We start from the raw sequence: 111,561 nt of genomic DNA on the forward strand, positions 1-111,561 counted from the left end.
CCATCGCGTGATGCAGCAGCGGCGCGCCCCCGATCTCGTGCAGGACCTTCGGCAGGTCCGAATTCATCCGCGTGCCCCGACCCGCGGCCAGAACGATCAGTGCCGTGCCCATTGCTGCCCCTCTTGTTGCTTGATCCGACTTCTACTAGCCGCATCTAGGGGCACAAGCCCGGCGGCCCACCGGCGGGATCAATTACCGCTACGCATCATTACAGGGGAGGTGCCCATGCGCGCCGTGATCTTCGACCTCGACGGCACGCTCGCCGAAACCAGCGGCGACCTGATCGCGGCCGCCAATCGCTGTTTCGAGGATCTCGGCCTCGGGCCGCTGCTCGACCCGCGCGAGGATGCCGCCACCGCCATGCATGGCGCGCGTGCCATGCTGCGGCTGGGACTGAGCCGGGTCGGCGAGGTCGAGGAGGCCGAGGTCGATCGGCAGTATCCCCGGCTGCTCGCCTATTACGAGGAGGAGATCGACCGGCATTCGACGCTGTTCCCCGGCGCGATCGAGGCGATCGCGGAGTTGAAGCGGCTTGGCCATCCGGTGGCGATCTGCACCAACAAGCCCGAGGCGCTGGCCGAGAAGCTGATGACCCGGCTCGGCGTGCGCGAACATTTCGTTTGTCTCGTCGGGGCAGACACGCTGACGATGCGCAAGCCCGATCCCGAATGCCTGCGCGAAACCGTGCGACGCGCGGGCGGCGATCCGGCGCATTGCGTGCTGGTGGGGGATACCGAGACCGACCGTATCACGGCCCGCGCCGCCGGCGTGCCCTCGATCCTCGTGAAGTTCGGGCCCAATGGCCATCGCACGGCGGATCTGCATCCCGAGGCGCTGATCGATCATTACGACGAGTTGGTGGCGGCGGTGCAGGCGCTGGGTTGACGCCACCTCACGGTAGGGGACGGCGTCTCCGTGGTCTCCGTGGTCTCCGTGGTCTCCGTGGTCTCCGTGGTCTCCGTGGTCCCCGTGGTCCCCGTGAAGGCGCCGCGATAGGGTTCAGTGTACGGGCGGCCATAGGTCATGAGCACCCTGTCCGCTGAGCGCAGCGCTTCTACTGCGCGGCTTCGGTGTCGTAGAGAGGGATCGTCGAAAGCGACATCTTGGCCGAGCCTTGGGTCAGTTCGCTGCCATGGGCGAGATAGATCAGCACCTGGTTCGTCTCGTCGTAGATGCGGGTGATCCTGAGCGATTTCAGGATGATCGAACGGCTTTCGCGAAACACCGCCTCGCCGCCGCGCGAACGGTCGATGTCGCCCAGCGTGATCGGCCCGGTCTGGCGGCAGTCGATCGAGGCGTTGGACGGGTCCTCGAACCAGTTGCCTTGGCTGAGACGGTCGATCACGGAGCGCTCGAAATAGGCGATGTGGCAGGTCACCCCCTCGACGTCCGGGTCGGGAATCGCTTCGACGATGACGTCGTTGCCGACCCAGTCGACGCCGACCTTGCCGACGATCTCGGCATGAGCGGTGGCAGGGATGAAGGCGAGGGCGAGCGCGGCAAGGCGGAACATGCGTGTCATGCGCGGCCAACGCGGTGCGGCGGGACGGGTTCCGCCGGCTTGACCGAAGCCGGGGCCGGGCCAGTTGCGGGGCAATGGGACAGGGAGGCCGGTCATGGGGTCGATCTGGGAATTCGGATCCGAAGGCGGCGTGCTGCACCACCATCTCGGCTGGCTGGTGAGCGCGCTCGAATGGGTCGCGGCCATCATCGATCTCTTTGCCATCGCGCTGCTGCTGGTGGGCGCGGTGCGCTTCATCATCGGCGTGAGCTGGGCCGAGATCCGGCGCGAGGACGCGGTACGGGTGCGCGGCGTCAACCGCGAGCGGATCGAACTGGGCCGCTACATCCTCGCAGGGCTGGAGCTGTTCATCGTCTCTGACATCATCCATACCGCGCTCAGCCTCGAACTCGCCGACCTGGTGTTCCTCGGGCTTCTGGTGATCATCCGGTCGCTGATCTCCTTCTTTCTCGATCGTGAGCTGGAGCAGGTGAAGCACGAGCTGAGCCGGAATCCCGAGGATGACTGACACTTGGCGACGCCGCCGCGCGCATCGGACGCATCTCCGGGGTGCCGGGCTCGGTTGACCCTTCCCGGACCGGGGTTTATGGATCGCCCAATCGATCGACAGCTCCCGCGCGAAAGGACCCGACGTGGAACTGCTTCTTGCGGAATACCTTCCCATCCTGATCTTCCTCGGCCTTGCCATCGGCTTGGGTGCGATCCTGATCCTCGCCGCCGTCGTGCTCGCCGTGCGCCGGCCCGACCCGGAGAAGGTCTCGGCCTACGAATGCGGCTTCAACGCCTTCGACGACGCGCGGATGAAGTTCGATGTGCGGTTCTATCTCGTCTCGATCCTGTTCATCATCTTCGACCTCGAAGTGGCCTTCCTGTTCCCGTGGGCGGTGGCCTTCGGCGAGGTGTCGATGCTGGCGTTCTGGTCGATGATGGTGTTCCTCGCCGTGCTGACCATCGGCTTCGCCTACGAATGGAAGAAGGGGGCTCTCGAATGGGAGTGATGACCGGCGCCAATACGGCGGGGGCCGACCGCGAGGTCGCCACGCAGAACCTCAACCGCGAGCTGACCGACAAGGGCTTCCTCGTCACCTCGACCGCGGACATGATCAACTGGGCGCGCACCGGCTCGCTGCACTGGATGACCTTCGGTCTGGCCTGCTGCGCCGTCGAGATGATGCACACCTCGATGCCGCGCTACGACCTCGAGCGCTTCGGTACCGCGCCGCGCGCCTCGCCGCGCCAGTCCGACCTGATGATCGTCGCCGGTACGCTGACCAACAAGATGGCCCCGGCGCTGCGCAAGGTCTACGACCAGATGCCCGAGCCGCGCTACGTGATCTCGATGGGCAGCTGCGCCAATGGCGGCGGCTACTACCATTACAGCTACTCGGTGGTGCGCGGCTGCGACCGGATCGTGCCCGTGGACGTCTACGTTCCCGGCTGCCCGCCGACCGCCGAGGCGCTGCTCTACGGAATCCTGCAGCTGCAGCGCAAGATCCGCCGCACCGGCACGATCGTCCGCTGAGGCCCCGCCGGCGCGACCACGCGCCGGCCAAGACCATTTTTTCGGGGGAATCGCCATGAGCGAGGCACTGAACGACCTGGGCGCGCATCTCGAAGCCAAGCGACCCGACTGCGTGACCGGTTGGGAGATCGCCTTCGGCGAGCTCAACGTCACCGTGACGCCAGAGGCGATCCCCGGTTTCGTCGAGCTGCTGAAGACCGACCCGACCTGCCGCTTCTCGACGCTCGTCGACATCACCGCCGTGGACTACCCCGGCCGCGAGAAGCGCTTCGACGTGGTCTACCACTTCCTGTCGATGTACCAGAACCAGCGCATCCGCGTGCGCACGCAGGTGCGCGAGGACGAGATGGTGCCCTCGATCATCGAGATCCATCCCTCGGCCAACTGGTTCGAGCGCGAGGTGTTCGACATGTTCGGCATCCTGTTCTCGGGCCATCCGGACCTGCGCCGGATCCTCACCGATTACGGCTTCCGCGGCTTCCCGCTGCGCAAGGACTTCCCGACCACGGGCTATACCGAGGTGCGCTTCGACGAGGTGCAGAAGCGGGTGGTCTACGAGCCGGTGAAGCTGGTGCAGGAATACCGCCAGTTCGATTTCATGAGCCCGTGGGAAGGCGCGCAATACGTGCTTCCGGGGGATGACAAGGCTGCCGAAACCGGCGCGAAGGGGTAAGTCATGGACGGCTCGACCATCAACGCCAAGGGCTTCGAAGACACGAAGACCGGCGAGCAGAAGATCCGCAACTTCAACATCAACTTCGGGCCCCAGCACCCGGCGGCGCACGGCGTGCTGCGCCTCGTACTCGAGCTCGACGGCGAGATCGTCGAGCGCTGCGATCCGCATATCGGCCTGCTGCATCGCGGCACCGAGAAGCTGATGGAAAGCCGCACCTACCTGCAGAACCTGCCCTATTTCGACCGGCTCGACTATGTGGCGCCGATGAACCAGGAGCATGCCTGGTGTCTGGCGATCGAGCGGCTGACCGGCACCGAGGTGCCGCGCCGCGCCTCGCTGATCCGCGTGCTCTATTCCGAGATCGGCCGGGTTCTCAACCACCTGCTCAACGTCACCACCCAGGCCATGGATGTCGGCGCGCTGACGCCGCCGCTGTGGGGCTTCGAAGAGCGCGAGAAGCTGATGGTGTTCTACGAGCGGGCCTCCGGCGCGCGCCTGCACGCGGCCTATTTCCGGCCCGGCGGCGTGCATCAGGACCTGCCGCCCGAGCTGATCGAGGACATCGATGCCTGGGCCGCGGGCTTCCCGGCCTTCCTCGACGACATCGACGGGCTGCTGACCGAGAACCGCATCTTCAAGCAGCGCAACGTCGACATCGCCGTGGTGACCGAGCAGGAAGCGACCGACTGGGGCTTTTCCGGCGTGATGGTACGCGGCTCCGGCCTCGCCTGGGATTTGCGTCGCGCGCAGCCCTACGAGTGCTACGACGAGTTCGACTTCCAGATCCCGGTCGGCAAGAACGGCGACTGCTACGACCGCTATCTCGTCCGGATGGCCGAGATGCGCGAGTCGACCAAGATCATCCGTCAGGCCTGCGAGAAGCTGCGCCACGAAAAGGGCGACGTGCTGGCGCGGGGCAAGGTCACGCCGCCGACCCGCACGGACATGAAGACCTCGATGGAAGCCTTGATCCATCACTTCAAGCTCTACACCGAGGGCTTCCACGTGCCCGCGGGCGAGGTCTATGCCGCGGTCGAAGCGCCCAAGGGCGAGTTCGGCGTCTATCTCGTGGCCGACGGCTCCAACAAGCCGTACCGGGCCAAGCTGCGCGGGCCGGGCTACCTGCACCTGCAGGCGATGGACCACGTGGCGTCCGGCCACCAGCTCGCCGACGTGGCGGCGATCATCGGCACAATGGACATCGTGTTCGGCGAGGTCGACCGCTGAGGCGGCGATCCGAGGCAACCGGCCGGCGGCTCTGCCATCGGCCCCAGACAGGACGGGGACGTTCGAAGATGACGGCGATGCGGATGATGATGGGTTTCGTGGCGCTCGGCGCGCTGGGGGCCTGCACGGCCGGGGCGCAGATCGGCGGCATTGGCGCGCAGGGGCGCGTCGGCAGCGTCGGCCCCGCCGCCGCCGCCGCCGCGCCGATGGCACCGGCCGACCGGCTCGTCGCCGCGATCGAGGCGCAGGGCTGCGTGATCACCTCCGACAACGTGGCGCAGGTGCTGCTCAAGGCGAACCTCACGCAGCAGCAACTGCTGGAGATCGCGCCGCAGCTCTCCGCCCAGGGCCGCGCCGAGGTCTCCGATGGCGGCACCATCCGGGTGTTGACCGAGAACTGCATCTGAGGGCGCGCGCCCTCCTGACATGATCCGCGCCGCCCGACGGGGGGCGCCCAGAACACCGGAACGAGCGAATGCTGCGCAGACTTCACCCCGAACAGCCCGAGAGCTTCGCCTTCACCCCGGCCAACCAGGCCTGGGCCGAGGCGCAGATCACGAAATATCCCGAGGGGCGTCAGGCCAGCGCGGTGATCCCGCTGCTGTGGCGTGCGCAGGAGCAGGAAGGCTGGCTGTCGCGCCCCGCGATCGAGGAAGTCGCGCGGATGCTCGACATGGCCTATATCCGGGTGCTCGAGGTCGCGACGTTCTACTTCATGTTCCAGCTGCAGCCGGTCGGCTCGGTCGCGCATATCCAGGTCTGCGGCACCTTGTCCTGCATGCTTTGCGGCTCCGAGGACCTGATGAAGGTCTGTCAGGACAAGATCGCGAAGAAGCCGCACGAGATTTCGGCCGACGGCAAGTTCTCGTGGGAGGAGGTCGAGTGCCTCGGCGCCTGCGCCAACGCGCCGATGGCGCAGATCGGCAAGGACTACTACGAGGATCTGACCACCGAGCGGCTGGCCCAGATCATCGACGAGATGGCCGCGGGCCGCGTGCCGACGCCCGGCCCGCAGAACGGCCGCTACGCCGCCGAGCCGATCGACAACCTGACCTCGCTGGCCGAGGGCGCCGAGAACCGGGACGAGCACAACGCCGCCGTCGCGCTCGCCGTGAAGCTGGGCGACACGATCAAGCGGATCGACGGCACCGAGGTGCCGCTGACCGCGCCGTGGCAGCGTCAGGACGATCACGAAGCCGAAGGCTACGAGGATCCGCAGGAGCCGATGCCGGCGCATGACCGGCCGGCGGATGCCTCCGGCGTCACCGAGCAGGAGGCCCCGGCCTCGAGCGCGGCCAAGCCGGTCTCCGCCGATTTCCCGGCCGAGGAGCCGCAGGACGCGACCGCCGGTAACGAGGCCCCCGAGGGCGGCAAGCCGATCGCGCCGTCGGGCGAGACCGCACCGGCGACCGATGCCGAAGACGCGACCGACGACAAGACCGGCTCCGCCGATCCGGCGGCACCGGGCGGCGTCTACAACGCGCCCCGGACGCAGAAGCCCGGCGATCCCGCCAAGGATGGCCAGCCCAAGAAGCCTTCGAAAGGCGAGTGATGCCAAAGCGCGCTGCCGGATCGGAGCGGAGGGCACGCGGGCCGGTTCGGCCCGCGCATCCGTTTGATTCGACGGCGTTGCGTCCTATGACGAATGACGGGGCGCTAGGCTCCGGCCATCTGGAGGACGCGGCATGAACAACATCGGAAACTGTCGGACCATCAGCATCGGCGGCGCGGCGATCGGCGGGCTGCTGCTGTGGATCCTGCTCGCTCTGGGCGAGCGCGGCTGGTTCTCGTCGCTCCTCATCGCGGCGCTGATCGCCGTCGCGGCGGCGCTGCTGCTTCTGGCGCTGGTCTGCCGCGACGAGGCCGAGGACATGACCGCCGCGAGCCCGGCACCGCTCGACCAGAAGACCGCGGCTCCCGCGACCGGGGCCGCTCCTGCGGCGACCGCCGCGCCGAAAGAGACGCCCGCGCCCGCGACATCGTCGGCCGAGGACACGGGCGGTCGCGCCGCCTCCAGCGCCGCGCCGGGGCAGGGCGGCAAGCCGGTCGTGAACGACACGGCGGTGCTCGACGATAGCGATGCGGATGCGGACAGCCGTGAGGGCGACCTCGGCGAGGAAGTCGCGCGCACCCAGTCTCTCGACCGAGAGGCCGAGGCTGCCGGGGAACCCGACATGCCCGACGGCGTCGCCGCCGGCCTGCGCGAGAAGCCCGAACTGCTGGATGCGCCGCAGGGCCAGCCCGACGATCTCAAGCAGCTGCGCGGCGTCGGCCCGCGGCTCGAGGAACAGCTGAACCGTCTCGGCGTCTGGCATCTGCGCCAGATCGCATCCTGGGGCGAGGGCGAGGCGGCCTGGATCGACGATCATCTCGAGGGGTTCAAGGGCCGGATCCAGCGCGACGACTGGATCGGCCAGGCCCGTGAATTGACGAAGGACGAGGCATGAGCGGCGCGGCAGGTCGACGCGCGGCGCTGGTGCTCGCCGGCACCGGCGTGTTCTGGGTGATCGCGATCTTCGCGGGCAACGCCCTCGACCTGCCGCATCGCTGGCGCGGATTGTTCGACCTGATGGCCCTCGCGGGGTTCGTCATGGGATTGTGGATGACATATCAAACCTGGCGCGCGCGCCGGGACGACGAAAGGTGAGCCGATGCTCAAGGATCAGGACCGCATTTTCACCAACATCTACGGGATGCACGACCGCACGCTGAAGGGTGCGCGGGCCCGTGGCCATTGGGACGGCACCGGCGACATCATCAAGAAGGGCCGCGACTGGATCGTCGAGCAGATGAAGGCGTCCGGCCTGCGCGGTCGTGGCGGCGCTGGCTTCCCGACCGGACTGAAGTGGTCTTTCATGCCCAAGGAAAGCGACGGGCGGCCCGCCTATCTCGTCGTCAACGCCGACGAATCCGAGCCCGGCACCTGCAAGGACCGGGAGATCATGCGCCACGATCCGCATACGCTGATCGAGGGCTGCCTGATCGCCTCCTTCGCGATGAACGCGCATGCGAGCTACATCTACCTGCGCGGCGAGTACATCCGCGAGCGCGAGGCGCTGCAGCAGGCGATCGACGAGTGCTACGATGCCGGGCTTTTGGGCCGCAACGCCGCCGGGTCGGGCTGGGATTTCGATCTCTACCTGCATCACGGCGCCGGCGCCTATATCTGCGGCGAGGAAACCGCGCTGCTGGAGTCGCTCGAAGGCAAGAAGGGCATGCCGCGCATGAAGCCGCCCTTCCCGGCGGGGGCGGGCCTCTATGGCTGCCCGACCACGGTGAACAACGTCGAATCCATCGCCGTCGCGCCGACGATCCTGCGCCGTGGGCCGGAATGGTTCGCGGGTTTCGGCCGTCCGAACAACACCGGCACCAAGCTCTTCGCGATCTCGGGCCACGTCAACAAGCCCTGTGTTGTCGAGGAGGAGATGTCGATCTCCTTCAAGGAGCTGATCGACAAGCATTGCGGCGGCATCCGCGGCGGCTGGAAGAACCTCAAGGGGGTGATTCCGGGCGGCTCCTCGGTGCCGGTGCTGCGCGCCGAGACCATGGAAGACGCGATCATGGATTTCGACTGGCTGCGCGAGCAGCGTTCCGGCCTCGGTACCGCCGCCGTCATCGTGATGGATCAGTCCACCGACATGGTGAAGGCGATCTGGCGGCTGTCGAAATTCTACAAGCACGAGAGCTGCGGCCAGTGCACGCCCTGCCGTGAAGGCACCGGCTGGATGATGAGGGTGCTCGAGCGGATGGTGCGCGGCGACGCGGCGATCGAGGAGATCGAGATGCTGCTCGACGTGACCAAGCAGGTCGAGGGTCACACCATCTGCGCGCTCGGCGACGCCGCCGCATGGCCGATCCAGGGCCTGATCCGCAACTTCCGCGACGAGATCGAGGACCGCATTCGCGGTCGCGGCGTCGCGGCGACCATCGCGGCCCAATGACCTGGCGCGACCAGGCGCTGAAGAATTTCGGCGTCTGGCTCGCGGTCTACCCGGCGGTCCTGATCTCCAGCTACCTGTTCTCGTGGCTGGCGCCGGGGGTGCCGCTCTGGCTGGAGATCCTGATCTCCACCGCCTTCACTGTGCCGCTCATCTCCTATGTGGCGGTGCCGTGGGTCGAAAAGCGCCTCGCCCATGCCAAGGGCGAAAGCGCGGCTGAGCTGAAGCGCGAGGAGGCCGAACAGGCCGAGGGCGGCCGCGACGCCTGAGGACCGGGCGGCGATCCGCCATCGCGAGGCCCCTCTCCACAGCGTGATATTGAATATCGGCCTTCCGGGGCCAAGCTCTCGGCCAGAAGCGCCGGACGGGGGCGAGCAGGCCCCGGAACCGGCCCGATAGGAGAGACCACGCATGACCATCCCGCATCTCGCGCGCACCGCCGCGCTGATCCTCGGCTTTACCATCGCGGCGGGCGCGACGGCGGCGCTGCCGGCGCTGCGCGAGAACGCCAAGATCCGCGACGGGCTGATTTCCACCGCCATCGCCTACGAGATCGGTCGCAAGTGCGACAGCCTCGACTCGCGCTGGCTGACCGGCATCGGCTTTCTCAACTCGCTCCGGAGCCACGCCCTGGATCTGGGCTATACCCGGGCCCAGATCAGCGCCTTCATCGACGACGAGGAGGAAAAGGACCGGCTCGAGGCCGAGGCCCGGGCCCTCCTGCGCGAAAAGGGCGGGGTCGAGGGCGATTGGGAGACCTATTGCGAGGTCGGCCGCCGTGAGATGGCGGCCGGCAGCCGGATCGGCACGCTGCTCCAGTAACCCGTCGCCGATCCGACCGATGATGGGCTGTGCGCGCGTGCCGCAGCCCATCCACGCGCCAGAGCGGCATTTTCCCCGTTCCGGCGCGTGGATGCGTCTGGCATCGCCGGGCGAGCCGCGTTAGAACCCCCCTCGATCGCAGCCCCCGACCCGGAGGCATGCGTCCGACGCGAGGAAAGGGGCGGCCTGCCATGTCCGATTTGCGCAAAGTCAGCATCGACGGAAAGGTCATCGAGGTGCCGGGGGCGATGACGCTCATCCAGGCCTGCGAGACCGCGGGGATCGAAATCCCCCGTTTCTGCTATCACGAGCGGCTGAGCATCGCCGGCAATTGCCGCATGTGTCTCGTCGAGGTCGTGGGCGGCCCGCCGAAGCCCGCCGCCTCCTGCGCCATGCAGGTCAAGGATCTGCGGCCCGGGCCCGAGGGCGCGCCGCCGCAGGTCAAGACCAACTCGCCGATGGTCAAGAAGGCCCGCGAGGGGGTGATGGAGTTCCTGCTCATCAACCACCCGCTCGATTGCCCGATCTGCGACCAGGGCGGCGAGTGCGACCTGCAGGATCAGGCGATGGCCTATGGCGTCGACTTCTCGCGCTATCGCGAGCCCAAGCGCGCGACCGAGGATCTCGATCTCGGCCCGCTGGTCGAGACGCACATGACGCGCTGCATCTCCTGCACCCGCTGCGTGCGCTTCACCACCGAGGTGGCCGGCATTTCCCAGATGGGCCAGACCGGGCGTGGCGAGGATGCGGAGATCACCTCCTATCTCGGCCAGACGCTCGATTCGAACCTGCAGGGCAACATCATCGACCTGTGCCCGGTGGGCGCGCTGGTCTCCAAGCCCTACGCCTTCAACGCCCGCCCCTGGGAGCTGACCAAGACCGAGACCATCGACGTGATGGACGCGCTCGGCTCGTCGATCCGCGTGGACACCAAGGGCCGCAAGGTGATGCGCATCCTGCCGCGCAACCACGACGGCGTGAACGAGGAATGGCTGTCGGACAAGGCACGCTTCGTCTGGGACGGCCTCGCGCGCCAGCGTCTCGACACGCCCTATATCCGCGAGAACGGCAAGCTGCGGAAGGCCGACTGGCCAGAGGCGCTCGCCGCCGCCGCCGCCGCCATGAAGGGCCGCAAGGTCGCGGGTCTCGTCGGCGATCTCGCCCCGACCGAGGCTGCCTTCGCGCTCAAGCAGCTGATCGAGGGGCAGGGCGGTGTCGTCGAATGTCGCACCGACGGTGCCAAATTGCCTGCTGGCAATCGCTCGGCCTATGTCGGCACGGCCCGGATCGAGGATCTCGACACCGCGCGCCACATCATGCTGGTCGGCACCAACCCCGCCATCGAGGCGCCGGTTCTCAACGCCCGCATCCGCAAGGCCTGGCTCGCCGGGGCCAATGTCGGCCATGTCGGCGTGCCGGCGGACCTGACCTATGACGCGCATCATGCGGGTACGGGCCGCAAGGTGCTGTCCGACCTGCTCGGCCACGAGTTCGGCGCGGTGCTGGACGAGGCTTCGGTCGTCGTGGTGGGGCAGGGTGCCCTGACCGGTGCCGATGGCGAGGCGGTTCTCGCTCATGCCATGGAACTGGCCGCCCGCAGCAAGAGCAAGCTCCTGGTGCTGCATTCGGCCGCGAGCCGCGTCGGCGCGATGGATGTCGGCGCCACCACCGAGGGCGGCGTCGAGACCGCGCTCGAAAGCGCCGAGGTGATCTACAACATGGGCGCCGACGAGATCGCGCTGCCCTCGGGCGCCTTCGTGATCTATCAGGGCAGCCATGGCGATCGCGGTGCGCATCGCGCCGACCTGATCCTGCCCGCGGCGGCCTGGGTCGAGGAGCAAGGGCTCTTCGTCAACACCGAAGGCCGCCCGCAACTCGCGCTGCGCGCCGGCTTCGCGCCGGGCCAGGCCAAGGAGAACTGGGCGATCCTGCGCGCGCTTTCGGCCGAGCTGGGCGCGACCCAGCCCTGGAACAGTCTGGCGCAGCTGCGGCAGGCGCTGGTGGCGGCGCATCCGCATCTGGCGCGGATCGACGAGGTGGCCGAGAACGAATGGCAGCCCCTGGAGCTCGGCTCGATGGACGAGGCGCTCGGGGATTTCGAGAGCATCGTCGCCGAGCACTACCTGACCAACCCCATCGCCCGTGCCAGCGAGCTGATGGGCGAGCTTGCGGGCAATGCCCGCACCCGCCGGCAGCAGAAGATCGCGGCCGAGTGAGGATGCGGGCCGCTCTCCTCCTGCCCTTGGCGGCCCTGGTGGCCGGCTGCGCCGAGGCGGATGCCGCGGCGGGGCGGGGGGAGCGCGGCGCGCCGCGGCATGACGGCGTCGAGACGCGGCTGCTCGACGGCGATCTCGTGAACTTCCACGTCGCGATGAGCGGCGGCGCCAAAGCCGAGGACGTGATCGCCTATGCGGAATGCGCGGCGGCGCAATATGCGCTGATCCGGGGCTATGGATTTGCCCGTCATGTCCGCACCCAACTCGATGAATCGGCTGGAAACTGGCGCGCCGATGCTGTTTACACCATCTCGCCGGCCCTGCCTGAGGGGCTGCGCACGATCGATGCCGAAGTCACCGTCCAGAACTGCGGACTGAACGGCATCCCGACGGTCTGAGGGAAGCACCATGGTCGAATTCTTCACCGAAACCAGCATCGGAGCCGTGCTGCTGATCCTCGGTCAGTCTCTGCTGCTGATCGTGCCGCTCCTTGTGGCGCTGGCGTTCCTGCTGCTGGTCGACCGCAAGGTCTGGGCCGCGGTGCAGATGCGCAAGGGGCCCAACGTTGTCGGCCCCTTCGGCTTGCTGCAAAGCTTCGCCGACTTCCTGAAATACATCGTCAAGGAGGTGGTCGTGCCCGCCGGCGCCGACCGCTCGGTGTTCTTCCTGGCGCCGATGATCTCCTTCGTGATGGCGGTGATCGCCTGGGCGGTGATCCCCTTCGCCGATGGTTGGGTGCTGGCCGATCTCAACGTGGCGCTGCTCTACGTCTTCGCCGTCTCCTCGCTCGAGGTCTACGGCGTGATCATGGGCGGCTGGGCCTCGAACTCGAAATACCCGTTCCTCGGCTCGCTGCGCTCGGCCGCGCAGATGATCTCCTACGAGGTCTCGATCGGTCTGATCATCGTCGGCATCATCATCTCGACGGGGAGCCTGAACTTCGGTGCCATCGTGGCGGCGCAGGACGGCGATTTCGGCCTGTTCAACTGGTACTGGCTGCCGCATTTCCCGATGCTGTTCCTGTTCCTGATCTCGGCCATGGCCGAGACCAACCGCCCGCCCTTCGACCTGCCCGAAGCCGAATCCGAGCTCGTCGCCGGCTACCAGGTCGAGTATTCCTCGACGCCGTTCCTGCTGTTCATGATCGGTGAATACGTCGCGATCGTGCTGATGTGCGCGCTGGTGTCGCTGATGTTCTTCGGCGGTTGGCTGTCGCCGATCCCCGGCCTGCCCGACGGCGTGCTGTGGATGGTCCTCAAGATGTTCTTCGTCTTCTTCATCTTCGCGATGGTGAAGGCGATCACCCCGCGCTACCGCTACGACCAGCTGATGCGTCTGGGCTGGAAGGTGTTCCTGCCGCTGTCGCTCGCCTGGGTCGTGATCGTGGCCTTCCTCGCGAAATTCGAGGTCCTTGGCGGGTTCTGGGCCCGCTGGACCCTGGGAGTCTGAGCATGACGCAGATCGACTACACCCGCACCGCCAAGTATTTCCTGCTCCAGGATTTCGCCAAGGGCATGAAGCTGGGGCTGAAGTACTTCTTCGGCTCCAAGGCGACCGTGAACTACCCGCACGAGAAGGGCCCGCTCTCGGCCCGCTTCCGGGGCGAACACGCGCTGCGCCGCTATCCCAGCGGGGAAGAGCGCTGCATCGCCTGCAAGCTGTGCGAGGCGGTCTGCCCGGCGCAGGCGATCACCATCGATGCCGAACCGCGCGAGGACGGCTCGCGCCGCACCACGCGCTACGACATCGACATGACCAAGTGCATCTATTGCGGCTTCTGCCAGGAGGCCTGCCCGGTCGACGCGATCGTCGAGGGGCCGAACTTCGAATACTCGACCGAGACCCGCGAGGAGCTCTACTACGACAAGGAGAAGCTGCTGGCGAATGGCGACCGTTGGGAAGCCGAGATCGCCCGCAACCTCGAGCTCGACGCGCCGTACCGCTGAGGACCACGCCGTGACCGATCAGAACCCCTTCGCGCAGATGATGAAGATGGGCCAGGACTGGGCCCGTCGGATGAATCCCGCGCTCGAGAGCTTCACGCCGAAGGGCTTCGAGCAGCTCTGGCCGACCATGCCCAAGGAGATGATGGAGGCGTTCATGGGGCGCACCCTCAACCCCGAAGGGCTCGACGCCAAGACCCGGCTGCTGCTGACGCTGACCGGTCTGACCATCCTCGGCGCCCAGGCCGAGGCCCAGATCCGTCTCACCGTGCGCCACGCGCGGGAGGCGGGCGCCACGAAACAGGAGATCGCCGAGACCATCGCCCAGGCGGGGATGTTCGGCGGCGTGCCCGCGATGACCAAGGCGATGGAGCTCGCCACCGAGGTCATGGACGAGGACACCGGAAAGGACACCGCACGATGACCGCCGCCGCCATCATCTTCTACCTCTTCGCGCTGTCGACCATCGTCGGCGGGCTGTTCACCGTGATCGCCCGCAACCCGGTGCATTCGGTGCTGTGGCTGATCCTCGCCTTCCTGAGCTCGGCCGGGCTGTTCATCCTGGTCGGCGCCGAGTTCGTGGCGCTGCTGCTGGTCATCGTCTATGTCGGCGCCGTCGCGGTGCTGTTCCTCTTCGTGGTGATGATGCTCGACGTCGATTTCGCCGAGCTGAAGGCGGAGATGGCGAAATACATGCCGCTGGCGCTGCTGATCGGCGTCATCCTCCTGATGCAGCTGGCCCTGGCCTTCGGCGTCTGGGACTACTCCGAGGGCTATGACGAGCGCCTCGCCGCGCCCTTCGTCTTCGACGTCGAGAACACGCAGCTTCTCGGCCTGCTGATCTACGATCGCTACATCCTGCTGTTCCAGCTCGCGGGTCTCGTGCTGCTGGTGGCGATGATCGGCGCGATCGTGCTGACGATGCGGCACCGCAAGGACGTGAAGCGGCAGGACATCCTGGCGCAGATGTATCGCGATCCGGCCAAGACGCTGGAACTCAAGGACGTGAAGCCCGGCCAGGGCCTCTGATAGACCGCGAACGGGCCAAAGCCCGGAGGGACACTGATGGACGCTTATCTCGCTGAAGCCCCGATAGGGCTCGAACATTATCTCACCGTCGCGGCGGCGCTGTTCGTCATCGGCATCTTCGGGCTGTTCCTGAACCGCAAGAACGTCATCATCATCCTGATGTCGATCGAGCTGATGCTGCTCGCGGTGAACATCAACTTCGTCGCCTTCTCGGCCTATCTGGGCGATCTGGTCGGTCAGGTCTTCACGCTCTTCGTGCTGACCGTCGCGGCCGCCGAGGCGGCGATCGGCCTCGCCATTCTGGTCTGCTTCTTCCGGATCCGCGGCACCATCGACGTCGAAGACGTCAACGTGATGAAAGGCTGAGGGGCGCATGGAAACGATCATCCTCTTCGCGCCCCTCGTCGGCGCACTGATCGCGGGCTTCGGCTGGCGGCTGATCTCCGAGGCGGGCGCGCAATGGGTCGCCACCTCGCTGGTCGGCCTGTCCTGCCTGCTGTCGTGGATCGTGTTCCTCGGCCATGACGGCCAGATGGAGCAGATCCAGATCCTGCGCTGGATCGAGAGCGGCTCGCTCTCGACCGACTGGGCGATCCGGCTCGACCGTCTGACCGCGATCATGCTGATCGTGATCAACACGGTCTCGTTCCTCGTGCACCTCTACAGCTTCGGCTACATGGCGCATGACGAGAACTTCCGCCCGGGCGAAAGCTACCGGCCGCGCTTCTTCGCCTATCTCTCCTTCTTCACCTTCGCGATGCTCGCGCTGGTAACCGCCGACAACCTCGTTCAGATGTTCTTCGGCTGGGAAGGCGTCGGCGTCGCCTCCTACCTGCTGATCGGCTTCTACTACCGCAAGCCTTCGGCCAACGCCGCCGCGATGAAGGCCTTCATCGTCAACCGCGTCGGCGATTTCGGCTTCGCGCTCGGCATCTTCGCGCTGTTCTTCCTCGCGGACTCGATCAACTTCTCCGACATCTTCGCCGCGGCGCCGGTGATGGCGCGGATGGAGCTCGAATTCCTCGGCCTCGAGTTCCGGGCACTCGAGATCGTCTCGCTGCTGCTGTTCATCGGCGCGATGGGCAAGTCGGCGCAGCTGCTGCTCCACACCTGGCTCCCCGACGCGATGGAAGGCCCGACCCCGGTCTCGGCGCTGATCCATGCCGCGACCATGGTGACGGCGGGCGTGTTCCTGGTCTGCCGGATGTCGCCGATCCTCGAATTCGCGCCCGACGCCAAGGCGATCATCGTCTTCATCGGCGCCACCACCGCCTTCTTCGCCGCGACCGTGGGTCTGGTGCAGAACGACATCAAGCGCGTGATCGCCTATTCGACCTGTTCGCAGCTGGGCTACATGTTCGTGGCGGCCGGTTCGGGCGTCTACTCGGTGGCGATGTTCCACCTCTTCACCCACGCCTTCTTCAAGGCGCTGCTGTTCCTCGGGGCCGGCTCGGTCATCCATGCGATGCATCACGAGCAGGACATGCGGAACTATGGAGGTCTGCGGAAGAAGATCCCCTATACCTTCTGGGCGATGATGATCGGCACGCTGGCGATCACCGGCGTCGGCATTCCGCTGACCCATATCGGCTTCGCGGGCTTCCTGTCGAAGGACGCGATCATCGAAAGCGCCTATGCCGGTGCCACGCCCTATGCCTTCTGGCTGCTGGTGGTCGCCGCCGCGATGACGAGCTTCTATTCCTGGCGGCTCATCTTCATGACCTTCTTCGGCAAGCCGCGCGGCGATCATCACACGCATGACCATGCGCATGAGAGCCCCGGCACGATGCTGGTGCCGCTGGGCGTGCTGTCGCTCGGGGCGGTCCTCGCCGGCATGCTGTGGTACGCGCCCTTCTTCGGCGATCACGCCCGGGTCTCGCAGTATTTCGGCATTCCGTCGGCCCATGCCGAGGCCGGTGACGGCCACGGCGAGGGCGTCGTCGCCGCGACCGACGAGCTGGCCGAGGGCGATCTCGAGCACGCTGTCGAGGCGGTGGCCGAGGACGATGCGGGCCACGCCGTCGAGGCCGATGGTCATGGCGCCGTCGCCACGATCGCGGCGCCGGGGCAGGGGGCGATCTACATGGCGCCCGACAACCATGTCCTCGACGACGCGCACCACGCGCCGGCCTGGGTCAAGGTCAGCCCCTTCGTCGCCATGCTGCTTGGCCTGAGCCTCGCCTGGCTGATGTATATCCGCCGTCCGGAGCTGCCCGCGCAGCTCGCGGCGAACCAGCGGCCGCTCTACAACTTCCTGCTCAACAAGTGGTACTTCGACGAGCTTTACGACTTCGTCTTCGTTCGGCCCGCGCAGGCCATCGGCCGGTTCTTCTGGACCAAGGGCGACGGCAGCGTCATCGACGGCGGCATCAACGGCGTGGCGATGGGCATCGTGCCCTTCTTCACCCGCCTCGCTGGCCGCGCGCAGAACGGATACGTCTTTACCTACGCCTTCGCGATGGTTCTGGGCCTGGCCCTGATCCTGACCTGGATGACCTTGGCCGGGGGGGCCGAATAACAGATGGGCAACCTTCTCTCTCTGACCACCTTCATCCCGCTTCTGGGCGCCGGCATCCTCGCGCTGTTCCTGCGCGGCGATGACCTGGCCGCGCAGCGCAACGCCAAGTGGGTGGCTCTGGCCACCACCGTCTTCACCTTCGTGGTGTCGCTGTTCATCCTCGCGGGGTTCGACGCCGAGGCGCCGGGCTTCCAGTTCGTCGAGGATCGCCAGTGGCTCCTGGGCATGCGCTACAAGCTCGGCGTCGACGGCATCTCGCTTCTGTTCGTGATGCTGACCACCTTCCTGATGCCGCTCGTCATCGCCGCCTGCTGGGACGTGACGCACCGGGTCAAGGAATACATGATCGCCTTCCTGGTGCTCGAGACGCTGATGATCGGCGTGTTCGTGGCGCTCGACCTCGTGCTGTTCTACCTGTTCTTCGAGGCGGGCCTGATCCCGATGTTCCTGATCATCGGCATCTGGGGCGGCAAGGACCGCATCTATGCGAGCTTCAAGTTCTTCCTCTACACCTTCCTCGGCTCGGTGCTGATGCTGGTGGCGATGGTGGTGATGTTCGCGCAGGCGGGCACCACCGACATCCCGACGCTGATGGGCTACAATTTCTCGTCCGAGAGCTTCCCGATCCTCGGGGTGCAGATCGTCGGCGGCGTGCAGACGCTTCTGTGGTTCGCCTTCTTCGCCAGCTTCGCGGTGAAGATGCCGATGTGGCCGGTGCACACCTGGCTGCCCGACGCCCACGTGCAGGCGCCGACCGCCGGATCGGTGGTTCTGGCCGCGATCCTGCTGAAGATGGGCGGCTACGGCTTCCTGCGCTTCTCGCTGCCGATGTTCCCGGTCGCCTCCGATATCTGGGCACCGCTGGTGCTGTGGCTCTCGGCGATCGCCATCGTCTACACCTCGCTGGTGGCGCTGGTGCAGAAGGACATCAAGAAGCTGATCGCCTATAGCTCGGTCGCCCATATGGGCTTCGTCACCGCCGGCATCTTCGCGCTGAACCAGCAGGGCCTCGACGGCGCGGTGTTCCAGATGATCAGCCACGGCTTCATCTCCGGCGCGCTCTTCCTCGGCGTCGGCGTGATCTACGACCGCATGCACACCCGCGACATCGACGCCTATGGCGGCCTCGTGAACCGGATGCCGGCCTATGCGGCGGTGTTCATGCTGTTTACCATGGCCAATGTCGGCCTGCCGGGCACCAGCGGATTCGTCGGCGAATTCCTGACGCTGATGGGCATGTTCCAGGCCAACACCTGGGTCGCGGCGGTGGCCACCACCGGCGTCATCTTCTCGGCGGCCTACGCGCTCTACCTCTACCGCCGGGTCGTCATGGGCGACCTGATCAAGGAAAGCCTGAAGTCGATCACCGACATGACCGCCCGCGAAAAGTGGATCTTCGCGCCGCTCGTCGCCATGACGATCCTGCTCGGCGTCTATCCGAGCCTCGTCACCGACATCACCGGACCGAGCGTCGCGGCGCTCGTGGACCAGGTCGAGGTCGCGGTCGCGGCGCATGGCTCCGAGAGCGCCATCGCCTCGGCCGAGGTCGCGGCCCCGGCACAGCACTAAGGACCAGGACACATGTTCTCACTCGATCTCCAGACCGTCCTGCCCGAGGTGATCCTCTCGGTCTATGCGATGGTCGCGCTCATGGCGGGCGTCTACACCACCAAGGACAAGTCCGCCGGTCTCCTGATCTGGGCGACCGCGGCGATGTTCGCGCTCGTCGCGTTCCTGATCGCCACCCGCGAGGGCACCGACCCGGCCTTCTTCGGCAGCTTCGTCGATGACGGCTTCGCCCGCTTCTCCAAGGTGACGATCCTGCTCTCGGCCGCCGTGGTGCTGGTGATGAGCCAGGAATACCTGGCGCGTCGCAACCTGCTGCGGTTCGAGTACCCGGTGCTCGTGGCCCTCGCCGTGGTCGGCATGATGGTGATGGTTTCTGCGGGCGACCTGATGGTGCTCTACATGGGCATCGAGCTGCAGTCGCTCGCCATGTATGTGGTGGCTTCGCTGCGCCGTGACAGCGAGAAATCGACCGAGGCCGGCCTCAAATACTTCGTGCTGGGCGCGCTCAGCTCGGGCCTGATGCTCTACGGCGCCTCGCTGGTCTACGGCTTCGCCGGCACCACCCAGTTCGAGGGCATCTTCCTGGCGACCGCCGTGGACGTGCCGCTCGGCCTGATCTTCGGCCTCGTCTTCCTGCTGGTGGGTTTCGCCTTCAAGGTCTCGGCCGCGCCGTTCCACATGTGGACCCCCGACGTCTACGAGGGCGCGCCGACCCCCGTGACCGCCTTCATGGCGACCGCGCCCAAGATGGCCGCCATCGCGCTCTTCGCCCGGGTCGTCTTCGACGGCTTCGGCGGCGTGGTCGGCGACTGGCAGCAGATCGTGGCCTTCCTGTCGGTGGTCTCGGTGTTCTGGGGCGGCGTCGCCGCGATCGGTCAGACCAACATCAAGCGCCTGATGGCCTATTCTTCGATTGCTCATATGGGCTTCGCGCTGATGGGTCTCGCCTCGGGCACCGCCTTCGGCGTGCAGGCGATGCTGATCTACATGGCGATCTACGTCACCATGAACATCGGCACCTTCGCCTTCATCCTGTCGATGGAGCGCGACGGCCGCCCGGTGACCGATATCGGCGCCCTGCACATGTATTCGCGCTACGCGCCGATGCGCGCGCTGGCGATGCTGGTGCTGCTGTTCAGCCTTGCCGGCGTGCCGCCGATGGTCGGCTTCTTCGGCAAGCTCTACGTGCTGCGCGCGGCCTATGAGGGCGGGCTGACCTGGCTCGCGGTGCTCGGCGTGATCGCCTCGGTGATCGGTGCCTTCTACTACCTGCGCATCGTCTACTACATGTATTTCGGCGAAGAGCGCGAAGCGCTCGACACCGGCACCTCGCCGCTGCTCTGGGGCGTTCTCATGGCCTCTGCCGCCGTGATGGTGTTCGGCGTCATCAACCTCTTCGGCATCGAGCCCCTGGCCGCTGCCGCGGCGGCGACCCTTGTCAACTGACGCCACATCCCGCGGGCTCTGGCCCGAGGGGTGGGAACGGGTCGTGCTCGACACCGTCGACAGCACCATGGCCGAGGCCGCGCGACGCGCGGCCTCTGGCCTTGCCGGACCCACCTGGATCATGGCGCATGAGCAGACCTCGGGCCGTGGCCGCCGTGGCCGCGACTGGTCGAGCCAGCCCGGCAACCTTGCCGCGACGCTGGTCTACAAGCCCGAGGCCACGCCCGCCGAGGCCGCGCGCCGCAGCTTCCTCGCCGCGGTGGCGCTGTTCGAGGCGCTGGCGATCCATGTCGACCGGACCCGTCTGTCGCTCAAATGGCCCAACGACGTGCTGCTCGACGGCGGCAAGGTGGCCGGCATCCTGCTGGAAAGCGCCGGACAGGGGCCCTATGTCGACTGGCTCGCCATCGGCGTCGGGGTGAATCTCGCCTCGCGCCCGGCGGGGCTGCGCGACGCGGCCTTTCCGCCCGTCGCGGTCGCCGATGACGGCGGGCCGCTGGTCGATCCGGAAGAGTTCCTGACCCACCTCGCCGATGCCTTCGCCACCGAGGAGGGCAAGCTCGACGCCTTCGGTTTCGGGCGGATCCGCGAGGACTGGCTGCGCCACGCGGCACGGCTGGGCGAGGTGATCACCGCGCGCACCGGGGCCGACGAGATCACCGGCGTGTTCGAGAATGTGGACGAAGCCGGCAACCTGATGCTCAGGACGCCCAAGGGCCTGCGCGCGATCAGCGCCGCCGACGTGTTTTTCTGAAGGTCCCGAGATGCTACTCGCCATCGATTGCGGCAACACCAACACCGTGTTCTCGATCTGGAACGGCACCGAGTTCCTCGCCACCTGGCGCACCTCGACCGAGTGGCAGCGCACGGCGGACCAGTATTTCGTCTGGCTCTCGACGCTGATGAAGATGCGCGGCATCGAGGCCGAGATCGACGAGATGATCATCTCGTCGACCGTCCCGCGCGTGGTGTTCAACCTGCGGGTCCTGGGCGACCGCTACTTCAACTGCCGCCCGCTCGTGGTCGGCAAGCCCGACTGCCGCCTGCCGGTGGCACCGCGCGTCGACGCGGGCACCCAGGTCGGCCCCGACCGGCTGGTGAACACGGTGGGCGCCTGGGACCGGCATGGCGGCGATATCGTCGTGGTGGATTTCGGCACGGCGACCACCTTCGACGTGGTGGACACCGACGGCGCCTATGTCGGGGGCGTCATCTCGCCCGGCGTGAACCTGAGCCTCGAGGCGCTGCACCAGGCGGCGGCGGCGCTGCCGCATGTCGATGTGAGCAAGCCCGAGAAGGTCATCGGCACCAACACGGTCGCCTGCATGCAGTCGGGCATCTTCTGGGGCTATGTCGGCCTCGTACGCGGCATATGCGACCGCATCCGGGCGGAGCGCGACCGTCCGATGCGGATCATCGGAACCGGGGGGCTTGCGCCTCTCTTCGCGCAGGGCGACATGCTCTTCGACGATATCGAAGACGATTTGACGATGCACGGGCTGACCGTCATCCACAGCTACAACAAGGAGACCGCATGAGCGGCGAAAGACTGATCTACCTTCCTCTCGGCGGCGCCGGCGAGATCGGCATGAACGCCTATGTCTACGGCTACGGCAAACCGGGGCAGGAACGGCTGATCGTCGTCGATCTCGGCGTGACCTTCCCCGACATGGACACGACGCCGGGCGTCGATCTCATCATGCCCGACATCTCGTGGCTCGAGGCGCGCAAGGATCGCATCGACGCGATCTTCATCACCCATGCGCATGAGGACCATGTCGGCGCGGTCGGCCATTTCTGGAAGCGCCTCGGCGCCACGATCCACGCGCGCAAGTTCACCGCCGCGATCGCGCGCCACAAGCTCGACGAGCACGGCGCCCCCGAAAGCATCCTGAACGTGGTCGAGCCGTGGCCGGCGACGGTCGATGCCGGGCCGTTCAAGGTGGGCTTCGTGCCGATCAGCCACTCGATCCCCGAAAGCTCGGGCCTCGTGATCGACAGCCCCGAGGGCCGGGTGCTGCATTCGGGTGATTTCAAGATCGACCACACCCCGGTCGTGGGCGAGCCCTTCAACCCCGACCTCTGGTCCGAGATCTCCAAGGGTGGCGTCAAGGCGCTGGTCTGCGATTCGACCAACGTGTTCTCGCCGCTGCCGGGCCGTTCCGAGGCGACGCTGGCGCCCGAGATCGAGAAGCTGATCGCGGCGCAGCCGGGCATGGTGGTGGCGACCACCTTCGCCTCGAACGTGGCGCGCCTCAAGACCATCGCGATCGCCGCCGACCGGGCCGGGCGCACCGTCTGCCTGCTGGGCCGCGCCATGCGCCGCATGGTCGAGACCGCGACCGAATGCGGGCTGCTGCACGGCTTTCCCAAGACCGTGGGCCCGGAAGAGGCCGCCTCGATCCCGCGCGAGAACCTGCTCCTGCTGGTCACCGGCAGCCAGGGCGAGCGCCGCGCCGCCAGCGCGCAGCTGGCGCAGGGCTCCTATCTCGGGCTGAAGCTGCAGGAGGGCGACAGCTTCCTGTTCTCCTCGCGCACCATCCCGGGCAACGAACGCGGCGTGATCAAGATCATGAACCAGCTCTCGGAAAAGGGCGTGGACGTGATCGAGGACACGCATGGGCTGTTCCACGTCTCGGGCCATGCCAACCGCCCCGACCTGCAATTGCTGCATGACATCGTGCGGCCGCAGTTCCTCGTGCCGATGCATGGCGAGCACCGCCATCTGCGCGAGCATGTGAAGCTCGGCCTCGAGCGCGGGTTGCCGGGGATCGTCGCGGTCAACGGCATGATGCTCGACCTGTCGGGCAACGCGCCGAAGGTGGCCGAATACATCGACACCGGCCGCAGCTATCTCGACGGTTCGGTGATGATCGGCGCGATGGACGGCATCGTGCGCGACCGGATCCGGATGGCGCTCAACGGCCATGTCACCGTGACCATGATCATCGACGAGAACGACGAGCCGCTCGGCGATCCGTGGTGCGAGATCATGGGCCTGCCCGAGAAGGGCCGCTCGAACGCGCCGTTGGTGGAAACGCTCGAGGGTGACCTGGCGCAGTTCGTCAACAAGGCGGGCCGCCGGATGCTGCGCGACGAGGACAAGCTCGACCGCGAACTCAAGCGCATCGCGCGCTCCACCACCCAAGCCGAGACCGGCAAGAAGCCCGAGGTCAACGTCGTGGTGAGCCGGCTGAGCTGATCCCAAGAGGGGGATGGGTGCATCGCGCGCTCGTCCCCCACCGATGGACCGCTCGCAAGGGCGAGCGGCGAGGCCGTCCGGAGCGCCGTGATGACGGGGCCACTCAAGGTCGAGACGATCCCCGGAGCGGCGATCATTCCGCTGGCGACGCTATGGCACGATGGCTGGCACGAGGCGCATGATCATCTCGTGCCGTCATACGACGCCGTCACCCGCTCCCGAGAGAGGTTTGCGGATCGACTTCGGCGGGAGCGTCCGTCCGCACGAATGGTCCGGTTGGAAGATCGACCCATCGGCCTTTGCCTGACCAGCGGGGCCGAAATCTCGCAGCTTTTCGTTTGTGCAACCGCGCGGCGCCTCGGCGTCGGCCGAGTGTTGCTTGCTGATGCGGAGCGGCGCATTGCGTCGTCCGGCCACGACGAATCCTGGCGCACGGTGGTGCGGGGCAACGACCGGGCGCGCAGCTTCTACGAACGACATGGCCGGCGGCGCGACGGGCTGACCATGATCGAGCACGGATCGCGGCCGGATGTCCTTTATCTCTGGCGATTTGCCAAGACGGTCACTTGCTGACGGACGCGCCGTGCCGTTGGTTCTGAGATCCGGTCACTAGCCGCTGCACACATAGACTGCGCCGCCGATCACCACGACCGAGGCGGCGGCGGCGCCGAGTGCGACGGGGCCGGTCAGGGCGGCGGTGACGCCGGGTGCGGCGGTGCCGATGCTGGTGGCAAGCCACTCCGCCGTTCCCTTCAGGACCAGCGCGCCCGAGCTGTGCAGCAGGCGCTCGGGCTCGGCCACGGCCTCGGCGGGTGTCGGCGGCGGTGCCAGCATCAGCCCGGCCAGGGTGGTGCCGGTATCGACTGCGGCGTTGACCCGGTCGCAGGTGGTGACGCTGCATTGCGCGGTGGTGCCGCGCGTGCCCGGCACCAGCAGCCAGCCATCATCGTCCGGATCGGGCTGCAGGCAGTAGCCGTCGGTCTCCTCGGGAGGCAGTTCCACCGCGAGATAGGTGAACAGCACCCGGCTGTCGCAGGCGGGCGGGCTGCCCCACGCCTTGTTCCAAACCTTGCCGGGCCAGCGTGACATCCGCTCGCGCGTGCCCAGCTCGGTCTCGAAATCGATGGAATCATCGTAGGTCACGACCGTCTCGCGGCCGTTGACCGAGGCGCGGCAATGCGTCTCCTCGGCCTGCGCGGGCAGGGCCGGGATCGCGGCGGCGACAGCGAGGGAAAGAAGGACCCGCATCGTGGTGGCGCGCCTCAACCGGCGCGCCGCTCCTCGAAGCTCTTGAGGATGAAGGCAGGCGTGTCTTCGCCCATGCCGACGACCTCTTCTTCGCGGCTCTCCTGGCGACGACGATCGCGGCCCTGATGGCTCCGCTGGCCACCGCGCTGCTCGTTGCGACGGGCCTCGACGGGGGCGGGCTCGGCGGCCTTCTCGGTCTTGGGCTCGGGCGTCTGCTCGGTCTTGGGCCCCGGCTTCGCCTCGGCTTCGGGCTTGGCCTCGACCGGCTTCGGAGCCGCGGTTTCGGGCTTGGCCTCGGGCTTCGCCTCGTCGCGGCTGCGCGACCGGCTGCGCGAGCGGGCGCGACGCGGGCGCTCCTCTTCGCCGGTGGTCTCGGTGGCGGGCGCTTCGGCCGCGGCGGGCTTCGCCGCACCGCGCGGATCGTCAAGACGCGGGATCGCGTTCTGCACGAGGCGCTCGACGTCGTCGAGGTTCTTCTCGTCGCGCGGGCTGCAGATCATGATCGCGGTGCCCTTGCGCCCGGCGCGGCCGGTGCGGCCGATCCGGTGCACGTAGTCCTCGGCGTGGCTCGGCACGTCGAAGTTGAAGACATGGCTGACCGAGGGCACGTCGAGGCCGCGCGCGGCAACGTCGGAGGCCACGAGGATCTTCACCTCGCCGGCACGGAAGCCCTCGAGCGTGCGGGTCCGCTGGCTCTGGTCGAGATCGCCATGGATCGGCTCGGCGTCGTAGCCGTGCTTCTTGAGGCTCTTGGCCACCACGTCGACATCCATCTTGCGATTGCAGAAGATGATCGCGTTGGTGCAGGCCTCGCCCTCGGCATCGATCAGGGCCCGCAGCAGGTCGCGCTTCTCGCCCGCCTCGCGGTCCTTGCGGCTGGCGCGGAACATGACCACGCCCTGCTTGATGTTTTCGCCCGTGGTGGCGGCGCGGGCCACCTCGATCTTCTCGGGGTTCGACAGGAAGGTGTTGGTGATCCGCTCGATCTCGGGCGCCATGGTGGCCGAGAAGAACAGCGTCTGGCGGGTGAAGGGCGTCAGGCCGAAGATCCGCTCGATGTCGGGGATGAAGCCCATGTCGAGCATCCGGTCGGCCTCGTCCACGACCATGATCTGCACGCCGGTCAGCAAGAGCTTGCCGCGCTCGAAATGGTCGAGCAGCCGGCCCGGGGTGGCGATCAGCACGTCGACGCCCTTGTCGATTAGCGCGTCCTGCTCCTTGAACGAAACGCCGCCGATCAGCAGCGCTTTCGTGAGCTTGGTGTGCTTGGCATAGGTGTCGAAGTTCTCGGCCACCTGCGCCGCGAGTTCGCGGGTCGGGCAGAGCACGAGGGAGCGCGGCATCCGGGCACGGGCGCGGCCACGACCCAGAAGCGTGATCATCGGCAGCGTGAAGCTCGCGGTCTTGCCGGTGCCGGTCTGGGCGATGCCCAGCACGTCGCGGCCCTCGAGCGCCGGCGGAATCGCGCCGGCCTGGATCGGGGTCGGGGTCTCGTAGCCCGCCTCGGAGACGGCCTTGAGCACCTTGGGGTCGAGATTGAGATCGTTGAACTGGGTCATGTGAGCCTTTCGAGACTGCGGCACCGATTGGCCGCAGGAGCAGGCGCGGCCCGCCCGGCCGGATTGCCGGGTCGTTCGACTTGGCCCGCCATATGCCGAAAGCCCGCACGGGTCAAGTTTGGCGGCGGAACGGCCCCGGAGCGCGGGCGTTGGGCCCGATAGCCCCGTGACCGGGGCGCCACGAGATGGAGGCGGCGATGATCAAGAAACACGGCAAGGCGCATTGGAGCGGCGGCATCAAGGAGGGCGGTGGCGAAATTTCGACCCAGACCGGCGTGTTGAAGGATCAGCCCTATGGCTTCAATGCCCGCTTCGAAGGCGGTCCCGGCACCAACCCCGAGGAGTTGATCGGCGCGGCCCATGCGGCCTGCTACGCGATGGCGCTGTCGCTCGAACTGGGCAAGGACGAGCTGACCGCCGATGACATCGACGTCCAGTCCACGGTGTCTTTGGAAAAGGTGGGCGAGGGGTTCGAGATCACCAGGATCCACCTCGACGTGACCGCGAAGGTCCCCGGCGCCTCGGACGAGCAGTTCCGCAAGGCGGCGGAGGCCACCAAGACCGGCTGCCCGGTCTCGAAACTGCTGAAGGCGGCCGAGATCACGATGGATGCGAAGCTGGCCTGATCGGCCCGATCCCGCCCGAGACAGGAGAGGCGGTCCCGAAGGGGGCCGCCTCTTCGAGGTTCTACACCATCATTTCCTTGGTCGCGGTGAGCCGGATTTCGGGGTGATCCCGCTCCACCCGGTCGATGTCCCACTGCATCCGCGTGAGATAGACGAGGTCGCCGTCATTGTCGGTGGCGAGATGCTGCTTGTTCTTGGCGGCAAAGGCCTCGACCGCCGCCTTGTCGCCCGCCATCCAGCGCGCCGAGGTGAACTGCGACGGCTCGAAGCGCACCGGAAGCCCGTATTCCATCTCGATCCGGCTGGCGAGCACCTCGAATTGCAGCGCACCGACGACGCCGACGATGAAGCCCGAGCCGAAGGTCGGCTTGAACACCTTGGCGGCTCCTTCCTCGGCGAACTGCGAGAGCGCCTTGTCGAGATGCTTGGCCTTCATCGGATCGCCGGCGCGGCAGGTCTGCAGCAGTTCCGGCGCGAAGGAGGGGATGCCCGCGACGCGCAGCATCTCGCCCTCGGTCAGCGTGTCGCCGATACGCAGCTGGCCGTGGTTGGGGATGCCGATGATGTCGCCGGCCCAGGCCTCCTCGGCCAGCTCGCGGTCGGAGGCGAGGAACAGCACCGGGTTGGTGATCGCCATGGTCTTCTTGGAGCGCACATGGGTGAGCTTCATGCCGCGCTCGAAATGCCCCGAGGCGAGACGGACGAAAGCCACGCGGTCGCGGTGCTTGGGGTCCATGTTGGCCTGCACCTTGAAGACGAAGCCCGTGACCTTGCCCTCTTCGGGTGCGATCTCGCGCGGCTGCGCCTTCTGGACCTGCGGCTCGGGGCCGTAGGTGCCGATGCCCTCCATCAGCTCGCGCACGCCGAAGCTGTTGATCGCCGAGCCGAACCAGATCGGCGTCATGTGCCCCTCGAGCACCGCCTGCGGGTCGAGCGCGGGCAGAAGCTCGCGCGCCATCTCGACCTCTTCGCGCAGCTTTTCCAGCAGATGCGCGGGCACATGATCGGCCATCTTCGGATCGTCGAGCCCGTCGATGGCGATGCTCTCGGCGACGCGATTGCGGTCGGCCCGGTCGATCAGCTCGAGCCGGTCGCGCAGCAGGTCGTAGCAGCCCAGGAAATCGCGCCCGACGCCGATCGGCCAGGAGGCCGGGGTCACGTCGATGGCGAGGTTCTCCTGGATCTCGTCGATGATCTCGAAGGTGTCGCGGCTCTCGCGGTCCATCTTGTTGCAGAAGGTCAGGATCGGCAGGTCACGCAGCCGGCAGACCTCGAACAGCTTGCGGGTCTGGCTCTCGACGCCCTTGGCGCCGTCGATCACCATCACGGCGGCGTCCACGGCCGTCAGCGTACGGTAGGTGTCCTCGGAGAAGTCCGAGTGGCCGGGCGTGTCGACGAGGTTGAACCGGAAGTTCTTGAAGTCGAAGGACATCGCCGAGGCCGAGACCGAGATGCCCCGGTCCTTTTCCATCTGCATGAAGTCCGAGCGGGTACGCCGCGCCTCGCCCTTGGCGCGGACCTGTCCGGCCATCTGGATCGCGCCGCCGAACAGCAGGAACTTTTCGGTCAGCGTCGTCTTGCCGGCGTCCGGATGCGAGATGATCGCGAAGGTCCGACGGCGGGCGATTTCGGGCGGGAGGGCGGGGCGGTTGTTCATGCGGGGGCTATAGACATTTCCGGACGGTAGAACAATTGCCCGGATCGAACCGATCGACGCAAACCACGCACCACGTTTCCTAACGCTTCAGTCCACGCTTCGTTCCGGATGGCGTTCCAATAAATCGTATACTTATCAATGGTTTGTTATTCTGGTTGCCATGGATTTGCCACGATCCGCTCTCAACCTCCGGGGTCATAAGATGAAGGCGGAGCGCGCCTTCTGCGTGAATACGAAAGGATCGAACCATGGTTTCGAAGACCATTCGCAATACCGTGACCCTCCTGTTGGCAGGGACCGCGTTGACGGCCTGCGGCGAACCGGAGGCGCTGGCCTTCCGGAGCGGAACGGGTGTCGGTGCCTCGCTCGCGCACGCGTCAAGCGACGGGGATGGCGGCATCCGTACTGTCGAGGGGCAGGGCGGCGGCGGGAACGGCGGTCAGACGGGGGGCGGCGCTGGTGGCGGTTCCGGGGCGAGGGGCGCCGATGGGGACGGCTCGACAGGCGGTCACGGGAGTTCCGGAGGTGGCGGCAGCATTTCCGGCAATGGCAGCGTCGGCGGTAGCGGTGAGGCGGGCACCGGCGGCGGTTCGGGCACCGGGTCCGGCAGTGGCGTTGCGGGCGGCAGCGGGGACGGTGCCGGTGGCGGCGAAGGCGGAAGCGATGGCGGTGGGTCGGGCGGCCGCGTCGATGTCGGGGCCTCGGTCGGTAGCGCGGGCTCGGGCGAAAATGGTGACTCCAGCGGTAGAAACGGAGGAACCGGGGGCGAGGGCACGAGTGGTTCTGGCGGTCTCGTCGATGCCGGGGCCGGCGTCTCGGTCGGCGGCTCGGGCGGAACCGGTGGCTCCGGTGGCCTCGTCGATGCGGAGGTGAATGCCTCCGTCGGCGGATCGGACACGGGCAGCGGTGGTGGTGGCGGCGCATCTGGCGGGCTGGTCGATGCGGGTACCGATGTTTCCGTTGGCGGAACGCGATCCAGCGGCGGCTCCGGCGGGCTGGTCGATGTCGAGGCCGATCTGTCCGCCGGCGGATCGAAGCGGGATTCGGGGCGGTTGCTCGACGCCGATGTAAAGGTCGGCCTGGGCGGCTAGCCTCCGGCGGACCCCGACTTGTCCAGCGCCGGGCCGTCCCTGTGGCCCGGCTCAGAGCCCGGAAGCCCGGCGCAGCAGCGCTACTGCGTCGGCGCCGGGCAGCAGGCTTTCGGAGACCTCGTAGGACAGCCCGCGCGCATGGCCATGGCGTGCGATGCCCTCGGGCAGAACCGCGGCGTTGCGCCGGTCCACCAACAGGGATTCGGCGGCGATACCCTCGGCATAGACGATCTGGTGATCGTCGAAGACCAGTTGGAAATAGTCGACGAAGCCGCCCTCGACCTGGACCACGCTGTCGCCATCGATCAGGTGGCGGACCTTGATCATCAGTTCGGACCGGCCGGTGCCGAGATGGTCCTCGCGCTGCCAGACGAAGACCCGGTGCTCGGGGCTGAGCAACAGGTCGCGCGCATTGTTCAGCGCGCCCGCCCGGATCAGGACAGGCGCGAAGCGGCCGGTGGCGCGCAAGGTGGTCCGACCGATCCAGCGCAGCGCCTGCGGTCCGTCATCGCGGGTCAGGATACGGTCGCCGGGCGCCAGCTCCTCGACCGGCACCTGCGCGCCGCTGCTCAGGGCGATCCGCGTGCCGCGGGTGAACGAGGCGCAGGCCACCTGCGCCAGCCGGGCGGTGCCCGCATGGCGGTCGATACCGACGAGGCGGTAATCCTCGCCCTCGCTCAGCCGGCCCAGCGGCAACAGGTAGATCGCGACGGCGGCCCCCGCCTCGACCTCGACCAGCACCACCGCCTCGCCGATGCTGCCGTCCCGCGCCGACAGCGACAGGCAGCTGTCGATATGCACCGGGCGGCCTGCATGCCCGTCCACGCCGCCCGCCTCGATCCGAAAGCCGCCTTCGGCGTCCGGGCGCAGGGCCAGTTCGCGGCGTCGTGCGCCAAGGGCGAGGCGATAGATATCGTGGGGGACCAATTCGTCGGCGAAGCTCAGTGCCTCGCCACGGGCCACGCCCTGAGACACGGTGAAATCGGCGGCGTCGATGACGGCGAGGTGTTGAAGCTGGCCGGTTTCCATGCACGTCTCCCCAGCGGCATTGCATGCGCGCGACATCATTGCCCGGCCCGGTTGCCGATGCTAGGCCAGCCATGCAAACAGGGAGAGATCTGATGGATCTGGGTATCAGGGGCAAGCGGGCGCTGGTCTGCGCCTCGTCCAAGGGGCTGGGGCGCGGCTGCGCCGAGGCGCTGGCCGAAGCGGGCGTCGATCTGGTGATGAACGCGCGGGGGCAGGAGGCGCTGGAACAGGCGGCGCAGGAGATCCGCGACCGTTTCGGGGTCGAGGTCGTCACCGTCGCCTGCGACGTGACCACGCCGGAAGGGCAGAAGCAGGTGATCGACGCGGCGCAGGGTGTCGACATCCTCGTCACCAATGCGGGCGGCCCGCCCCCGGGCATGTGGACCGACTGGAACCGCGAGGATTTCATCCGCGCGCTCGACGCCAACATGCTGACGCCGATCGCGCTGATGAAGGCGCTGGTGCCCGGCATGATCGATCGCGGCTGGGGAAGGGTGGTCAACATCACCTCGCAATCGGTGAAATCGCCGATCCCGGCGCTGGGCCTGTCGAACTCGGCCCGTGCCGGTCTCACCGGCTATGTCGCGGGCACCTCGCGGCAGGTCGCGCCCTCGGGCGTGAACATCAACAACCTGCTGCCCGGCATTCACGATACCGACCGGGCCGCCTCGCTCGATGGCGGCGTGTCGAAGAAGGAGGGGATCAGCGTCGAGGAGGCCCGCGCCCGCCGCGAGGCGACGATCCCGACCCGGCGCTACGGCACCGCGGCCGAGTTCGGCGCGACCTGCGCCTTCATGTGCTCGCAGCATGCGGGTTTCATGGTCGGGCAGAACGTTCTTCTGGATGGCGGCGCCGGCAACCAGACCATGTGAGCTTGCGGGCGCGGGGCGGGATTGCTAGGGCATTCCGACGCAATTGATCGGGATTTGGCCCTTGTTCGAGACCTCCCCGCCCCGCACGCCGCAGCAGACCGCGCCCGCCCCGCGGTTGGAGATCCGCGACCTGACCCGCGTCTTTTCGGGCCGCGAGGTCGTCAGCGGCGTGTCGCTCAAGGTGATGCCGGGGCAGGTGACCTGCCTGCTCGGCCCGTCGGGCTGCGGCAAGTCCACCACGCTCCGGATCATCGCCGGCGTCGACCGGCAGGATGCGGGCGGCGTCTATGTCGATGGCCGACCGATCTCGGAGGGCGCGCTGCACATGCCGCCGGAGGCGCGCGGCATCGGACTGATGTTCCAAGACTTCGCGCTGTTCCCGCATCTCGACGTGGCGCGCAACGTGGGCTTCGGCCTCAAGGGCCCGAAATCCGAGATCCGGGCCCGGGTCGAGACGCTGCTCGACAAGGTGGGCATGCGCCGCCACATCGACCGCTACCCGCACGAGCTTTCGGGGGGCGAGCAGCAGCGCGTGGCGCTGGCGCGAGCGCTGGCGCCCAGCCCACGCATCCTCTTGATGGACGAGCCGTTCTCGGGGCTCGACGACCGGCTGCGCGACGATATCCGCGACGAGACGCTCGGCGTGCTCAAGGCCGAGGGCACGGCGGTGCTGCTGGTCACGCACGAGCCCGCCGAGGCGATGCGCATGGCCGATGAGATCGCGTTGATGCGCGATGGTCACGTCGTGCAGTACGGCGCGCCCTACAACATCTACAACGCGCCCAAGGACCGGGAGGCGGCCGCCTTCTTCAGCGACATCAACGTGATCGAGGGCAGCGTTCAGGGCGCGCTGTGCGACACGCCCTTCGGGGACTTCCTGACGCCGGGCCTGCCGGATGGCACCGAGGTCGAGATCGTGATCCGGCCGCAGCATCTGAAGATCGATTTCGACCGGCAGGGGCGCGGCCCGAACCCGACCACCCGCGAGGGCACCCCCGCCGCCGGCACGGTCGAGCGTGCGCGCTTTCTCGGGGCCTCCAGCCTCGTGGAGTTCCGCATGGACCATGACGGCGAGATCCTGCGTGCCTCGGTGCCTTCGGTGTTCCTGCCCAAGCCCGGCACGCGGCTCTGGCTGATGATGCGACGCGATCGCTGCTTCGTCTTCCCGAAGCGACGCGCTGGCTGAGCCCCCGGGATCTGCATATTCGAGGAAAGATGAACCGAAGGGCGCGCCTCCCGGGTTCATTTTCCTCCAAATGCGCAAACGCTAGGTCGAGGCGAAGCGCTGCGCTTCCAGATCCTGGAGCGTCCGTCCCGGCTCATCGACGAAGAGCTGCGGCAGCACGCGCAGCGCCGCGATCCGGTCGACCCGCAACTCGGCGAAGCCGCGCATCGTCTCGCTCCAGCTCGTCAGGGTCCAGACCCGGCCCCAGTAGTCGAGCCGGAGCGGCCGCAGCACCATCGGGTCCGAAGCGTCGCGCATCGTGATCTGCAGCTTCTGGCGCGCGCGGATCGCCGCGCGCAGGCTGCTCATGTGCCGGAACCCGGCCACCGCGTCGCCCAAGGGCGGGGTTGCGAAGCTCCAGCCGCCGGGGTGGTCGCGGTCCTCCGGCAGCACCGCGTCGATCCGGCCCGAGAGCGACCGCGCCGCCGCGCTGAGTTCGGAATCCCCGCCCTGCGCCACCGCCGCCAGCCCCAGATGCAGCGCCTCCAGCTCGGTCATGGTGAGGTTCATGGGCGGCAGCGTCACCGCAGCCGTTGCACGGTAGCCGAGACCGCGCCGGCCTTCGACCGGTACGCCGGAGGCGATGAGCCGGTCCATGTCCCGGTAGACGGTCCTGAGCGAGGTGCCGAGCCGCTGCGCCAGATCCTCGGCCCGGTGCAGCCGGCCATCGCGCAGGATGCGGATCATTTCCACGAGTCGGTCGGCACGGGGCATGGGCAGGGTCCTCCTGCCGCTAAATTGCCAACTGACAACTTCGTGTCAATAAAAGCGGCGGGCTTCCGCGCGAAAGGGGTTTCCGCCCTTTCACCCGGCCCCCGGGGCGCGTATCTGGAGGCTGCGAGACAAGGCGCGGTCCGGAGCGGGCCGCCGGGATGGGAGACACGCCATGCTCAACAATATCGGCCTTCCGGGCCTCCTTCTGATCGCCGTCGTGGTGCTGGTGCTGTTCGGCCGCGGCAAGATTTCCTCGCTGATGGGCGAGGTCGGCAAGGGCATCACCGCCTTCAAGCGCGGCGTCGATGACGGCAAGAAGGAAATCGACGACCAGTCGAAGACCATCAACGAGGCCGGCACCGTGCACGAGCCGCACGCCGCCGAGGACAAGGACCGGGTCTGAGGCCCGAGACAGGATAGACCGAGATGTTCGATCTGGGCTGGAGCGAGCTTCTGCTGATCGGGGTCGTGGCGCTGATCGTTGTCGGCCCCAAGGACCTGCCGGGGATGTTCCGTGAAATCGGCCGCTTCACCGGCAAGGCCAAGGCGATGGCGCGCGAATTCTCCCGCGCCATGGAGGATGCGGCCGACGAGAGCGGCGTGCGGGATATCCAGAAGACGATCAAGGCGGCCGCCGATCCCAAGGGCTTTGGCACCGATGCGCTGAAGAAGAACCTGAAGCCGGGCGGCGCCACCGAAAAGCTCTCCGAGGAGCGGGCCGAGACGCGCCGCAAGGTCGAGGAGGCGACGGCCAAGGCCGCGTCCGAGCGGCGGGCACGCGAGGCCGCGGCGCCGACCGACGAGGAGCTGGCCGATCTCGAGCCCGATTTCGAACCCGAGCTGGAGCCCGAGCCGATCAGCGCCCCGGCGGAGCCGGTCGAGTCCGCCAAGCCTGCCAAGCCCGCTTCGCCCGCGCGAAAGGACGACACGACATCATGAGCCCCGTGGATGAGATCGAGGACAGCTCGGCGCCGCTGATCGAGCATCTGGCCGAGCTGCGCATGCGGCTGATCCGCTCCGTGCTCGCCTTCGTGGCGGGCATGATCGTCTGCTTTACCGTCTGGAACCCGATCTTCGATTTCCTGACGCGGCCGCTCTGCGCCGCGATGGCGACGCGGGGGCAGGAGGATTGCGGGCTGATCCTGATCGCGCTGCAGGAAGGTTTCTTCGTCGCGGTGTCGATCTCGATGCTGGGCGGGCTGGTTCTGGCCTTCCCGGTGATCTCGTTCCAGATGTGGCGCTTCGTGGCGCCGGGGCTCTACAAGTCCGAGAAGGGCGCGTTCCTGCCCTTCATGATCGCCTCGCCCTTCATGTTCTTTCTGGGCGCCTCCTTCGCCTATTACGTCGTGACGCCGCTGGCCTTCGACTTCTTCCTCGGCTTCCAGCAGCCCGGCAGCCTGGCCACCGGCGTGGAAAGCGACACGGCGGTGGCCGGCATCGCCTTCCAGGGTTCGGCGCAGGCCTATCTCGCCCTGACCATCAAGTTCATCGTGGCCTTCGGGCTGTGCTTCCAGCTGCCGGTTCTGCTGACGCTGATGGGCAAGGCGGGGCTGGTCTCCGCCAAGGGTCTCGGCTCGGTCCGCAAATATGCCGTGGTCGCCATCCTGCTGCTCGCCGCCGTCGCGACGCCGCCGGATGTGGTGAGTCAGGTGATCCTGTTCACCGTGGTCTACGGTCTCTACGAGGTCTCGATCCTTCTAGTGGCGCGTGTCGAGCGCAAGCGGGAGGCGCGGCTGCGGGCCGAAGGTCTCTGGATCGAGGACGAGGACGAGGACGCGGAGGATGCGAAATGAGCGGCGACGCGCTCGATCGCATCGCGGCGGCACTGGAGCGGATGAGCCCGCCGCCCCAGCCCGCCGCTTCGCTGCGGGGCGCGCCCGCCTATATGTGGCAGCCGGACCCGGACCGGCTCGCGCCCGTCCCGAAGGTGAGCCGGGTGGCGCTGCAACTGCTGCTCGGTATCGACCGGGCCCGCGACACGCTCTTGTCGAATACCCGCCGTTTCGCGCAGGGGCTGCCGGCCAACAACGCCCTTCTGTGGGGCGCGCGCGGCATGGGAAAGTCGAGCCTCGTCAAGGCGGTGCATGGCGCTCTTGAGGCCGAGTTCCCGGACCTGAAGATCGTCGAGGTGCAGCGCGAGGATCTCCAGAGCATCGATCGTTGCCTGTCGATCCTGCGCGCGGCGCCGCAGCGTTTCATCCTGTTCTGCGACGACCTGTCGTTTTCCCATGACGATGCGCATTACAAGTCGCTCAAGGCGGTGCTCGACGGCGGCATCGAGGGGCGGCCCGAGAACGTGGTGCTCTATGCCACCTCGAACCGGCGCCACCTGATGCCGCGCGACATGATCGAGAACGAGCGGTCCACCGCGATCAGCCCCTCCGAGGCGGTCGAGGAAAAGGTGTCGCTGTCGGATCGCTTCGGCCTTTGGCTCGGGTTTCACCCCTGCGACCAGGACGAGTTCCTGTCGATGATCCGCGGCTATTGCGACGCCTTCGGTGTCGCCATCGACGATGCGCGGCTGCGCGCCGAGGCGATCGAATGGCAGGCCACGCGCGGCGGGCGTTCGGGCCGGGTGGCATGGCAGTTCTTCACCGATCTCGCCGGTCGCGAGGGCGTGAAGATCGGCTGATAGGGCCTTGAGCCGAAACGAAGAAGGGCCGCCCCTCGGGGCGGCCCTTTCGCATTGGCGTGCCCGAAGCTCAGGGCAGGTAATCGGTCGGGTCCTGGCTCTCCATGCCCTTGCGCACCTCGAAATGCAGCAGGCTCGGGGAGCCCGCCTTCACCTTGCCGATGGTCTGGCCCTTGGTGACGCTGGCGCCGCGCTCGACCGTCAGGTCGACGACATGGGTATAGACCGTGAGCAGCTCGTCGGGGTGGCGGATCACCACGATCTGGATGCCCTCGGTGTTGGTGGTGATCGCGGCCACGGTGCCCGCGGCGGCGGCCTTCACGGCGCTGCCCGCCGGCGCGCCGATGTCGATGCCGTCGTTGCGGCCCTTGGCATAGGCGCGGATGATGCTGCCCTGTGCCGGCATCGCCATCGCCGACGCTTTCGGCTGGGCCTGCTCGGCCATGGGCTGCGGCTCCGGGGCGGGGGCCGGCGCGGCAGGGGCCGCCGCTGCGGCGGGGGGCTCTTCCTGCGGCAGCGGGGCGGCGGCGGAGGGCGGGGTCGGCGTCGGGCTGCCGGCGCCGGGCGGGGTCACGGCGGTCGGCGTCGGGGTGGCCGGGGCCGCGGGGGCGGCGCCCGCGGGCGGGATCAGCAGGAACTGCCCCTCGCGCACCGCGAGATCGGAGCCGAGACCGTTCCATTCCGCGAGGCTGCGCACCGGGACGTTGTAGAGGCGGGCGATGGAATAGGCGGTCTCGCCCCGGCCGACCTGGTGGCGCACCGGCTCCTCGCCGCTGGGCAGGGCGCGCGGCGTCGCGACCGAGGCCGAGCTGGCGGCGCTGCTGGCTGCGGGGGTCTGCGGCGGGAAGCTGGGCTGGCTCTGCGTCTGCGTCTGCGTCTGCGTCTGCGGCGCGGCGCGGTCGATCGCGGCGCCGGCCAGCGTCGTGACGTCGATCCGACCGGTGCTCACGGGCGGGGTGCCGGTGTTCGACGGGGTGATCGGACCGGTGACGCTCGCCCCGGTGGCGGGCGAGGGTTCCGCGACGCGGCTGGGCAGGGCGATCACCTCGCCGCCGCGCAGGCTGGCATCGGCCGAGACGCCGTTGTAGCGCGCCAGCGCCCCGGCCTCGAGCCCGAGCCGGTTAGCCAGCGTGACGACCGTGTCGCCCTCGCGCGCCACGGCGACCTGGTAGTTCGGGTAGGAGATCACGCCGCGATCATCGGGGCGTGGTCGCGGCGCGGGGTTGAGCGCGGCGGCCGAGGTGTCGAAGCCGTTGCCCATGTCGCGCAGGTCGGGGTCGAACGGTTCGGCACAGGCCGCCAGCAATGCCAGCGCCGTGGTGCAAGACAGCAGGCGCCAGGCCCGGCGGAGAGATGTGTTCTGCATCGATCTGTCCTCGTATCCCTTCTGCCCCCCTGTTCTCCGGGGGTTCGTATATGCGAGGCGCGCCGCCCCGCTCCGTCTCAGTCCTGTCCCAGCCCTTCGACCAGGGGCACGAAGCGCACCGCGCGCAATTCCTCGTAGTCGAAGCCCGTATCCTTGCGGGTCACCCGGATCAGGCTTTGCACCGTGTCGGACTGGCCGACGGGAAGCACCATGATACCGCCCACCCTGAGCTGCGCCAAGAGCGGGCCGGGCGGATCCTCGGCCGCGGCGGTCACGATGATTCGGTCGAACGGCGCCTGCTCGGGCAGGCCGAAGGAGCCGTCGGCGGTGATCGCGGTGATGTTGGGCAGGTCCATCGCCTCGAACACGGCGCGCGCATCGGCCACGAGGCTGCGAAACCGGTCGATGGTGTAGATGCGGCGCCCGAGCTGGCTCAGGATCGCGGCCTGATAGCCCGAGCCGCAGCCCACTTCGAGCACCTTGTCGCGTGGCTGCACGTCGAGCGCCTGCGTCATCAGACCGACCACCGAGGGCTGCGATATGGTCTGGCCGCAGGCGATCGGCAGTGGCATGTCGGCATAGGCGCGCTCGGCGAAAAGTCCCTTCACGAAGCGCGCGCGGTCGATCTTCTCCATCGCGTCGAGCACCCGCGCATCCGTCACCCCGTGCGAGCGCAGGGCGTAGAGAAAGCGCATCTTGGCGTCGGCGTCGAAGCTCATGCCACGGCATCTCCCAGCGCGGCCGTCACCGCGTCGAGCGCGTCGTGGGCGGTCAGATCCGCGCGCATCGGCACGACCGAGATATAGCCGTCGAGATTGTCCTGCGCGTCGGTGCCGGGTCCGGTCGGCACGTCCTGCCGCCCGCCGCGCACCCACAGGAACCGTCGACCCGACGGCGAGACATGCGGCTCGACGCCAAATGAGGTGTCGCGCCGGAACCCTTGCCGTCCGACCCGCAACCCGCGCACGTCGGCGCCGGGCAGGGCCGGGAAATTGACGTTGTAGAACAGCCGGTAATCGGCCTCGGAATCCCAGATGGCGTGGTCGAGCAGCCGCCTGACCGTGGCCGCGCCGTGCCGCCTTGCCGCGTTGAAGGGATCATCGAGCGAGGCGTTGGCGGGCCCGTAGAACTGCGACAGCGCGATCGCCGGCAGCCCGTGCAGCGCCGCCTCCATGGCGCCGCCGATGGTGCCCGAATACATGGCGTTCTCGGCGGCGTTGTTGCCGCGATTGACGCCCGAGAGCACGAGATCGGGGCGCCCGTCTGCCAGCACGTCATGCAGGCCGGCCATGACGCAGTCGGCGGGGCTGCCTTCGGCCGCGAAGCGGCGCGGGCCCAGCTCGGCGATCATCGTGGGGTGGGTGTAGGAGATGCAATGCGCCACGCCGGACTGCTCGAAGGCGGGTGCGACGACCCAGACCTCGCCCGAGGGACCCGCGATCTCGGCCGCGATCTCCTCGAGCACCTTCAGCCCCGGTGCGTTGATGCCGTCGTCATTGGTGATGAGAATGCGCATGCGGCCCCCTTTGGCCCCTTGTTACGGGAGCGGCAGGGGGGCGGCAAGCATTGCAAGACGGGGCGCAGGCGATCGTGCGGATCGCCTCGGGTAACGCCCGGAAAACGACGGCGACCGGCGTGCGGCCCTCAGCCTCTCAGTCTTCGAGAAGCTCGGGAAGCAGCCGCGCCGCCTCGGCCCGAATATCGGTCAGATCGCTCCGGTCCTCGCCCGGGTAGAAGCGCGCGCGGGTGGCGGTGGGCATCGGACGCGGCGCGAGGATGCGGATTTCGGGGCCGGTCTTCACGGTCTCGGCCTGCCAGGACCGCACGAGCGCCATCTGCGCCGCCTTGGTCGACCCGTAATGGCCGAAGAACTTCTCGCCGCCCTGCGGGTCGTCGAAGAAGACGGCGCGGCCGGTCTGGCCCAGAAGCGGTGCGACATAGGCGATCAGTCGCGCCGTGGCGCGCAGGTTCACCGCAATCGAGCGGTCGAGATCCTTGTCCGCGAGATGCGGCGCGGGGGCCAGCGGGCCCGCGTGGATCGCTGTGTGGATCCACATGTCGATGCCGCCCCAGCGGTCATGGATCGAGCGGCAGAGCTGCTGCATCGCCTCCGGCACGGTGATGTCCATCGGCGCCAGCGTCGCCTGACCGCCCGCGGCGCGGATCCGGTCATCGAGTTCCTCGAGCGCGCCGGTGGTCCGGCCCACGGCGAGGATGTGGCGGCCGGGCGCCAGCGCCTCGGCGATCGCGGCGCCGAGGCCACGGCTGGCGCCGGTGATCAGGATGGGCTTTGCAGTCTCGGTCATGCCGGAAGGTCTCCTTGGATCGCGTTGGGGCGGCGCGCCGGTTCGGCACGGGCGGCATCGAGCCGCAGCGCCCGGTCCACGAGACGAGAACACGATCGGGGGCGATGGGGCGCAAGGGAAGGGGAGTGCGGCTGGGTCATTCGCCCTGCATGTGAAGCATATCGCGCCGTGCGGCAAGGGCGGTGCGCATCGCATCGACGCGACCTGCCGCGTCGCCTCACGGTCCCGGTGGCTGGGCGGATCTCCGCTATCGCAAACTCGTCGTGACCTTGCGACAGTTGCACGGGGCCCGCGCCAGCCCTAGCCTGATCGGGTGGGGAGGCGCGTTGATGGCACCAGCGCAACAGCGGATCTGCCTTTGGTTCTATACACAGGGCGAGCAGGCCGCGCGGTTCTACGTCTCGCTGCTACCGAACAGCCGGATCGAAAAGGTGCTGCGCGATCCCGCGAGCGGCACCGTCAACATCGTCGAGTTCCGATTGGGCGGCATCGGCTATCTTGCCATCAACGGCGGGCCGCATCTGCGGCTTACCGAGGCGGTGCCGATCTCCGTCCTGACCCGGGATCAGGCCGAGACGGATCGGCTTTGGAACGCGCTGATCGCGGAAGGCGGCGAGGGTGGGCGCTGCGGCTGGCTGCGCGACCGTTTCGGCCTGCCCTGGCAGGTTCTGCCCGAGGCGCTGCCGCGCCTGCTGGCCCAAGCGGATCGCGACGCCGCCGGACGGGTCGCGCAGCGCCTGCTGGAGATGGGTCGGATCGAGATCGCCGAGCTCGAGGCCGCCGTCGACGATACCGGCCTGCATCAGGCTTGACGCGAGGGCCGTGGGGGGGGGGCTCCGGGGCGCCCCGCGCCGCGCGGCCCGCGGCCCCCCTGCCCCCTCCCCGCCCGCCCGCCGCGTGGCGGCGGGGGCGGCCCCCCCCCCGCCCCGCCCCGGGCCCCCGGGCCTATTCGGCCGCGGTCTTGAGCTGGAAGCCCTTGTCGACCATGTCGGCGGGCACCACCGGGTAGTCACCCGAGAAGCAGGCGTCGCAATAGCGCGGCGCCTTGGCGTCACGCCCCTCGGCCACGCCCACGGCACGGTAAAGCCCGTCGAGCGAGATGAACTTGAGGCTGTCGACATCGAGATGGCGGCGCATCTCCTCCTCGCTCATATGCGAGGCCAGCAGCTTCTCGCGCTCGGGCGTGTCGACGCCGTAGAAGCAGGGCCAGGCGGTCGGCGGGGACGCGATGCGGAAATGCACCTCGGCGGCGCCCGCGTCGAGGATCATCTCTTTGATCTTGCGCGAGGTGGTGCCGCGCACCACGGAGTCGTCGACGAGGATCACGCGCTTGCCACGGATCAGGGCGCGGTTGACGTTGAGCTTGAGGCGCACGCCCATGTTGCGGATCTGCTCGGAGGGCTCGATGAAGGTCCGGCCCATATACTGGTTGCGGATGATCCCCATGCCGTAGGGGATCCCGCTTTCATGGCTGTAGCCGATCGCCGCGGGCGTTCCCGAATCCGGCACCGGGCAGACGAGATCCGCCTCGACCGGGGCCTCGCGCGCCAGTTCGACGCCGATCTGGCGCCGGGTCTCGTAGACCGAGCGGCCGCCGAGGATGCTGTCGGGCCGCGAGAAATAGACGTGCTCGAAGATGCAGAAGCGCGAGGCGCGGTTCTTGAAGGGGAAGTTGCTTTCGACGCCCTTGGGCGTGATCACCACCATTTCGCCCGGCTCGATCTCGCGCACGAATTCGGCTCCGACGATGTCGAGCGCGCAGGTCTCCGAGGACAGCACCCAGCCATCGCCCAGCCGGCCCAGCACCAGCGGCCGCACGCCCAGCGGATCGCGGCAGCCCAGAAGCTTGGTGCGGGTCATCGCCACGATCGAGAAGGCGCCCTCGCATTTGCGCAGCGCCTCTTCCATGCGGTCGGGGATCGACCGGCCCATCGAGCGCGCCATCAGGTGGATGATGCATTCGGTGTCAGAAGAAGACTGGAAGATCGAGCCGCGTTCGATCAGCTCGCGACGCAGCGCGGCGGCGTTGGTCAGGTTGCCGTTATGCGCGACGGCGGCGCCGCCCATCGAGAATTCGCCGAAGAAGGGCTGCACGTCGCGGATCGCGGTCTGCCCCTTGTGGCCCGAGGTCGAGTAGCGGACATGGCCGATCCCGAGCGTGCCGGGCAGGGTTTCAAGCACCTCGCGGGAGGTGAAGTTGTCGCGCACATAGCCCATCCGGCGGGCCGAGCAGAACCCCGCTTCGGGGTCGTGGGTGACCATGCCTGCGGCTTCCTGTCCGCGATGCTGCAGCGCGTGCAGGCCCAGCGCGAGAAAGTTCGCGGCGTCCGAGACGCCGATGACGCCGAATACGCCGCATTCCTCCTTGAGCTTGTCGTCGTCGAAGGGGTGGGCGGGAAAATCGCGCATCTGGCTGGCTCCGAATACGGTGCGTTGCGAGGACCGTTTACGGCCTTCGCGTCCGAGTGTCACGAAAGGATCATATCATCCTTTCCGTCGGGTCGCCCAATGCCCTGTCGCGCGCCGTTACGCAAGGCGAAGGCTGCGCTTCGAGGTCACGTTGTCGCGCCCGCCAGCGATCATGGCCCGCCGCGCGCGCACCCGGCGAGGCACGATGTCGACTTCGCCCCTTGGAGGCAGGATGTCGCGTTGCCTCGGCGCACCCTGTCCCTAAGTCAGGGGAAGGCAGAAGGATTTCGCCCATGGACACCTTTCTCGGCTTCGACGCGGTCACGCTGGCGCGGATGCAGTTCGGCTTCACCGTGGCCTTCCACTTCATCTTCCCGGCGGTCTCGATCGGGCTGGCGAGCTTTCTCGCGGTGCTCAACGCGCTGTATCTGTGGACCAGGAACGAGGCCTATCTCCGGCTGTTCAAGTACTGGCTGAAGATCTTCGCGATCACCTTCGCCATGGGGGTCGTCTCGGGCATCACCATGTCCTACCAGTTCGGCACCAACTGGTCGGTGTTTTCCGACATCGCGGGACCGGTGATCGGGCCGCTGATGGCCTACGAGGTGCTGACCGCCTTCTTTCTGGAGGCGGGCTTCCTCGGGATCATGATCTTCGGACGCGACAAGGTCGGGCCGGGGCTGCACATGTTCGCCTGCCTGATGGTGGCGGTCGGCACCGCGATCTCGGCGACATGGATCCTCTCGGTGAACTCGTGGATGCAGACGCCGCAGGGTTTCTCGATCGGCGAGAACGGGCAGTACCTGCCCGAGGACTGGTGGGCGATCATCTTCAACCCGTCCTTCCCCTACCGGCTCGCGCACACGCTCACGGCGGCCTATCTGACCACCGCCTTCATCGTCGGCGGCGTCGGGGCATGGCATCTGCTGCGCGGGCAGCGCGAGAACCCCGGCGTGCGCACCATGTTCTCCATGGCGATGTGGATGGCGGCCATCGTCGCGCCGCTGCAGATCTTCCTCGGCGACATGCACGGCATCAACACGCTGGAGCACCAGCCGGCCAAGGTGATGGCGATGGAGGGGCATTTCGAAAGCCACGAACATGGCGCCCCGCTCTACCTGTTCGGCATTCCCGATCAGGAGGCGCAGGAGCTGAAATACGCCATCGGCATCCCGAAGCTGTCCTCGCTGATTCTCGAGCACGACCTGAACGCGCCGCTGGCCGGTCTCGACACGATCCCGCGCGATGAACAGCCCCCCGTCGCCATCGTGTTCTGGAGCTTTCGGGTCATGGTGGGTCTGGGTTTCGCGATGCTGGCGGTGGGGCTGTTCTCGCTCTGGGCGCGGTACCGCGGGCGGCTCTACGAGGCCAAGTGGCTGCATCGCGCGGCGCTGGTGATGGGGCCCTCGGGGCTCGTCGCGGTCATCGCCGGATGGATCACCACCGAGGTCGGTCGCCAGCCCTACGTGGTCTATGGCGTGCTTAGGACGTCCGAGGCGCATTCGCCGCTGGGCGCCAGCGCGGTCGGCACCTCGCTCATCGCCTTCGTGGTGATCTACTTCGTGATCTTCGGCGCGGGCGTGGCCTATATCCTCAAGCTCATGCATCACGCCCCGGCGCTGGGCGAGCGCGGCGTGCGGGTGGAGCCCGGGCCGATCCGCACCTCGGGCATCAACCCCGATCGGCAGATGCGCGAAAGCGGCCATGACATCGCACCGGAGACCAGCTGATGTTCTATTCCATCGATCTCACCGTCGCATGGGCCCTGCTGCTGGCCTTTTCGGTCTTCGTCTATGTCGTGCTGGACGGTTTCGACCTGGGGATCGGCATCCTCTACCCGTTCTTCCGGGAGAAGTCGGACCGGGACATCATGATGAACTCGGTCGCGCCGGTCTGGGACGGCAACGAGACATGGCTGGTGCTGGGGGGCGGCGGTCTCTTCGCCGCCTTTCCGCTGGCCTATGCGGTCATCATGCCCGCCGTGTATCCGGCGATCATCGCGATGCTGCTGGCGCTGATCTTTCGCGGCGTGGCATTCGAATACCGTTGGCGCGCCAGTTCGCGCCTGTCCAAGCGGGCCTGGGACGCGGCCTTCATCGGCGGCTCGGTCACGGCGGCGCTGGCGCAGGGGATCATCCTCGGCGCCTTCTTGCAGGGGATCGAGGTCGAGGGGCGCGCCTATGCGGGCGGCTGGTGGGACTGGCTCACGCCGTTCTCGATCCTGTGCGGCGTGTCGGTGGTCGCGGGCTACGCCTTCCTCGGCGCCTGCTGGCTCAACATGAAGCTCGAAGGCGAGATCCAGCACCGGGTTCGGGTCATGGCCCGGGCCTTCTTCGTGGCGACGATCATCGGCATCGTCGCGGTGAGCCTCGCCACGCCGTTCCTCGGGGCGGGCTATGCCGCGCGCTGGTTCGGCTGGCCGCAGATCGCGCTGACCGCGCCGGTACCGATCCTGATCGGCGGCATCGCGCTGCTGCTGCTGCGTTCGCTGTTCCACCCGACGCGCGACCGGCTGCCCTTCATCCTCGGGCTGGTGCTCTTCGCCCTGTGTTTCCTGGGACTCGGGATCTCGATCTGGCCGCTGGCCATCCCGCAGGAGATCACGATCTGGGAGGCGGCCGCGCCGGCCAAGAGCCAGCTTTTCATGTTCGTGGGCGCGATCGTGCTGGTGCCGATCATCCTCGCCTATACCGGCTACGCCTACTGGGTGTTCCGCGGCAAGCTCGACCCCGAGAAGGGATATCACTGATGCTGAGGCGGGTGGTCTGGTTCGTGGCGCTCTGGGCCGCAGGGGTCGCGGCGGTCGGCGCGGTGGCCTATGCCATCCGCGCCGTTCTGTTATGAGGCTCAGGCCGGGGCGGCGCAGAGGCCGACGAGCTGCTCGTATTGCAGCGTCACCCAGGCCAGCGCCGCCTGCGGTTCCTCGGTCGAGAAGCCCTCGGTGATCTGGCTGAACACCGCCGCCGCGCGGCTGTTCTCGACCATCGGGATCTGCTGCGCCGAGAGGATCACCTCGTAGACGAAGAAGCCCACCGCCACGAGCAGGATGCCGCGTGCCACGCCGAACAGGAAGCCCAGGCCCTGGTCGATGCCGCCCAGCGCCGAGCGCTGTACCGCGCCGGAGAAGACCGGCGTGAAGATCGAGAACAGCACGAGGGCGATGGCGAAGACCACCGCGAAGGCGGCGATGATGGACAGCTCGCAGCTGTCGCCGATGAAGTCGCCCACCACCGGGATCTGCCGCACCAGCGGCCGAACCTGATCGGCGAAGATGAAGGCGAGGATCGTTGCGCCGATCCAGCCCGCGATGGCCAGTGCCTCGCGCACCAATCCGCGTGAATAGGCAAGAAGCGCCGACACCACGACGATGAGCGCGACGATGCCGTCGATGATCGTGAAACTTTCCATGAGAACCCTTATTCCCGTTCGCCGGGCGCCAGTCCGAACACCGTGTCGACGAAGCCCGGCAGGTCGCGCATCTCGCGCAGGTCGAGCCCGGCTGCCATTTCCGCCCCGGCGCGACGCTTCGGGCGCTGCGGCAGGATGGCCTGCGTGAAACCAAGTTTCGCGGCTTCTTTCAACCTGTTTTCCATCTGCGCCACCGGTCGCACCGCGCCGGAGAGAGAAATCTCGCCGAAGATCGCGCAATCCACCGGCAGCGCACTGTCCTCGCGGGCGCTGATCAGCGCGGCCGCCACGGCGAGATCGGCGGCGGGCTCGCCGATGCGCAGCCCGCCCGCGACGTTGAGATAGACGTCGAGCCCGGCGAAGGAGACGCCGCAGCGGCTCTCGAGTACCGCGAGGATCATCGCCAGCCGCCCGCCATCCCAGCCGACCACCGAGCGCCGGGTCTGGCCGGGTTGGGCGGGGGCGACCAGCGCCTGGATCTCGCACAGGATCGGCCGCGTGCCCTCGATGCCCGCGAAGACCACCGAGCCCGGCGTCGCGGTGTCGCGCTCGGAGAGGAACAGCGCCGAGGGATTCTTGACCTCGGCCAGCCCCTTGCCGGTCATCTCGAACACGCCGATCTCGTCGGCCGGGCCGAAGCGGTTCTTGTGGGCGCGCAGGATGCGGAACTGGTGGCCACGCTCGCCCTCGAAATAAAGCACGCAATCGACCATGTGCTCGACCACGCGGGGGCCGGCGAGCGTGCCCTCCTTGGTGACGTGGCCGACCATGATCACCGCGATGCCGCGGGTCTTGGCGAATGTCGTCAGCTCATGCGCGGCGGTGCGCACCTGGCTGACCGATCCCGGCGCGGCCTCGACCTTGTCCGACCACATGGTCTGGATCGAGTCGATGATCACGAGGTCGGGTCGCTCGGCATCCAGCGTGGTCAGGATATCGCGCAGGTTGGTCTCGGCGGCGAGCGTCACCGGGCTCTCGGTCAGGCCGAGGCGCTGGGCGCGCATCTGCACCTGCGCCGCCGATTCCTCACCGGTGACGTAGATCACCTTGAGCCCGCCCCGGGCGAAGCGCGCTGCCGCCTGCAACAGCAGGGTCGATTTGCCGATGCCCGGATCGCCGCCGACCAGCAGCGCCGAAGCCGCGACGAGGCCGCCGCCAAGCACCCGGTCAAGCTCGGCCACGCCGGAGATGGTGCGCGGCGGCGCCTCTGGCGTGGAGGCGAGATCGGTGAGCGTGATCTTGCGGCCGCGCTGCGCCCCCAGCGCCTTGGCGCCGGGACCCGAGGTCAGCGGCGCCTCTTCCTGAATGGTGTTCCATGCGCCGCAGGCGTCGCAGCGCCCCGACCATTTCGAATGGGTCGCGCCACATTCGGTGCAGACGAAATTGAGATCCTTGGCCATGCCGCTCTTTTCGCCGATCCCGGTCATACGAGCAATGGCCCGGCGCGATGCGCCGGGCCATTGGTGTTCACCTTACGTTGACGGCGTGCGCCGCTACCGGCGCCATGGGTTATTCGGCGGCGGGCTTCATGTTCACGACCTTGGGCAGGTCGTCCGAGGGCCGATCGTCCTCGGCATCTCGCTTGGTCGCGTCGTAGCCCAGCTCGGGAAGGATGGTGCGGAGCTGATCGTCGAGCTGTGCCAGCTGGCTCGCCACCACGCTTTCCTCGAGCTCGACCTGATCGGACCAGCGCTTCAGCTCGCGGCAGATGTGCAGCGCCTCGACGATGCGTTCCTGCTGGCGCTCGGCATCCTCCTGGCGCTGGGTGAGGAACTTGCGGGCGCGGGCCACCTTCTCGTCGGAATAGATATCCGCCAGATTGCGCGCCTGTTCGCCCATCTGCGCGGCGACCTCCATCACGTCATGCTCGAGATGGCCCAGATCGGGGTGGTCGCGCAGGAAGGCGAGGCGCTCGCGCACCGCGTCGAATTCGGAGGACATGGTGAAGACACCGGCGCGGTCGGCGGTATGGGCCACATGGTAGGCCCGCGCCACGTCATCCATCGAGATGCGGAAATCGCGGTGGCTCTTTTCGAGGGACAGGACACGTCCCGAAGAGGGCAGGAAGAAGACCAGCGTGACCAGCAGGCCGGTCAGGAAGATCTGCAGCGCCATGCCGGCCCAGGGCAGGGCGGTCTCGCCGAAGCTGGCGCTCAGCTGTAGCCATGGCAGGTATCCCAGCGTGGCGGCGATGGTGGCGGCAAGGGCTGCGGCGGCTGCAAGCGCCAGCACGGTCATCGCGATCATCTGCAAGGCGCGGGTGGCGAGGGCGGCGGGGCTGGACTTGGTCACGAGCGGTCTCCGGCACGGATGTGTCAGTTTCCACTCTAACCTCGGCGGCTCTTTGCCGGTTCCTCAAAGCGTCGCATCACCAAAAATTGTGACGGTATTGTCGCTAAACCGTAATCGATGCGGGTCGTACGCTCCTCATCACCCCGGAATTTCGAGCCTAGCGTAGCGCGAGCCGAGCGAGGTGAGGATTTCGTAGCCGATCGTGCCTGCGGCCTCGGCCAGCGAATCGACGCCCTGATGCGGGCCGATCAGGGTCAGATATTCGGGGTCCTCGCCCAGATCGGTGACATCCACGGTGATCAGGTCCATCGAGACACGCCCGACGAGCGGGCAGGGCGTGTCGCCGTGCCAGAAGGTGGCGCGCCCCGACATCGCCCGGATCAGCCCGTCGGCATAGCCGCCGGAGATCGTGGCGATGCGGCTGGGGCGATCGGCCTGCCAGGAATTGCCGTAGCCCACCACTTCGCCCACGACGAGATCGCGGCATTGCACCACCGGCAGGTCGAGCCGGACCACCGGCTGGGCCGCATCGAAGGGCAGCCCGCCGTACAGGCCGATGCCGGGGCGGGTCATGTCGAAATGATAATCGCGGCCAAGCAGGATGCCGCCGGTGGCCGAGAGGGAGCGCGGCACGCCGAGCCCGTCGGTCATCTGCCGGAAGATGTCGAGCTGGTAGGGGTTCATCTCGTGGTCGGGCTCGTCGGCGCAGGCGAGATGGCTCATCAGCCAGACCGGCGCGTGATCGAGCGCGATCCCGGCCGCCTCGGACCAGTCGGACCATTCGAAGCCGAGCCGGTTCATCCCGGTGTCGAGCTGGATGCCGAAGGCATGGCCCGGCAGCGCCTCGAGATGGCGCGCGAGCTGATCGATCGAATTGAGCATCGGGATCAGCGCGGCCCCGGCAAGGCGGCGCGTATCCCCCTCCATGTGCCCCGAGAAGACGTAGATCTCGGGCGCCGGGCCCAGCGCCTTGCGCAGCGCCGCACCCTCTTCGGCCACCGCCACGAAGAAGCGCCGCGCGCCTTCATGGGCGAGCCTGCGGGCCACGCGCCCGGCCCCGAGGCCGTAGCCGTCGGCCTTGACGACCGCCCCCGTCTCGCAGGCGGTCATGGCGTCAAGCGCGCGCCAGTTGGCGGCGAGCGCGTCGAGATCGATGGTAAGGGCGCCGGTGCTCATGGCCCGCCTTGTGACAGGCGCAGGCGCGGCGTCAAGAGGGAGGGGCCGGGGGCGGCATTCAACCGGCGGGATCGGGCGCGGCGTGGCTCAGCCGGTACCGCTCCAGTTCCTCGGGCAGCAGCATGTAGATCTCGTCGGGGGGCGTGGCGAGCGCGTGGCGCATCAGTGCCGGATCGACACCCATCTCGATCAGGTAGCCCATCACCTCGCCCTGTCCGCGCTGGATGTCCTCGACCGCGAAGATCGCGGGCAGGGCGGTGTTCTGGTCGAAATAGTGCTGATGCACGCCGACCCAGGCGCCCTCGGCCACGTGGCGCTCGATCCCGCCCGCCAGCATGTAGGGGCAGGCCGAGAGACAGATCGCCTCGGCGCTCATCCTCGTATCGATCGCGGCCTCGCGCAGCAGCCGCCCGATTTCCAGCGCATCGATGACCGAGCCGCCGGGGCTGTCGAGCCAGGCGGTGCCCGGCGTCGTCTCGGCGAGATCGAGCGCGGCGGTGAAACGGGCGGCATCGCCGGGCGCGATGCGCCCCCGAAGGAACAGCGCCTCGTCGCGCAGGTCGATCGCGAGCCGGTCGGGCATGTTGCCGGTATCCGGCATCGGCGTGCCGTCGGGGCGCTCGCGCGCAGGCAGGCGGTCGGGGCGGAAGCGGCGGGTCTGGTCGCCGGGGCGCACCGGTTCGGTGATTTGCGGCGCGCTGGAGGGCCAGGCGATCCGCGGCAGGGCCCGCGCGAGATCGCCGCCGAACAGCAGCGCGCCGATGGCGATCTCGGCCATCAGCACGGCCACGAGCCAACGGCGCGGCGTGCTCATTCGGCGGGCCGGGCGATGTCGACCGGGGTCGGCGCGGCAGGCGCGTTTGGCTCCTGGGGCGCCTCGGCCGGGGTGGCGGCCTCGATCTCTCGCAGCGCGATCAGCGCGCCGCGCAGCTCGGCCAGCGTCATCTGGTCCTCGACCGCGACGCCGTCGCGCCCGGTTCGGATCGCCGCCTGCGCCACCGAGACGATGAGCACCAGCACCGCCGGCAGCAGGTCGATGGCGATCGCGCCGGCCCAGGAGGGCACGAAGTTGCGGGCATAGAGGATCACGGCGTCGGCGGCCGATATCGGGGTGTAGGTGGTGTCGGCGGGCGGCGGCATCGCGATCACCGCCTCGGCGGCCTGTCGCAGCGTCTCGGCGCGCTGGCCCAGCACGGTGAGCACCGACTCGATGGTCGCCTGCTGGCCCGAGCGGGCCGCGTCGTTGCCGCCATCGAGCTGCGGCAGCACCACCGAGGCGGAGAGATCGCTCGCCGCGCGCACCACCAGCGGCGCGACCGAGAGCTGGCGCAGCGTGGTGATCACGCCGGCAAGCCGCACCGCCTCTTCCGAGAACTCGACCGAACGTGCCTCGACCGGGCCGGGCGCGACGGTGAGCGCGCGCATCCGGCTCAGGATCGCGTTGCCCTCGGCAAAGGCCGCGTCGAGAAGCGGCTGCTGGCTGGCGATCTGCGCCTCGAGCGCCGAAAGCTCGTCCGATTTCTGGCGCAGCAGCCGGAACACCGCGCCGCGCCCGACCAGGCCCGACAGCCCGCCGGACGCCTCCTGTTCGCCCAGATCCTCGAAGCTCGTGCGCACCCGGGACACGTCACGTCCAAGCCCCTGGGCCGAGACCGCGATCGTGTTCGCCCGCTCGAGCGCACCCTGGTAGTCCTGCACCGTCGTCGCAAGGTGCTGTTCCACCGCGGCGGCGCCGGCCAGTGCCGCGGCGTTGAGCCATGACGACATGGCGACGATCGCCAGCGAGCCCAGCCCCATCGAGGCGAGAAGGCCGATCCGCGAGGAGGCGGAGCGGACGGCGGGCAAGAGCCGCAGCATGTAGGACCAGAAGACGAAGATGCCGACCGAGACGGCGATCGAATAGGCCATCGCCGCGAAGACCGAGAGCGCCCCGGTATCGTCGAGCAGCGACGACACGCCGAGATAGGTGTAGATGCCGCTCGCCACGGCGAGCACGCCGAGCGCGGTGCCGGTGAAGCTGTCGAGCCAGGCGAGATGGCCCTCGATTTCGCGCGACTGGCGCAGCCCGCGTGCCTCCGCCCGGCTCGTCGTTCCGCTCTCGTTCATCCGTCATGCCCCTCGCTGCAGCCGGGAAAGCCTAACGGCGACCTCGTGGCTTGCGAAGCCGGGCCGGATCACGTTCCGGCCATTAACCCCGCGTTAACCATGCGTCCAGCGCAATGCCGTCATGCGCCGCCCTTGACTCGACTCGGCAAATGAGTGAGTAATTGCCCATCGGCTAGGCAAATGCCCTGGCAGTGAATGGGAGGAGAGACATGACCAAGACCACCCGCGCCCTCATGGGGGCCACCGCGCTTTGCGGCATGGCCGCCGTCGCGCAGGCCGAGACGCTCACCATCGCCACCGTCAACAACGGCGACATGATCCGCATGCAGGAGCTGTCCTCGGCCTTCACCGAGCAGAACCCCGACATCGAGCTCGACTGGGTGACCCTCGAGGAGAACGTGCTGCGCCAGCGCGTCACCACCGACATCGCCACCAAGGGTGGCCAGTACGACGTGATGACCATCGGCACCTACGAGGTTCCGATCTGGGCCGCGCAGGGCTGGCTCGTGCCGCTCGATGATCTGCCCGAGGAGTATGACGTCGACGACTTGCTGCCCTCGATCCGTGCCGGCCTTTCGGTCGATGACACGCTCTACGCGGTGCCGTTCTACGGCGAGAGCTCGATGGTGATGTATCGTACCGACCTGGCCGAAGCGGCGGGGATCGAGTTTCCCGAGGCGCCGACCTGGGACTTCATCAAGGAAGCCGCCGCGGCGATGACCGACAAGGAGAACGAGGTCTACGGCATCTGCATGCGCGGCAAGGCCGGCTGGGGCGAGAACACCGCCTTCATCACCTCCATGGCCAACAGCTACGGCGCGCGCTGGTTCGACGAGAACTGGATGCCGCAATTCGACAGCGAGGCCTGGCAGACCGCTTTCAGCGATTACCTGATGCTGCAGAACGAGTACGGCGCGCCGGGCTCGGCCAATAACGGCTTCAACGAGAACCTCGCGCTGTTCCAGCAGGGCAAGTGCGGCATGTGGATCGACGCCACCGTCGCCGCCTCCTTCGTGACCAACCCCGACGACTCGACCGTGGCCGACAAGGTCGGCTTTGCCCTGGCGCCCGACAACGGGCTGGGCAAGCGCGGCAACTGGCTCTGGGCCTGGAGCCTCGGAATCCCGGCCGGCACCGATGCCGAGGATGCCGCCAAGACCTTCGTGGCCTGGGCGACCTCTAAGGAATACGCCGAGCTGGTCGCAGAGAACGAGGGCTGGGCCAACGTGCCGCCGGGCACCCGCACCTCGCTCTACGAGAACCCCGCCTATCTCGAGGCGGCGTCCTTCGCAGAAATGACGCTTGAGAGCATCAATGCGGCCGATCCGCAGAATCCGACTGTCGATCCCGTGCCCTATACCGGCATCCAGTTCGTCGCGATCCCTGAGTTCCAGGGGATCGGCACCGCGGTCGGCCAGCAGTTCGCCGCGGCGCTCGCCGGACAGAAATCGGCCGAGGAGGCGCTCCAGGCCGCGCAGGACCTGACCATGCAGGAGATGCAGGCGGCGGGCTACATCCAGTAAGCCGCGCCTGACAGGCGGGGCCGGACCCTCCCGGCCGGCCCCGCCCCTTTGGATCGACCCCATCGCTGCGGGCCTTCGCCTGCCGCCTCCGCCAATCGCCCTTCGCGCGGCTGGCCGGACCACGCGATGCCCGTTCTGACAACCGGAGAGACCGATGGCTACCCAACATTCCCGATCCGCCGCCCGGATCATGATCTCGCCAGCGGTCGTCCTGCTGCTCGCCTGGATGATCGTGCCGCTGGTGCTGACGGTGTATTTCTCGCTGTTGCGCTACAACCTGCTGATGCCCGGCACCGAACGCTTCGTGGGCTTTCTCAATTACAAGCTGTTCTACCAGAACCCGGCCTTCTGGACCGCGATGCTGAACACGCTGCTGCTGGTCGGGGGCGTGCTGATCGTCACGGTGGTGGGCGGCGTGCTGCTCGCGATCCTGCTGGATCAGCCGATGTGGGGGCAGGGGATCGTGCGCATCCTCGTCATCGCGCCGTTCTTCGTGATGCCGACCGTCTCGGCGCTGGTCTGGAAGAACATGTTCATGAACCCGGTCTCGGGGCTTTTCGCGGAGTTCTCAAAAGCGGTCGGGTTGCAACCCTTCGACTTCCTGACCCACGCGCCCTTGGCCTCGATCATCGGCATCGTGTCGTGGCAGTGGCTGCCCTTCGCGACGCTGATCCTGCTCACCGCGATCCAGTCGCTCGATAGCGAGCAGATGGAAGCGGCCGAGATGGACGGGGCCTCGCCGCTGTCGCGGTTCTGGTACATCACCCTGCCGCACCTGTCGCGCGCCATCACCGTGGTGATCCTGATCCAGACGATCTTCCTGCTGTCGGTCTTCGCCGAGATCCTGGTGACCACCAATGGCGGTCCGGGCAACGCCTCGACCAACCTGACCTACCTCGTCTACGCCCGTTCGCTCCTGAACTTCGACGTGGGCGGCGGCTCGGCCGGCGGTGTGGTCGCGATCATCCTCGCCAACATCGTCGCGATCTTCCTGATGCGGATGATCGGAAAGAACCTCGATGCCTGAGCAGATCACCTTCGCCGCGCGGGGCCTGACCCCGCGCCCGCCCCGCACGCCGAACAGAGGGAGCGCCTGACATGGCCCGCGCCGTCTCCACCCGCCGCAAGGTCGGCTACACCATCGCCGCATGGATCATCGGTCTCGCGATCTTCTTCCCGATCCTCTGGACCATCCTGACCAGCTTCAAGACCGAGGCCGAGGCGATCTCCTCGCCGCCCTCGTTCCTGTTCTTCCAGTGGACCACCGAGAACTACTCCACCGTCATGGAGCGTTCGAACTACTTCCGTCACTTCTGGAACTCGGTGGTGATCTCGCTGGGCTCGACCGTGCTGGGCCTGATCATCGCGATTCCCGCCGCCTGGTCGATGGCCTTCGTCCCGGCCAAGCACACCAAGAACGTGCTGATGTGGATGCTCTCCACCAAGATGCTGCCGCCGGTCGGCGTGCTGATCCCGATCTACCTGATCTTCCGCGACGTCGGCCTGCTCGACACCAAGACCGGCCTGGTGATCGTGCTGACGCTGATCAACCTGCCGATCATCGTCTGGATGCTCTACACCTACTTCAAGGAGATCCCGGGCGAGATCCTCGAGGCCTCGCGGATGGACGGCGCCTCCCTGCGCGACGAGATCATCCATGTTCTGACGCCGATGGCCGTGCCGGGCATCGCCTCGACGCTGCTCCTCAACGTCATCCTCGCCTGGAACGAGGCGTTCTGGACGCTCAACCTCACGGCCGCCAAGGCCGCCCCGCTCACCGCCTTCATCGCCAGCTACTCCAGCCCCGAAGGCCTGTTCTACGCCAAGCTCTCGGCCGCCTCGACCATGGCCATCGCGCCGATCCTCATCCTCGGCTGGTTCAGCCAGAAGCAGCTCGTCCGCGGGCTCACCTTCGGCGCAGTGAAATAAGGAATATACCCATGGGACGCATCACGCTCGACAAGGTGACCAAGAAATTCGGCGACGTGGAGGTCATTCCGCCGCTCGACCTGACCATCGAAGACGGTGAGTTCGTCGTCTTCGTCGGCCCCTCGGGCTGCGGCAAGTCCACGCTGCTGCGGCTGATCGCCGGGCTCGAGGACGTCACCGACGGCGAGATCCGCATCGACGGCCAACCCGCCACCGACCTGCCGCCCGCCAAGCGCGGCCTGGCCATGGTGTTCCAGAGCTACGCGCTCTACCCGCACATGTCGGTGCGCAAGAACATCGCCTTCCCGATGAAGATGGCGGGCATGCCCGAGGACGAGCAGAAGCGGCGCATCGACAACGCGGCGCGCGCGCTCAACCTCACCGACTATCTCGACCGGCGCCCCGGCCAGCTCTCGGGCGGCCAGCGTCAGCGGGTCGCGATCGGCCGCGCCATCGTCCGCGAACCGGCGGCCTTCCTGTTCGACGAGCCGCTGTCGAACCTCGACGCGGCGCTGCGCGTCGGCATGCGGCTGGAGATCTCGGAACTGCACAAGCGGCTCGACACCACGATGATCTACGTCACCCACGACCAGGTCGAGGCGATGACCATGGCTGACAAGATCGTGGTGCTGCGCGCCGGCAACATCGAGCAGGTGGGCAGCCCGCTCGAGCTCTACCGCAACCCGCGCAACACCTTCGTGGCGGGCTTCATCGGTTCGCCCAAGATGAACCTGATCGAGGGCGCCGAGGCCAGGAAGCACGGCGCTGAGACGATCGGCGTGCGGCCCGAGCATATCGACGTCTCGGCCAGCGAGGGCACCTGGAAGGGCCGTATCGGCGTCGCCGAGCATCTGGGCTCGGACACCTTCTTCCACGTGCACGACACCGGCTTGGCCGAGACGCTCACGATCCGCGCCAGCGGCGAGGTCGGGCTGCGCCACGGCGACACCGTGTTCCTGACCCCGCAGGCCGACAAGATCCACCGCTTCGACGCGCAGGGGCTGCGCATCGCATGAGCCGATTGGCGGGAAAATCCGCGCTGATCACCGGTGCCGCACGCGGCATCGGTCGCGCCTTCGCCGAGCGCTACGTGCGCGAAGGCGCGACGGTGGCGATCGCCGACATCAATCTCGACGCGGCGCAGGCCGCGGCGGCCGAGATCGGCGCGGGCGCCTACGCGGTGCAGATCGACGTGACCCGCCAGAACAGCATCGACGCCGCCATCGCCACGGTGGTGGAGCGCGCGGGCAAGATCGACATCCTCGTCAACAACGCCGCGCTGTTCGACGCGGCCGAGACCGTCGACATCACCCGCGAAAGCTTCGACCGGCTCTATGCCGTCAACGTTGCGGGGACGCTGTTCACCATGCAGGCCGCCGCGCGGCAGATGATCGCCCAAGGCCATGGCGGCAAGATCATCAACATGGCGAGCCAGGCCGGACGTCGCGGCGAGCCGCTGGTGCTGGTTTACTGCTCGACCAAGGCGGCGGTCATCTCGATGACCCAGTCGGCCGGGCTGAACCTCATCAAGCACGGCATCAACGTCAACGCCATCGCCCCGGGCGTCGTCGACGGCGCGCATTGGGAGCATGTCGACAGCATGTTCGCCAAGCTCGAAGGCAAGCAGCCCGGCCAGAAGAAGGCCGAGGTCGCCGCCGGCGTGCCCGCCGGCCGCTTCGCCACGCCCGAGGACCTGACCGGCATGGCCGTGTTCCTGGCCTCGGACGAGGCCGATTACATCGTGTCGCAGACGTACAACGTCGATGGCGGCCAATGGATGAGCTGACGGCTCGTTACAATTCTACAGGAGGCTGATGATGGCCATTGATCTCAACGCCGCGGCTCTCGACCGCCTTCCCGAAGGCGTCGCCGGACCCGATTACGACCGCGCGAAGCTCTCCGCCGGCATCGTCCATATCGGCGTCGGCAATTTTCATCGCGCGCATATGGCGGTCTATCTCGACCGGCTGTTCGGCACCGGTGCCGATCACGACTGGGCCATCAGCGGCGCCGGCGTGCGGCCCGGCGACGCGAAGATGCGCGAGGCGCTGGAGAAGCAGGACTTCCTCACCACGGTGGTCGAGCTCGACCCGGCCGGGCTTTCGGCCCGCGTCACCGGCGCGATGATCGAGTTCACCGAGATCGACGCGCAGAAGCTCGTGGCCCGGATGTCGGACCCCGCGATCCGCATCGTCTCGCTCACGGTGACCGAAGGTGGCTGGTTCGTCGATGCGCGCACCGGCGGCCTCGACACCTCGAACCCGGACATCCGCCACGACGCCGAGCAGCCGGACCAGCCCAGAACCGCCTTCGGGATGATCCTCACCGCGCTGCGTCGCCGCCGCGATGCGGGAGAGGCGCCCTTCACCGTGATGTCCTGCGACAACCTGCCCGAAAACGGGCATGTCGCCAAGCAGACGGTGGTGGGGCTGGCCAAGCTTGCCGACCCTGCCTTTGCCGACTGGGTGGCGGAGAACGTCGCATTCCCCAACACCATGGTGGACTGCATCACGCCCGCCACCTCGGATCGCGAGCGGGCCCTGGTGAAGGATCGTTTCGGCATCACCGACGCCGCCCCCGTGGTGTGCGAGCCGTTCCGGCAATGGGTGCTCGAGGACAACTTCCCCCAGGGCCGTCCGGCGTTGGAGACGGTGGGGGCGGAGTTCGTCGCCGACGTCGCGCCCTACGAGCTGATGAAGCTGCGCATCCTCAATGGCGGCCACGCGGCCATCGCCTATCCCTCGGCGCTTCTGGGGCATCACTTCGTCCATGACGCCATGGCCGATCCCCGCATCCGCGCCTGGCTCGAGGCGCTGGAAACGCGCGAGATCATCCCGACGCTGGAGCCGATCGAGGGCGTCGACTTCGAAGCCTATCGCCGCAAGGTCGAGGAGCGCTTTTCCAACCCCGAGATCGGCGACACGATCCCGCGGCTGTGTTTCGACGGATGGAACCGCCAGCCCAAATTCGTGCTGCCGGTGATCCGCGACGCGCTCGCGGCGGGTCGTGACGTCGAGGGGCTCGCGCTCGAGGTGGCCCTGTGGTGCCGCTATTGCGCCGGCACCGATGATGCGGGCGAGGCGATCGCGCCGAATGACGACAATGCCGAAGAGCTGAAGACCCGCGCGCTCGCCGCCAAGGACGATCCTTCGGCCTTCCTCTCGAACGAGACCGTGTTCGGCGATCTGGGGCGGCAGCCTGCCTTTGCCGACGCCTTCGCGCGCCAGCTGGCCTCCCTGTGGAACGACGGCGTCGCCGCCACGCTCGAGCGCTACGCGCGGGGCTGAGGCGCCCCGAGGGCCGGGCGGCTACTGCTTCAGCAGCCGCTCGGCCGTCGCCTCGTCGGTGATCAGCCCGTTGATCAACCGGCCGCGCAGGGCGGCACGGATCGCCCCCGCCTTGTCCTTCCCGACCGCGAGACCGACCACCGGACCACTGCCGGGCACCGGCAGCGGTGCCGAGGCCACGCGGCGATTGAAGGCGCAATCCATGACCCGGCCATCGGCGTCGTAGACCCAGCTCGTGATCTCGCCCGCCGCGCCTTCGGCCATGAGCGCCTCCATCTCCTCGGCGGTCATGAAGCCGTCGACCCGCAGCGGCGCGTTCAGGCCGATCTGGCCGACCCCGACCAAGGTCAGATCGGCGCGGGTGCACAGCTCCATCGTGTGCCGCACCGCCTCCTGGCCATGCATGACCCGCAACTCCTCCTCGTCGCGCGCGACCACGGGGAGCGGGTATGGGTAATGCCGTGCGCCGACGCGCTCGGCCATGCGGATCACCGCGTTGTAGGGGGTGGCCGAGCCGTCCGACATCATGTTGCCCAGCCGCGAGACGATGCGGTGCTGCGGGCAATCCATGCGCGGCAGCTGTTCGACGCAGGCTCGCAGCGCCCGGCCGGTGCCCAGCGCGATGATCTTCTCATCCGGGCTCTTGAGGGTCTTTTCCAGCACCGCGGCGGCGGCGATGGCGATGCCGGTGAGAAGCTCGGGAACCGACGGATCGGAGGGCACCACCTCGATCACCCGCAGGCCGAAGCGTTCCGACAACGCGCCGGAAAGATCCATGCAGCGCGCGATCGGGTGATCGAGCCGGACCTTGACCAGCTTTTCCGACACGGCGAGCGATACCAGCCTTTGCGCCGATTGGCGCGAGACGCCGAGCTTCTTGGCGATCTCGTCCTGCGTGTTGCCCGCGACATAGTAGAGCCAGCCCGCGCGGGCCGCATCGTCGAGGCGGGTCGTCTCGGGGGTGAAGCGCGACTGACTCATACCACCTCCGGCGCGGGCAGGCTGTCGAGAAGCGCGGGCAGATCGGTCCAGCGGTGCAGGAGTGGCAGGGCGGGATTGTGGCGCAGCGTGGCGGTGGCGAGATGGCTGCCGCCCAGAAAGCGCACGGCGGTCATTCCCGCCGCCGCCGCCGCCTCGAGCCCCGGAAGGCTGTCCTCGATCACGAGGCAGCGTGCCGGTTTCGCGCCCATGGTCTCTGCCGCGAGAAGAAACAGGTCGGGGGCGGGCTTGCCCCGCGCCACCTGGCTCGCGGTGAAGACATGCGGCAACGCCTGGGCCAGGCCGGCGATGGCCAGCGATCGCGCGACGCGCGGTGGCGAGGACGAGGTGGCGACGCAAAGCGGCACGCCGCGCGCGGTCAGCATCGCGACGGCCTCGGCGATGCCCGGCATCGGCTTCAACTCGTCCTCGAAGCGCCTCAGGAGCCGCGCCCGGTAGAGGCTTTCGAAATCCGGGGCGAGGGGATGGCCCAGCTCTTCGCGGATATGCCGCGCCACGGTCGGAAAGCTTCGGCCGAGGAAGTTGCGACGCACGTGATCGAAATCGATTTCCACCCCGTCTGCGGCGAGAAGCTCGATCAGAACTTCGGCGCTGAGCAACTCGCTGTCGATCAGCACGCCGTCGCAGTCGAATATGATCAGATCCCAGTTGCGCGTCATGCCGCCCTCCCTGCAGTTCGCCGCAATTCGTCTCCTCCGGCTGGAGAGTGCCACAATCGCGAGCATTTGCCCATAGCCTGAGCTTATGCGCGAGGCGGTCAGACGTCTTGACCGCTTCCGGTGGATTGCGCACCCCTTGGCGGACAGCACAAGGGGGTGGAGCATGAGTGTTTGGGATTTCTGGGTGGATCGTGGCGGCACCTTTACCGACCTGGTCGGCCGGGCCCCGGATGGCACGCTGCATCCGCTGAAGCTTCTGTCCGAAAACGCTGAGGCTTACGAGGATGCCGCGATCGAGGGCATTCGCAGGCTGTTGGGCGGCACCGTCGAGCCCGCGCGCATCGGCACGGTCAAGATGGGCACCACCGTCGCCACCAACGCGCTGCTCGAACGCAAGGGCGACCGGACCGCCCTGCTGATCACGCGCGGCTTCCGCGATGCGCTCCGGATCGCCTATCAGGCGCGGCCCGACATCTTCGCCAAGGAGATCCTGCTGCCCGAACAGCTCTACGAGCGGGTGATCGAGGTTGAGGAACGGGTGCACGCGGACGGCACCATCGAGACACCCTTGGACGCCGAGGCCCTAAGCCCGGAGTTGGAGCGGCTGCGCGCAGATGGCATCGACGCTGTCGCCATCGTGCTGATGCATTCGTGGAACGCGCCCGAGCATGAGGCACGGCTCGCGGAAATGGTGCGTGGCATGGGGTTCGGGCAGGTCTCGGTCAGCCACGAGGTCTCGCCGCTGCTGAAGCTCGTGGGGCGGGGCGATACCACGGTGGTCGATGCCTATCTCTCGCCGATCCTGCGGCGCTACGTGGCACGGGTGGCCAAGGCCCTCGGCGCGACGCCGCCGGGCGAGGCGGGGCCGACGCTGCAATTCATGATGTCCTCGGGCGGCATGACCGCGGCCGAGGCGTTCCAGGGCAAGGACGCGATCCTGTCCGGCCCGGCGGGCGGTGTCGTCGGCATGGTCGAGACCGGCCGTGCCGCCGGTTGGGATAAGGTGATCGGCTTCGACATGGGTGGCACCTCCACCGACGTGGCCCATTGCGCCGGCGAGTACGAACGCGCTTTCGACACCGAGGTGGCAGGTGTGCGCATCCGCGCGCCGATGATGCGCATCCATACCGTGGCGGCGGGGGGCGGTTCGGTGCTGCACGCCGATCCCGGCCGCTTTCGCGTCGGCCCCGACAGCGCCGGCGCCGATCCCGGGCCGCTCTGCTACCGGCGCGGCGGGCCGCTTACCGTGACCGATGCCAACGTCATGCTGGGCAAGCTCGACCCGGAGCTGTTTCCGGCGATCTTCGGCCCCGGTCAGGACCAGAAGCTCGACCGGGACGGCGTACGCGCGGCTTTCGCTGAGGTGGCGGGCGATCGGAGCCCGGAAGAGGCGGCGGAAGGCTTCGTACGGATCGCGGTCGAGAACATGGCCAACGCGATCAAGAAGATCAGCGTCCAGCGCGGTCACGACGTGACCCGTTACCTGCTCAATTCCTTCGGTGGCGCGGGCGGGCAGCATGCCTGTCTCGTCGCCGACGCGCTGGGCATGGAGGCGGTGCTGGTGCATCCGCTGTCTGGCCTGCTCTCGGCCTATGGCATCGGCCTTGCCACCGTTTCGTCCAGCCGCCAGCAGGGATTGGTGCGACCGCTCGCCGAGGCGACGCGCCCGGCGCTGGACCGGGTGATCGCGGATCTGACCGCGCAGGTCGGGGCCGAGCTGGCCGGGCAGGGGGTGTCGGGCGAGAGCTACGCCACGCGGCTGCACCTGCGCTACGAGGGAACGGATACCGCGCTGCAGATCCCCTTCGAGGGCGACATGGCGCGAGCGCGCGCCGCCTTCGAGGCCGCCCACGAGGCGCAGTTCGGCTTTCTCAGCCCCGAGCGGGGGCTGGTGATCGAGGCGGTCGAGGTGGAAGGCACGGAGCCGCCGCATGCGCTGGCCGAGACCGGTGGCGACGTGATCGATCGGGGCGAGGCGCGCCCGGTGGAGACGGCGCACTTCTTCTCCGGTGGGGAATGGCACGAGGCCATGGTGCATCGGCGCGAGGGGATCGCGCCCGGCCACGAGATGCGTGGACCGGCGCTGATCATCGAGCCGAACCAGACCATCGTGGTCGAGCCGGGCTGGACCGCGCGGCTCACGGGGCGCGACGACATCCTGCTTGCGCGCCACGAGGCCGCGCCGCGCCAGCTCGCCGCCGGGACCAAGGCCGATCCGATCCTGCTCGAAGTGTTCAACAACCTCTTCATGAACATCGCCGAGCAGATGGGCGTGGCGCTTCAGAACACCGCGCAGTCGGTGAACATCAAGGAGCGGCTCGACTTCTCCTGCGCGGTGTTCGACCAGGATGGCGCGCTGGTCGCCAATGCGCCGCACATGCCGGTGCATCTGGGCTCCATGGACCGCTCGGTCGAGGCGGTGATCCGGCAGAACGAGGTGATCCGCCCGGGCGACGTCTTTGCCCTGAACGCGCCCTACAATGGCGGCACGCATCTGCCGGACATCACGGTGGTCTCGCCGGTCTTCGACGAGGCGGGCCGCGAGATCCTGTTCTGGACCGCCAGCCGAGGCCACCACGCCGATGTCGGCGGCACCGCACCCGGCTCGATGACGCCGCTGGCGACCACGGTGGACGAGGAGGGGGTGCTGATCGACAACTTCCATCTCGTGGATCGCGGAGAGTTTCGCGAGGAGGCGCTGCGCCACCTGCTGACCGATCACCCTTGGCCCTGTCGCAACCCCGAACAGAACATCGCCGATCTCAAGGCGCAGGTCGCGGCCAATGCGCGCGGCGCGGCAGAGTTGCGGCGCATGGTGGCCGAGTTCGGTCTCGACGTGGTGCGCGCCTATATGGGGCACGTGCAGGACAATGCCGCCGAGGAGGTGGCGCGGCTGCTGGGCCAGCTCTCGGACTGCGAATGCGACTACGAGACCGATACCGGACAGGTGATCCGGGTGCGGATCACCGTCGACCGCGAGGCGCGGCGGGCGAAGGTCGATTTCACCGGCACCTCGGAGGCGCGCGAGAACAACTTCAATGCGCCCGAACCGGTGGCGCGCGCCGCCGTGCTCTACGTGTTCCGGGTGATGTGCGAGCAGCCGATCCCGATGAACGCGGGCTGCCTGCGCCCCATCGATATCGTGATCCCCGAAGGCTCGATGCTGCGGCCCGCCTATCCGCGCGCCGTGGTCGCGGGCAATGTCGAGACCTCGCAGCACGTGACGAACGCGCTGTTCCAGGCGCTGGGCGCCCTGGCCAATGCGCAGGGGACGATGAACAACCTCACCTTCGGCAATGCGCGGCACCAGTATTACGAGACGATCTGTTCGGGCAGCCCGGCGGGGCGGATGAATGACGGACGCGGCTTTGCCGGGACGTCGGGGGTGCATACCCACATGACCAATTCGCGCCTGACCGATCCCGAGGTGCTGGAGACCCGCTTTCCGGTGTTGCTGGAGAGTTTCGCACTGCGGCCGGGCTCGGGCGGCGCGGGCGCGTTCCCGGGTGGCGACGGCACCCGCCGGACGCTGCGCTTTCTCGAGGAGATGGACCTGTCGATCCTGTCCTCGCATCGTCATCGCCCGCCGGAGGGGCTGGATGGCGGCGGCGCGGGCGAGGTCGGGCGCACCGAGATCCGGCGGCTGGACGGCAGCACCGAGACGCTGCCCGCCTGCGCGCAAACCCGGCTTAAGCCGGGCGAGGCGGTGACGGTAGTGACACCGACGCCGGGCGGGATCGGCAAGGCCTAGGCCGGAGCAGGCCCAGCTGGGCAGCGGGCGTGCCACTCTTCCCTACGCTGTGGATGGCCTGACCTGCGCCGCATGTGGATGACCGGTGGCAACAATGTCGTGGCGCTCCTGCGTCACGGCAGCGTGCACCGGCGCCCGTGGTCATTCCCTTCGCAGGCTCCTATCATCCGCGCGAATGATGGCTGACGGACGGATCCCATGCCCCGCATCGATATCGCGCGCGCCGACCTGGCCGAACTGATCGCCTGTCCGCAATGCGACGCGCTCTATCGTGCGAAGATGCCCGCGCATGGCGAGCGTGCAGTCTGCGCGCGCTGCCACACGGTGCTGATCGCGCCCCGCAAACGGGCCGGCATGATCATCATCGCGCTTTCCGGCGCCTCGCTGGTGCTGGTGCTGGGCGCGGTCTGGTTTCCCTTTCTCAAGATCAGCCGGCAGGGCTTCGTCAACGAGGCGACGCTCCTCGATGCGGCGCTGAGCTTCACGGGCGGGCCGCTCCTGGTGCTGTCGCTCGCGGTGACCGCGCTCATCGTGCTGGTGCCGCTGGCCCGCGCCATCCTCACCATCTACGTGCTGGGCCCGCTGGTCTTCGACCGCCCCGCGCCTCCGGGCGCGCTGCGGCTCTTCGCCCTGGCCGAGGCGCTCAGACCCTGGTCGATGGCCGAGATCTTCGCGCTGGGCTGCGCCGTGGCGCTGGTCAAGGTGGCGGATCTTGCGAATCTGAGCTTCGGTCCGGCCTTCTGGATGTTTGCGGCGCTGGTCTTTCTGACCGTGATCCATGATCGCTGGATGTGCCGCTGGTCGGTCTGGGAGGCGCTGGAGCATGGCTACACTGCCCGGCAGCGGAAGGTTCCGGCATGAGCGCCGCCGTCACCGCGCGCGAGGCGGGGTTCGTCGCCTGCACCCGCTGCACCCGCGTCTGGCCGATGGGCACGGAGCGTTGCGGTCGCTGCGGCAAGCCCCTGGTGTCGCGCGACACCCACAGCCTGAGCAGGGTCTGGGCGTGGTGGGTCGCGGGGCTCATGTGCTATTTCCCGGCCAACCTCTACCCGATGCTGCGCACGCAGGTGCTGTTCACCGTCTCCGAGGACACCATCGTCGGCGGCGCGATAGAACTGGCGCTGCATGGCGCGCCCTTCGTCGCGCTGATCATCCTCGTGGCATCCGTGGCGATCCCGATCGGCAAGTTCGCCGCCATCGCCTGGCTCGCCATCTCGGTGCGCCGCGGCTCGGTCGCGACGCCGCATGCGCGCCACAGGCTCTATGAAATCGTGGAGTATATCGGGCGCTGGTCGATGATCGACGTCTTCGTGGTTGCGATCCTGACGGCGCTGGTGCAGTTGAATCTCGCCGCCTCGATCAAGCCGGGCCCGGCGGCGCTCGCCTTCGCACTCTCGGTGATCTTCACGATGCTCTCCGCCCAATCCTTCGACCCGCGCCTGATCTGGGATCGCGCGGATGACGACAACGACTCGGGCGACCGCGCGTGAGCGCTGATGTGCCCGAGGTCCCGGTGGAAGGCGAGAAGCGTTCCCTGCGCAGCCGTGTCTCCATCGTCTGGCTGGTGCCGGTGGGAGCGCTCGCCGTGGCGCTGGGCATCGGCTGGAAAAGCTGGAGCGATCAGGGCCCCCTGATCGAGGTGCTGTTCGAGGATGCGGGCGGTGTACTGGCGAACGAGACCGAGTTGCGGTTTCGCGACGTCGCGGTCGGTGTCGTCGAGGAGGTGGGCTTCACCGCAGGGCTGGACCAGGTCCGCATCGCGATCCGGGTGGACAAGGACGTCGCGCCCTACATCGATTCCGGATCCGATTTCTGGATCGTCCGTCCCGAGGTCAGTACCGAAGGCGTCACCGGTCTCGATACTGTGCTGTCGGGCGTCTATATCCGCGGCCAGTGGGACGGGCGCCCCGGGACCGCCGAAACCCGTTTCGAGGGGCTGGCGCGGGCACCGCTGCTGGGACCCGACCAGCAGGGCATCGAGATCACGCTGCGCGCGACCGAGGGCGTGCTGTCGGGCAACAGCCCGATCCTCTACAAGGGGGTCGAGGCGGGCCGGATCGGCGCGGCGGGCGTCTCGACCGACGGCTTCTACGTCGAGGCCCCGGCGGTGATCTACGCGCCCTATGACAACCTTGTCACCGAAACCACGCGGTTCTGGGACACCTCCGGTTTCTCGGTCAAGATCGGCACCGGCGGCGCCGAGATCGACTTCGACAGCGTCGCGGCGCTGCTCGCGGGCGGGCTGGCCTTCGACACCTTCGTCTCGGGCGCGACGCTGGCCGAGGACGGCCAGACCTTCGAAGTTTACGACGCCGAGGAGACCGCGCGGAACTCGGTGTTCAACACCCCCGACGGGCCCTCGCTCAACCTCGTCGCCGTGTTCGACGGCAACGTCTCGGGTCTCGCCGTGGGCGCGCCGGTCGAGCTTGACGGCGTGCGCATCGGCTCCGTCTCGGGGCTCAACGGTCTGGTCGACGAGGAACGCTTCGGCGATCGCGGCGTGCGGCTGCAGACCGTGCTCAACATCCTGCCTTCGCGGCTTGGCATGGCGGATGAGGGCGGCGTCGAGCAGGCGCTCGAGTATTTCGTCGACGAGGTGGCCGACGGGCTGCGCGCCCGGCTCGTGACCGGCTCGATCCTCACCGGCGGTCTCAAGGTGCAGCTGATCGACGTGCCGGGGGCCGAGCCTGCGGCGCTCAATGTCGATGCGTTGCCCTATCCCTCGGTCCCTGTGACCGACAGCGAGATTTCCGACGTGCAGGCGACGGCGCAAGGCACGCTCGACCGGATCAACAACCTGCCGATCGAAGAACTGCTCGCCTCGGCCACCAGCTTCCTCGAGAACTCGGCCCGGCTCATCGGCTCGGAGGACCTGCAGCAGACGCCGGGCGACGTGCGCGCGCTCTTGGGCGACATCCGCGGTCTTGTCGGCTCCGACGAGGTGCAGGCGGTTCCCGAGCAGATCGGTACCGTGATGAGCGAGATCGAGCTGGCGGTGAACGATGTCCGGCTGATCCTCGACGATGTGCGCGATGCCGAGGCGGTGCGCCGGGTGCTCGAGGCGGTGGACGTCGCCGCCGCCGTGACCGCCGATCTCGACACCGCGCTCGACGGCGTGCCGGAGTTGATCGGCAATCTCAACCGCGTTGCGGAAACCGCGGCCGAGCTGCCGCTCGAGACGCTGCTGACCGAGGTGTCGGGGCTGGCCGAGGAGGCGCGTGCGCTGGTCGGAGCCGAGGAGACGCAGGCGCTGCCGGGCCGCGTCAACACGCTTCTGGCCGAGCTGGAGGGCGGCACCGCCGAGGCCCGGACCCTGATCGCCGGGTTGAACGAGCAGCAGGCGGTGACGCGACTGCTCGAAACGGTCGATGCCGCGAATGCCGCCGTCACCACGCTCGATCGCTCGCTCGCGGGCGTGCCGCAGCTGGTGAGCCGGATCGACACGCTCGTCGCCACCGCGAACGAGCTGCCGCTCGAGACGCTTCTGACCGAGGTATCGGGGCTGGCCGGTGCGGCGCGCGGTCTGATCGATACCGACGAGACGCGGGCCCTGCCGGGCCGCGTCAACGCGCTTCTGGCCGAGCTGGAAGGCGGCACTGCCGAGGCGCGCAGCCTGATCGCCAGCCTCAACGAGGAGCAGGGCGTGGCGCGGCTTCTGGAGACCGTGGATGCGGCGGGCGCGGCGGCGGCCTCGCTCGACGCCTCGCTCGAAGGTGTTCCGCAGCTCGTGGAACGGATCGACGCCGTCGCGGCGATGGCGCAGGACCTGCCGGTGGAAGCTCTGCTCGACCGCGTGTCGGGGCTCGCACAGGACGCGCGCGCCCTGATCGGCACCGATGCGGCGCGGGCGCTGCCCGGTCAGATCGGCACGCTCGCGGGCGAGTTGGAGCTGGGCGTGGCCGAAGCGCGGACGCTCCTGGCCGAGGTCAATGCGGGTGGTGGCGGCGAAAGCCTCGTCGCCGCGATCGACAGCGCCGCGCGCGCCGCCGACAGCCTCGACCGCTCTCTTGCAGGCGCGCCGCAGCTGATCGACAGCCTGAACGCGGTTGCCGGCAAGGCCGCCGACCTGCCGCTCGAGGTGCTGGTCGCGGAGGCCAACAGCCTGCTCAACAGCGCCGACCGCATCCTCAAGCAGGACACGACGCGGGCGCTGCCGGGCGAGCTGAACGGCGCGCTGTCCGAGCTGCGGGTGATCCTCGCTCAGGTGAGCGAGGGCGGCGTGGTCGAGAACGCCAACGCCACCTTTGCCTCGGCCGCCAATGCCGCCGACCGGCTGGCCGAAGCGGCGCGGACGCTGCCGTCGCTGGTCAGCCGCGCCGAGGCGCTGCTGGTGACCTCGGACGGCACCATCGGCACGATCGGCAGCGGCACCGAGCCGGCGCTGCGCGACCTGCGCGCGGCTCTGCGCGACGTCTCAAAGGCCGCCGAGGCCGTGGGTTCCCTTGCCCGCGCCATCGAACGCCGCCCCAACTCGCTTCTGACAGGACGCTAGGCCATGATGAACCGCATCCTTCCCGCCATGGCTTTCGTGACCGGCCTCGCCGCTTGCGGCGGGCCGGAGCTGCGCTACGCGGTGCCGCAGGTCGTGCCGACCGAGAAGGTCGCGATCGCCTTCGGTTCGGTCGAGTTGCGTGAGATCACCCTGCCGACCTACGCGGCGCTCGAGGAGATCTATGTCGAGACGCCCGAAGGGGTGATCACACCGGCCGATGACCTGCTCTGGGCCGATGATCCGGTGCGCGCGGCGACGCTCGAGCTTGCCCGCGCGCTCAGACTGTCGACCGGGGCGCGGGTGGCCTCCGAACCCTGGCCCTTCGACGATTTCGCCGAGGCCCGTGTCGAGGTGCGCGTCGAGGAGTTCCTCGCCGACGCGCAGGGCCGCTTCCGCGTGGCGGGACAGTATTTCGTGGCGACGCGCGATGCGTTGGGCCGCGACCGCGCCGAGACCTTCGAGATCGCGGTGCCGATCGCGCAAGGCAGCGGCGCCAGCGGCCTCGCCGCGGCGCGCGCCGCGGCGATGACCGAGCTGGCCGGGATCATCGCAAGGACCGGCCTCCGCTAGGAAACTCGCGGTCGACGGAAAGAGAGGGGCCGCTTCGTTCGGCACCCCCGTCGCAGCCCTTGCAGGGCTCCCCCCGGGCGCGTCATGATGGGATCGAGGCAAAGCCGCGAGGAGACCCCATGGGCAAGCTGTTCGATGTCCAGAGCCCGTTCTTCATCCCGTTGTGGCGGCGGTTGCTCGTGGTCGGGCTGGCGCTCGGCTGGGCGCTGGTCGAGCTGACCCACGGCGCGCCGGGATGGGCGCTGCTGTTCGGCGCGGCGGGGATGTGGTGTGCCTACCAGTTCTTCGTTGTCTTCGATCCGCCGCGAAAGGATGCCGGGGAGGGCTGAGCCATGACGGATCTGCTGCGTCGGCCCGTGGCCGCCACGGGAACCCTGCACGACATCACACCGGAAAGCGCGGGCTGGGACCATGCCGGTCTCGCGGTGCATCGGTTACGGCAGGGCGAAGGGCTGTCCCGCGCCACCAAGGACCGCGAAGCGATCCTCGTGCTGATCGAGGGCCGGGCCGAGATGTCGGCGGGCGAGGAACGGTTCGGCGAGATGGGCGACCGGACGAGCCCGTTCAAAGGGCTGCCGCATGCGCTCTACGTGCCGGCGGAAAGCGACTGGAGCGCGCGCGCCACGAGCGACTGCGTCATCGCCGTCTGTTCCGCGCCCGCGCGGCCGGGCCATGCGGCGCGCTGCCTCGGACCCAAGGGGCTGCACCCGGTAAGCCGGGGCGAGGGCATCCTTGCTCGCCGCGTCACCGAGATCGCGATGGAGGCGCAGGAGGGAGCCGACACGCTTCTGGTGCGCGAGGTGGTCACGCCGGGCGGTGCCTGGGCGTCATGGCCCGGCCACCGGCATGACGAGGACGATTTCCCCCGTATCACGCGGCTGGAGGAGATTTCCTATCACCGGGTCGCGCCGGAGGGCGGGTTCGCAGTGCAGCGTATCTTCGACGGCGACGGGCTCGATGTGGCGCTGACGATCCGCGACGGCGACGTGACGCTGGTGCCGCGCGGCCACCATCCGCGCGGGGTGCCGCCCGGGGTCGAACTCTATTCGCTCATCGTCATGGCGGGGCCGCTGCGCGCGCTCCGGGTCGAGACCGATCCGGCCTTCACGGGATTCGAGGACTGAACTGGACGGGGGCGACAGGGCGCTATCTGCTTCTTTCGACGCAGGAAAGAGGAGACCGCCGATGCTCGCCGCCTATCATCCAGAGGGCAAGGGCCTCGCCCCGCTCGGACCGTCCAAGGATATCGGTGACGCGCTCTGGATCGATCTCTTCGCCCCCGATGCGACCGAGGTCGAAAGGGTCGAGGCCTTCGGCCTGAGCGTGCCCACGCTCGAGGACATGGAGGAGATCGAGATATCCAACCGGCTGCACCGGGAAGGCGACTGCCAAGTGATGACGGTGATGCTGCCCGGCCGCGACGCCGAGGGGCGGCAGTTCTCGGCGCCCGTCACCTTCATGCTGACGCCGGAGCGGCTCGTCACGGTGCGCCACCACTCGCCACGCCCGTTCGAGACCTTTGGCAGCCGCGCCGAGCGGTCGAGTTCCGGCAGCAGCACCCCCGTGCGTGTCTTCCTCGGCCTCGTCGAGGAGATCATCGCCCGTCAGGCCGACCTGCTGGAGGCGACGGGGCGGGTGCTCGACCGGGTGGCGGGCGAGGTGTTCGGCGAGGAGATGAACGACGTGGAGGGGCTGCGGCTGGCGCTGCGCGATATCGGCCAGCAGGGGGAGCTGACGGCCAAGGTTCGGCTGGCCCTGTTCACCATGGAGCGGATGCTTTCGACCTTCATCGTCTGGAACGGCACGATGAAGCACCGCGACCCGCAGATCGCGACGCTGGCCAAGGCGCAGATGCGCGACATCAACGCGCTAGAGGTGCATCTGGATTTCCTCAACAGCCGCGTGGCGCTGGCGACCGACGCGACGCTGGGCATGATCAATCTCGACGAGAACGCGGTGGTGCGCACGCTGTCGGTCGTCGCGGCGCTGTTCCTGCCGCCGACGCTGATCGCCTCGATCTACGGGATGAATTTTGCCCATATGCCGGAGCTGGACAACCAGAACGCCTATTTCATCGCGCTCGGCGCGATGGTGGCCTCGGCGGCGGGGACCTGGATCTGGTTCAAGGCCAAGGGCTGGCTTTGAGGGCTGGCCGCGAGGCCCCGGCGCATATGCGCCGGGGCCTCGCAGGGGGCAGGATCAGGTGATGACGTTCGGCGCATCGCGCCCGGTATGGGACTTGATACCGGCGATCTCGTCGGCGGCTGCGATGATCGGCGCCAGCGCCTCCTGCGGGTCGCGGTCGCACTTTGCGGGATCGGTTTCGAGCGATTCGAGATAGACCCGCAGCGTCGCGCCCACCGTGCCGGTGCCGGAGAGGCGGAACACGACGCGACCGCCATCCTCGAAGCCGACACGCAGCCCCTGCGCCGTGGCGCGCGAGCCGTCGACCGGGTCGTCATAGGAGAACTCGTCGGCGGTCTTCACTGTCAGGCCGCCGAAGCTCTGACCGGGCAGCTCGCCCAGCCTGCCGCGGAGACCGTCCATCAGCGCGTTGGCCTTCTCGGCCTCCACATCCTCGTAATCATGGCGCGAGTAGTAGTTGCGTCCGTACTCGGCATAATGCTCGGACAGCAGGTCCTTCACGCTCTTCTTGGTCTCGGCGAGGATGTTGAGCCACAGCAGCACCGCCCAGAGCCCATCCTTCTCGCGCACATGGTCCGAACCGGTGCCTGCGCTTTCCTCGCCGCAGAGCGTCGCGCGCCCGGCATCGAGCAAATTGCCGAAGAACTTCCAGCCGGTGGGCGTCTCGTAGCAGGCGATGCCCTTCTTCTCCGCGACGCGGTCGACCGCGGCGGAGGTCGGCATGGATCGCGCGACGCCCTTGAGCCCGCCCTTGTAGGCCGGGGCGAGATGCGCGTGGGCCGCCAGCAGTGCGAGGCTGTCGGAGGGGGTGACGTAGACGCCGCGTCCCATGATCATGTTGCGGTCGCCGTCGCCGTCCGAGGCCGCGCCGAAATCGGGGGCATCGTCCGACATCATCGCGTCCACCAGATCCTTGGCCCAGATCGGGTTCGGGTCCGGGTGGCCGCCGCCGAAATCGGGCGAGGGGGTGGCATTGACGACCGAGCCCGAGGCCGCGCCGAGCCGGTTCTCGAGGATCTCGACCGCATAGGGGCCGGTCACGGCGTGCATCGCATCGAAACGGATGCGGAAGCCGCCCGCCAGCAACTCGCGGATCGCGTCGAAGTCGAAGATCTCTTCCATCAGCATGGCGTAGTCCGCCACAGGATCGACCACCTCGATCTCCATCTGCCCGAGCGTGGTGACGCCCGGCGAGGAGAGATCGATGTCCTGCGCCTCGGTGATGCGGTAGCGGGTCAGCCCCTGCGTCGCGGCGTGAATCTTGTCGGTGATGTTCTCGGGCGCCGGGCCGCCATTGGGGGTGTTGTATTTCAAGCCGAAATCCTCGTCCGGGCCGCCGGGGTTGTGGCTTGCCGAGAGGATCAGCCCGCCATCGGTGCCGCGCTTGCGGATCAGGTTCGAGGCGGCAGGGGTGGAAAGGATCGCGTCCTGACCGACGATCACCTTGGCGGCGCCATTGGCGGCGGCCATTCGCAGGATCACCTGGCTGGCGCGGTCGTTGAAGTAGCGCCCGTCGCCGCCGAGCACGAGCGTCTTGCCCTCGATGCCGCCGATGCCGTCGAAGATCGACTGCACGTAGTTCTCGAGGAAATGCGGCTCCATGAAGGTGCGGGTCTTCTTGCGCAGCCCGCTGGTGCCGGGCTTCTGGCCCTGAATGGGCTTCGTGTTCACCGTGATCTGTTCCACTGGTTCAATCTCCTCGGCTTGCGGGTTCGTTCGGGGCATCTTGCGACGGCTCCAGCACCATGACCACAACCGACCGGCCCCGGACCCGGGTCCGGCCGCCATGCGGTCTGGGGTCGGCCTGCGGGCGGGCGCTGTCGATATGACGCACCCAGACATGGCCCTCGGGCGGGGCGGGCAGGGTGACGGAGCAGGGTCCGCCATTGTTGATCACGGCGAAGAGCGCGTATTCAAGTGCCGCGTAATCGGGCGTGCCCGAAGCGGTGCGAAGCTCGAAGGCCAGAAGCCGCCGTTCGGGATCCTCCCAGTCGGCCTCGGTCATCGGGCGACCATCGGCGCGGCGCCAGAACAGGTCGGTGCGGTTGTCGATCTTGCGGCTGCGCGCATGCAGGAACCGCTTCTGCCGCAGGATCGGGTGCAGTCGCCGGAACGCCACGAGCTTGCGCACGAAGCCGAGGAATTCGGGGTCGGTGGCGTCCCAGTTGACCCAGCCGATCTCGTTGTTCTGGCAATAGGCGTTGTTGTTGCCCTGCTGCGAATTGCCCAGCTCGTCGCCGGCGAGGATCATCGGCGTGCCCTGGCTGATCATCAGGGTCGCCAGCATGTTGCGGCGTCTGCGGGCGCGGGCGGCGTTGATGCTGCTGTCATCGGTCGGCCCCTCGACCCCCATGTTGTCGCTGTGATTGGCGGAATGGCCGTCGCGGTTGTCCTCGCCATTGGCCTCGTTGTGCTTCTCGTTGTAGGACACGACATCCATGAGCGTGAAGCCGTCATGCGCGGTCAGGAAGTTGATCGAGGAGGTCGCGGGGCGGTTGTCGTGGTCGAACTGCTGCGCCGAGCCGGAGATCCGGGCCGCGAGCTTGCCGATCATCGAGGGCGTACCGCGCCAGAAGTCGCGCACCTCGTCGCGGAACTTGTCGTTCCACTCGGCGAAGGGCGCGGGATAGGCGCCCAGCTGGTAGCCGCCGGGGCCGATATCCCACGGCTCCGCGATCAGCTTGACCCGGCCCAGCACCGGATCCTGACGCAGTACCTGGAAGAACGGGGCGTTGCGGTCGAAACCATGGGCCCTGCGACCCAGAGTGGTGCACAGATCGAAGCGGAAGCCGTCGACTCCCATCACCTCCACCCAGTAGCGCAAGCTGTCCATCACCATGCGAAGCACCATCGGATGCTCGATGTTGAGGGTGTTTCCGGTGCCGGTGTCGTCGATATTGTAGCGCCGGTTCTCGGCGAGCCGATAGTAGCTGGCGTTGTCGAGACCGCGGAAGCACAGGGTCGGACCGAGCTGGTTGCCCTCGCCGGTGTGGTTGTAGACCACGTCGAGCAGCACCTCGATCCCGGCCGCGTGGAACCGGTCGACCATGGCGCGGAACTCGGCGATGTCGTGGCTCGCGAGATAGCGCGGTTCCGGCGCGAAGAAGCCGATCGACTGGTAGCCCCAGTAGTTCGACAGCCCCTTTTCCACCAGAAACCGGTCATTGACGAAGGCGTGGACCGGCAGCAGTTCGATCGCGGTAACCCCGAGCCGGCCGAGATGATCGATGATCTTGTCGGAGGCGAGCCCCTGGAACCGGCCCCGGCAGGCGATGTCGGGTCGATCGGCGGTGAGCCCCGCCACATGCGCCTCGTAGATCACCGTATCGGCCATCGGGCGGTCGGGATGCCGCGCGGGCAGCAGCTTCGAGGTATCGGTGACCACGGCGCGCGGCATGTAGGGGGCGCTGTCGCGAGTGTCGTAGCTCAGATCCTGCAGCTTCGAGCGGGTGTCGTAGCCGTGCAGCGCATCGTGCCAGATCGCGTGGCCGCTGATCTGGCGCGCATAGGGGTCGAGCAGCAGCTTGTTGGGGTTGAAGCGGTGCCCCTCATCGGGTCGGTAGGGGCCGTGCGCCCGAAATCCGTAGTGCTGGCCGGGCTTGAGCCCGTGGATGTAGCAGTGCCAGACATGGCCCTCGCGTTCCGGCATGTCGATCCGCGCGGTTTCGCGGCCGTAACGCTCGAATAGGCAAAGCTGCATGCGCGTGGCGTTCTGGGAGAAGACGGCGAAGTTGACGCCGCCTGCATCGGGCGTGGCGCCGAGCGGGTGCGGCCGACCGGCGCTGATCCGGGTTCTGGTGCTCATGCGGTGGCGATAGCATCCCGGTACAGCGCCGCATAGGCCCTAGCCGAGCTCGCCCAGCCCACCGGTTGGCGCATCGCGTTGGCCTGCATCTGGGCCCAGATGTCGGGTTGCGCATGGAGATCGCAGAGCCGGTCCAGCGCAACGGCGAGCGGATCGGCCGCGACGGGGTGGAACTGGATCCCGGTCGCGACCCCCCGGTCGAGCGCGGCGGGCGAGGCGTGGATCACGGTATCGGCGAGGCCACCGGTCAGCGCCACCACCGGGATCGTGCCGTAGCGCAGGCCGTAGAGCTGGGTCAGGCCGCAGGGCTCGAAGCGCGATGGCACCAGGATCGCGTCGGCCCCGGCGATGAGCCGGTGCGACAGCGCCTCGTCATAGCCGATGCGCACCGCCACGCCATCCTCGCGCGCCGCGTCGCGAAACGCCTGTTCCAGCGCCTTGTCGCCCGAGCCCAGAAGCGCGAGCTGCCCACCTCGATCCAGAAGCGTCGGCAGGGCTTCGAGCAGCAGGTCGAGACCCTTCTGCTCGGTCAGCCGCGACACCACGCAGCATAGCGGTCCGGCGGAATCCGGCAGGCCCATCTCGGCGCGCAGCGCATCGCGGTTCGGGATCTTGCCCGCCGGGTGGCGGTAGCCCTCCGGGACATGCGGATCGTTGGCGGGGTTCCAGGCGGTCTCGTCGATGCCGTTGAGGATGCCGGACAGATCGCGCCGGCGCGCCCGCATCACCCCGTCGAGTCCCATGCCGAATTCGGGGCGCATCAGCTCGGCCGCGTAGGTGGGTGAAACGGTGGTCAGCCTGTCCGCCCGCATCAGCCCGGCCTTGAGCGCCGACAGCTTGCCGTAATATTCGAAGCCTTCCGCGTGAAACCGCGACCGGGGCAGGCGCAGCCGCTCGATCATGTGGTGACCGGTCAGCCCCTGAAAGGCGATGTTGTGGATCGTCAGTACCGTGGCGCAGTCGCCGCCGGCCTGCGCCAGATAGTCGGGGACGAAACCCGCCTGCCAATCATGGCAATGCAGGAGCTGCGGCTGCCAGAGCTGGCCGTCCAGCGTCACGCCCTCGGTGCCGAGCCGCGCCGCCACGAGGCTCAGCGCGGCAAAGCGTTCGGGATTGTCGGGCCAGTCCTGCCCGTCGGGGCCGAGATAGATCGACCCTTCGCGCCGATAGAGATGCGGCGCGTCGATCACGAAGAGATCGAGCCCGGCGGCCTGTCCCGCAAGCACCCGGGCGGGACCGCCGAACAGGTCGTGCTCGGTCATCACCTGCACCGCGTCCGCGGCGAGCGCGGCCATGACCGCCGGGTAGCCCGGCAGGATGGTCCGCATCTCGACCGCTTCGGCCCGCAGCGCGGCGGGCAGGGCGCCCGCCACGTCGGCGAGACCGCCGGTCTTGACCAGCGGCGCGCATTCGGAGGCGACCGAGAGGACGCGCATCAGAGCGACGCCGCGCGCTTGTCGAGCATTGCCTGGGTGATCAGGGTAACGCCGCCCTCCGAGACGCGGAAATGCTTGGCGTCCTCTTCAGGGTCCTCGCCCACGACGAGGCCCTCGGGGATCATCACGCCCGCGTCGATCACCGCGTTCTTGAGACGGGCGTGGCGCGAGACGTTGACGTAGGGCAGCACGACCGTGTGGTCTAGAACCGAGTAGGAATTGGTGTGCACCTGCGTGAACAGCAGGGAATTGCGCACCTCGGTGCCCGAGATGATGCAGCCGCCCGAGACCATCGAGGAGACGGCGGAGCCGCGCCGGTCCTTCTCGTCATGGATGAACTTCGCCGGCGGTGCGCTTTCGGAGTAGGTCCAGACCGGCCAGTCGCGGTCCCAAAGGTTCAGCTCGGGGTCGAAATTGGTCAGGTCGATATTGGCCTGCCAGAAGGCATCGACCGTGCCCACGTCGCGCCAATAGGCCTCGCGGCCTTCGGGACGGACGCAGGAATCGTCGAAGCGATGCGCGATGGCCTTGCCGTTCTTGACGATGTCGGGGATCAGATCGGTGCCGAAGTCATGGCTGGAGTTCTCGTCCTCGGCATCCTTGATCAGCAATTCGCGCAGGAATTTCCAAGAAAAGACGTAGATGCCCATCGAGGCGAGCGCCTTGTCGGGCTGGCCCGGGATCGAAGGCGGATCCTTCGGCTTTTCGAGGAAGGAGGTGATGCGGCTGTTCTCGTCGACATGCATCACGCCGAAGGCCACCGCCTCCATGCGCGGCACGGTGAGACAGCCGACGGTCACATCCGCCCCCGAATCCACGTGCTGCTGCAGCATCACCTCGTAATCCATCTTGTAGATGTGGTCGCCCGCGAGGATCACGACGTAATCGACGTCGTAGCCGTCGACGATGTCGATGTTCTGGGTCACCGCGTCGGCGGTGCCGCGATACCACATGCTTTCATCCACGCGCTGCGAGGCGGGCAGAATGTCGAGGAACTCGTTGCGCTCGGCGCGGAAGAAGTTCCAGCCGCGCTGGCAGTGGCGGATCAGGCTGTGCGCCTTGTACTGGGTCGCCACCGCGATCTTGCGGATGCCGGAATTCATGGCGTTCGAGAGCGCGAAATCGATGATCCGCGCCTTGCCGCCGAAATAGACCGCCGGTTTCACGCGTCGGTCGGTCAACTCGCGCAGGCGCGAACCGCGTCCGCCCGCAAGGACGAAGGCCATGGAACGCTGGGATAGTCTGCGATGTGGCTGTGGCATGGTAATGGGCCTCCCTGTCCCGTGAACTCGTCAACCGATCCGCCGCGCCGCTCCCTCCGCGGACCGCGATCGTCGAGGCCGAGCATAGGCCAGAATCGGGGTGCCGCAATGTTAAAAACCGTGCAGGAAGATACGGAATTCACGCATTTTTTCAGCAAGGCCCCCGCGCGGCGCCGTGCGGTCCGGGCGCGCGGTCGGTGACACGGGTGGCCGGTCTTCAGATCCCGCTGCGCTGTTGCGCGGGACCGCTTTCATAGGCGGGGCGCAGCACTAGATCGGCGGGCAGGACCCGATCGATCACGCGCTGGGCGTTGGGCACGTCGTTATGCATCGCGCGCTGCGTCGCGGCGGTGCGGCTCAACCCGTGTCCGAGCCAGCGCGCGATCAGCCGGGCCCGCAGCTCGGGCAACGGCACGTCGAGATAGGCCGAAACGTCCCAGATCCGGGCCAGTTCGGACCAGGGCGCCTCGTCGAACAGCAGGTAGTTGCCTTCGACGATCACCACCTGCGCGTCGGCCTCAACCAGCTGCGCCCCGGCGATGGCGATGTCGCGGGCGCGGTCGAAGACCGGGGCCACCACCTCTTCGCCCCGTGCCAGACGCTTGACCAGAAGCACGAAGCCGCGCGCGTCGAAGGTCTCCGGCGCGCCCTTGCGGGTGCGCAGGCCGCGCTGGTCCAGCACGACATTGTCGAGATGAAAGCCATCCATCGGCACGATGCGTGCCTTGAGCTTCTGACGCTCGAGCCGCCGGGCCAGTTCGGTCGCCAATGTCGACTTGCCGCTTCCGGGCGCGCCGGCGACGCCGACGATGACCCGGGGCTTCTTGGCCGCGGCCTCATGAACCATTTCGGCCAGCGGATTGATGTAGGCTGTCAGGTCGAGCAATCGTGCCTCTACGGGAGTCTGGATGTTAAGCGGCTTCGAACTCGGTCTCGGGTTCCTTGGCTCCAGTCATAAAGGCAACGGCGTCGGACATCGAATGATTCTTGGGGTCGATGACGCAAAGCCGCTGGCCCAGCCGATGCACATGGATCCGGTCCGCCAGCTCGAACACGTGCGGCATGTTGTGCGAGATCAGGATGATCGGGATGCCGCGCGACTTCACGTCGAGGATCAGCTCCAGCACCCGCCGGCTCTCCTTGACGCCAAGCGCGGCGGTGGGTTCGTCGAGGATGATCACCTTGGAGCCGAAGGCCGCCGCGCGCGCCACCGCCACGCCCTGCCGTTGCCCGCCCGACAGCGTCTCGACCGCCTGGTTGATGTTCTGGATCGTCATCAGCCCGAGATCGTTGAGCTTGTCTCGGGCGAACTTCTCCATGCCGGCCCGGTCGAGCTGGCGCAGCCACTTGCCGCGAAAGCCGGGTTTGCGCAGTTCGCGCCCCATGAACATGTTGTCGGTGATCGAGAGCGCGGGCGACATCGCCAGCGTCTGGTAGACCGTCTCGATGCCGGCATGGCGCGCGTCGTTGGGCGAGTGGAAATGGACCTGCTTCCCGTCGAGATAGACCTCGCCCTCGTCGGGGATGACGGCGCCCGAAAGCGCCTTGATCAGCGTCGATTTGCCGGCCCCGTTATCGCCGATGACCGCGAGGATCTCGCCCGGGTAGAGGTCGAAGTCGCAGTGATCGAGGGCGACCACCTTGCCGTAACGCTTGACGAGATTTCGGCCCTTGAGGATGGGTTCGCGTTTCTGTTCGATGTTCATGCCGACACCTTCCTGATCCATTGGTCCACGGCCACGGCGGCGATGATCAGCACGCCGATGAAGAAATAGGTCCACTGCGCGTCGGCCCCGAGCAGGCGCAGCCCGAGCGAGAACACGCCCACGATCAGCGCGCCGAACAGCGAACCCATGATCGAGCCGCGTCCGCCGAAGAGCGAGATGCCCCCGATCACCACGGCGGTGATGCTCTCGATGTTGGCATCGTAGCCGGAAGTCGGCGACACCGAACCGATGCGCCCGATCAGGGCCCAACCGGCGAAGGCGCAGATCAGCCCCGACAGCATGTAGACCGAGATCAGCGTGCGCTTGACGTTGACGCCCGAAAGCTGCGCCGCCTCGGCGTCGTCGCCCACCGCATAGACGTGCCGGCCCCAGGCGGTCTGCCGGAGCGTCCAGCCAAGCACGACGATCAGCGCGATCATGAACACCACCCCGACGGTAAAGACCGCGCCGCCGATCTGGAACTTGGCCCCGAAGAGCTGAAGGATCGGCGCGGCGGCCTCGATCTCCTGCGCGCGGATCGTCTCGTTGGCCGAATAGAGATAGTTGGTGGCGAGGAAGATCTGCCAGCTGCCCAGCGTCACGATGAAGGGCGGCAGCCTCATCACCGAAACGAGCCAGCCGTTGAGGAAGCCGCAGGCCGTGCCGACGGCAAGGCCGCAGGCGACGGCAACGGGGGCGGGGATGCCGTAGCGAAAGGTGAACTGGCCCATCACCACCGAGCTCAGCACCATGATCGCGCCGACCGACAGGTCGATGCCCGCGGTCAGGATCACGAGGCTCTGCGCGGCGGCGACGATGCCGACGATCTGCACCTGCTGCAGGATCAGCGTCAGCGCGAAGGGCGAGAAGAAACGCGAGCCCAGCAGCAGCCCGAAGACGATGATCGAGACCAGCAGTACGATCAGCGGCACCAGCGCCGGCGTGACGTGCAGCGCATGCTGGACCCGTTGCAGCGGGCCGGCTTTGTGACTTTTGAATTCGGCGACGGTCTCGGCGCGTCTCTCGCGCACCGAAGATTCGTAGTGATCGGTATCTGTCGGCATGACGCGCCCCTCCCGTGGCGTGTGGCAGGGCGCGCCCCTTCGCGCGGCCCCTCGTCATCGGGGCGGGCGCGGGGCCCGCCCCGTCAGGGACATCCTGCGCCGCCCGAAGACGCGCAGGATGGAATGATCCCGGCGGGGCTCAGCCCCAGCAGAGTTCCTGACCTTCCTCGACCGAGATCGACTCGACGCCCTCGACTGGCTCGTCGGTGACGAGCTTCACGCCGGTATCGTAGAAGTCCTTGCCTTCGGTGTTCTCGGGCAGTGTGCCGTCCTCGGCATATTGGGCGATCGCCTCGACGCCGAGCCTGGCCATCTCGAGCGGGTATTGCTGCGAGGTCGCGCCGATGATGCCGTCGGCGACGTTCTGGACACCGGGGCAGCCGCCATCGACCGAAACGATCAGCACGTCGTTCTCGCGGCCGATCGCCTTGAGCGCCTCGTAGGCCCCCGCGGCGGCGGGCTCGTTGATGGTGTAGACGACGTTGATCTCGGGGTCCTTGGCGAGAAGGTTCTCCATCGCCGTGCGGCCGCCTTCCTCGTTGCCGGCGGTCACGTCGTTGCCGACGATGCGCGGGTCGTCCTCGTCGCCCCATTTGTTCGGATCCTTGGTGTCGATGCCGAAGCCGGTCAGGAAGCCCTGATCGCGCAGCACGTCGACCGAGGGCTGGCTGACGCCGAGGTCGAGCATCGCGATCTTGGCGTTCGCGGCCTCTTCGCCCAGCTTGGCGGCGGCCCATTTGCCGATCAGTTCGCCCGCGAGGAAGTTGTCGGTGGCGAAGGTGGCGTCGGCGGCGTCGATCGGGCTGAGCGGCGTGTCGAGCGCGATCACCAAGAGGCCCGCGTCGCGGGCCTGCTGCACGGCCGAGACGATGGCGGAGGTGTCGGAGGCGGTGATCAGGATGCCCGAGGCACCGTTGGCGATGCAGGTCTCGATCGCGTCGACCTGGGTTTCATGGTCGCCATCGACATTGCCGGCGTAGGAGTTGAGCGTGATGCCCAGCTCGTCGGCGGCCTGCTGCGCGCCCTCGCGCATCTTCACGAAGAACGGGTTGGTGTCGGTCTTGGTGATCAGGCAGGCCGAGACGTCCTGCATGTGGCTTTCGGCCTGCGCCGCACCTGCAGCGATCAAGGCGAGCGCGGTACCCGCGAAAAGTCGTTTCATCGTCAATATCCTCCCAGATGTGACCCCGGACGCTCCTCAACATCCGGGATTGCCTCAACGGTAATGACGATTCCCGAAGCTGGTCAATAAATAAATCATCTTGATTTATTAAACCGGCCGAAGTCATCTTGTTCGCAGGGAGGAATTCGGATGGAGAGTTCCGAGGTGCGCAGCCTCGCGGGCGGTGCCAACCAGCGTGGATTGCGCGACCATAACGAGCGGCTGCTTCTGTCGCTGATGCAGCGGCACGGGCCGCTGCCGGGCAGCGATCTGGCGCGGCTTTCAGGCCTCTCTCCCCAGACCGTTTCGGTGATCCTGCGCCGTCTCGATGAGGATGGCATGGTGTTGCGTGGCGCGCCGCAGCGTGGGCGCGTCGGCAAGCCGCGCGTCCCCGTGGGGCTCGATCCGGACGGGGCCTTCTCGATCGGGCTCAAGATCGGGCGTCGCAGCGCCGATCTGCTGATCGTCGACTTGCTGGGCCAGCCACGTGGCCAACTGCACGACACCTACCGCTATCCCGATCCCGCCGGCATCATGCGGTTTCTCGAAGCGGGCATCGAGGATCTGTTGGCACGGCTGCCGACGCGGCTGCGCGACCGGGTCGCCGGGATCGGCGTCGCCCGACCGCATGAGCTCTGGATCTGGCAGGAGACGGTCGGCGCGCCGCCAGCGGCGCTCGACGGCTGGCGCGACTTCGATTTCGCCGCCGAGATCGGCCGGTTCTCGGCCTTGCCCGTCTTCGTCGACAACGACACCACCGCCGCCTGCCGCGCCGAGCATGTCTATGGAAGGGGGCGGGCGTTTCGCGACTACGCCTATTTCTTCGTGGGCTCCTTCATCGGCGGCGGCGTGGTGCTGAACCATTCGGTGTTCGAGGGCGCGCGCGGCAATGCCGGGGCCATGGGGTCGTTGCCGACGCGCGACGCCGCCGGTCGGCCGGCGCAGCTTATCGACACGGCCTCGTTGCACATGCTCGAGCGGCGGCTCGAGGCGGCCGGCCACGACCCGGCGCGGCTGTGGAGCCTGCCGCAGGACTGGTCCGGCATGAGCGACGTGATCGAGCCATGGCTCGACGAGGCGGGCGAGGAGCTGGCGCGCGCCGCCGCCACGGTCTGCGCGGTCATCGACTTCGAGGCGGTGCTGATCGATGGCGGCTTTCCCGAGCAGGTGCGCGCATCCTTGGTGGAACGGGTCAGGGCGGGGCTCGACCGGGTCGATCTGCGCGGCTTGATCCCGCCACGGATCGAGGCGGGCGCGGTGGGTGGCAATGCGCGCGGTCTCGGCGCCGCCTGCGCACCGATCTTCGCGCAGTTCCTGCTCAACACCCATTCGGGGGTCAGTACCGGCTGAGGCGGGCATCAGGCTCCGAGCCCCAGCTGGATCAGACCCAATGGGGCGCTTGTAAACCGCCCGCCCATCTCCGACAAATGGAGTATGGCCTGCCGCAACGGCATGCCGTGGATGACGGGATGGCGGGAACCCGCGCAGGCGCGCTGGGGTTGAAAACGGAAGCCATCCGGATGTCCGGATTCCGGGTGGCCACGGGCCGCGAGCCCTCGAATTGGAGACAGGGAATGTACTACGAGATGATCGGATTTCACGGGGAGCACCAGAGCGAGCACACCGTCGACGGGGTGCCCGAGCCGAAGCTGGATCGATCGACCCTGTTTCTCGACTTCGACGGTACCCTGGTCGAACTGGCGGACCGCCCCGACGCGATCCATGTCGACGAGGGTCTGGAGGATCTGCTGCGCGGCCTGTCGGAGAAGACGCAGGGCCGCGTCGTGATCATCACCGGCCGCGCGATCGAGGATGTGACCCAGTATCTCAAGGGGTTCGATGGCCCGATCATCGGCGGCCACGGGGCGCAGGAGCGGGTCGGCGGCGAGATCCGCAACCACGAGTTGGCCGACCCCGAGACGGTCAGGTATCTGGGCGAGATGACCACCGCCTTCGCCGCGACGCATCCGGGGCTGATCTGCGAGCGCAAGCCCACTGGCGTGGTGCTGCATTTCCGCCAGAACGAGGATCTCGCGGCGCAGGCCTACGCATTTCTGCGGGCGCTGTCGGAAACTCATGACGGTTTCGACCTGCATCACTCCAAGATGGCCTACGAGCTGCGTCCCGCCGGGATCGGCAAGGACGTCTCGATGCGCCGCATGATGGAGGGCGAGGGCTTCAAGGGCACGATGCCGATCTTCTTCGGCGACGACGTCACCGACGAGCCGGCGCTGCACTGGGTGGCCGAGCAGGGCGGCATCGCCGTCAAGGTGGGCGAGGGCGAAACCGCCGCCGGTTGCCGGCTTGGCGATCCGGAGGCCGCGCGGAGGACGCTGCGGCGCTGGGTCGGGGCATAACCATGTCCGAAGGCCGTCTCATCGTCGTTTCGAACCGCATCCCCACGGAGGCCGCCCCTTCGGGCGGTCTCGTCGTGGCGCTGCACGACGCGCTCAAGGAGCGCGGCGGCGTGTGGATCGGCAATTCGGGCAAGCGTGTCGATGCGGAGGAAACGGCGAAGGGGCTGACCCGCATCGCCGAGACCCCCTATGAGCGCTACAGCTTCGATCTGACCGAGGAGGAGCATCAGGGCTTCTATCTCGGCTATGCCAATGCCACGCTCTGGCCGCTGTTCCATCACCGCACCGACCTGCTCGCGGTCGATCCCGATCAGGCGCGGATCTACAGGGAGGTGAACGAGCGCGTGGCGGGGCTGATCGCCGAGGTGGTGCAGCCCGGCGACGCGATCTGGGTGCATGACTATCACTTCCTGCCGCTCGCCGAGGCATTGCGTCGGCGCGGGGTGCGCAACCGTATCGGGTTCTTCCTGCACATCCCGTTCCCCAATCCCTCCGATCTTCCGGCACTTTCCGAGCGCAAGTTGATGCCGGGCTGGCTCTCCGCCTTCGACCTGATCGGGCTGCAGACCCGGCGCGACGTGTCGAACGCGCTCGATTTCCTGCGCGACAGCGGTGCCGAGATCCTGCTGAATGGCAGGCTCAAGATGGGCGACCGACGCTTCGAGGTGGCCAGTTTCCCGATCGGCATCGATGTCGACGGCTTCATCCAGGCTGCCGAGGAGAATGCCGATGCGGGCGAGCACCTGCGGCTGTCGCCGGGCGAGCGGCTGGTGCTGGGGGTCGACCGGCTCGACTATTCCAAGGGGCTGCCGCAGCGCTTCGCAGCCTTCGGTGAATACCTGTCGCATCGGCCCGATCCGCAGATCCGTGCCACGCTGCTGCAGATCGCGCCGCCTTCGCGAGAGGATGTCGAAGCCTATCGCGAGATCCGTCAGGAGCTTGAAACCATCACCGGCCGGGTCAATGGCGAGATGGCCGAACTCGACTGGACGCCGATCCGCTACATCCGCCGCAACATCGGTCGCGAGATCCTCGCCGGGCTCTATCGCCGGGCCGATGCCTGTCTGGTGACGCCCTTGGCCGACGGGATGAACCTCGTGGCCAAGGAATTCGTGGCGGCGCAGGACGGGGCCGATCCGGGCGTCCTGATCCTGTCGCATTTCGCCGGTGCCGCCGAGCAGATGGAGGCGGCGCTGATGGTGAACCCCTACGATCCGGGCGAAACCGCGCGCGCCATCGAACAGGCGCTCTCGATGCCGCTCCATGAGCGGCAGGCGCGGCATCTGAGCCTGATGCAGAGCATTCGCGAGGCCGATATCGGCTGGTGGACGCGGACCTATCTGGCCGCATTGCAAAAGCCGCTAGCGAGTCCCGGCAACTAAACGATCGGACGCCGGCTTTTTTCGGGAACCAACTCCGGCGTCGCAGGTTTGATGGATGAAGAGGCGCCGTTCCCTCGCCTCTCTCATTCCCCAAAGGCCGGCGGCGGACCTTCCTGATCATTCCCTCGGGGAAGATCCCCCGCCGGCCACCCCCCTCTCTCCGAAGCCTTCACAACCTGCGATCGACATGCAATCTTGCCGTTGAGCGACTATCCGCTCATGTGGAGTGGAGCGCGCATGTCTCGAGGAAGGTACGGCCCGCGTCTGACTCCGCGACGGTTCTGGCGGTTGCTGGTCGGGCTCTGGACCCTGTCGAGCGAGGTACAGCTCGGCCTGATCGCGGCAGGAGTCGCCTTCTACTCGATTTTCGCGATCTTTCCCGCCATTGCCGCGCTCATCGCGATCTTCAGCCTGCTGGCGGATCCGGCGGTGCTCGAGACACAGCTTGAGATGATGCGCGAGATCATCCCCGTGGAGGCCTATGGGCTCCTGCGCGAGCAGTTGACGCTGATGGTGTCGACCCGGCCCGAAACGCTCGGCTTCGCGACGCTCCTTTCGACCTTGGTGGCATTGTTCTCGGCCCGCAACGGCGTCGCTTCGCTGATCCTCGGGCTCAACCAGATTTACGGGCGGCCCAACCGAAACGGCGTGCGGCAGATTTTCGTGGCGATCCTTCTGACGCTGTCGCTGATCGCGATCGCCGTGCTGGCGATGCTGGTGGTGGTGATCGCACCGATCCTCCTGACGGTGCTGCCGCTGGGCAGCCGTACCGGTTGGGTGCTCGAGGCCATCCGCTGGATCGCGGCCTTCGGCGTGGTGCTGGCCGGGCTGGGCGTGGTCTATCGTTTCGGGCCGAACATGCGCGGCGCCCGTGGCGGCTGGGTTACGCCGGGGGCCTTTCTGGTGATCCTGTTCTGGCTCGCCGCCTCTGCCGGGTTCTCCTACTACTTGTCGAACTTCGGCAATTACAATGAGGTCTACGGCTCGATCGGAGCCGTGGTGGCGCTGCTGATGTGGCTGTTCATCTCGGCATGGCTGGTGCTGTTCGGGGCCGCGATCAACGTCGTCTGGGCCCGGATTGCCAGATCCGAGGAGGCGCCAGCCGAGATACGTCCGGATATCGGGCCGAGCGAAATCGGCTGAGGGCTTATCAGTAATTTTGCCTGAGCGTCTGCACGATTGCTGTTGGGTGCTGGCATGACCTCAGCTCGACTTCCAGAAGCTGAGTGCTGGTTAGGCCTGATCCCGCCTGCACGAGAAAAAATGCAGAGCCCATCAAGGGGGGCGTGAGATCCGTGTGGCTTGAATACAGTGCGACATGACCTTGTCGCTTTTATCAGACGCTACCAATCACATCGGGCAGCGTTCGAGGAGTTCCGGCTCCCAAGCGGGAGCCGGAACGATCCATTAGGCCTCAGCCGTGCAGCGGGCCGGTCGAGGAGAAGAACATCGCCTGGCTGACCGCCGAGCGGACCTGCTCCTCGCCATAGGGCTTCGAGATCAGGAAGGCAGGCTCGGGGCGTTCGCCGGTGAGCAGCCGCTCGGGGAAGGCGGTGATGAAGATCACCGGGAGGCTGCCATGCGCTTCGAGGATGTCGCGCACCGCGTCGATGCCCGAGGAGTTGTCGGCCAGCTGGATATCGGCCAGCACCAGATCGGGCTTTTCCTGCTGGGCCAGCTTGACCGCGTCGTCGCGGGTGCGTGCGACGCCGGTGATGGCGTGACCCATGTCGGAGACGATGGACTGCAGATCCATGGCGATGATCGCCTCGTCCTCGATCACGAGGATGCGGCCCGAGATGCTGTCTTCCATCTCCTGGCGGGCGATCTTGACCAGATGCTCGACTTCCTCCTGATCGGTCTGCATGATCTCGGCGATCTCGGAGGTCGAGAAATCCTCGATCGTGTTGAGCAGCAGCGCCTCGCGGGTGTTCGGGGTCAGCTTCGACAGATGCGCCTGTGCGGCGGCGGCCAGACCGCTCTCGTCGCCCGAGACGGGCGCGCCGGAGCTGATCCAGATCATGTGGAAGACGCGGAACAGCGCCGTGCGGGGCGAGGCGTCCGTGTCAAAGACGGAGCGGTCCTCGAGGATCGCCTCAAGGGTGGCCGCGGCGTAGGTATCACCGCTGTTCTGGCTTCCTGTCAGCGCCCGCGCGTAGCGGCGCAGATAGGGCAGCTCGTGCCCGATCACCGTGGCGAGGTCGGGTGCGGTGGTGGTTGTCGTCATCGGCTGAGAGTCCCCAAATTCATTTTTTCTGGAACCGAACGCGGCCGCTTGCATTGTGGTTCCATGATGCGGTCATGCTAAGCGAGGCTGCGGACAATGACGAGGGTATAAGCGGGAATGACACAGAGGGACCAGGGGAGCGCGCGTGGAGACATCGACGCCCATTTGAAGCGCGCCTTCCAGCAGCTCACCGACGAGGCTTTGCCAGACCGGTTCACCGATCTGCTGGCGCGGCTGAAGGCCGGTGAGGATGCGGCTGCCGCATCGTCCGACGCCGACCAGATCACGCCGGACAGGGAAACGGCGGATGCAGGCAAGGTGGGCAGGGGCTAGAATGAGCCATCAAGATCCGAGAGACGAGCTGGTCGGGCACCTCCCGGCCATGAGGGCCTTCGCGCTGTCGCTGACGCGCAATGGGGCCCAAGCCGACGACCTCGTGCAGGACACGGTGGTCAAGGCGTGGACCAATTTCGACAAGTTCAAACCCGGCACCAATCTGCGGGCCTGGCTGTTTACCATTTTGCGCAACACCTTCTACTCGGGTCGTCGCAAGGCACAGCGCGAGGTGGCGGATGTCGACGGGGTGTTCACCGCGTCGCTGGCCGAAAAGCCCGCGCATGACGGCCGCCTGCAGATGAACGATTTCCTGCGGGCCTTTGCGCAGCTGCCGGACGAACAGCGCGAGGCGCTGGCGCTCGTCGGAGCGTCGGGCTTTTCCTACGAGGAAGCGGCCGGCATGTGCGGCGTGGCGATCGGCACCATCAAGAGCCGTGCCAACCGGGCGCGCGTCCGTCTCGCCGAGCTGCTGGAGCTCGAAGACGAGGACGGGCTGGGAATGACGGATGAGGCAACGATGGCCGTTCTTGCGGCCCATGGTGGGCCTCACTTGTGACCGAAACGACGGGCGAGCGGAACCGGGCGGCGCAGGCCGGCGGCTGGTTCAGCGCGCATGGGCTGGTGCTGCGGGTGGTCGCTTTCCTGACCATCGCGCTGATGCCGATCGGGCTTATCGCTATCTATCAGACCGCCGAGTTCCAGCGCGAAACGCTGCGGCGGTCCGAATTGTCACTGCTCGCGCTCACGGCGCAGGCGGGCGCGCCGGTGGAACAGACCATCGAGCGCGCCTTCGGCGTGGCCGAGGCTTTGGGCGTCGTCATCGACGAGCTCGACGATGCCGAGAGCTGTTCGAGCTATCTCGACCGCTACATCGAGGGGCGCCGTCTCTACGCGATGATCGGCCTGGTCGATGCCGATGGCATCATGCGCTGCTCGTCGCTCGACGCGCCGCTCGACATGCGCGAAACCCGCATCTGGGAACAGATGTCGGTCTCGCCGAACTCCATCGTGACGCTGAACCAGCGCACCGAGATCGCCGACGAGCCGGTGATCAACGTCGCCAGCCCGATCGAGACCGGGAACGGGTTCAAGGGCTATGTCCAGCTCGCGATCCCGCAGCGTCGCATCGCGTCACCGGTCAGCTCGGTTTCGCCCGACCGCAAACCGATCCAGCTCGTCACCTATAACGAGCTGGGCGAAGTGCTGACGGTGCAGAACGCCGGGAAACCGCTCGAGGATCTGCTGCCGGAAGGGTTCGATCTCAGCGAACAGACCGGCTTGCGCGCCACTGCCTCCGCCGCCCGCGCGCCCTCCGGCGAACGACTGGTCTACGCGGTGACGCCGCTGGTGACGGGCGCGGTCTTCGCGCTCGGTATCTGGCCTGCCGCGGAAGGCTTCGCCACGCCCTGGCTGACGAACCTCTTCCCGATCCTGATGTGGGCGGCCAGCCTTCTGGTGGCCTATTACGCGATCCATCGGCTGGTGATCCGCCATGTGCGTCGGCTGGGCCGCTCGATGCGCCGCTTCGGTGCCAACCGGCAGCTGCCGCCGCAGGGAACGGCGGGTGACATGTCGCGCGAGCTGCGCGAGATCGAGGGCGAATTCGTGCAGATGGCCGGCAACATCCTGCAGGACGAAGCCCGGCTCGAGGACCAGCTGCGCGAACGCGGGATCCTGCTCAAGGAGGTACACCATCGCGTCAAGAACAACCTGCAGCTCATCTCCTCGATCATGTCGATGCAGATGCGTCGGACCCAGGATCCTGCCACGCGCGAGATCCTGAGCCGCCTGCAGGACAGGGTGCTGGGCCTCGCCACGATCCACCGGACCCTCTATGAGAGCGAGGATGTCGGCCGGGTCAACGCGGCGCGGCTGCTGCGCGAGATCGTCGCGCAGCAATCCGGCGCCTCCGGCGCACGTCCCGAGATGACCACTCGGCTGGACCTCGAGGATCTGGAACTGTTGCCGGATCAGGCGGTGCCGCTGTCGCTTCTGACCTCCGAGGCGCTCGCCAACGCCATGGCCAACGCCACGCCGGACGCCGAAGGCACGACTTGGGTCTCGGTGTCGCTGCGGCGTGAAAACGGCGGGACCGTGCGGCTGGAGATTTCCAACTCCGCGCCCAGCGCCATGCCCGACCAGAAGACGGCCTCCAAGGGAGCGCGGGCGCAGGGCTTGGGGATGAACCTCATCCAGGCCTTCGCGGCGCAGCTCGGCGGACCTAGCGAGACCTTGCACGAGGCAGGTATATATCGCCTGTCGACCGGGTTTCCGGTGCGCGAAATGCAGTATGATCCGCAGGACTATTAAGGCTGGATGCCATGGATGAGGAGTTGGGCTTTCCGTTGCGCGAGCGGCGCGGCACAGGTCGCACCGATACAGATCGCGGCGAGAACGACCCCTCCCATGCCCGTTGGGCCCGTGCAGCGCTCCCCGATCCGGAGCTGCCCGACGACCCGGATATCCCGCTGCCCCTGATCACCGCCGAACAGGCCTACCCGGTGTTCGAGCGCTGCTTCCTAGAGGCGCGCGACCGGGTGCGCATGTCGTTTCGCGTCTTCGACCCGTTTACCCAGCTGCATTCCGTGTCGGCCCGCAAGGTCGGCGAAATCTGGTTCGACCTCATCGCCCACAAGCTGCGCGAGGGGCTGCGGGTCGAGATCGCGATCACCGATTTCGACCCGATCGCCGTCACCTCGATGCACGCGATGACATGGGATTCGATCCGCGGCCTCATCGCAGCGGGGGAGGCCTCGGGCCATCCTGAGCGGCTGGTGCTGCGACCGGCGATGCATCCGGCGCGGGTCGGCGCGGTGCCGCGCGCTCTGTTGTGGTACAAGACCTGGCGCGAGCTGCATCGCACGGCCTGCCAGCTGAGTGGGCTGCCGCCCGAGGACCGCGCCGAAATGCTGCAGCTGCGGCCCGGGTTGAGGGATCACATCACCGAACGCCGGGGCCGGCTCGTGGCCAAGCCCTGGCCGATCCCGGAACTCTATCTCGCGACCCATCACCAGAAGCTCGCGGTCTTCGACGACAAATGGCTGTATATCGGCGGTCTCGATCTCGACGATCGTCGTTTCGACACGCCGCGCCATGACCGGCCCGCGCAGGAAACCTGGCACGACGTCCAACTGTTGATGGGCGGCGAGGCCGTGGCCGATGCGCATCGGCATCTCGACAGCTATCTGCGGATCAACGCGGGCGCCACGCCAGAGCCTGCGGGCCGGATCCTGCGCACGCTCTCGGCGCATCGTACCCCCTCGGTCCTGCGCATGTCGCCCAAGCGGCAGGTCGAGGAGCTGTTCGACGCGCATCGCGACCTTTTCGCCGGGGGGCGCGACCTGATCTATGTCGAAACCCAGTTCATGCGGGACCGGGACATCGCCCGGTCCCTTGTCCGTGCGGCGCGGGCCAACCCCGATCTCGGCCTTATCATGGTGCTTCCGGCCGCGCCGGAGGATGCAGCCTTTGCCCGCGCGCGGATTGATGCGCGCTACGGCGATTACCTGCAGGCGCGCTGCATCGGCAAGATCCGCCGCGCCTTCGGGGATCGGGCCCTGATCCTGTCACCGGCCGCGCCGCGCCGCGCCGGCCAGAAGGACGTCGGACCACGGGCCCGCATGTGGCGTGCGCCGATCATCTATGTCCACGCCAAGATCGCGATCGCCGATGATGTCGACGCGCTGGTGTCCTCGGCCAATTTGAACGGCCGCTCGATGCATTGGGACACCGAGGCCGGGGTGCGGCTTGCGGGCAGGGCGGCGGTGGAGCCGTTGCGCGACGCCTGCATGCGTCACTGGATGGGCGAGGCCGGGCCGCAGCGACCGGGCGAAAGCGGCCGCGAACTCGTGGCGCGGTGGCGCGGCATGGTGCGGGCCGACAGCGCCCGCGTGCCGGAGCTGCGCGAGGGGCTGCTCCTGCCTTATCCGCTGCGCCCCGCCTGGCGGCTCGGGCGCAACCTGCCAGGGATCCCGGAGGCGATGGTCTGAGCCGCGCCGCGCCGCGGCGCGGCGGAACCGCCGGCCGCACTCCGCGTTGGCCCCGACACGACCAGGAGGACGCCATGACCATCGCAACGATGGTGGCCGCCCTTGCGGGTCTGGTGGTGGTTGCGTTCCTGATCTTCCTGCTTACGGGCGGAGACGACTGATGGAAGGTGGGGAGCACCATGGCCGTTTCGCTGCCGGACGGTCACCCGGTGTCGCCTGTCGCGCCCGTACTGCTTGGGTACGGCAGGCGACCCGGTCCCCCGCCTCGATCTCCAGCCTTCTTTCACCGGTCCAAGGCCCGATGCCGCGCCCGCTGACCCGGCGCTCGCGCCGGGGTGCAGTTGAAACCCCCCGGGCAGACCACTAAGACTCTCGAAGGACAAGATCCGCACGAGACGCAAGCGTTCCCGAAAAGGCAGAGCAGATGCACGATCCCGTTGAGACCTACATGAACCTCGTCCCGATGGTGGTCGAGCAGACCAGCCGCGGCGAGCGCGCCTACGACATCTTCTCGCGCCTGCTGAAAGAGCGCGTGATCTTCGTCAATGGCCCGGTGCATGACGGCATGAGCCAGCTCATCGTCGCGCAGCTTCTGCACCTCGAGGCCGAGAACCCGAAGAAAGAAATCTCGATGTACATCAACAGCCCCGGCGGTGTCGTCACCTCCGGCCTGTCGATCTACGACACCATGCAGTACATCCGGCCCAAGGTCTCGACACTCGTGATCGGCCAGGCTGCCTCGATGGGTTCGCTGCTGCTGACCGCGGGCGAGAAGGGCATGCGCTTCTCGCTGCCCAACTCCCGCGTCATGGTGCACCAGCCCTCGGGCGGCTATCAGGGCCAGGCCACGGACATCATGATCCACGCCGCCGAGACCCAGAAGCTCAAGAACCGGCTCAACGAGATCTACGTCCACCATACCGGCCAGCCGTTGGAAAAGGTCGAGGCGGCGCTCGAGCGCGACAACTTCATGTCGCCCGAGGAGGCGCGCGACTGGGGCCTGATCGACGAGATCCTGACCAGCCGCGATCAGGGCGAGGACAAGACGCCCAACACCGCCGGTTGATCCGGCGGGCGATCACCCCCGTCAAACCGGGGTGATCGCCGATACCGCGCCGGGATTTTGGCGTTGTGGCCGCGAAATGGCTGCCTTATCGTCTGATCAAGGGCAGTCCGAGAGAGATAAAGCAGGGCCGATGGCCCGGGGGTTCGATATGGCAAGCACGTCCGGCGGCGACAGCAAGAACACGCTCTACTGCAGCTTCTGCGGCAAGAGCCAGCACGAGGTGCGCAAGCTCATCGCGGGACCGACCGTGTTCATCTGCGACGAATGCGTCGAGCTGTGCATGGACATCATCCGCGAGGAGACCAAGGGTTCCGGCCTGAAATCCTCCGAAGGGGTGCCGACCCCGCGCGAGATCTGCGACGTGCTCGATGATTACGTGATCGGTCAGATGCATGCCAAGCGCGTGCTCTCGGTCGCGGTTCACAACCACTACAAGCGGCTCAACCACGCGGCCAAGTCCTCGGACATCGAGCTTTCGAAATCCAACATCATGCTGATCGGCCCGACCGGTTGCGGCAAGACGCTGCTGGCGCAGACGCTGGCCCGCATCCTCGACGTGCCCTTCACCATGGCGGACGCCACGACGCTGACCGAGGCCGGCTATGTCGGCGAGGATGTCGAGAACATCATCCTCAAGCTGCTTCAGGCCTCCGAGTACAACGTCGAGCGGGCGCAGCGCGGCATCGTCTATATCGACGAGGTCGACAAGATCACCCGCAAGTCCGACAACCCGTCGATCACCCGCGATGTGTCGGGCGAAGGCGTGCAGCAGGCGCTGCTGAAGATCATGGAAGGCACCGTCGCTTCCGTGCCGCCGCAGGGCGGGCGCAAGCATCCGCAGCAGGAGTTCCTGCAGGTCGACACCACCAACATCCTGTTCATCTGCGGCGGCGCCTTCGCCGGTCTGGACAAGATCATCGCGCAGCGCGGCAAGGGCTCGGCCATGGGCTTCGGCGCCGACGTGCGCGGGCAGGACGACCGCGGCATCGGCGAGATCTTCGGCGATCTCGAGCCCGAGGACCTGCTGAAGTTCGGCCTGATCCCCGAATTCGTCGGTCGTCTGCCGGTGATCGCGACGCTGACCGATCTCGACGAGGAGGCCCTCGTCACGATCCTGACCCAGCCGAAGAACGCGCTGGTCAAGCAGTACCAGCGGCTGTTCGACATCGAGGACACCAAGCTGACCTTCACCGAGGATGCGCTCACCGCGATCGCCCGCAAGGCGATCGAGCGCAAGACCGGCGCGCGTGGCTTGCGCTCGATCATGGAAGGCATCCTGCTCGACACGATGTTCGAACTGCCGAGCCTGTCGAGCGTCACCGAGGTCGTGGTCAACGAAGAGGCGGTGAGCGATGGCAAGCCGCTGATGATCCATGCCGACGGCGCCAAGAAAGAGGCCGCCTCGGCCGGCTGAGGCCGTGCAGCGCTTTACCTCCGGTTCGGAGTTCGAGGGACGGATCGGCTACAGCCGGTCCGTCCTTTGCGATGGGTGGGTCTTCGTTTCCGGCACCACCGGCTACGACTACGCCACGATGACGCTGCCCGACGGTGTCGAGGCGCAGTGCCGACAGGCGCTTGCCAATCTCGAAACGGCGCTGAAGGCTGCGGGCTCCGACATGGGGCATGTGGCGCGCGTCACCTACATGCTGCTCGACCGGAGCGATTTCCCCGCCTGCTGGCCGCTGCTGCGCGCCGCCTGGGGCGATGCGCCACCGGCCGCGACTATGATCGAATGCGGGCTGATGGAGCCCCAGATGCGGATCGAGATCGAGGCCACCGCGCGGGCCCTCTGAGCCGCGCTCACCACTGGACCTCGGTCGCCGTTTGCGGCATGACGGGGCGCAGGACAGGAGACCGGTCATGAGCTTTGGCAGCACCCTCAAGCGCTTCTTCACTTGGTGGAACGGGCAGACCTTCGGCACCCAGCTCTTCACCTGGCGCAATGGCCAGAAGGTGGGCGAGGACCGGCAGGGCAACATCTTCTATCGCACCGCCGACGATTCGAAGCGCTGGGTTATCTTCAACGGCGAAGTCGAAGCGAGCCGTATCGATCCCGAATGGCATGGCTGGCTGCACCGGATCTGGGATCAGCCGCCGACCGAGCGGCCGCTGGTGCACCGCCCTTGGGAAAAGCCGCACGAGCCGAACCATACCGGTACAGAGATGGCCTATGCGCCGAAGGGTTCGATCCGCCGCGCGGCACCGACCGACATGAAGGATTACGACGCGTGGCAGCCCGAGTGATCCGCGCCGCGAGCCTTGCGCTGGCGCTCGTCGCCACGCCGGTGGTCGCGCAGGAGGCCGCCGTGGCCCCCGGTGGCGTGCTGCGCGTGCTCGACAAGATCACCGGTATCGTCACAGATCTCGATCTCGCGGCGGGCGAGACCGGCACGGTGGGGCATCTCTCGATCGAACTGGACGAGTGCCGGTATCCCGCCGACAACCCGGCGGGCGACGCCTACGAGCATCTCGTCGTGCGTTACCAGAAGATCGAGGAGCCGGTGTTCCAGGGCTGGATCATTGCCTCTGCACCCGCGCTCAACGCGATGGATCACCCGCGCTACGACGTCTGGGCGCTGCGCTGCAGAACCTCCTGAGCCGGCGCGGGCGGGCCGGGAGCGATGAAATCGCCCGGTAGCGCCAGCGCTTCGGCCAGCGCCGCCTTGTAGCGGGCGCGCGGGATCTCGACGAAGCCGAGGCTGGCGAGATGCGGGGTCAGGAACTGTGCATCGAACAGGGTGAAACCGCCGAGGCGCAACCGGTCCACCAGCCATGCCATAGCCAGTTTCGACGCATCGGTGCGGCGCGAGAACATGCTTTCGCCGAAAAAGGCGCTGCCCAGCGTGACGCCGTAGATGCCGCCGGTCAGCGCTCCGTCATGGCGTATCTCGACCGAATGGGCAAAGCCCATGCGGTGCAGCGCGGTGTAGAGATCGAAGATCTCGTCGTTGATCCAGGTCTCCGGCCGGTCGGCGCAGCCTTCCAGCACAGCCTGGAAATCACCGTTCACGGCGATCTCGAAGCCACCCCGACGCATCCGCCGGGCAAGACTGCGCGAGAGCCGAAAGCGGTCGAGCGGCAGGACGCCGCGCCGCTGCGGGTCGACCCAGAATATCTCCGGGTCGTCCCGGCTTTCGGCCATGGGAAACACGCCCTGTGCATAGCCGTGCAGCAGCAGTTCCGGCGTCAGCCGAGGCTCGGGCCGCGAGACCATGCGCGGCCCCCGCCTTATCCTTGCAGGGTCTGGTCGAGCCAGCGCTCGAGCCAGTGGATGTTGTAATCCCCCTTGAGGATGTCGGGTTCGCCCAAGAGCGCGTGGTGCAGCGGCACGGTGGTGTCGACGCCATCGACAATCAGCTCGCCCAGCGCCCGGTTGAGACGGGCCAGCGCCTCGGCCCGGTCCTGGCCATGCACGATCAGCTTGGCGATCAGGCTGTCGTAATAGGGCGGGATTCGGTAGCCGTCATAGAGTGCGCTGTCCATCCGGACGCCAAGGCCGCCGGGGGCGTGATACTGCGTGATCCGGCCCGGGCAGGGCGCGAAGTTCGGCAGCTTCTCGGCGTTGATCCGGACCTCGATCGCGTGACCGCGGATCTGCAGATCCTCCTGCGCGAAGGACATCGGCAGCCCGGCGGCAACGCGGATCTGCTCGCGCACGAGATCGACGCCGAAGATCGCCTCGGTCACCGGATGCTCCACCTGCAGGCGGGTGTTCATCTCGATGAAGTAGAACTCGTCATTCTCGAACAGGAACTCGATCGTGCCGGCGCCGGCATAGTTGATCTTCGACACCGCGTCGGCGCAGACCTTGCCGATCCGATCGCGCAGTTCCTGCGTGATGCAGGGGCCGGGGGCCTCCTCGAGCACCTTCTGGTGACGCCGCTGCAGCGAGCAGTCGCGCTCGCCCAGATGCACCGCGCCGCCCTTGCCGTCGCCGAAGACCTGGATCTCGATGTGGCGCGGCGTGGTGAGGTACTTCTCGATATAGACCTCGTCATTGCCGAAGGCGGCCTTGGCCTCGGAGCGCGCGGTCTGGAAGGCGCGCTCGATCTCGGCCTCGGACTTCGCGACCTTCATGCCGCGCCCGCCGCCGCCGGCGGTGGCCTTGATGATCACCGGGTAGCCGATCTCGGCGCCGATCTTCTTGGCCGCCTCGACGGTCGGCACGCCGCCATCCGAGCCCGGCACGCAAGGCACGCCCAGCGCCTTCATCGTGTCCTTGGCGGTGATCTTGTCGCCCATGACCCGGATATGCTCGGCGGTCGGACCGATGAAGGTCAGGCCGTGATCCTCGACCGCCTGCACGAAGGCGGCGTTCTCGGAGAGGAAGCCGTAGCCCGGATGGATCGCCTGGGCGCCGGTGATCTCGCAGGCCGAGAGGATGGCCGGGAAGGAGAGGTAGGACTGGCCCGAGGGGGGCGGGCCGATGCAGATCGCCTCATCGGCCATGCGCACATGCATGGCATCCGAATCGGCGGTGGAGTGCACGGCGACGGACTTGATGCCCATCTCGCGCGCGGCGCGCACGACGCGCAGCGCGATTTCGCCGCGGTTGGCGATGAGGATCTTGTCGAACATGGGGCTCACTCGATGATCATCAGCGGCGCGCCGAACTCGACCGGGCTGCCATCCTCGACGAGGATGCGCTTGACGGTGCCGGAGCGGGGAGCGGGGATCTGGTTCATGGTCTTCATCGCCTCGATGATGAGGACGGTGTCGCCCTCCTTCACCTGCGCGCCCGGCGAAACGAAGGGCGGCGAGCCGGGCTCGGCCTGCAGATAGGCGGTGCCGACCATGGGCGAAGTAACGGCGCCCGGATGGCTCGCGGGGTCGTCGGAGACGGCGGCGGCGGGAGCCGCGGCCGGGCTCGGGGCCGCCGCGGCGGCCATCGGGGCGGGTTGGCTCTGCTGCGCGGGTATGGCGACCTGTTGCACGACTTCGCGGGCGCGGCTGACCCGGACGTTCAGGCTGTCATTCTCGCCGTAATCGCGCTTCACCTGAAGCTCGGTCAGATCGTTCTGGTTCAGCAGTTCCGCCAGCGCGCGGATGAAGCTGACATCGCTGTCGTGGCTGGTCTTGTCGCTCATAGCTCTGGGCCCCTCGTATCACGCCCGTCCGGGCTGCAGTTCCGGGGGCTTATACGCCGGTTCGAAGGGCGAGGAAAGCAGCCCCCGACCGAGGGGCGCAATGCGGTGCCGCGTCAGGCGTCGCCGGTGCCGGGGTCCGTGGGGATCGGTTCGATGGGATCGTCGCCGCGAAGCGGTATCAGAGGCGCCGGGGCCAGATCGATGGCTATCGGCACGAGGGCCGTCTCGGGTAGCGGGGCGGGCGCCGGTTCTGAAATTCGGGAATCCGCCTTCGCTTCGAGGGCAGCCCTCGCTTCGCGGAGTTCCTCCTGGCGGGCGCTGTCGGGCAGCATGGCGACGCCCCATGGTTTGAGCGCCCGCTCGGGCGAATATTCCTTGATCGAGGTGGACGGCGACATGAGCCCCGCTCGCACGAGACCGAAGCGACTCTGATCCGGCGGGCGCGGGGCAACGAAATCCGTGCGCTCGGAGGCGGTCACGGGCGGCAGGTCAGGTCGCGGTCGCGCCGCGGAGGCCGGCTCGAGTCGTGACTGCGCGATATCCCCGGTCGCCAGCCAGGACATCGGCGGCATCTGTCTGACAAGATCCATCTCATGCTCCCGAATCAGAAGCCCCACGAGGCGATGATCCCGGCAGATTATGGAAAAAGGATGAAGCCCCCGGGTTTCGCTGCGGGCCAGCGCAAAACCGGCCAGCAGCGCGTGATACAGGCTCAGCCGCGGTTCATGCGGTTCTGGATCAGATCCTCGACGACTTGCGGTTCGGCCAGCGTCGAGGTGTCGCCAAGGCTGCCGTAATCGTTCTCGGCGATCTTGCGCAGGATGCGGCGCATGATCTTGCCCGAGCGGGTCTTGGGGAGGCCGGGCGCCCACTGGATGCAATCGGGCTTGGCGATCGGGCCGATCTCCTGACGGACCCAATCCTCGAGTTCCTTGCGCAGCGCGTCGCTCGCCTCGACTCCCTCCATCAGCGTCACATAGGCATAGATGCCCTGACCCTTCACCTCGTGCGGATAGCCGACGACGGCGGCCTCGGAGACCGCCTTGTGCGCGACCAGTGCGCTCTCGACCTCGGCGGTGCCCATGCGGTGGCCGGAGACGTTGATCACGTCGTCGACGCGACCGGTGATCCAGTAATAGCCGTCGGCGTCGCGGCGGCAGCCGTCACCGGAGAAGTAGTAGCCCGGATATTGCGAGAAATAGGTCTGCTCGAACCGGTCGTGATCGCCCCAGATGGTGCGCATCTGCCCGGGCCAGCTGTCGGCAATGGCGAGCACACCCTCGGCCTCGGTCTCCTCGATCACGGCGCCCGATTGCGGGTCGAGCACCACCGGTTTGACCCCGAAGAAGGGCAGGGTGGCGGAGCCCGGCTTGGTCGCGATGGCGCCGGGCAGAGAGGTGATCATGTGGCCGCCGGTCTCGGTCTGCCACCAAGTGTCGACGATCGGCACCTTACCCTTGCCGATGACCCGGTCGTACCACTCCCAGGCCTCCGGATTGATCGGCTCGCCCACCGTGCCCAGCACCTTGAGCGAGGACAGATCGCGGCCCTCGGCCCAATGCTCGCCCTTGCCCATCAGGGCCCGGATCGCGGTGGGGGCGGTGTAGAACTGGTTCACCTTGTGCTTCTCGCAGACCTCCCAGAAGCGCGAAGCGTCGGGATAGGTCGGCACGCCTTCGAACATCAGTGTGGTCGCGCCATTGGCGAGCGGCCCGTAAACGATGTAGCTGTGCCCGGTGACCCAGCCGACATCGGCGGTGCACCAGAACACGTCGCCGTCATGGTAATCGAAGACGTAATGATGCGTCATCGCGGCATAGGCGAGATAGCCGCCGGTCGTGTGCACCACGCCCTTGGGCTGTCCGGTGGAGCCGGAGGTGTATAGGATGAAGAGCGGATCCTCCGCGCCCATCTCCTCCGCCGGGCAGTCCTCGGAGACGCCGTCCTCCATCTCGTGCAGCCAGTGGTCGCGGCCCTCGACCATCTCGACCGCGCCGCCGGTGCGCTTGACCACCAGCATCTGCGTGCCTTCGGGGCACTTCTCGAAAGCCTTGTCGGCATTGGTCTTGAGCGGGGTGTTGCGGCCCCCGCGCGGGGCCTCGTCGGCGGTGATTACAACCTTGGCGTCGCAGCCCGTCACCCGCGCCGAGAGCGCGTCCGGCGAGAAGCCCGCGAAGACCACGGAGTGGATCGCGCCGATCCGGGCGCAGGCCAGCATCGCGTAGGCCGCCTGCGGGATCATCGGCATGTAGATGACGACGCGGTCGCCTTTTCCGACGCCCATCTTCTTCAGCACATTGGCGAATTTGCCGACATGGGTATGCAACTGCTGATAGGTGATGTGCTGCGCTTCGGCCTGCGGGTCGTCGGGTTCCCAGATGATCGCGGTCTGGGCGCCGCGGGTCGCGAGGTGCCGGTCGATGCAATTCGCCGCGACGTTGAGCGCGCCATCTTCGAACCACTCGATCGAAACCCGGCCCAGCTCGAAATTGGTGTTCTTCACCTTGGAAAACGGCTTGATCCAGTCCAGCCGCTTGCCCTGTTCGGCCCAGAACCCTTCGGGGTCCTGCATTGATTGCGCGTACATGCGATCATAGCCGGCGCGGTCGAGATGGGCGCGGGCGCGGGTCTCATCGCTCGGCTCGTGAAGCTGCGGTGTCATGAGCGGATCCTTCATTCTCTCCCTCGTGCTCAGATCGCGAGATAGCGCTGCCTGAGCGCCTCGTCCTCGAGCACCTCCTGTGCCGATCCGTCATAGACCACGGAGCCGGTGTCAAGGATCACGGCCCGATCCGCGAGCTTGAGCGCGGCCACGGCGTTCTGCTCGACGATGATGGTGGTGATCCCCTGATCGCGGATGATGTTCAGCGTCTTGGCGATCTCCTGCACGATCACCGGTGCGAGCCCTTCATAGGGCTCGTCGAGCAGCAGCACCTTGATGTCGCGTGCCAACGCGCGGGCGATGGCCAGCATCTGCTGCTCGCCGCCCGAGAGGGTGACGCCTTCCTGCCGGCGGCGCTCCTTGAGCCGCGGGAACAGGCCGTAGATCCGTTCCAGCGACCAGCCGACGGGCGGCGCGATCTGTGCGAGCTGCAGGTTCTCCTCGACCGTGAGACCGGGGATGATGCGCCGGTCCTCGGGGACCAGGGCGATGCCATTGGCCGCCGCCTCGTGCGACCTCATCTTGTGCAGCGGCTTGTGGTCGAGCCAGATCTCGCCATGCCTGAGCGCCGGGTTGTCGAGCCGGGCGATGGTCCTGAGCGTCGAGGTCTTGCCGGCGCCATTGCGGCCCAGAAGCGCCAGGATCTCGCCCTCGTGGATGTCGAAGCTCACGCCCTGGACGATGTAGCTCTCGCCGTAATAGGCTTGGATGTCCCAGATCGAGAGGAATTTGGGGTGGGTCGCGGCGCTGCTGCGATCGCGGTCGAAAGTCGCTGTCTCGTTCATGTCGTTCTCCCGCAAAACTCTTCGAAGAGTTTTGCAATTTCCTTCGAAGGAAATTGCGCCTCAGACCTGCGCTTCGCCCAGATAGGCTTCGCGCACCTTGGGGTGGCCCTTGATGTTCTCTGGCGTTTCCTCGACCAGCGGCGTGCCCTGTGCGAGCACGGTGATCCGCTCGGCGAGTGAGAACACCACGTGCATGTCGTGCTCGATGATGCACATGGTGATGTCGCGCTTGGCCTTGATCTCCTTCAATAGGTCGATGGTGTTGTTGGTGTCGGCCCGCGCCATCCCCGCGGTCGGCTCGTCGAGCAGCAGGAGCTTGGGCGCCTGCACAAGGCACATCGCCATTTCCAGCCGTCGCTTGTCCCCGCGCGACAGGCTCGAGGCGGTCATGTGCCGCTTGTCGAGCATGTCGACGTCCTCGAGCATCGCCTCGGCCTGTTCGCGGATGTCCGCCTCCTTGCGCACCGTCTCGTAGGCGTGCAGCCGAAACGCGCCGTCGCGCCGCGCGAAGCAGGGGATCATCACGTTCTCCAGAACGCTGAGATCGCCGAAGATCTCGGGCGTCTGGAAGACCCTGGAAATGCCCATCTGGTTGATCTCGTGCGGCTTGCGGCCGAGCACCGACTTGCCGTCGAACATCACGCTGCCCGAGTCCGGGATCAGCTTGCCGACGAGGCAGTTGAGCAGCGTCGACTTGCCGGCCCCGTTCGGGCCGATGATCGCGTGGACCGAGTTCTCCTTGACCGAGAGGTTGACGTCTCCCAGCGCCTGCAGCCCGCCGAAGCGCTTGTTGACGCCCTTTACTTCGAGAATGCCCATATCGGCCTCCTTATTCCGCGGCGGCGCGCTGACGCGCGGCGTCGGATTCCACGTGGCCGGCGTTGCGGTCGCGGCGGCGGAACAGCCGCCCCGTCCGCTGCGCCCCCTCGACCAAGCCGCCCGGCAGGAAGATCACGACCAGCATGAACATGATGCCCAGCGTCAGGTGCCAGCCCTTGCCGATGAAGGGATGGATGAGTGTCACCATGACGTTCTCCAGCCCGTCGGGCATGAAGGCGAACCACTGGTGCAGGATGCCGTCGTTGATCTTCGAGAAGATGTTCTCGAAATACTTGATGAAGCCCGCGCCGAGCACCGGCCCGATCAGCGTGCCGGCGCCGCCCAGGATGGTCATCAGCACCACCTCTCCGCTCGCCGTCCACTGCATCCGATCGGCACCGGCGAGCGGGTCCATCGCCGCCAGGAGCCCACCGGCGAGACCGGCATACATGCCCGAGATCACGAAGGCCGCCAGCGTGTAGGGGCGGGTGTTGAGGCCGGTGTAGTTCATCCGCTGCTGGTTCGATTTCACCGCGCGCAGCATCATCCCGAAGGGCGAGCGGAAAATTCGGACCGAGAGGTAGAAAGCCAGAAGCATCAGCGCCGCGCAGACATAGTAGCCGACGGAGAAATCCCAGCTCCAGGGCCCGACGAAGAGCGTCGTGCTGTCGCGCATCTCGGCGCCGAACAGGGAGGTGACGGGCAGGCCACCGTTCGAGGGGCCGTCGAGGATGCGCGGATCGTTCAGGCTGATCTGCAGCCCCGTCTCGCCATTGGTCACCGGCGTCAGCACCGAGTAGGCGAGGTTATAGCTCATCTGCGCGAAGGCCAGCGTCAGGATCGAGAAGTAGATACCCGAGCGGCGCAAGCTGACGAAGCCGATCACCAGTGCGAACAGGCCGGCCATGACGATCGACAGGAGGATCGCCGGGATCACATTCATGCTCAGCAGCTTGAACATCCATACCGCCGAATAGGAGCCGATCCCGAGGAAGGCCGCGTGGCCGAAGGAGAGGTAGCCGGTGAGGCCGAACAGGATGTTGAAGCCGATCGCGAAGATCCCGAAGATCACGAAGCGCTGCATCAGGTCGGGATAGCCCGCGTTGAACTGCGCCAGCGCCGATCCGGCGGGAAACGGATTCAGGATGATCGGCGCGAACAGGGTGATGAAGGCCACCGCCAGCATCAGGTAGGTATCTTTGCGCTCCAATCCGAGCATGGCTTAGTCCTCCATCACGCCACGGCGGCCCATCAGGCCGCGGGGGCGGGTCAGCAGAATGACGATGGCGACGAGGTAGATGATGATCTGGTCGATGCCGGGCAGCAGCGACTTGACCTCGTTCATCGAGGCGAAGCTCTGCAGGATGCCGAGCAGGAACCCGGCCAGCACCGCGCCGGGCAACGATCCCATGCCGCCGACCACGACGACCACGAAGCTCAGCACCAGGAAATCCATGCCCATGTGGTAATTCGGGCTGAGGATCGGCGTGTACATCACCCCCGCGAGACCCGCGACCGCAGCCGCGAGGCCGAACATCAGCGTGAAGCGGCGGTCGATGTCGATGCCCAAGAGCCCGACCGTCTCGCGGTCGGCCATGCCGGCGCGCACCACCATGCCGAATGTGGTGAATTGCAGGAAGGCGAAGACGGCGGCGATGATGGTGCCGGCAAAGAAGAAATAGACCAGTCGCCAGTAGGGATAGATGATCGTGAACGGGTCGAAGCCGAGCCAGACGCCGATGTCCAGGCTGCCGCGAAAGGTGCTGGGCGCGGGCGTCGGGATCGGGTTGGCGCCATAGAAATACTTGATGATTTCCTGCAGCACGATGGCGAGGCCGAAGGTGACGAGGATCTGGTCGGCATGCGGGCGCTTGTAGAAATGCTTGATCAGGCCGCGCTCCATCGCGAAGCCGACAAGGATCATCACCGGGATGGCCAGCAGGATCGCCAGGGGCACCGCCCAGTCGACGATGGCGGCGCCGATCTCGGGGCCGAACCAGTTTTCCACATAAGGGGTCTGCACTTTCAGCGGATTGCCGAGGAAGTCGGTGCGTTCGGGGTCGATGGTGGTGACGCTGATCGTCAGGATCTTCTGCAGCGTCACGGCGCAAAAGGCGCCGATCATGAACAGCGCGCCATGCGCGAAGTTCACCACGCCGAGCGTGCCGAAGATCAGCGTCAGACCGAGCGCGATCAGCGCGTAGGCCGAGCCCTTGTCGAGCCCGTTCAGGATCTGGATGAGTATGGCGTCCATGGTCCCCGTCCATATGTGAGGATGGTCAAGCCGCCCCCAGTCGCGCACCGGTCAGGGGCACGCGTCGGGAGGGACCGGCCGCGCGCCGCGCGGCCGGTGGTGTCGAAGGGAGGCCTCAGGCCCCCGGGTTGCACTCGCCCAGCGCACCGCCCGCGAACATCGGGTGGTCGTGCGGGTAGGTGACCTGTTCGGTCGGCGTGACCTCGACGATCTCCACGAGGTGGAACTCGTCCTGCGGGGTCTCGGCGCCCTTCACCACGACCACGTCCTTGAAGCATTGGTGATCGTCGGCGCGGTACAGCGTCGGGCCGTTGCCAAGCCCGTCGAACTCGTAGCCCTCCAGCGCCTCGACCACCGCGCAAGGGTTGAAGTCGCCGGCCCGCGCCACGGCATCGGCATAGAGCAGCGTCTGCACGTAGCAGGTATGGGCGGCCTGGCTCGGCGGGAAGCCGTATTTCTCGCCGAAGCTCTTCACGAAGGCCTGTGTGCCGGCATCCTCCAGTTTCCAGTCCCAGTTCTGCGAGCCGGGGATGCCCTTGATCGCCTGGCCGGCGCCGCGTGCCATCAGTTCTGAGTAGAGCGGCACCACGATCTGGAAATCCTTGCCGTTTGCCTGACGGTCGCGCAGGCCGAACTGCACGGCCTGAGTCAGCGAGTTCACCATGTCGCCGCCGTAGTGATTGAGCACCAGCACGTCCGCGCCCGAGTTCAGCACTGGCGCGATGTAGGAGGAGAAATCGCCGGCACCGAGCGGCGTGCGCACCTTCTCGGCGGTCTGCCAGCCCATTGCCTCTGTCGCCGCGGCGATCGATTCCTCCTGGGTCCAGCCCCAGGTGTAGTCGGCGGTCAGGTGGTAGGCCTTGCGGTCGGTGCCGTAGAGACCCTGCAGCACCGGGGCCAGCGCCTGCGCCGACATGTAGGCGTTGAAGAAGTGCCGGAAGCCGTTGGCCTTGCGGTCCTTGCCGGTGGTATCGTTCGAATGGGTGAGGCCGGCCATGAAGATGACGCCGGCTTCCTGGCACAGGCCCTGTACCGCGATCGCCGTGCCCGAGGACGAGCCACCGGTAATCATCACCGCGCCGTCCTTCTGGATCATCGACTGCGCCGTGGCGCGGGCGACGTCGGACTTGGTCTGGTCGTCGCCGGTAACGTATTCGACCTTCTTGCCGAGGATGCCGGTGCCGTCGAGCGCCTGGCTCGAGAAGGTCTGCAGCATGCCGCCATCGCCGCCGCCATTGAGGTGCTCGACCGCGAGTTCGAGGGCGCGCAACTCGTCGGCGCCCTCGTCGGCATAGGCGCCGGTCAGCGGGACGTTGAAGCCGAGCGTGACGCTCGACCCGGTCGGTTCGTTGGTGAAGGCCGATGCGCTCGAGGTGAAGATCGTCGGCAAGGCCAGGCCGGCGCCACCCACCGCGCCGGTCTTCAGCAGCCCGCGCCGCGAGAAGTTCTGTCGTCTCATGTAGTCTCCTCCCTGAAGTTCCGGTCGACGCGGCCGGGACCTCCTCCGCCCCCGCGCGTCGCCACACCTATCAGTGCAGCCCGAGTATCGGGGCGAAACTGAAAACGAGGCAACAAATCCTTGGAGATAGGGGGTTTTTCTGTAAATTGATCGACATGAAAGTGCAAAAGGCTGTAAATTCCTTTTCTCGCGAACGCAGCAAGTCCTTGATCGGGCTAGGCTCTTGTTATGGCTGAACCATCCTCGCGCCGCACTCTGGCAGGCGGGCGGATCCGGGCCCGGCGGCTCGATGCCGGGCTGGCGCAGGCCGAACTCGCGCGGCAGGTCGGGATCTCGCCTTCATATCTCAACCTGATCGAGCATGACCGGCGGCGGATCGGCGGGCGGCTTCTCAATGCCTTGGCCCGGGCGCTCGATCTCGAACCGGCGCAGATCGCCGAAGGCGCGGGGGGCGCGCGTGTCGAGCGGCTCGGCGCGGCGGCCCTGGCGCGCGGGCGTCCGACGTCGGATGCCGAGGCTTTTGCGAGCCGCTTTCCGGACTGGGCGGCCCTGGTCGAGACGCAAGCCGAGATGATCGAAACGCTCAAGGCGCAGGTCGCGGGCCTGAGCGATCGGCTGGCGCATGATCCGGAGCTTTCGGCCTCGCTGCATCAGGTCATCACCGCCGCCACGGCGATCCGCTCGACCGCCTCGATCCTCGCGGGGAACGAGGCCCTCGACCGCGACTGGCAGGCGCGGTTCCACCGCAACATCCATGCCGAGAGCCTGCGGCTCGCTGAAAGCAGTCGCAGATTAGCCGGCTATCTGGAAGCGCCGGGCGAGGGTGACGGGGCAGGCGTCGCGGCGCTCTCGCCGCTCGACCAGGTCGAAGCGGCGCTCGACCGGCTCGGGCATCACCTCCCGGCGCTCGAAGGCCCCGACCCCGCGATGAGCCCGGAAGAGGTGGCGAAGGGTGTGCCCGGACTAGACGAGGCGGCGCAGGATATCCTCACCGTCTGGCTGAGAACCTACCGCGCCGATGCGGCTGCGCTGCCGGTCGAGATCGTGGCGCGGGGCTGGCGCGAGACGCCGGAGCCGCTGGCGCTCGCGTCGCGGCTGGGCTGCGCCTTGCCGCGATTGTTGCGCCGCCTCGCCGCGCTGCCGCCGGGGGCCGGGCCGGCACGGGCCGGACTCGTCATCAGCGACGCTGGCGGCGCGCTGGGGCCGCGCCGTGCGCTCGACGGGCTGACCTTGCAGCGCGGCGCCGTGGCCTGCCCGCTCTGGCCGATATACGAGTCGCTGTCCCAGCCGGGTCGGCCCTTGCGCGCCTTGGCGATGATGCCCGGGGAAACGGCCTCGGCCGCCCTGTGCTATGCGGTCTCCACGATCGAGGTTGGCCCGGATTGGATGACGCCGCCGCGTATGGTGGCGGTGATGCTGATGCTGCCCTCGGACACGGCTCCTGCGGAGACCACGCGCCGTGCCGTCGGTCCCGGCTGCAGCCTGTGCCCGCGTGACAACTGTCCGGCGCGCCGCGAGCCGTCGCTTCTGCCGACACCGTCGCGCATGCTTTGACACCGCCACGCCGGGTGACGATAGTATCCTCGCGGCCGCGCCCCGGGGGAGAGGCGTGGCCCGGGGGAGGGGTCGTTCATGGCCAGACGTGTCCTGCTGATCGAGGACGAACCGAACATCATCGAGGCCGTGAGCTTCATCCTGTCGCGCGACGGCTGGACCGTGCACACCCATTCCGACGGCGCCAGCGCCGCGGAGCGGGTTCGCGCCCATCCTCCCGATCTCGTGATCCTCGACGCGATGCTGCCCGGACGTTCGGGCTATGACATCCTGCAGGAGCTGCGCGATGCAGAGGAAACGCGCGGCATTCCGGTGATGATGCTCACCGCGCGCGGTCAGGCCCGCGACCGCGAACTGGCGCTCAGCCTCGGCGCCACGCATTTTATGACCAAGCCCTTCTCGAACGCCGAGGTTCTCGACCGGGTCCGTGCCCTTGCCGGGGGGTGAGGACACGCGCCCCGGGCGGCGGCCGATCTTTCTCGCTCGCGCCTCCTATCGCCGTCGAAGGCTGCGCGACGCGGCGTTGCTGGCGCCGCTCGCGGCGGGCTTTCTCTGGGCCCTGCCGCTCCTGTGGCCACGCGGCGATACGCCGGCCTCGCGGGTGCTCGTCTATCTCTTCGCGACATGGGCGCTGAGCGTTCTGATCGCGGTGCTGCTGGCGCGCGCGCTGCGCCGCGCCGCCCGCGCCGAGGAGAGCTGAGATGCTCGGCTTCAACGGGCTGGTCGGGATCGCGCTGCTCTACGTGGCCTTCCTGTTCGGCGTCGCCTTTGCCGCCGAGCGCCGTGCCGCGCAGGGCCGAGATGGCTGGCTGCGAAGCCCCTGGATCTACACGCTGTCGCTGTCGATCTACTGCACTGCCTGGACCTTCTACGGTGCGGTCGGCTACGCCGCGCGCTCCGGCCTCGAATACCTGACCATCTATCTCGGCCCGAGCCTCGTGATGCTCGGTTGGTGGTGGCTCCTGCGCAAGCTGGTGCGGGTCGGCCGGGCGCAGCGGATCACCTCGATCGCCGACCTGATCTCCTCGCGCTTCGGCAAGTCGACGCTGCTGGGCGTCATCGTCACCTTGCTCGCGGTGGTCGGTGTCACCCCCTATATCGCGCTGCAGCTGCAATCCATCGCCCAGTCGCTCGATGTCTTCGCCGGACCCGGCGACACGGCAGGCGATGGCGGTTCGGTGGCCCTTTGGTCGGCCATCGGGCTGGCCTTGTTCACCATCCTCTTCGGCACCCGCAATCTCGATGCAAACGAACGCCACCACGGCATCGTCATGGCGATCGCGGTCGAGGCGGTCGTCAAGATCGGCGCCTTGCTCGCGGTGGGTATCTTCGTGGTCTGGGATTTGGGCGGCGGCCCTTCGGCGATGCTGGCGCGGATCGATGCCTCGCCCATCGCCGCCTGGGAGCAGTCGGGCGGGCGATGGGTCGGCTTCACCTTGCTTTCGGCGGCCGCGCTGCTCTGCCTGCCGCGCATGTTTCAGGTGCTGGTCGTCGAGAACGCCGATGAATCGCATCTGGGTACGGCGAGCTGGGCTTTTCCGCTCTATCTGCTGTTGATGAGCCTTTTCGTGGTGCCGATCGCCGTGATGGGGCTCGAGCGTCTGCCCGACGGTTCAAATCCGGACATGTTCGTGTTGACGCTGCCCTTGGCCGAGGGGCGCGACGGGCTGGCGGCCTGGGCCTTTCTCGGCGGCTTTTCCTCGGCCGCCTCCATGGTGATGGTGGCGACCATCGCCCTGGCGACCATGGTATCTAACCACATCGTCGTGCCGCTCTGGCTGCATGCGCGGGCCCAAGGCGCGGTGATGTCCGGCGATGTGCGCGGCATGGTGCTGATCTCGCGCAGGCTGTCGATCCTCGGCGTGCTGGGGCTGGGCTATCTCTATTTCCGGCTCTCGGGCGGCGGTGCCGCCCTGGCGTCGATCGGTCTGGTGGCCTTCGTCGGCGTGGTGCAGGTGCTTCCGGCGATGCTCGGCGGGCTGTTCTGGCGCGGCGCCACCCGCAACGGGGCGGCGGCGGGGCTCGTGATCGGCTTCGCGGTCTGGCTCTGGAGCATGTTCCTGCCCAGCGTCGGCGACGGCACGGCGATCCCGGCCGCCGTGATGACGCAGGGGCCATTCGGGCTGGCCTGGCTGCGGCCGCAGGCGCTGTTCGGGTCCGAAGGGCTCGACCCGGTTCTGCACGCGGCTTTGTGGTCGCTGGTGCTCAACAGCATGGCCTTCGTGGCGGTATCGCTGGCGAGCTTTCCGGGCCCGGTGGAGCGGCTGCAGGGCGCGCAGTTCGTCGGCGTGTTCGACCATTCCGGCGGGCCCGGCGGATGGGCTCGCGGCGCCGCGGATGCCGAAACCCTGCTGGTCATGGCGCAGCGCATTCTCGGATCCGCCGAGGCGCAGGCGATCTTCGCGCGCGCCGCTGCGGCGCAGGGGCGTGACGGTGCCCTGCCGGACGTAACGCCCGAATTCATCCGTGCGCTCGAGCGCGAGCTTGCCGGCTCGGTCGGCGCGGCGACGGCCCATGCGATGATCGGCCAGATGACCGAAGGCGCGAGCGTGACGGTCGAGGAGCTGATCGCCGTGGCCGACGAAACCGCACAGATCATGGAATATTCCGGTCGCCTCGAACAGAAGTCGGCCGAGCTGGAACGCACCGCCATGGCGCTGCGCGAGGCCAATGCCAACCTCACCGCGCTCTCGGTGCAGAAGGACGGCTTCCTGAGCCAGGTCAGCCACGAGTTGCGGACGCCGATGACCTCGATCCGCGCCTTTGCCGAGATCCTGCGGGAGGGCGGGCTTGCCCCCGACGAGCAGGCGCGGTTCGCGGCGATCATCGGCGACGAGGCGGGGCGGCTCACGCGGCTGCTCGACGATCTGCTCGATCTCGCGGTACTGGAGGCGGGGCAGGGGCGGCTCGATATGCGCCGGGTGGTGCTGTCAGAGGTGCTGGATCGGGCATTGGCCGCCGCCTTGCCCGATCCCGGCGGGCTGCGGCTTCTTCGCGATCGTGCCACCGAGGCCGTGGAGATCGAGACCGACCCGGACCGGCTGGCTCAGGTCTTCATCAACCTGATCGCCAATGCTCGCAAATATTGCGATGCGGCAGAGCCCGAACTGCGTATCGTCTGGCGGCCCGAACCGGGCGCCGTCGATTTCATCGACAACGGCTCCGGCATTCCGGCCGAGCAGGGGCGGGTGATCTTCGAAAAGTTTTCGCGGTTGAGCGACCCTGGCCGCGCCGGTGGCGCCGGGCTTGGCTTGGCGATCTGTCGCGAGATCATGACGCGCCTGGGCGGCGCGGTGCGGCATTTACCGGGGTCCGAGGGCACGACATTTCGGGTCGAGCTGCCCCGAAACGCCGCGGCATTAGCGATCGATCAACCGGTCGCGGTGTAGATCTGCGCCTGGTGGCGGTTCGTTTCGCTGCTGCCGCAAAACGGGATGACCGCATGATGTTGGAGAGCGTGTTGCGCAGGTTGGTGGGCGGCGAAACCGGCACCGCGTCGTCTTCTGCTTCCGAGGGTGCACTGGGACTGGCGCTGGCGCGCGCGGCGCAGGACAGCATCGGCCTGCCGCTCGTCGCGCTTGGCGTCGCGCGCGGGTCCGAGGAGCGCGCGCAACTCGTGGCCGGGCTCGATGCGACGGAATTGCTGATCGGATTGGGGCCACCGGGGGCGATTACCGGATTGGCCGTGATCGAGCCGCAACTGCGCTGTGCCGTGGTCGAGAGCCAGACCCTCGGGGCGCCCCGCCCCAGCACGGTCACGCCCGGTCCCGTCACCGGCACGGAGGCAGCGATGATGGCGCCATTGCTGCAAGGGCTATTGGGTCGTCTGGCAGCGCTCGACATGCCGAGTTTGCCGCCGATGCGCGACCTACGACCCGGCCAGCGGTTGCCGGATGCCCGGGCGGCGGGGCTGATCCTGCCGGAGGCGCGCTACGAGCGACTGAGTTTCGAGATGGAGATCGGTCCGGGAAGCGGTCGCGTCGGACGTCTCCTGATGGCGCTGTCGGAACCTGCCAAGGCCGCCGATGATACCGGGGCCGAGCGGTGGCGGAGGGCCCTGAGAGACAGCGTCTTGCAGGCCCCGGCCGAGCTTGAAGCGGTGCTACACCGATGGCGTGTCTCCGCGCGGGAAGCGGAGGGTTTCGCTCCGGGCGATCTCGTGATGCTGCCGGGCGTGGACCTGTCCGCGGTGCGGCTCGAAGACGCCCGGGGGCGCGAAATCGCCAAGGTGAGGCTGGGGCAGCGGGCAGGGTTGCGGGCGGTGCGCCTCGCCCCGCCGGAGCCTCAGGAAGATCTGCCGGAGATCCCGCCGCGGCTGCCGGGATGACCGGAAGAGCTCACTCTTCGGGTGCGGCGTCGTCTTCGCCCTCGTCCTCGCGCAGGGCTTCGAGCTGCGGGCGCAGCCGCTCGAGGTCATATCCGGCCTTGGCCGTGGCGGCGATGATCT

The 111,561-nt window shown here is 67.6% G+C and carries 111 protein-coding genes (1 of these 111 only partly in view); 71 read left to right on the top strand and 40 right to left on the bottom strand.

Translation table 11 applies throughout. The annotated features are described in order from the left end of the window. A partial coding sequence (locus O4G76_RS13785; RefSeq protein WP_269397959.1) for an NTP transferase domain-containing protein occupies positions 1 to 112 on the bottom strand: 112 nt, incomplete at its 3' end. Positions 113 to 226: 114 nt separating this feature from the next. Here O4G76_RS13785 and O4G76_RS13790 point away from each other — a divergent pair. After that, positions 227 to 886 carry an HAD-IA family hydrolase gene (locus O4G76_RS13790; RefSeq protein ID WP_269397869.1) on the top strand — a complete coding sequence of 220 codons (660 nt, stop codon included), beginning with the start codon at positions 227 to 229 and terminating at the stop codon, positions 884 to 886. Positions 887 to 1,055: 169 nt separating this feature from the next. On the opposite strand, the gene O4G76_RS13795 is transcribed toward O4G76_RS13790, so the two are convergent. Next, the gene (locus tag O4G76_RS13795) at positions 1,056 to 1,523 is read right to left on the bottom strand and encodes a CreA family protein (RefSeq protein ID WP_269397870.1); all 468 of its coding nucleotides are present in this window, start codon (positions 1,521 to 1,523) and stop codon (positions 1,056 to 1,058) included. A gap of 94 nt (positions 1,524 to 1,617) precedes the next feature. On the opposite strand from O4G76_RS13795, the gene O4G76_RS13800 reads away from it, so the two are divergent. The 26 genes from O4G76_RS13800 to O4G76_RS13925 all read left to right on the top strand — a co-directional run bounded on the left by O4G76_RS13800 (position 1,618) and on the right by O4G76_RS13925 (position 24,204). Continuing rightward, entirely contained in the window at positions 1,618 to 2,031 is a 414-nt protein-coding gene (locus tag O4G76_RS13800) for a DUF1622 domain-containing protein (protein ID WP_269397871.1), read from the top strand. A 124-nt stretch (positions 2,032 to 2,155) separates the two neighbouring features. After that, positions 2,156 to 2,521 carry an NADH-quinone oxidoreductase subunit A gene (locus tag O4G76_RS13805; RefSeq protein WP_269397872.1) on the top strand — a complete coding sequence of 122 codons (366 nt, stop codon included), beginning with the start codon at positions 2,156 to 2,158 and terminating at the stop codon, positions 2,519 to 2,521. Further along, a complete protein-coding gene (locus O4G76_RS13810) occupies positions 2,521 to 3,045 on the top strand; it encodes an NADH-quinone oxidoreductase subunit B family protein (RefSeq protein WP_085894775.1) in 525 nt (174 codons plus the stop codon). The genes O4G76_RS13805 and O4G76_RS13810 overlap by 1 nt, the downstream gene beginning before the upstream one ends. Positions 3,046 to 3,100: 55 nt before the next feature. Then, a complete protein-coding gene (locus tag O4G76_RS13815; RefSeq protein WP_269397873.1) occupies positions 3,101 to 3,718 on the top strand; it encodes an NADH-quinone oxidoreductase subunit C in 618 nt (205 codons plus the stop codon). A 3-nt stretch (positions 3,719 to 3,721) separates the two neighbouring features. After that, positions 3,722 to 4,948, top strand: a complete 1,227-nt coding sequence (locus tag O4G76_RS13820; protein WP_085894777.1) for an NADH-quinone oxidoreductase subunit D — start codon at positions 3,722 to 3,724, stop codon at positions 4,946 to 4,948. A gap of 68 nt (positions 4,949 to 5,016) precedes the next feature. Beyond that, positions 5,017 to 5,355 (top strand): hypothetical protein, encoded by a 339-nt coding sequence (locus O4G76_RS13825; protein ID WP_106535105.1) that lies wholly within the window; start codon positions 5,017 to 5,019, stop codon positions 5,353 to 5,355. A 68-nt stretch (positions 5,356 to 5,423) separates the two neighbouring features. Then, positions 5,424 to 6,500 (top strand): NADH-quinone oxidoreductase subunit NuoE, encoded by a 1,077-nt coding sequence (nuoE, locus tag O4G76_RS13830; RefSeq protein ID WP_269397874.1) that lies wholly within the window; start codon positions 5,424 to 5,426, stop codon positions 6,498 to 6,500. A 133-nt stretch (positions 6,501 to 6,633) separates the two neighbouring features. Then, the gene (locus O4G76_RS13835; RefSeq protein WP_269397875.1) at positions 6,634 to 7,395 is read left to right on the top strand and encodes a hypothetical protein; all 762 of its coding nucleotides are present in this window, start codon (positions 6,634 to 6,636) and stop codon (positions 7,393 to 7,395) included. After that, positions 7,392 to 7,595 carry a DUF5337 domain-containing protein gene (locus tag O4G76_RS13840; protein WP_269397876.1) on the top strand — a complete coding sequence of 68 codons (204 nt, stop codon included), beginning with the start codon at positions 7,392 to 7,394 and terminating at the stop codon, positions 7,593 to 7,595. Before O4G76_RS13835 ends, O4G76_RS13840 begins: the two co-directional genes overlap by 4 nt. Positions 7,596 to 7,599: 4 nt before the next feature. Then, the gene (gene nuoF / locus O4G76_RS13845; protein WP_085894781.1) at positions 7,600 to 8,889 is read left to right on the top strand and encodes an NADH-quinone oxidoreductase subunit NuoF; all 1,290 of its coding nucleotides are present in this window, start codon (positions 7,600 to 7,602) and stop codon (positions 8,887 to 8,889) included. Continuing rightward, positions 8,886 to 9,155, top strand: coding sequence for a hypothetical protein (locus O4G76_RS13850; protein WP_085894782.1), 270 nt, complete (start codon positions 8,886 to 8,888; stop codon positions 9,153 to 9,155). Before nuoF ends, O4G76_RS13850 begins: the two co-directional genes overlap by 4 nt. Positions 9,156 to 9,297: 142 nt before the next feature. Next, positions 9,298 to 9,708, top strand: coding sequence for a DUF5333 domain-containing protein (locus O4G76_RS13855; RefSeq protein WP_085894783.1), 411 nt, complete (start codon positions 9,298 to 9,300; stop codon positions 9,706 to 9,708). Positions 9,709 to 9,899: 191 nt separating this feature from the next. Then, positions 9,900 to 11,924: an NADH-quinone oxidoreductase subunit NuoG gene (nuoG, locus tag O4G76_RS13860; protein ID WP_269397877.1), complete on the top strand. Its 2,025-nt coding sequence runs from the start codon at positions 9,900 to 9,902 to the stop codon at positions 11,922 to 11,924. Positions 11,925 to 11,926: 2 nt separating this feature from the next. Then, positions 11,927 to 12,322 (top strand): hypothetical protein, encoded by a 396-nt coding sequence (locus O4G76_RS13865; protein ID WP_085894785.1) that lies wholly within the window; start codon positions 11,927 to 11,929, stop codon positions 12,320 to 12,322. 10 nt (positions 12,323 to 12,332) lie between these two features. After that, positions 12,333 to 13,373 carry an NADH-quinone oxidoreductase subunit NuoH gene (gene nuoH / locus O4G76_RS13870; RefSeq protein WP_085894786.1) on the top strand — a complete coding sequence of 347 codons (1,041 nt, stop codon included), beginning with the start codon at positions 12,333 to 12,335 and terminating at the stop codon, positions 13,371 to 13,373. Positions 13,374 to 13,375: 2 nt separating this feature from the next. Next, positions 13,376 to 13,870 carry an NADH-quinone oxidoreductase subunit NuoI gene (gene nuoI / locus O4G76_RS13875; RefSeq protein ID WP_269397878.1) on the top strand — a complete coding sequence of 165 codons (495 nt, stop codon included), beginning with the start codon at positions 13,376 to 13,378 and terminating at the stop codon, positions 13,868 to 13,870. A gap of 10 nt (positions 13,871 to 13,880) precedes the next feature. After that, entirely contained in the window at positions 13,881 to 14,291 is a 411-nt protein-coding gene (locus O4G76_RS13880; RefSeq protein WP_085894788.1) for a carboxymuconolactone decarboxylase family protein, read from the top strand. Then, on the top strand, positions 14,288 to 14,896 hold the full coding sequence (locus tag O4G76_RS13885; RefSeq protein WP_085894789.1) for an NADH-quinone oxidoreductase subunit J: 609 nt from the start codon (positions 14,288 to 14,290) through the stop codon (positions 14,894 to 14,896). The genes O4G76_RS13880 and O4G76_RS13885 overlap by 4 nt, the downstream gene beginning before the upstream one ends. 36 nt (positions 14,897 to 14,932) lie before the next feature. Further along, the gene (gene nuoK, locus O4G76_RS13890; RefSeq protein ID WP_021693273.1) at positions 14,933 to 15,262 is read left to right on the top strand and encodes an NADH-quinone oxidoreductase subunit NuoK; all 330 of its coding nucleotides are present in this window, start codon (positions 14,933 to 14,935) and stop codon (positions 15,260 to 15,262) included. Positions 15,263 to 15,269: 7 nt separating this feature from the next. Next, a complete protein-coding gene (nuoL, locus tag O4G76_RS13895; protein ID WP_269397879.1) occupies positions 15,270 to 17,414 on the top strand; it encodes an NADH-quinone oxidoreductase subunit L in 2,145 nt (714 codons plus the stop codon). Between the two features lie 3 nt (positions 17,415 to 17,417). Then, positions 17,418 to 18,983 carry an NADH-quinone oxidoreductase subunit M gene (locus O4G76_RS13900; RefSeq protein ID WP_269397880.1) on the top strand — a complete coding sequence of 522 codons (1,566 nt, stop codon included), beginning with the start codon at positions 17,418 to 17,420 and terminating at the stop codon, positions 18,981 to 18,983. Positions 18,984 to 18,995: 12 nt separating this feature from the next. Beyond that, the gene (nuoN, locus tag O4G76_RS13905) at positions 18,996 to 20,429 is read left to right on the top strand and encodes an NADH-quinone oxidoreductase subunit NuoN (protein ID WP_269397881.1); all 1,434 of its coding nucleotides are present in this window, start codon (positions 18,996 to 18,998) and stop codon (positions 20,427 to 20,429) included. 43 nt (positions 20,430 to 20,472) lie between these two features. Beyond that, on the top strand, positions 20,473 to 21,183 hold the full coding sequence (locus O4G76_RS13910; RefSeq protein WP_269397882.1) for a biotin--[acetyl-CoA-carboxylase] ligase: 711 nt from the start codon (positions 20,473 to 20,475) through the stop codon (positions 21,181 to 21,183). 10 nt (positions 21,184 to 21,193) lie between these two features. Next, a complete protein-coding gene (locus O4G76_RS13915; RefSeq protein WP_085894795.1) occupies positions 21,194 to 21,967 on the top strand; it encodes a type III pantothenate kinase in 774 nt (257 codons plus the stop codon). Beyond that, positions 21,964 to 23,631: a ribonuclease J gene (locus O4G76_RS13920; RefSeq protein ID WP_269397883.1), complete on the top strand. Its 1,668-nt coding sequence runs from the start codon at positions 21,964 to 21,966 to the stop codon at positions 23,629 to 23,631. Before O4G76_RS13915 ends, O4G76_RS13920 begins: the two co-directional genes overlap by 4 nt. A 90-nt stretch (positions 23,632 to 23,721) precedes the next feature. Further along, entirely contained in the window at positions 23,722 to 24,204 is a 483-nt protein-coding gene (locus O4G76_RS13925) for a GNAT family N-acetyltransferase (RefSeq protein ID WP_269397884.1), read from the top strand. Between the two features lie 36 nt (positions 24,205 to 24,240). Here O4G76_RS13925 and O4G76_RS13930 read toward each other — a convergent pair whose 3' ends face one another. Then, positions 24,241 to 24,879 (bottom strand): hypothetical protein, encoded by a 639-nt coding sequence (locus tag O4G76_RS13930; protein ID WP_269397885.1) that lies wholly within the window; start codon positions 24,877 to 24,879, stop codon positions 24,241 to 24,243. A gap of 14 nt (positions 24,880 to 24,893) precedes the next feature. Next, positions 24,894 to 26,438, bottom strand: coding sequence for a DEAD/DEAH box helicase (locus O4G76_RS13935; RefSeq protein WP_269397886.1), 1,545 nt, complete (start codon positions 26,436 to 26,438; stop codon positions 24,894 to 24,896). A 197-nt stretch (positions 26,439 to 26,635) separates the two neighbouring features. Here O4G76_RS13935 and O4G76_RS13940 point away from each other — a divergent pair, with 197 nt between their 5' ends. Next, positions 26,636 to 27,064, top strand: a complete 429-nt coding sequence (locus O4G76_RS13940) for an OsmC family peroxiredoxin (protein ID WP_269397887.1) — start codon at positions 26,636 to 26,638, stop codon at positions 27,062 to 27,064. A 61-nt stretch (positions 27,065 to 27,125) separates the two neighbouring features. On the opposite strand, the gene O4G76_RS13945 is transcribed toward O4G76_RS13940, so the two are convergent. After that, positions 27,126 to 28,721 (bottom strand): peptide chain release factor 3, encoded by a 1,596-nt coding sequence (locus O4G76_RS13945; RefSeq protein ID WP_269397888.1) that lies wholly within the window; start codon positions 28,719 to 28,721, stop codon positions 27,126 to 27,128. Between the two features lie 248 nt (positions 28,722 to 28,969). Here O4G76_RS13945 and O4G76_RS13950 point away from each other — a divergent pair, with 248 nt between their 5' ends. After that, positions 28,970 to 29,812, top strand: a complete 843-nt coding sequence (locus tag O4G76_RS13950) for a hypothetical protein (protein WP_269397889.1) — start codon at positions 28,970 to 28,972, stop codon at positions 29,810 to 29,812. 51 nt (positions 29,813 to 29,863) lie between these two features. Here O4G76_RS13950 and O4G76_RS13955 read toward each other — a convergent pair whose 3' ends face one another. Next, positions 29,864 to 30,841 (bottom strand): Hint domain-containing protein, encoded by a 978-nt coding sequence (locus O4G76_RS13955; protein ID WP_269397890.1) that lies wholly within the window; start codon positions 30,839 to 30,841, stop codon positions 29,864 to 29,866. A gap of 92 nt (positions 30,842 to 30,933) precedes the next feature. Here O4G76_RS13955 and O4G76_RS13960 point away from each other — a divergent pair, with 92 nt between their 5' ends. Then, on the top strand, positions 30,934 to 31,713 hold the full coding sequence (locus O4G76_RS13960) for an SDR family oxidoreductase (RefSeq protein ID WP_269397891.1): 780 nt from the start codon (positions 30,934 to 30,936) through the stop codon (positions 31,711 to 31,713). Between the two features lie 61 nt (positions 31,714 to 31,774). After that, positions 31,775 to 32,899 carry an ABC transporter ATP-binding protein gene (locus O4G76_RS13965; RefSeq protein WP_269397892.1) on the top strand — a complete coding sequence of 375 codons (1,125 nt, stop codon included), beginning with the start codon at positions 31,775 to 31,777 and terminating at the stop codon, positions 32,897 to 32,899. Positions 32,900 to 32,980: 81 nt separating this feature from the next. On the opposite strand, the gene O4G76_RS13970 is transcribed toward O4G76_RS13965, so the two are convergent. Beyond that, complete coding sequence (locus tag O4G76_RS13970) at positions 32,981 to 33,652, bottom strand: YafY family protein (RefSeq protein ID WP_269397893.1); 672 nt, start codon at positions 33,650 to 33,652, stop codon at positions 32,981 to 32,983. A gap of 172 nt (positions 33,653 to 33,824) precedes the next feature. Here O4G76_RS13970 and O4G76_RS13975 point away from each other — a divergent pair, with 172 nt between their 5' ends. Genes O4G76_RS13975 through O4G76_RS13990 form a run of 4 tightly spaced genes read left to right on the top strand, consistent with a single transcriptional unit; the run spans position 33,825 to position 36,284 of the window. Further along, entirely contained in the window at positions 33,825 to 34,055 is a 231-nt protein-coding gene (locus O4G76_RS13975) for a twin-arginine translocase TatA/TatE family subunit (protein ID WP_085894805.1), read from the top strand. 23 nt (positions 34,056 to 34,078) lie between these two features. Then, complete coding sequence (gene tatB / locus O4G76_RS13980) at positions 34,079 to 34,591, top strand: Sec-independent protein translocase protein TatB (RefSeq protein ID WP_269397894.1); 513 nt, start codon at positions 34,079 to 34,081, stop codon at positions 34,589 to 34,591. Continuing rightward, positions 34,588 to 35,445, top strand: a complete 858-nt coding sequence (gene tatC, locus O4G76_RS13985; RefSeq protein ID WP_269397895.1) for a twin-arginine translocase subunit TatC — start codon at positions 34,588 to 34,590, stop codon at positions 35,443 to 35,445. The genes tatB and tatC overlap by 4 nt, the downstream gene beginning before the upstream one ends. Then, positions 35,442 to 36,284 carry an ATP-binding protein gene (locus tag O4G76_RS13990; protein ID WP_269397896.1) on the top strand — a complete coding sequence of 281 codons (843 nt, stop codon included), beginning with the start codon at positions 35,442 to 35,444 and terminating at the stop codon, positions 36,282 to 36,284. The genes tatC and O4G76_RS13990 overlap by 4 nt, the downstream gene beginning before the upstream one ends. Before the next feature lie 70 nt (positions 36,285 to 36,354). Here O4G76_RS13990 and O4G76_RS13995 read toward each other — a convergent pair whose 3' ends face one another. The 4 genes from O4G76_RS13995 to O4G76_RS14010 form a co-directional block, all read right to left on the bottom strand. Then, entirely contained in the window at positions 36,355 to 37,650 is a 1,296-nt protein-coding gene (locus O4G76_RS13995) for a peptidoglycan DD-metalloendopeptidase family protein (RefSeq protein ID WP_269397897.1), read from the bottom strand. 77 nt (positions 37,651 to 37,727) lie between these two features. Continuing rightward, complete coding sequence (locus tag O4G76_RS14000; RefSeq protein WP_269397898.1) at positions 37,728 to 38,369, bottom strand: protein-L-isoaspartate(D-aspartate) O-methyltransferase; 642 nt, start codon at positions 38,367 to 38,369, stop codon at positions 37,728 to 37,730. Beyond that, positions 38,366 to 39,166: a 5'/3'-nucleotidase SurE gene (gene surE, locus O4G76_RS14005; RefSeq protein WP_269397899.1), complete on the bottom strand. Its 801-nt coding sequence runs from the start codon at positions 39,164 to 39,166 to the stop codon at positions 38,366 to 38,368. Before surE ends, O4G76_RS14000 begins: the two co-directional genes overlap by 4 nt. A 136-nt stretch (positions 39,167 to 39,302) precedes the next feature. After that, a complete protein-coding gene (locus tag O4G76_RS14010) occupies positions 39,303 to 39,956 on the bottom strand; it encodes an SDR family oxidoreductase (protein ID WP_269397900.1) in 654 nt (217 codons plus the stop codon). Positions 39,957 to 40,285: 329 nt separating this feature from the next. Between O4G76_RS14010 and O4G76_RS14015 the strand changes: the two genes are divergently transcribed. Further along, complete coding sequence (locus tag O4G76_RS14015) at positions 40,286 to 40,768, top strand: VOC family protein (RefSeq protein WP_269397901.1); 483 nt, start codon at positions 40,286 to 40,288, stop codon at positions 40,766 to 40,768. Between the two features lie 133 nt (positions 40,769 to 40,901). Here the strand turns inward: O4G76_RS14015 and purF are convergent, their stop codons facing one another. Further along, a complete protein-coding gene (purF, locus tag O4G76_RS14020) occupies positions 40,902 to 42,365 on the bottom strand; it encodes an amidophosphoribosyltransferase (protein ID WP_269397902.1) in 1,464 nt (487 codons plus the stop codon). Between the two features lie 293 nt (positions 42,366 to 42,658). Here purF and O4G76_RS14025 point away from each other — a divergent pair, with 293 nt between their 5' ends. From O4G76_RS14025 to O4G76_RS14035, 3 genes are read left to right on the top strand one after another with little or no spacing between them, the layout of a single operon-like run. Further along, positions 42,659 to 44,095, top strand: a complete 1,437-nt coding sequence (locus tag O4G76_RS14025; protein WP_269397903.1) for a cytochrome ubiquinol oxidase subunit I — start codon at positions 42,659 to 42,661, stop codon at positions 44,093 to 44,095. Continuing rightward, positions 44,095 to 45,114, top strand: coding sequence for a cytochrome d ubiquinol oxidase subunit II (gene cydB / locus O4G76_RS14030; RefSeq protein ID WP_269397904.1), 1,020 nt, complete (start codon positions 44,095 to 44,097; stop codon positions 45,112 to 45,114). Before O4G76_RS14025 ends, cydB begins: the two co-directional genes overlap by 1 nt. Further along, entirely contained in the window at positions 45,114 to 45,209 is a 96-nt protein-coding gene (locus O4G76_RS14035) for a DUF2474 family protein (RefSeq protein ID WP_085894816.1), read from the top strand. Before cydB ends, O4G76_RS14035 begins: the two co-directional genes overlap by 1 nt. A gap of 3 nt (positions 45,210 to 45,212) precedes the next feature. Here O4G76_RS14035 and O4G76_RS14040 read toward each other — a convergent pair whose 3' ends face one another. The 6 genes from O4G76_RS14040 to O4G76_RS14065 all read right to left on the bottom strand — a co-directional run bounded on the left by O4G76_RS14040 (position 45,213) and on the right by O4G76_RS14065 (position 51,347). After that, on the bottom strand, positions 45,213 to 45,773 hold the full coding sequence (locus O4G76_RS14040; RefSeq protein WP_085894817.1) for a CvpA family protein: 561 nt from the start codon (positions 45,771 to 45,773) through the stop codon (positions 45,213 to 45,215). Positions 45,774 to 45,781: 8 nt separating this feature from the next. Next, positions 45,782 to 47,173: a DNA repair protein RadA gene (gene radA / locus O4G76_RS14045; RefSeq protein ID WP_269397905.1), complete on the bottom strand. Its 1,392-nt coding sequence runs from the start codon at positions 47,171 to 47,173 to the stop codon at positions 45,782 to 45,784. Positions 47,174 to 47,282: 109 nt separating this feature from the next. Beyond that, positions 47,283 to 48,065 (bottom strand): DNA repair protein, encoded by a 783-nt coding sequence (locus O4G76_RS14050; protein ID WP_373568039.1) that lies wholly within the window; start codon positions 48,063 to 48,065, stop codon positions 47,283 to 47,285. A gap of 138 nt (positions 48,066 to 48,203) precedes the next feature. After that, a complete protein-coding gene (gene alr / locus O4G76_RS14055) occupies positions 48,204 to 49,241 on the bottom strand; it encodes an alanine racemase (protein ID WP_269397906.1) in 1,038 nt (345 codons plus the stop codon). Between the two features lie 58 nt (positions 49,242 to 49,299). Then, positions 49,300 to 50,055, bottom strand: a complete 756-nt coding sequence (locus O4G76_RS14060) for a hypothetical protein (RefSeq protein ID WP_269397907.1) — start codon at positions 50,053 to 50,055, stop codon at positions 49,300 to 49,302. Beyond that, positions 50,052 to 51,347 carry a hypothetical protein gene (locus tag O4G76_RS14065; protein WP_269397908.1) on the bottom strand — a complete coding sequence of 432 codons (1,296 nt, stop codon included), beginning with the start codon at positions 51,345 to 51,347 and terminating at the stop codon, positions 50,052 to 50,054. The genes O4G76_RS14060 and O4G76_RS14065 overlap by 4 nt, the downstream gene beginning before the upstream one ends. 209 nt (positions 51,348 to 51,556) lie before the next feature. Between O4G76_RS14065 and O4G76_RS14070 the strand changes: the two genes are divergently transcribed. From O4G76_RS14070 to O4G76_RS14095, 6 genes are all read left to right on the top strand, one after another. After that, complete coding sequence (locus O4G76_RS14070) at positions 51,557 to 52,870, top strand: sugar ABC transporter substrate-binding protein (RefSeq protein ID WP_269397909.1); 1,314 nt, start codon at positions 51,557 to 51,559, stop codon at positions 52,868 to 52,870. A gap of 154 nt (positions 52,871 to 53,024) precedes the next feature. Then, positions 53,025 to 53,897 (top strand): carbohydrate ABC transporter permease, encoded by an 873-nt coding sequence (locus O4G76_RS14075; RefSeq protein WP_269397910.1) that lies wholly within the window; start codon positions 53,025 to 53,027, stop codon positions 53,895 to 53,897. Positions 53,898 to 53,968: 71 nt separating this feature from the next. Beyond that, positions 53,969 to 54,799: a carbohydrate ABC transporter permease gene (locus O4G76_RS14080; RefSeq protein WP_269397911.1), complete on the top strand. Its 831-nt coding sequence runs from the start codon at positions 53,969 to 53,971 to the stop codon at positions 54,797 to 54,799. 11 nt (positions 54,800 to 54,810) lie between these two features. Continuing rightward, positions 54,811 to 55,815: an ABC transporter ATP-binding protein gene (locus O4G76_RS14085; RefSeq protein WP_269397912.1), complete on the top strand. Its 1,005-nt coding sequence runs from the start codon at positions 54,811 to 54,813 to the stop codon at positions 55,813 to 55,815. Next, entirely contained in the window at positions 55,812 to 56,585 is a 774-nt protein-coding gene (locus O4G76_RS14090) for an L-iditol 2-dehydrogenase (protein ID WP_269397913.1), read from the top strand. Before O4G76_RS14085 ends, O4G76_RS14090 begins: the two co-directional genes overlap by 4 nt. Positions 56,586 to 56,616: 31 nt before the next feature. Further along, positions 56,617 to 58,086 (top strand): mannitol dehydrogenase family protein, encoded by a 1,470-nt coding sequence (locus O4G76_RS14095; RefSeq protein ID WP_269397914.1) that lies wholly within the window; start codon positions 56,617 to 56,619, stop codon positions 58,084 to 58,086. A 21-nt stretch (positions 58,087 to 58,107) separates the two neighbouring features. Here the strand turns inward: O4G76_RS14095 and O4G76_RS14100 are convergent, their stop codons facing one another. Together O4G76_RS14100 and O4G76_RS14105 are read right to left on the bottom strand one after the other, a co-directional pair. Next, a complete protein-coding gene (locus O4G76_RS14100) occupies positions 58,108 to 59,067 on the bottom strand; it encodes a sugar-binding transcriptional regulator (protein ID WP_269397915.1) in 960 nt (319 codons plus the stop codon). Continuing rightward, positions 59,064 to 59,744 carry an HAD family phosphatase gene (locus O4G76_RS14105; protein ID WP_269397916.1) on the bottom strand — a complete coding sequence of 227 codons (681 nt, stop codon included), beginning with the start codon at positions 59,742 to 59,744 and terminating at the stop codon, positions 59,064 to 59,066. The genes O4G76_RS14100 and O4G76_RS14105 overlap by 4 nt, the downstream gene beginning before the upstream one ends. Positions 59,745 to 59,907: 163 nt before the next feature. Here O4G76_RS14105 and O4G76_RS14110 point away from each other — a divergent pair, with 163 nt between their 5' ends. From O4G76_RS14110 to O4G76_RS14145, 8 genes are all read left to right on the top strand, one after another. Then, the gene (locus O4G76_RS14110; protein WP_269397917.1) at positions 59,908 to 63,495 is read left to right on the top strand and encodes a hydantoinase B/oxoprolinase family protein; all 3,588 of its coding nucleotides are present in this window, start codon (positions 59,908 to 59,910) and stop codon (positions 63,493 to 63,495) included. 198 nt (positions 63,496 to 63,693) lie between these two features. Then, positions 63,694 to 64,356 carry a paraquat-inducible protein A gene (locus tag O4G76_RS14115; RefSeq protein WP_269397918.1) on the top strand — a complete coding sequence of 221 codons (663 nt, stop codon included), beginning with the start codon at positions 63,694 to 63,696 and terminating at the stop codon, positions 64,354 to 64,356. Then, positions 64,353 to 64,985 carry a paraquat-inducible protein A gene (locus tag O4G76_RS14120; protein WP_269397919.1) on the top strand — a complete coding sequence of 211 codons (633 nt, stop codon included), beginning with the start codon at positions 64,353 to 64,355 and terminating at the stop codon, positions 64,983 to 64,985. Before O4G76_RS14115 ends, O4G76_RS14120 begins: the two co-directional genes overlap by 4 nt. Continuing rightward, entirely contained in the window at positions 64,982 to 67,987 is a 3,006-nt protein-coding gene (locus O4G76_RS14125; protein WP_269397920.1) for an MlaD family protein, read from the top strand. The genes O4G76_RS14120 and O4G76_RS14125 overlap by 4 nt, the downstream gene beginning before the upstream one ends. A gap of 3 nt (positions 67,988 to 67,990) precedes the next feature. Then, complete coding sequence (locus O4G76_RS14130) at positions 67,991 to 68,557, top strand: membrane integrity-associated transporter subunit PqiC (RefSeq protein WP_269397921.1); 567 nt, start codon at positions 67,991 to 67,993, stop codon at positions 68,555 to 68,557. 119 nt (positions 68,558 to 68,676) lie between these two features. Next, positions 68,677 to 68,886 carry a hypothetical protein gene (locus O4G76_RS14135; protein ID WP_269397922.1) on the top strand — a complete coding sequence of 70 codons (210 nt, stop codon included), beginning with the start codon at positions 68,677 to 68,679 and terminating at the stop codon, positions 68,884 to 68,886. Between the two features lie 3 nt (positions 68,887 to 68,889). Beyond that, positions 68,890 to 69,681 (top strand): 5-deoxy-glucuronate isomerase, encoded by a 792-nt coding sequence (iolB, locus tag O4G76_RS14140; RefSeq protein WP_269397923.1) that lies wholly within the window; start codon positions 68,890 to 68,892, stop codon positions 69,679 to 69,681. Between the two features lie 61 nt (positions 69,682 to 69,742). Continuing rightward, positions 69,743 to 70,702, top strand: coding sequence for a magnesium transporter CorA family protein (locus O4G76_RS14145; RefSeq protein ID WP_269397924.1), 960 nt, complete (start codon positions 69,743 to 69,745; stop codon positions 70,700 to 70,702). Positions 70,703 to 70,756: 54 nt separating this feature from the next. Here O4G76_RS14145 and O4G76_RS14150 read toward each other — a convergent pair whose 3' ends face one another. The 8 genes from O4G76_RS14150 to O4G76_RS14185 all read right to left on the bottom strand — a co-directional run bounded on the left by O4G76_RS14150 (position 70,757) and on the right by O4G76_RS14185 (position 81,137). Beyond that, positions 70,757 to 72,388 carry an alpha-D-glucose phosphate-specific phosphoglucomutase gene (locus O4G76_RS14150; RefSeq protein WP_269397925.1) on the bottom strand — a complete coding sequence of 544 codons (1,632 nt, stop codon included), beginning with the start codon at positions 72,386 to 72,388 and terminating at the stop codon, positions 70,757 to 70,759. A 4-nt stretch (positions 72,389 to 72,392) separates the two neighbouring features. Beyond that, entirely contained in the window at positions 72,393 to 74,507 is a 2,115-nt protein-coding gene (gene glgX / locus O4G76_RS14155; RefSeq protein WP_269397926.1) for a glycogen debranching protein GlgX, read from the bottom strand. Further along, complete coding sequence (gene glgA / locus O4G76_RS14160) at positions 74,504 to 75,943, bottom strand: glycogen synthase GlgA (RefSeq protein ID WP_269397927.1); 1,440 nt, start codon at positions 75,941 to 75,943, stop codon at positions 74,504 to 74,506. The genes glgX and glgA overlap by 4 nt, the downstream gene beginning before the upstream one ends. Continuing rightward, complete coding sequence (gene glgC, locus O4G76_RS14165) at positions 75,943 to 77,205, bottom strand: glucose-1-phosphate adenylyltransferase (protein ID WP_373568040.1); 1,263 nt, start codon at positions 77,203 to 77,205, stop codon at positions 75,943 to 75,945. The genes glgA and glgC overlap by 1 nt, the downstream gene beginning before the upstream one ends. A 217-nt stretch (positions 77,206 to 77,422) precedes the next feature. Then, complete coding sequence (locus O4G76_RS14170; protein WP_269397929.1) at positions 77,423 to 78,091, bottom strand: nucleoside/nucleotide kinase family protein; 669 nt, start codon at positions 78,089 to 78,091, stop codon at positions 77,423 to 77,425. 25 nt (positions 78,092 to 78,116) lie between these two features. After that, entirely contained in the window at positions 78,117 to 78,911 is a 795-nt protein-coding gene (locus O4G76_RS14175) for an ATP-binding cassette domain-containing protein (protein WP_269397930.1), read from the bottom strand. Next, complete coding sequence (locus O4G76_RS14180; protein WP_269397931.1) at positions 78,908 to 79,975, bottom strand: ABC transporter permease; 1,068 nt, start codon at positions 79,973 to 79,975, stop codon at positions 78,908 to 78,910. The genes O4G76_RS14175 and O4G76_RS14180 overlap by 4 nt, the downstream gene beginning before the upstream one ends. Before the next feature lie 139 nt (positions 79,976 to 80,114). Beyond that, entirely contained in the window at positions 80,115 to 81,137 is a 1,023-nt protein-coding gene (locus tag O4G76_RS14185) for a sugar ABC transporter substrate-binding protein (protein WP_085894844.1), read from the bottom strand. Positions 81,138 to 81,287: 150 nt separating this feature from the next. Here O4G76_RS14185 and O4G76_RS14190 point away from each other — a divergent pair, with 150 nt between their 5' ends. From O4G76_RS14190 to O4G76_RS14205, 4 genes are all read left to right on the top strand, one after another. Then, a complete protein-coding gene (locus O4G76_RS14190; RefSeq protein WP_269397932.1) occupies positions 81,288 to 82,487 on the top strand; it encodes an ROK family transcriptional regulator in 1,200 nt (399 codons plus the stop codon). A gap of 236 nt (positions 82,488 to 82,723) precedes the next feature. After that, positions 82,724 to 83,494: a trehalose-phosphatase gene (gene otsB, locus O4G76_RS14195; protein WP_269397933.1), complete on the top strand. Its 771-nt coding sequence runs from the start codon at positions 82,724 to 82,726 to the stop codon at positions 83,492 to 83,494. Between the two features lie 2 nt (positions 83,495 to 83,496). Beyond that, positions 83,497 to 84,876, top strand: coding sequence for a trehalose-6-phosphate synthase (locus tag O4G76_RS14200; protein ID WP_269397934.1), 1,380 nt, complete (start codon positions 83,497 to 83,499; stop codon positions 84,874 to 84,876). A gap of 237 nt (positions 84,877 to 85,113) precedes the next feature. Further along, complete coding sequence (locus O4G76_RS14205; RefSeq protein WP_269397935.1) at positions 85,114 to 86,019, top strand: YihY/virulence factor BrkB family protein; 906 nt, start codon at positions 85,114 to 85,116, stop codon at positions 86,017 to 86,019. A 271-nt stretch (positions 86,020 to 86,290) separates the two neighbouring features. On the opposite strand, the gene O4G76_RS14210 is transcribed toward O4G76_RS14205, so the two are convergent. After that, on the bottom strand, positions 86,291 to 87,103 hold the full coding sequence (locus O4G76_RS14210) for a response regulator (protein ID WP_085894849.1): 813 nt from the start codon (positions 87,101 to 87,103) through the stop codon (positions 86,291 to 86,293). A gap of 117 nt (positions 87,104 to 87,220) precedes the next feature. Here O4G76_RS14210 and O4G76_RS14215 point away from each other — a divergent pair, with 117 nt between their 5' ends. The 9 genes from O4G76_RS14215 (at position 87,221) to O4G76_RS14255 (ending at position 95,091) form a co-directional block, all read left to right on the top strand. Further along, on the top strand, positions 87,221 to 87,436 hold the full coding sequence (locus tag O4G76_RS14215; RefSeq protein ID WP_269397936.1) for a NepR family anti-sigma factor: 216 nt from the start codon (positions 87,221 to 87,223) through the stop codon (positions 87,434 to 87,436). Position 87,437: 1 nt separating this feature from the next. Further along, complete coding sequence (locus O4G76_RS14220) at positions 87,438 to 87,995, top strand: RNA polymerase sigma factor (RefSeq protein ID WP_085894851.1); 558 nt, start codon at positions 87,438 to 87,440, stop codon at positions 87,993 to 87,995. Next, complete coding sequence (locus O4G76_RS22045) at positions 87,992 to 89,749, top strand: sensor histidine kinase (protein ID WP_269397937.1); 1,758 nt, start codon at positions 87,992 to 87,994, stop codon at positions 89,747 to 89,749. The genes O4G76_RS14220 and O4G76_RS22045 overlap by 4 nt, the downstream gene beginning before the upstream one ends. Positions 89,750 to 89,760: 11 nt before the next feature. Continuing rightward, positions 89,761 to 91,428, top strand: coding sequence for a phospholipase D-like domain-containing protein (locus O4G76_RS14230; protein ID WP_269397938.1), 1,668 nt, complete (start codon positions 89,761 to 89,763; stop codon positions 91,426 to 91,428). A 424-nt stretch (positions 91,429 to 91,852) separates the two neighbouring features. After that, entirely contained in the window at positions 91,853 to 92,494 is a 642-nt protein-coding gene (locus O4G76_RS14235) for an ATP-dependent Clp protease proteolytic subunit (protein ID WP_085894854.1), read from the top strand. Between the two features lie 148 nt (positions 92,495 to 92,642). After that, entirely contained in the window at positions 92,643 to 93,908 is a 1,266-nt protein-coding gene (gene clpX / locus O4G76_RS14240; RefSeq protein ID WP_269397939.1) for an ATP-dependent Clp protease ATP-binding subunit ClpX, read from the top strand. A gap of 4 nt (positions 93,909 to 93,912) precedes the next feature. Beyond that, the gene (locus tag O4G76_RS14245; RefSeq protein ID WP_269397940.1) at positions 93,913 to 94,287 is read left to right on the top strand and encodes a RidA family protein; all 375 of its coding nucleotides are present in this window, start codon (positions 93,913 to 93,915) and stop codon (positions 94,285 to 94,287) included. A gap of 67 nt (positions 94,288 to 94,354) precedes the next feature. Further along, on the top strand, positions 94,355 to 94,738 hold the full coding sequence (locus O4G76_RS14250) for an NADH:ubiquinone oxidoreductase subunit NDUFA12 (RefSeq protein ID WP_085894856.1): 384 nt from the start codon (positions 94,355 to 94,357) through the stop codon (positions 94,736 to 94,738). Beyond that, positions 94,723 to 95,091, top strand: a complete 369-nt coding sequence (locus tag O4G76_RS14255) for a DUF2155 domain-containing protein (protein WP_373568041.1) — start codon at positions 94,723 to 94,725, stop codon at positions 95,089 to 95,091. Before O4G76_RS14250 ends, O4G76_RS14255 begins: the two co-directional genes overlap by 16 nt. Here the strand turns inward: O4G76_RS14255 and aat are convergent. The 10 genes from aat to O4G76_RS14305 form a co-directional block, all read right to left on the bottom strand. After that, positions 95,055 to 95,708, bottom strand: a complete 654-nt coding sequence (gene aat, locus O4G76_RS14260) for a leucyl/phenylalanyl-tRNA--protein transferase (RefSeq protein WP_269397941.1) — start codon at positions 95,706 to 95,708, stop codon at positions 95,055 to 95,057. The two genes, O4G76_RS14255 and aat, sit on opposite strands and share 37 nt — an antisense overlap. A 14-nt stretch (positions 95,709 to 95,722) precedes the next feature. After that, positions 95,723 to 97,072: an acetyl-CoA carboxylase biotin carboxylase subunit gene (gene accC, locus O4G76_RS14265; protein ID WP_269397942.1), complete on the bottom strand. Its 1,350-nt coding sequence runs from the start codon at positions 97,070 to 97,072 to the stop codon at positions 95,723 to 95,725. A 5-nt stretch (positions 97,073 to 97,077) separates the two neighbouring features. Beyond that, on the bottom strand, positions 97,078 to 97,581 hold the full coding sequence (accB, locus tag O4G76_RS14270) for an acetyl-CoA carboxylase biotin carboxyl carrier protein (RefSeq protein ID WP_269397943.1): 504 nt from the start codon (positions 97,579 to 97,581) through the stop codon (positions 97,078 to 97,080). A 113-nt stretch (positions 97,582 to 97,694) separates the two neighbouring features. Next, entirely contained in the window at positions 97,695 to 98,153 is a 459-nt protein-coding gene (locus O4G76_RS14275; protein WP_269397944.1) for a hypothetical protein, read from the bottom strand. 140 nt (positions 98,154 to 98,293) lie between these two features. Further along, positions 98,294 to 100,243 carry an acetate--CoA ligase gene (gene acs / locus O4G76_RS14280; RefSeq protein ID WP_269397945.1) on the bottom strand — a complete coding sequence of 650 codons (1,950 nt, stop codon included), beginning with the start codon at positions 100,241 to 100,243 and terminating at the stop codon, positions 98,294 to 98,296. 29 nt (positions 100,244 to 100,272) lie between these two features. Then, complete coding sequence (locus tag O4G76_RS14285) at positions 100,273 to 101,028, bottom strand: ABC transporter ATP-binding protein (protein WP_269397946.1); 756 nt, start codon at positions 101,026 to 101,028, stop codon at positions 100,273 to 100,275. 60 nt (positions 101,029 to 101,088) lie between these two features. Further along, positions 101,089 to 101,847 (bottom strand): ABC transporter ATP-binding protein, encoded by a 759-nt coding sequence (locus O4G76_RS14290; protein ID WP_269397947.1) that lies wholly within the window; start codon positions 101,845 to 101,847, stop codon positions 101,089 to 101,091. 10 nt (positions 101,848 to 101,857) lie between these two features. Continuing rightward, complete coding sequence (locus tag O4G76_RS14295; protein WP_085894863.1) at positions 101,858 to 103,066, bottom strand: branched-chain amino acid ABC transporter permease; 1,209 nt, start codon at positions 103,064 to 103,066, stop codon at positions 101,858 to 101,860. 3 nt (positions 103,067 to 103,069) lie between these two features. Further along, on the bottom strand, positions 103,070 to 104,101 hold the full coding sequence (locus tag O4G76_RS14300) for a branched-chain amino acid ABC transporter permease (RefSeq protein WP_269397948.1): 1,032 nt from the start codon (positions 104,099 to 104,101) through the stop codon (positions 103,070 to 103,072). Between the two features lie 115 nt (positions 104,102 to 104,216). Next, a complete protein-coding gene (locus O4G76_RS14305) occupies positions 104,217 to 105,560 on the bottom strand; it encodes a substrate-binding protein (protein ID WP_269397949.1) in 1,344 nt (447 codons plus the stop codon). Positions 105,561 to 105,788: 228 nt separating this feature from the next. On the opposite strand from O4G76_RS14305, the gene O4G76_RS14310 reads away from it, so the two are divergent. From O4G76_RS14310 to O4G76_RS14330, 5 genes are all read left to right on the top strand, one after another. Then, positions 105,789 to 107,114 (top strand): XRE family transcriptional regulator, encoded by a 1,326-nt coding sequence (locus tag O4G76_RS14310; RefSeq protein ID WP_269397950.1) that lies wholly within the window; start codon positions 105,789 to 105,791, stop codon positions 107,112 to 107,114. A 78-nt stretch (positions 107,115 to 107,192) separates the two neighbouring features. Beyond that, on the top strand, positions 107,193 to 107,561 hold the full coding sequence (locus O4G76_RS14315) for a response regulator transcription factor (protein ID WP_085894867.1): 369 nt from the start codon (positions 107,193 to 107,195) through the stop codon (positions 107,559 to 107,561). Then, positions 107,542 to 107,814: a hypothetical protein gene (locus O4G76_RS14320; RefSeq protein WP_269397951.1), complete on the top strand. Its 273-nt coding sequence runs from the start codon at positions 107,542 to 107,544 to the stop codon at positions 107,812 to 107,814. Before O4G76_RS14315 ends, O4G76_RS14320 begins: the two co-directional genes overlap by 20 nt. A 1-nt stretch (position 107,815) precedes the next feature. Next, entirely contained in the window at positions 107,816 to 110,503 is a 2,688-nt protein-coding gene (locus O4G76_RS14325) for a sensor histidine kinase (protein WP_269397952.1), read from the top strand. Between the two features lie 53 nt (positions 110,504 to 110,556). Next, complete coding sequence (locus O4G76_RS14330) at positions 110,557 to 111,441, top strand: hypothetical protein (protein WP_269397953.1); 885 nt, start codon at positions 110,557 to 110,559, stop codon at positions 111,439 to 111,441. Between the two features lie 10 nt (positions 111,442 to 111,451). Here O4G76_RS14330 and O4G76_RS14335 read toward each other — a convergent pair whose 3' ends face one another. Further along, on the bottom strand, positions 111,452 to 111,561 hold the final stretch of the coding sequence (locus O4G76_RS14335; protein ID WP_269397954.1) for a TIGR01244 family sulfur transferase. It continues 346 nt past the right edge of the window; 110 of the gene's 456 nt are visible here — the last part of the coding sequence; its start codon lies beyond the right edge, outside the window; it ends in the stop codon at positions 111,452 to 111,454.

The organism is Limimaricola sp. G21655-S1 (genome assembly GCF_027213785.1).
Classification (GTDB): Bacteria; Pseudomonadota; Alphaproteobacteria; order Rhodobacterales; family Rhodobacteraceae; genus Limimaricola.

Bases quoted from the DNA above. Each gene is read 5' to 3' on its own strand.
- O4G76_RS13930 (WP_269397885.1), bottom strand. From the start codon at position 24,879: ATGCGGGTCCTTCTTTCCCTCGCTGTCGCCGCCGCGATCCCGGCCCTG.
- nuoK (WP_021693273.1), top strand. From the start codon at position 14,933: ATGGACGCTTATCTCGCTGAAGCCCCGATAGGGCTCGAACATTATCTC.
- O4G76_RS14185 (WP_085894844.1), bottom strand. From the start codon at position 81,137: ATGAAACGACTTTTCGCGGGTACCGCGCTCGCCTTGATCGCTGCAGGT.
- O4G76_RS14100 (WP_269397915.1), bottom strand. From the start codon at position 59,067: ATGAGTCAGTCGCGCTTCACCCCCGAGACGACCCGCCTCGACGATGCG.
- O4G76_RS14300 (WP_269397948.1), bottom strand. From the start codon at position 104,101: ATGGACGCCATACTCATCCAGATCCTGAACGGGCTCGACAAGGGCTCG.
- O4G76_RS14120 (WP_269397919.1), top strand. From the start codon at position 64,353: ATGAGCGCCGCCGTCACCGCGCGCGAGGCGGGGTTCGTCGCCTGCACC.
- O4G76_RS14075 (WP_269397910.1), top strand. From the start codon at position 53,025: ATGGCTACCCAACATTCCCGATCCGCCGCCCGGATCATGATCTCGCCA.
- O4G76_RS13935 (WP_269397886.1), bottom strand. From the start codon at position 26,438: ATGACCCAGTTCAACGATCTCAATCTCGACCCCAAGGTGCTCAAGGCC.
- O4G76_RS13970 (WP_269397893.1), bottom strand. From the start codon at position 33,652: ATGCCCCGTGCCGACCGACTCGTGGAAATGATCCGCATCCTGCGCGAT.
- O4G76_RS13800 (WP_269397871.1), top strand. From the start codon at position 1,618: ATGGGGTCGATCTGGGAATTCGGATCCGAAGGCGGCGTGCTGCACCAC.
- glgC (WP_373568040.1), bottom strand. From the start codon at position 77,205: ATGCCACAGCCACATCGCAGACTATCCCAGCGTTCCATGGCCTTCGTC.
- O4G76_RS14000 (WP_269397898.1), bottom strand. From the start codon at position 38,369: ATGAGCTTCGACGCCGACGCCAAGATGCGCTTTCTCTACGCCCTGCGC.
- O4G76_RS14315 (WP_085894867.1), top strand. From the start codon at position 107,193: ATGGCCAGACGTGTCCTGCTGATCGAGGACGAACCGAACATCATCGAG.
- O4G76_RS14130 (WP_269397921.1), top strand. From the start codon at position 67,991: ATGATGAACCGCATCCTTCCCGCCATGGCTTTCGTGACCGGCCTCGCC.
- O4G76_RS14235 (WP_085894854.1), top strand. From the start codon at position 91,853: ATGCACGATCCCGTTGAGACCTACATGAACCTCGTCCCGATGGTGGTC.
- O4G76_RS14205 (WP_269397935.1), top strand. From the start codon at position 85,114: ATGTCTCGAGGAAGGTACGGCCCGCGTCTGACTCCGCGACGGTTCTGG.
- O4G76_RS14015 (WP_269397901.1), top strand. From the start codon at position 40,286: ATGGCACCAGCGCAACAGCGGATCTGCCTTTGGTTCTATACACAGGGC.
- otsB (WP_269397933.1), top strand. From the start codon at position 82,724: ATGATCGGATTTCACGGGGAGCACCAGAGCGAGCACACCGTCGACGGG.
- O4G76_RS14305 (WP_269397949.1), bottom strand. From the start codon at position 105,560: ATGAGACGACAGAACTTCTCGCGGCGCGGGCTGCTGAAGACCGGCGCG.
- iolB (WP_269397923.1), top strand. From the start codon at position 68,890: ATGACGGATCTGCTGCGTCGGCCCGTGGCCGCCACGGGAACCCTGCAC.
- O4G76_RS14175 (WP_269397930.1), bottom strand. From the start codon at position 78,911: ATGAACATCGAACAGAAACGCGAACCCATCCTCAAGGGCCGAAATCTC.
- O4G76_RS14035 (WP_085894816.1), top strand. From the start codon at position 45,114: ATGCTGAGGCGGGTGGTCTGGTTCGTGGCGCTCTGGGCCGCAGGGGTC.
- O4G76_RS14115 (WP_269397918.1), top strand. From the start codon at position 63,694: ATGCCCCGCATCGATATCGCGCGCGCCGACCTGGCCGAACTGATCGCC.
- O4G76_RS13840 (WP_269397876.1), top strand. From the start codon at position 7,392: ATGAGCGGCGCGGCAGGTCGACGCGCGGCGCTGGTGCTCGCCGGCACC.
- O4G76_RS13940 (WP_269397887.1), top strand. From the start codon at position 26,636: ATGATCAAGAAACACGGCAAGGCGCATTGGAGCGGCGGCATCAAGGAG.
- accC (WP_269397942.1), bottom strand. From the start codon at position 97,072: ATGTTCGACAAGATCCTCATCGCCAACCGCGGCGAAATCGCGCTGCGC.
- O4G76_RS13795 (WP_269397870.1), bottom strand. From the start codon at position 1,523: ATGACACGCATGTTCCGCCTTGCCGCGCTCGCCCTCGCCTTCATCCCT.
- O4G76_RS13850 (WP_085894782.1), top strand. From the start codon at position 8,886: ATGACCTGGCGCGACCAGGCGCTGAAGAATTTCGGCGTCTGGCTCGCG.
- O4G76_RS14190 (WP_269397932.1), top strand. From the start codon at position 81,288: ATGGAGAGTTCCGAGGTGCGCAGCCTCGCGGGCGGTGCCAACCAGCGT.
- O4G76_RS14330 (WP_269397953.1), top strand. From the start codon at position 110,557: ATGATGTTGGAGAGCGTGTTGCGCAGGTTGGTGGGCGGCGAAACCGGC.
- O4G76_RS13820 (WP_085894777.1), top strand. From the start codon at position 3,722: ATGGACGGCTCGACCATCAACGCCAAGGGCTTCGAAGACACGAAGACC.
- O4G76_RS13865 (WP_085894785.1), top strand. From the start codon at position 11,927: ATGCGGGCCGCTCTCCTCCTGCCCTTGGCGGCCCTGGTGGCCGGCTGC.
- nuoH (WP_085894786.1), top strand. From the start codon at position 12,333: ATGGTCGAATTCTTCACCGAAACCAGCATCGGAGCCGTGCTGCTGATC.
- tatB (WP_269397894.1), top strand. From the start codon at position 34,079: ATGTTCGATCTGGGCTGGAGCGAGCTTCTGCTGATCGGGGTCGTGGCG.
- O4G76_RS13900 (WP_269397880.1), top strand. From the start codon at position 17,418: ATGGGCAACCTTCTCTCTCTGACCACCTTCATCCCGCTTCTGGGCGCC.
- O4G76_RS13925 (WP_269397884.1), top strand. From the start codon at position 23,722: ATGACGGGGCCACTCAAGGTCGAGACGATCCCCGGAGCGGCGATCATT.
- purF (WP_269397902.1), bottom strand. From the start codon at position 42,365: ATGCGCGATTTTCCCGCCCACCCCTTCGACGACGACAAGCTCAAGGAG.
- O4G76_RS14215 (WP_269397936.1), top strand. From the start codon at position 87,221: ATGACACAGAGGGACCAGGGGAGCGCGCGTGGAGACATCGACGCCCAT.
- O4G76_RS14065 (WP_269397908.1), bottom strand. From the start codon at position 51,347: ATGAACGAGAGCGGAACGACGAGCCGGGCGGAGGCACGCGGGCTGCGC.
- O4G76_RS13825 (WP_106535105.1), top strand. From the start codon at position 5,017: ATGACGGCGATGCGGATGATGATGGGTTTCGTGGCGCTCGGCGCGCTG.
- surE (WP_269397899.1), bottom strand. From the start codon at position 39,166: ATGCGCATTCTCATCACCAATGACGACGGCATCAACGCACCGGGGCTG.
- glgA (WP_269397927.1), bottom strand. From the start codon at position 75,943: ATGCGCGTCCTCTCGGTCGCCTCCGAATGCGCGCCGCTGGTCAAGACC.
- O4G76_RS14200 (WP_269397934.1), top strand. From the start codon at position 83,497: ATGTCCGAAGGCCGTCTCATCGTCGTTTCGAACCGCATCCCCACGGAG.
- O4G76_RS14145 (WP_269397924.1), top strand. From the start codon at position 69,743: ATGCTCGCCGCCTATCATCCAGAGGGCAAGGGCCTCGCCCCGCTCGGA.
- O4G76_RS13915 (WP_085894795.1), top strand. From the start codon at position 21,194: ATGCTACTCGCCATCGATTGCGGCAACACCAACACCGTGTTCTCGATC.
- O4G76_RS14110 (WP_269397917.1), top strand. From the start codon at position 59,908: ATGAGTGTTTGGGATTTCTGGGTGGATCGTGGCGGCACCTTTACCGAC.
- O4G76_RS13885 (WP_085894789.1), top strand. From the start codon at position 14,288: ATGACCGCCGCCGCCATCATCTTCTACCTCTTCGCGCTGTCGACCATC.
- O4G76_RS14275 (WP_269397944.1), bottom strand. From the start codon at position 98,153: ATGCCGCCGATGTCCTGGCTGGCGACCGGGGATATCGCGCAGTCACGA.
- O4G76_RS13950 (WP_269397889.1), top strand. From the start codon at position 28,970: ATGGTTTCGAAGACCATTCGCAATACCGTGACCCTCCTGTTGGCAGGG.
- O4G76_RS14230 (WP_269397938.1), top strand. From the start codon at position 89,761: ATGGATGAGGAGTTGGGCTTTCCGTTGCGCGAGCGGCGCGGCACAGGT.
- cydB (WP_269397904.1), top strand. From the start codon at position 44,095: ATGTTCTATTCCATCGATCTCACCGTCGCATGGGCCCTGCTGCTGGCC.
- O4G76_RS13960 (WP_269397891.1), top strand. From the start codon at position 30,934: ATGGATCTGGGTATCAGGGGCAAGCGGGCGCTGGTCTGCGCCTCGTCC.
- O4G76_RS13955 (WP_269397890.1), bottom strand. From the start codon at position 30,841: ATGGAAACCGGCCAGCTTCAACACCTCGCCGTCATCGACGCCGCCGAT.
- nuoF (WP_085894781.1), top strand. From the start codon at position 7,600: ATGCTCAAGGATCAGGACCGCATTTTCACCAACATCTACGGGATGCAC.
- O4G76_RS13810 (WP_085894775.1), top strand. From the start codon at position 2,521: ATGACCGGCGCCAATACGGCGGGGGCCGACCGCGAGGTCGCCACGCAG.
- nuoI (WP_269397878.1), top strand. From the start codon at position 13,376: ATGACGCAGATCGACTACACCCGCACCGCCAAGTATTTCCTGCTCCAG.
- O4G76_RS14105 (WP_269397916.1), bottom strand. From the start codon at position 59,744: ATGACGCGCAACTGGGATCTGATCATATTCGACTGCGACGGCGTGCTG.
- O4G76_RS13945 (WP_269397888.1), bottom strand. From the start codon at position 28,721: ATGAACAACCGCCCCGCCCTCCCGCCCGAAATCGCCCGCCGTCGGACC.
- acs (WP_269397945.1), bottom strand. From the start codon at position 100,243: ATGACACCGCAGCTTCACGAGCCGAGCGATGAGACCCGCGCCCGCGCC.
- alr (WP_269397906.1), bottom strand. From the start codon at position 49,241: ATGAGCACCGGCGCCCTTACCATCGATCTCGACGCGCTCGCCGCCAAC.
- O4G76_RS13835 (WP_269397875.1), top strand. From the start codon at position 6,634: ATGAACAACATCGGAAACTGTCGGACCATCAGCATCGGCGGCGCGGCG.
- O4G76_RS13815 (WP_269397873.1), top strand. From the start codon at position 3,101: ATGAGCGAGGCACTGAACGACCTGGGCGCGCATCTCGAAGCCAAGCGA.
- O4G76_RS14135 (WP_269397922.1), top strand. From the start codon at position 68,677: ATGGGCAAGCTGTTCGATGTCCAGAGCCCGTTCTTCATCCCGTTGTGG.
- accB (WP_269397943.1), bottom strand. From the start codon at position 97,581: ATGAGCGACAAGACCAGCCACGACAGCGATGTCAGCTTCATCCGCGCG.
- aat (WP_269397941.1), bottom strand. From the start codon at position 95,708: ATGGTCTCGCGGCCCGAGCCTCGGCTGACGCCGGAACTGCTGCTGCAC.
- radA (WP_269397905.1), bottom strand. From the start codon at position 47,173: ATGGCCAAGGATCTCAATTTCGTCTGCACCGAATGTGGCGCGACCCAT.
- O4G76_RS14095 (WP_269397914.1), top strand. From the start codon at position 56,617: ATGGCCATTGATCTCAACGCCGCGGCTCTCGACCGCCTTCCCGAAGGC.
- O4G76_RS14070 (WP_269397909.1), top strand. From the start codon at position 51,557: ATGACCAAGACCACCCGCGCCCTCATGGGGGCCACCGCGCTTTGCGGC.
- O4G76_RS14220 (WP_085894851.1), top strand. From the start codon at position 87,438: ATGAGCCATCAAGATCCGAGAGACGAGCTGGTCGGGCACCTCCCGGCC.
- O4G76_RS13995 (WP_269397897.1), bottom strand. From the start codon at position 37,650: ATGCAGAACACATCTCTCCGCCGGGCCTGGCGCCTGCTGTCTTGCACC.
- tatC (WP_269397895.1), top strand. From the start codon at position 34,588: ATGAGCCCCGTGGATGAGATCGAGGACAGCTCGGCGCCGCTGATCGAG.
- O4G76_RS14250 (WP_085894856.1), top strand. From the start codon at position 94,355: ATGAGCTTTGGCAGCACCCTCAAGCGCTTCTTCACTTGGTGGAACGGG.
- O4G76_RS13790 (WP_269397869.1), top strand. From the start codon at position 227: ATGCGCGCCGTGATCTTCGACCTCGACGGCACGCTCGCCGAAACCAGC.
- O4G76_RS14060 (WP_269397907.1), bottom strand. From the start codon at position 50,055: ATGAGCACGCCGCGCCGTTGGCTCGTGGCCGTGCTGATGGCCGAGATC.
- O4G76_RS14210 (WP_085894849.1), bottom strand. From the start codon at position 87,103: ATGACGACAACCACCACCGCACCCGACCTCGCCACGGTGATCGGGCAC.
- glgX (WP_269397926.1), bottom strand. From the start codon at position 74,507: ATGAGCACCAGAACCCGGATCAGCGCCGGTCGGCCGCACCCGCTCGGC.
- O4G76_RS13975 (WP_085894805.1), top strand. From the start codon at position 33,825: ATGCTCAACAATATCGGCCTTCCGGGCCTCCTTCTGATCGCCGTCGTG.
- nuoG (WP_269397877.1), top strand. From the start codon at position 9,900: ATGTCCGATTTGCGCAAAGTCAGCATCGACGGAAAGGTCATCGAGGTG.
- O4G76_RS14290 (WP_269397947.1), bottom strand. From the start codon at position 101,847: ATGGGCATTCTCGAAGTAAAGGGCGTCAACAAGCGCTTCGGCGGGCTG.
- nuoN (WP_269397881.1), top strand. From the start codon at position 18,996: ATGTTCTCACTCGATCTCCAGACCGTCCTGCCCGAGGTGATCCTCTCG.
- O4G76_RS14040 (WP_085894817.1), bottom strand. From the start codon at position 45,773: ATGGAAAGTTTCACGATCATCGACGGCATCGTCGCGCTCATCGTCGTG.
- O4G76_RS14090 (WP_269397913.1), top strand. From the start codon at position 55,812: ATGAGCCGATTGGCGGGAAAATCCGCGCTGATCACCGGTGCCGCACGC.
- O4G76_RS14285 (WP_269397946.1), bottom strand. From the start codon at position 101,028: ATGAACGAGACAGCGACTTTCGACCGCGATCGCAGCAGCGCCGCGACC.
- O4G76_RS14010 (WP_269397900.1), bottom strand. From the start codon at position 39,956: ATGACCGAGACTGCAAAGCCCATCCTGATCACCGGCGCCAGCCGTGGC.
- O4G76_RS14180 (WP_269397931.1), bottom strand. From the start codon at position 79,975: ATGCCGACAGATACCGATCACTACGAATCTTCGGTGCGCGAGAGACGC.
- nuoE (WP_269397874.1), top strand. From the start codon at position 5,424: ATGCTGCGCAGACTTCACCCCGAACAGCCCGAGAGCTTCGCCTTCACC.
- nuoL (WP_269397879.1), top strand. From the start codon at position 15,270: ATGGAAACGATCATCCTCTTCGCGCCCCTCGTCGGCGCACTGATCGCG.
- O4G76_RS14295 (WP_085894863.1), bottom strand. From the start codon at position 103,066: ATGCTCGGATTGGAGCGCAAAGATACCTACCTGATGCTGGCGGTGGCC.
- O4G76_RS14085 (WP_269397912.1), top strand. From the start codon at position 54,811: ATGGGACGCATCACGCTCGACAAGGTGACCAAGAAATTCGGCGACGTG.
- O4G76_RS14080 (WP_269397911.1), top strand. From the start codon at position 53,969: ATGGCCCGCGCCGTCTCCACCCGCCGCAAGGTCGGCTACACCATCGCC.
- clpX (WP_269397939.1), top strand. From the start codon at position 92,643: ATGGCAAGCACGTCCGGCGGCGACAGCAAGAACACGCTCTACTGCAGC.
- O4G76_RS13990 (WP_269397896.1), top strand. From the start codon at position 35,442: ATGAGCGGCGACGCGCTCGATCGCATCGCGGCGGCACTGGAGCGGATG.
- O4G76_RS14025 (WP_269397903.1), top strand. From the start codon at position 42,659: ATGGACACCTTTCTCGGCTTCGACGCGGTCACGCTGGCGCGGATGCAG.
- O4G76_RS13920 (WP_269397883.1), top strand. From the start codon at position 21,964: ATGAGCGGCGAAAGACTGATCTACCTTCCTCTCGGCGGCGCCGGCGAG.
- O4G76_RS14325 (WP_269397952.1), top strand. From the start codon at position 107,816: ATGCTCGGCTTCAACGGGCTGGTCGGGATCGCGCTGCTCTACGTGGCC.
- O4G76_RS14310 (WP_269397950.1), top strand. From the start codon at position 105,789: ATGGCTGAACCATCCTCGCGCCGCACTCTGGCAGGCGGGCGGATCCGG.
- O4G76_RS13855 (WP_085894783.1), top strand. From the start codon at position 9,298: ATGACCATCCCGCATCTCGCGCGCACCGCCGCGCTGATCCTCGGCTTT.